Origin of the sequence: Corallococcus silvisoli (assembly GCF_009909145.1) — a bacterium.
Classification (GTDB): Bacteria; Myxococcota; Myxococcia; order Myxococcales; family Myxococcaceae; genus Corallococcus; species Corallococcus silvisoli.
The window spans coordinates 229094-344436 of record NZ_JAAAPJ010000008.1 but is presented as its reverse complement, the minus strand read 5'-3'; the positions used below and the strand labels follow the sequence as shown (position 1 = coordinate 344436).

At 70.4% G+C, this 115343-nt stretch carries 86 protein-coding genes, 1 tRNA gene and 1 pseudogene (1 of these 88 cut by a window edge); 55 read left to right on the top strand and 33 right to left on the bottom strand.

All coding sequences use genetic code 11. The annotated features are described in order from the left end of the window. The first annotated feature begins 426 nt into the window (after window positions 1–426). Together GTY96_RS17965 and GTY96_RS17960 are read left to right on the top strand one after the other, a co-directional pair. The gene (locus GTY96_RS17965; protein WP_161665344.1) at window positions 427–1647 is read left to right on the top strand and encodes a heparin lyase I family protein; all 1221 of its coding nucleotides are present in this window, start codon (window positions 427–429) and stop codon (window positions 1645–1647) included. Window positions 1648–1728: 81 nt separating this feature from the next. Then, window positions 1729–2283 (top strand): hypothetical protein, encoded by a 555-nt coding sequence (locus GTY96_RS17960; RefSeq protein WP_143901626.1) that lies wholly within the window; start codon window positions 1729–1731, stop codon window positions 2281–2283. 6 nt (window positions 2284–2289) lie between these two features. Here the strand turns inward: GTY96_RS17960 and tesB are convergent, their stop codons facing one another. Beyond that, entirely contained in the window at window positions 2290–3159 is an 870-nt protein-coding gene (gene tesB / locus GTY96_RS17955; RefSeq protein ID WP_143901628.1) for an acyl-CoA thioesterase II, read from the bottom strand. 101 nt (window positions 3160–3260) lie between these two features. On the opposite strand from tesB, the gene GTY96_RS17950 reads away from it, so the two are divergent. From GTY96_RS17950 to GTY96_RS17935, 4 genes are all read left to right on the top strand, one after another. After that, window positions 3261–4763, top strand: coding sequence for an ArnT family glycosyltransferase (locus GTY96_RS17950; RefSeq protein WP_328700925.1), 1503 nt, complete (start codon window positions 3261–3263; stop codon window positions 4761–4763). 222 nt (window positions 4764–4985) lie between these two features. Then, a complete protein-coding gene (locus tag GTY96_RS17945) occupies window positions 4986–8549 on the top strand; it encodes an endopeptidase (protein WP_161665343.1) in 3564 nt (1187 codons plus the stop codon). Window positions 8550–8844: 295 nt separating this feature from the next. Next, window positions 8845–9150: a hypothetical protein gene (locus GTY96_RS17940; protein ID WP_143901632.1), complete on the top strand. Its 306-nt coding sequence runs from the start codon at window positions 8845–8847 to the stop codon at window positions 9148–9150. 302 nt (window positions 9151–9452) lie between these two features. Beyond that, window positions 9453–11510: a M20/M25/M40 family metallo-hydrolase gene (locus tag GTY96_RS17935; protein WP_143901634.1), complete on the top strand. Its 2058-nt coding sequence runs from the start codon at window positions 9453–9455 to the stop codon at window positions 11508–11510. Between the two features lie 112 nt (window positions 11511–11622). On the opposite strand, the gene GTY96_RS17930 is transcribed toward GTY96_RS17935, so the two are convergent. Beyond that, window positions 11623–12768 (bottom strand): D-alanine--D-alanine ligase family protein, encoded by a 1146-nt coding sequence (locus tag GTY96_RS17930; protein ID WP_161665342.1) that lies wholly within the window; start codon window positions 12766–12768, stop codon window positions 11623–11625. 412 nt (window positions 12769–13180) lie between these two features. On the opposite strand from GTY96_RS17930, the gene GTY96_RS17925 reads away from it, so the two are divergent. The 5 genes from GTY96_RS17925 (at window position 13181) to GTY96_RS17905 (ending at window position 20049) form a co-directional block, all read left to right on the top strand. Then, complete coding sequence (locus GTY96_RS17925; RefSeq protein ID WP_328700923.1) at window positions 13181–15451, top strand: FUSC family protein; 2271 nt, start codon at window positions 13181–13183, stop codon at window positions 15449–15451. 170 nt (window positions 15452–15621) lie between these two features. Beyond that, the gene (locus GTY96_RS17920; protein WP_143901638.1) at window positions 15622–17004 is read left to right on the top strand and encodes an MATE family efflux transporter; all 1383 of its coding nucleotides are present in this window, start codon (window positions 15622–15624) and stop codon (window positions 17002–17004) included. 175 nt (window positions 17005–17179) lie between these two features. Then, a complete protein-coding gene (locus GTY96_RS17915; protein ID WP_161665341.1) occupies window positions 17180–18403 on the top strand; it encodes a glutathione-independent formaldehyde dehydrogenase in 1224 nt (407 codons plus the stop codon). Between the two features lie 151 nt (window positions 18404–18554). Next, window positions 18555–19580 carry a hypothetical protein gene (locus GTY96_RS17910; protein ID WP_161665340.1) on the top strand — a complete coding sequence of 342 codons (1026 nt, stop codon included), beginning with the start codon at window positions 18555–18557 and terminating at the stop codon, window positions 19578–19580. 76 nt (window positions 19581–19656) lie between these two features. Then, on the top strand, window positions 19657–20049 hold the full coding sequence (locus tag GTY96_RS17905) for a hypothetical protein (RefSeq protein WP_143901644.1): 393 nt from the start codon (window positions 19657–19659) through the stop codon (window positions 20047–20049). Here the strand turns inward: GTY96_RS17905 and GTY96_RS17900 are convergent. The 5 genes from GTY96_RS17900 to mprF form a co-directional block, all read right to left on the bottom strand. Next, complete coding sequence (locus GTY96_RS17900) at window positions 20046–20414, bottom strand: ArsR/SmtB family transcription factor (protein WP_143901646.1); 369 nt, start codon at window positions 20412–20414, stop codon at window positions 20046–20048. The genes GTY96_RS17905 and GTY96_RS17900 overlap by 4 nt on opposite strands. Window positions 20415–20422: 8 nt before the next feature. After that, window positions 20423–21082, bottom strand: a complete 660-nt coding sequence (locus GTY96_RS17895) for an SRPBCC family protein (protein ID WP_143901648.1) — start codon at window positions 21080–21082, stop codon at window positions 20423–20425. Window positions 21083–21273: 191 nt separating this feature from the next. After that, window positions 21274–22833: a carboxylesterase/lipase family protein gene (locus tag GTY96_RS17890; RefSeq protein WP_161665339.1), complete on the bottom strand. Its 1560-nt coding sequence runs from the start codon at window positions 22831–22833 to the stop codon at window positions 21274–21276. Window positions 22834–22968: 135 nt separating this feature from the next. Continuing rightward, window positions 22969–24522 carry a virulence factor family protein gene (locus GTY96_RS17885; RefSeq protein WP_201756157.1) on the bottom strand — a complete coding sequence of 518 codons (1554 nt, stop codon included), beginning with the start codon at window positions 24520–24522 and terminating at the stop codon, window positions 22969–22971. Beyond that, window positions 24519–27065, bottom strand: coding sequence for a bifunctional lysylphosphatidylglycerol flippase/synthetase MprF (gene mprF / locus GTY96_RS17880; protein ID WP_143901652.1), 2547 nt, complete (start codon window positions 27063–27065; stop codon window positions 24519–24521). Before mprF ends, GTY96_RS17885 begins: the two co-directional genes overlap by 4 nt. A 455-nt stretch (window positions 27066–27520) precedes the next feature. Here mprF and GTY96_RS17875 point away from each other — a divergent pair, with 455 nt between their 5' ends. From GTY96_RS17875 to GTY96_RS17855, 5 genes are all read left to right on the top strand, one after another. Further along, window positions 27521–29677: a methyl-accepting chemotaxis protein gene (locus GTY96_RS17875; RefSeq protein WP_161665338.1), complete on the top strand. Its 2157-nt coding sequence runs from the start codon at window positions 27521–27523 to the stop codon at window positions 29675–29677. Between the two features lie 173 nt (window positions 29678–29850). Further along, window positions 29851–30489, top strand: a complete 639-nt coding sequence (gene trhA / locus GTY96_RS17870) for a PAQR family membrane homeostasis protein TrhA (RefSeq protein WP_143901655.1) — start codon at window positions 29851–29853, stop codon at window positions 30487–30489. Window positions 30490–30640: 151 nt separating this feature from the next. Further along, window positions 30641–31882: an FAD-dependent oxidoreductase gene (locus GTY96_RS17865; protein WP_161665337.1), complete on the top strand. Its 1242-nt coding sequence runs from the start codon at window positions 30641–30643 to the stop codon at window positions 31880–31882. A gap of 61 nt (window positions 31883–31943) precedes the next feature. Next, window positions 31944–33122 (top strand): hypothetical protein, encoded by a 1179-nt coding sequence (locus tag GTY96_RS17860; protein WP_161665336.1) that lies wholly within the window; start codon window positions 31944–31946, stop codon window positions 33120–33122. A 29-nt stretch (window positions 33123–33151) separates the two neighbouring features. Beyond that, window positions 33152–34651 (top strand): hypothetical protein, encoded by a 1500-nt coding sequence (locus GTY96_RS17855; protein ID WP_161665335.1) that lies wholly within the window; start codon window positions 33152–33154, stop codon window positions 34649–34651. Between the two features lie 93 nt (window positions 34652–34744). On the opposite strand, the gene GTY96_RS17850 is transcribed toward GTY96_RS17855, so the two are convergent. Continuing rightward, window positions 34745–35068, bottom strand: coding sequence for a hypothetical protein (locus GTY96_RS17850; protein WP_161665334.1), 324 nt, complete (start codon window positions 35066–35068; stop codon window positions 34745–34747). Between the two features lie 170 nt (window positions 35069–35238). On the opposite strand from GTY96_RS17850, the gene GTY96_RS17845 reads away from it, so the two are divergent. From GTY96_RS17845 to GTY96_RS17815, 7 genes are all read left to right on the top strand, one after another. Beyond that, window positions 35239–35664 carry an OsmC family protein gene (locus tag GTY96_RS17845; protein WP_143901667.1) on the top strand — a complete coding sequence of 142 codons (426 nt, stop codon included), beginning with the start codon at window positions 35239–35241 and terminating at the stop codon, window positions 35662–35664. Window positions 35665–35769: 105 nt separating this feature from the next. Continuing rightward, on the top strand, window positions 35770–36390 hold the full coding sequence (locus GTY96_RS17840) for an RNA polymerase sigma factor (RefSeq protein WP_143901669.1): 621 nt from the start codon (window positions 35770–35772) through the stop codon (window positions 36388–36390). 3 nt (window positions 36391–36393) lie between these two features. Further along, window positions 36394–37185, top strand: a complete 792-nt coding sequence (locus tag GTY96_RS17835) for a hypothetical protein (protein WP_143901670.1) — start codon at window positions 36394–36396, stop codon at window positions 37183–37185. Further along, window positions 37182–38828, top strand: a complete 1647-nt coding sequence (locus GTY96_RS17830; RefSeq protein ID WP_161665333.1) for a caspase family protein — start codon at window positions 37182–37184, stop codon at window positions 38826–38828. Before GTY96_RS17835 ends, GTY96_RS17830 begins: the two co-directional genes overlap by 4 nt. After that, window positions 38828–39748 carry a peptidase associated/transthyretin-like domain-containing protein gene (locus tag GTY96_RS17825; RefSeq protein ID WP_143901674.1) on the top strand — a complete coding sequence of 307 codons (921 nt, stop codon included), beginning with the start codon at window positions 38828–38830 and terminating at the stop codon, window positions 39746–39748. Before GTY96_RS17830 ends, GTY96_RS17825 begins: the two co-directional genes overlap by 1 nt. 104 nt (window positions 39749–39852) lie before the next feature. Continuing rightward, window positions 39853–40362: a hypothetical protein gene (locus GTY96_RS17820; protein WP_143901676.1), complete on the top strand. Its 510-nt coding sequence runs from the start codon at window positions 39853–39855 to the stop codon at window positions 40360–40362. A gap of 116 nt (window positions 40363–40478) precedes the next feature. Continuing rightward, complete coding sequence (locus GTY96_RS17815; RefSeq protein ID WP_161665332.1) at window positions 40479–41411, top strand: DUF4382 domain-containing protein; 933 nt, start codon at window positions 40479–40481, stop codon at window positions 41409–41411. An 11-nt stretch (window positions 41412–41422) separates the two neighbouring features. Here the strand turns inward: GTY96_RS17815 and GTY96_RS17810 are convergent, their stop codons facing one another. After that, window positions 41423–41971, bottom strand: coding sequence for a YceI family protein (locus GTY96_RS17810; RefSeq protein ID WP_143901679.1), 549 nt, complete (start codon window positions 41969–41971; stop codon window positions 41423–41425). Window positions 41972–42133: 162 nt separating this feature from the next. Here GTY96_RS17810 and GTY96_RS17805 point away from each other — a divergent pair, with 162 nt between their 5' ends. Beyond that, window positions 42134–43039: a LysR family transcriptional regulator gene (locus GTY96_RS17805; protein WP_161665331.1), complete on the top strand. Its 906-nt coding sequence runs from the start codon at window positions 42134–42136 to the stop codon at window positions 43037–43039. Between the two features lie 107 nt (window positions 43040–43146). Next, entirely contained in the window at window positions 43147–43842 is a 696-nt protein-coding gene (locus GTY96_RS17800; protein WP_143901683.1) for a pirin family protein, read from the top strand. 76 nt (window positions 43843–43918) lie between these two features. Here the strand turns inward: GTY96_RS17800 and GTY96_RS17795 are convergent, their stop codons facing one another. Next, window positions 43919–44461: a DUF2378 family protein gene (locus GTY96_RS17795; RefSeq protein WP_143901685.1), complete on the bottom strand. Its 543-nt coding sequence runs from the start codon at window positions 44459–44461 to the stop codon at window positions 43919–43921. Between the two features lie 401 nt (window positions 44462–44862). Here GTY96_RS17795 and GTY96_RS17790 point away from each other — a divergent pair, with 401 nt between their 5' ends. Further along, on the top strand, window positions 44863–45225 hold the full coding sequence (locus GTY96_RS17790) for a cytochrome c oxidase assembly factor Coa1 family protein (protein WP_161665330.1): 363 nt from the start codon (window positions 44863–44865) through the stop codon (window positions 45223–45225). 75 nt (window positions 45226–45300) lie between these two features. Here the strand turns inward: GTY96_RS17790 and GTY96_RS38575 are convergent, their stop codons facing one another. Then, on the bottom strand, window positions 45301–46218 hold the full coding sequence (locus GTY96_RS38575; protein WP_328700922.1) for a PPC domain-containing protein: 918 nt from the start codon (window positions 46216–46218) through the stop codon (window positions 45301–45303). Between the two features lie 459 nt (window positions 46219–46677). On the opposite strand from GTY96_RS38575, the gene GTY96_RS17780 reads away from it, so the two are divergent. The 9 genes from GTY96_RS17780 (at window position 46678) to GTY96_RS17740 (ending at window position 68558) form a co-directional block, all read left to right on the top strand. Then, entirely contained in the window at window positions 46678–47091 is a 414-nt protein-coding gene (locus GTY96_RS17780) for a PaaI family thioesterase (RefSeq protein ID WP_143901691.1), read from the top strand. A 111-nt stretch (window positions 47092–47202) separates the two neighbouring features. Next, window positions 47203–50994, top strand: coding sequence for an AMP-binding protein (locus GTY96_RS17775; RefSeq protein WP_161665328.1), 3792 nt, complete (start codon window positions 47203–47205; stop codon window positions 50992–50994). 61 nt (window positions 50995–51055) lie between these two features. Further along, window positions 51056–51886, top strand: a complete 831-nt coding sequence (locus GTY96_RS17770; protein ID WP_161665327.1) for a fatty acid desaturase family protein — start codon at window positions 51056–51058, stop codon at window positions 51884–51886. A gap of 61 nt (window positions 51887–51947) precedes the next feature. Then, window positions 51948–52790: a hypothetical protein gene (locus tag GTY96_RS17765; RefSeq protein WP_143901697.1), complete on the top strand. Its 843-nt coding sequence runs from the start codon at window positions 51948–51950 to the stop codon at window positions 52788–52790. A gap of 74 nt (window positions 52791–52864) precedes the next feature. Then, the gene (locus GTY96_RS17760; protein ID WP_161665326.1) at window positions 52865–55705 is read left to right on the top strand and encodes a type I polyketide synthase; all 2841 of its coding nucleotides are present in this window, start codon (window positions 52865–52867) and stop codon (window positions 55703–55705) included. A gap of 33 nt (window positions 55706–55738) precedes the next feature. Then, window positions 55739–59023, top strand: coding sequence for an aminotransferase class III-fold pyridoxal phosphate-dependent enzyme (locus GTY96_RS17755; RefSeq protein WP_161665325.1), 3285 nt, complete (start codon window positions 55739–55741; stop codon window positions 59021–59023). Further along, window positions 59020–59436, top strand: coding sequence for an acyl carrier protein (locus tag GTY96_RS17750; RefSeq protein WP_161665324.1), 417 nt, complete (start codon window positions 59020–59022; stop codon window positions 59434–59436). Before GTY96_RS17755 ends, GTY96_RS17750 begins: the two co-directional genes overlap by 4 nt. Window positions 59437–59532: 96 nt before the next feature. After that, on the top strand, window positions 59533–61113 hold the full coding sequence (locus tag GTY96_RS17745) for a long-chain-fatty-acid--CoA ligase (protein WP_161665323.1): 1581 nt from the start codon (window positions 59533–59535) through the stop codon (window positions 61111–61113). Between the two features lie 35 nt (window positions 61114–61148). Continuing rightward, window positions 61149–68558, top strand: coding sequence for a type I polyketide synthase (locus GTY96_RS17740; protein ID WP_161665322.1), 7410 nt, complete (start codon window positions 61149–61151; stop codon window positions 68556–68558). Window positions 68559–68576: 18 nt separating this feature from the next. On the opposite strand, the pseudogene GTY96_RS17735 reads toward GTY96_RS17740, so the two are convergent. The 3 genes and pseudogenes from GTY96_RS17735 to GTY96_RS38780 all read right to left on the bottom strand — a co-directional run. Next, a pseudogene (locus tag GTY96_RS17735) lies at window positions 68577–68744 on the bottom strand (IS1182-like element ISStau7 family transposase); the annotation flags it as partial. Window positions 68745–69126: 382 nt separating this feature from the next. Continuing rightward, window positions 69127–71424: an FG-GAP-like repeat-containing protein gene (locus tag GTY96_RS17730; RefSeq protein ID WP_328700921.1), complete on the bottom strand. Its 2298-nt coding sequence runs from the start codon at window positions 71422–71424 to the stop codon at window positions 69127–69129. Window positions 71425–72264: 840 nt separating this feature from the next. Beyond that, complete coding sequence (locus tag GTY96_RS38780) at window positions 72265–72432, bottom strand: DUF7716 domain-containing protein (RefSeq protein ID WP_456318757.1); 168 nt, start codon at window positions 72430–72432, stop codon at window positions 72265–72267. Between the two features lie 24 nt (window positions 72433–72456). Here GTY96_RS38780 and GTY96_RS17725 point away from each other — a divergent pair, with 24 nt between their 5' ends. Both GTY96_RS17725 and GTY96_RS37220 read left to right on the top strand, forming a co-directional pair. Then, window positions 72457–73125, top strand: a complete 669-nt coding sequence (locus GTY96_RS17725; protein ID WP_201756155.1) for a tyrosine-type recombinase/integrase — start codon at window positions 72457–72459, stop codon at window positions 73123–73125. Next, the gene (locus tag GTY96_RS37220) at window positions 73122–73304 is read left to right on the top strand and encodes a hypothetical protein (protein ID WP_201756154.1); all 183 of its coding nucleotides are present in this window, start codon (window positions 73122–73124) and stop codon (window positions 73302–73304) included. Before GTY96_RS17725 ends, GTY96_RS37220 begins: the two co-directional genes overlap by 4 nt. 40 nt (window positions 73305–73344) lie before the next feature. On the opposite strand, the gene GTY96_RS17720 is transcribed toward GTY96_RS37220, so the two are convergent. The 6 genes from GTY96_RS17720 to GTY96_RS17695 form a co-directional block, all read right to left on the bottom strand. Further along, window positions 73345–73426: transfer RNA gene (locus GTY96_RS17720), tRNA-Leu, on the bottom strand. An 84-nt stretch (window positions 73427–73510) separates the two neighbouring features. Beyond that, a complete protein-coding gene (gene secG / locus GTY96_RS17715) occupies window positions 73511–73927 on the bottom strand; it encodes a preprotein translocase subunit SecG (RefSeq protein ID WP_161665320.1) in 417 nt (138 codons plus the stop codon). A gap of 87 nt (window positions 73928–74014) precedes the next feature. Further along, window positions 74015–74782 (bottom strand): triose-phosphate isomerase, encoded by a 768-nt coding sequence (tpiA, locus tag GTY96_RS17710; RefSeq protein ID WP_143901712.1) that lies wholly within the window; start codon window positions 74780–74782, stop codon window positions 74015–74017. A gap of 34 nt (window positions 74783–74816) precedes the next feature. After that, entirely contained in the window at window positions 74817–76007 is a 1191-nt protein-coding gene (locus GTY96_RS17705) for a phosphoglycerate kinase (RefSeq protein WP_143901714.1), read from the bottom strand. Window positions 76008–76068: 61 nt separating this feature from the next. Beyond that, the gene (gap, locus tag GTY96_RS17700) at window positions 76069–77079 is read right to left on the bottom strand and encodes a type I glyceraldehyde-3-phosphate dehydrogenase (RefSeq protein ID WP_143901716.1); all 1011 of its coding nucleotides are present in this window, start codon (window positions 77077–77079) and stop codon (window positions 76069–76071) included. 99 nt (window positions 77080–77178) lie between these two features. Continuing rightward, a complete protein-coding gene (locus GTY96_RS17695) occupies window positions 77179–80049 on the bottom strand; it encodes a golvesin C-terminal-like domain-containing protein (RefSeq protein WP_161665423.1) in 2871 nt (956 codons plus the stop codon). An 80-nt stretch (window positions 80050–80129) separates the two neighbouring features. On the opposite strand from GTY96_RS17695, the gene GTY96_RS17690 reads away from it, so the two are divergent. Both GTY96_RS17690 and GTY96_RS17685 read left to right on the top strand, forming a co-directional pair. Beyond that, window positions 80130–80774: a diacylglycerol kinase family protein gene (locus GTY96_RS17690; RefSeq protein WP_143901720.1), complete on the top strand. Its 645-nt coding sequence runs from the start codon at window positions 80130–80132 to the stop codon at window positions 80772–80774. 143 nt (window positions 80775–80917) lie between these two features. Beyond that, window positions 80918–82485 (top strand): transposase gene (locus GTY96_RS17685; RefSeq protein ID WP_161665422.1). Its coding sequence is split into 2 segments (ribosomal slippage): window positions 80918–81875 and window positions 81875–82485, totalling 1569 coding nucleotides; the frame shifts between segments, so codons are not numbered across the junction. Window positions 82486–82595: 110 nt separating this feature from the next. Here the strand turns inward: GTY96_RS17685 and GTY96_RS17680 are convergent. Next, window positions 82596–82805, bottom strand: a complete 210-nt coding sequence (locus tag GTY96_RS17680) for a hypothetical protein (protein ID WP_201756215.1) — start codon at window positions 82803–82805, stop codon at window positions 82596–82598. 333 nt (window positions 82806–83138) lie between these two features. Here GTY96_RS17680 and GTY96_RS17675 point away from each other — a divergent pair, with 333 nt between their 5' ends. The 5 genes from GTY96_RS17675 to GTY96_RS17655 all read left to right on the top strand — a co-directional run bounded on the left by GTY96_RS17675 (window position 83139) and on the right by GTY96_RS17655 (window position 89989). After that, window positions 83139–84734 (top strand): NAD(P)/FAD-dependent oxidoreductase, encoded by a 1596-nt coding sequence (locus GTY96_RS17675; protein ID WP_143901724.1) that lies wholly within the window; start codon window positions 83139–83141, stop codon window positions 84732–84734. A 47-nt stretch (window positions 84735–84781) separates the two neighbouring features. Next, the gene (locus GTY96_RS17670) at window positions 84782–85153 is read left to right on the top strand and encodes a hypothetical protein (protein ID WP_143901726.1); all 372 of its coding nucleotides are present in this window, start codon (window positions 84782–84784) and stop codon (window positions 85151–85153) included. 127 nt (window positions 85154–85280) lie between these two features. Further along, entirely contained in the window at window positions 85281–86420 is a 1140-nt protein-coding gene (locus GTY96_RS17665; protein WP_143902179.1) for a class I SAM-dependent rRNA methyltransferase, read from the top strand. Between the two features lie 63 nt (window positions 86421–86483). Continuing rightward, window positions 86484–88019, top strand: a complete 1536-nt coding sequence (locus GTY96_RS17660; RefSeq protein ID WP_186001895.1) for an HD domain-containing protein — start codon at window positions 86484–86486, stop codon at window positions 88017–88019. Window positions 88020–88024: 5 nt separating this feature from the next. After that, entirely contained in the window at window positions 88025–89989 is a 1965-nt protein-coding gene (locus GTY96_RS17655) for an HD domain-containing phosphohydrolase (protein ID WP_143901730.1), read from the top strand. On the opposite strand, the gene GTY96_RS17650 is transcribed toward GTY96_RS17655, so the two are convergent. The 3 genes from GTY96_RS17650 to metG form a co-directional block, all read right to left on the bottom strand. Further along, window positions 89976–90752 carry a TatD family hydrolase gene (locus tag GTY96_RS17650; protein ID WP_143901732.1) on the bottom strand — a complete coding sequence of 259 codons (777 nt, stop codon included), beginning with the start codon at window positions 90750–90752 and terminating at the stop codon, window positions 89976–89978. The two genes, GTY96_RS17655 and GTY96_RS17650, sit on opposite strands and share 14 nt — an antisense overlap. Continuing rightward, complete coding sequence (locus GTY96_RS17645) at window positions 90749–91723, bottom strand: HEAT repeat domain-containing protein (protein WP_143901734.1); 975 nt, start codon at window positions 91721–91723, stop codon at window positions 90749–90751. The genes GTY96_RS17650 and GTY96_RS17645 overlap by 4 nt, the downstream gene beginning before the upstream one ends. A gap of 262 nt (window positions 91724–91985) precedes the next feature. Next, on the bottom strand, window positions 91986–94112 hold the full coding sequence (metG, locus tag GTY96_RS17640; protein ID WP_161665318.1) for a methionine--tRNA ligase: 2127 nt from the start codon (window positions 94110–94112) through the stop codon (window positions 91986–91988). Window positions 94113–94221: 109 nt separating this feature from the next. Between metG and GTY96_RS17635 the strand changes: the two genes are divergently transcribed. Continuing rightward, window positions 94222–95016, top strand: coding sequence for an NRDE family protein (locus tag GTY96_RS17635; protein ID WP_161665317.1), 795 nt, complete (start codon window positions 94222–94224; stop codon window positions 95014–95016). A gap of 21 nt (window positions 95017–95037) precedes the next feature. Here the strand turns inward: GTY96_RS17635 and GTY96_RS17630 are convergent, their stop codons facing one another. From GTY96_RS17630 to holB, 5 genes are all read right to left on the bottom strand, one after another. Beyond that, a complete protein-coding gene (locus tag GTY96_RS17630; protein ID WP_161665316.1) occupies window positions 95038–95934 on the bottom strand; it encodes a patatin-like phospholipase family protein in 897 nt (298 codons plus the stop codon). Window positions 95935–96234: 300 nt separating this feature from the next. Further along, complete coding sequence (locus GTY96_RS17625) at window positions 96235–98130, bottom strand: M4 family metallopeptidase (RefSeq protein ID WP_161665315.1); 1896 nt, start codon at window positions 98128–98130, stop codon at window positions 96235–96237. 388 nt (window positions 98131–98518) lie between these two features. Next, the gene (locus tag GTY96_RS17620) at window positions 98519–98968 is read right to left on the bottom strand and encodes a hypothetical protein (RefSeq protein WP_143901744.1); all 450 of its coding nucleotides are present in this window, start codon (window positions 98966–98968) and stop codon (window positions 98519–98521) included. Window positions 98969–99036: 68 nt separating this feature from the next. Further along, complete coding sequence (gene holA, locus GTY96_RS17615; RefSeq protein ID WP_143902181.1) at window positions 99037–100341, bottom strand: DNA polymerase III subunit delta; 1305 nt, start codon at window positions 100339–100341, stop codon at window positions 99037–99039. An 8-nt stretch (window positions 100342–100349) separates the two neighbouring features. Then, window positions 100350–101384: a DNA polymerase III subunit delta' gene (holB, locus tag GTY96_RS17610; RefSeq protein ID WP_161665314.1), complete on the bottom strand. Its 1035-nt coding sequence runs from the start codon at window positions 101382–101384 to the stop codon at window positions 100350–100352. 82 nt (window positions 101385–101466) lie between these two features. Here holB and GTY96_RS17605 point away from each other — a divergent pair, with 82 nt between their 5' ends. The 8 genes from GTY96_RS17605 to nadE all read left to right on the top strand — a co-directional run bounded on the left by GTY96_RS17605 (window position 101467) and on the right by nadE (window position 110013). Beyond that, window positions 101467–102957: a mechanosensitive ion channel family protein gene (locus tag GTY96_RS17605; RefSeq protein ID WP_143901748.1), complete on the top strand. Its 1491-nt coding sequence runs from the start codon at window positions 101467–101469 to the stop codon at window positions 102955–102957. 194 nt (window positions 102958–103151) lie between these two features. Further along, entirely contained in the window at window positions 103152–103958 is an 807-nt protein-coding gene (locus GTY96_RS17600; RefSeq protein ID WP_235685679.1) for a hypothetical protein, read from the top strand. A 3-nt stretch (window positions 103959–103961) separates the two neighbouring features. Next, on the top strand, window positions 103962–104504 hold the full coding sequence (locus tag GTY96_RS17595) for an acyltransferase (RefSeq protein ID WP_143901751.1): 543 nt from the start codon (window positions 103962–103964) through the stop codon (window positions 104502–104504). Beyond that, window positions 104501–105097, top strand: coding sequence for an acyltransferase (locus GTY96_RS17590; protein WP_143901753.1), 597 nt, complete (start codon window positions 104501–104503; stop codon window positions 105095–105097). The genes GTY96_RS17595 and GTY96_RS17590 overlap by 4 nt, the downstream gene beginning before the upstream one ends. A gap of 96 nt (window positions 105098–105193) precedes the next feature. Then, window positions 105194–105442, top strand: coding sequence for an acyl carrier protein (locus GTY96_RS17585; protein WP_143901755.1), 249 nt, complete (start codon window positions 105194–105196; stop codon window positions 105440–105442). 7 nt (window positions 105443–105449) lie between these two features. After that, window positions 105450–107420, top strand: coding sequence for an asparagine synthase (glutamine-hydrolyzing) (gene asnB, locus GTY96_RS17580; RefSeq protein WP_161665312.1), 1971 nt, complete (start codon window positions 105450–105452; stop codon window positions 107418–107420). After that, the gene (locus GTY96_RS17575; protein ID WP_161665311.1) at window positions 107417–109015 is read left to right on the top strand and encodes a class I adenylate-forming enzyme family protein; all 1599 of its coding nucleotides are present in this window, start codon (window positions 107417–107419) and stop codon (window positions 109013–109015) included. The genes asnB and GTY96_RS17575 overlap by 4 nt, the downstream gene beginning before the upstream one ends. 2 nt (window positions 109016–109017) lie before the next feature. Further along, entirely contained in the window at window positions 109018–110013 is a 996-nt protein-coding gene (gene nadE / locus GTY96_RS17570) for an NAD(+) synthase (RefSeq protein ID WP_161665421.1), read from the top strand. A gap of 7 nt (window positions 110014–110020) precedes the next feature. Here nadE and GTY96_RS17565 read toward each other — a convergent pair whose 3' ends face one another. After that, window positions 110021–111070, bottom strand: a complete 1050-nt coding sequence (locus GTY96_RS17565; protein ID WP_143901760.1) for a lipase secretion chaperone — start codon at window positions 111068–111070, stop codon at window positions 110021–110023. A gap of 18 nt (window positions 111071–111088) precedes the next feature. Beyond that, window positions 111089–112018: a lipase family alpha/beta hydrolase gene (locus GTY96_RS17560; RefSeq protein WP_143901762.1), complete on the bottom strand. Its 930-nt coding sequence runs from the start codon at window positions 112016–112018 to the stop codon at window positions 111089–111091. 277 nt (window positions 112019–112295) lie between these two features. On the opposite strand from GTY96_RS17560, the gene GTY96_RS17555 reads away from it, so the two are divergent. Beyond that, window positions 112296–113153, top strand: a complete 858-nt coding sequence (locus tag GTY96_RS17555; protein WP_161665310.1) for a hypothetical protein — start codon at window positions 112296–112298, stop codon at window positions 113151–113153. Here GTY96_RS17555 and GTY96_RS17550 read toward each other — a convergent pair. Further along, window positions 113092–113862: a pyridoxal-phosphate dependent enzyme gene (locus tag GTY96_RS17550; RefSeq protein ID WP_143901766.1), complete on the bottom strand. Its 771-nt coding sequence runs from the start codon at window positions 113860–113862 to the stop codon at window positions 113092–113094. The genes GTY96_RS17555 and GTY96_RS17550 overlap by 62 nt on opposite strands. Before the next feature lie 161 nt (window positions 113863–114023). Between GTY96_RS17550 and GTY96_RS17545 the strand changes: the two genes are divergently transcribed. Next, window positions 114024–115052 (top strand): lipoate--protein ligase, encoded by a 1029-nt coding sequence (locus GTY96_RS17545; RefSeq protein ID WP_143901768.1) that lies wholly within the window; start codon window positions 114024–114026, stop codon window positions 115050–115052. A gap of 23 nt (window positions 115053–115075) precedes the next feature. Here GTY96_RS17545 and GTY96_RS38285 read toward each other — a convergent pair whose 3' ends face one another. Next, window positions 115076–115343, bottom strand: the 3' portion of a protein-coding gene (locus GTY96_RS38285; RefSeq protein WP_268903951.1) for a hypothetical protein. It continues 1091 nt past the right edge of the window; only the last 268 of its 1359 coding nucleotides appear in the window; its start codon lies beyond the right edge, outside the window — the gene reads right to left on this strand; its stop codon occupies window positions 115076–115078.

The following is a 115343-nucleotide window of genomic DNA, read 5'->3' as shown; positions in this document are numbered from 1 at the left end:
CCCACCACAACCCGGTGCGTCCAGGACCCTTGCTCCGCGGGTACGCCTCCCACGCGACGGGCCGTATCGGCCCTTTCGGACGGTTGAAGGATTCCACCCGGGCCGTCTGAAACAGATGTCTGTCTTTCAATTTCGGGCCTGCCCAGCATGCAGGCGTGTTCAGCGTCGCTTGTGTTCGAAATAGAACTTCGCTATTCCGGTTGCCACCTTGGAGCACGGCAGCCATTTCCCCCCGCTGCCGGATGGAGCACACCCACAAACGACATGCTGTCTTTCTCCTCCCGTCGACACGGCCCTGTCGATCAGGTCCGGGAGTACGAGAGGGGACTGCCCGCTGTAAAGCCAGACATCCCCCGGCCATGCCCCTGCCTCCTGTCATTGGAGCATGGCCTTTCACTGCCTGTCCTTTCCCCCTGGGGCAATCCCTTGAAGAAAACCCTCCTCCTGGTTGAAACGCTGTTCGTCCTTGGCGCCGCGGGCTGTGGCGCTCCGGACGGTACCCTTCCGGAAGATGAAACCCAGTCGTCGCTGCGGACGTCCGACGAGGGCCTCACCGCCAGTGGCTGCACGCAGCTGACCCCCAGCAGCGTGAAGGCCAGCGGCGATGACGGCACCGGCAGTGTCGCGGCCAACGCCCTGGACGACCAGCTCACCACGCGCTGGAGCAGCCTGGGCAAGGGCCAGTGGCTCGACTTCGACCTGGGCTCCACCAAGGGCGTGAGCGGGATGTCGGTGGCCTGGCACCAGGGCAACACGCGGGTCAATACCTTCACCATCTCCGTGTCGCCGGACGGCATCACCTACACGCCGGTGTACAGCGGCAAGAGCAAGGGCACGACGACCGCGGCGGAGACGTACACCTTCACCTCCGTGAACGCGCGCCGGGTGCGCGTCACCGTGCAGGGCAACACCGTCAACGACTGGGCCAGCATCGCGGAGGCGCGCCCGTGCTCCGGCGCGACGACGTCGCCCACGCCCAGCGGCATCGTGTGGAAGGGCGACTTCGAGTCCGGCGACCGCAGCCAGTGGGACGGCACGCAGATGGTGTCCGCGGACCGGCTGCAGGTGATTCCGTCGCCGGTGCGCGAAGGCGGCTACGCGCTCAAAGCCACCGTGCGCCAGGGCGATGATCCCATCAACGCCAGCGGCAACCGCAACGAGCTCTTCAAGCAGACGAAGGAGGCGACGGGCTCCGAGTACTGGTACCGCTGGAGCACGCGCTTCGCGGCGGACTTCCCCAGCGTGAAGACGTGGCAGCTCTTCACCCAGTGGCACCACGACGGCTGCTGCGGCTCCCCGCCGGTGGAGTTCTACGTCTACGGCGAGGAGATGCGGCTCAACATCGGCGGGTCCCCGGGCACCATCGTCTGGACGACGCCCCTGGTGCGCAACACGTGGCATGACTTCATCTTCCACGTGAAGTGGTCCCCCAACTCCAGAGTGGGCTTCGTGGAGCTGTACTACGACGGCAAGCTGGTGCTGCCCAAGCGCAACATCGCGACGCAGTACTCCGGGAGCCTCAACTACCTGAAGATCGGCCTGTACCGGAACGACACCATCGCGCCCGTGGGCGTCGTCTACCACGACGGCTGGGTGATGGGCCGGACCAAGGAAGACGTGCTGAACGCCAACTACCAGTTGAAGTGAGACGCCGGGCGGCGTGCCCCGGTAGGCACCGGGGCACGCCCCGGGATAGGCTTTGACGCCCATCCCGGAGGAGCCCACTCCATGCGCCTGTGCGCCGCGTTGACCGCCGTATCCCTGCTGGCGTCCTGCACCACGACCTACGCGATTCCCAAGCCGGAGCTCGCCCGGCTGGATGGCTTCAAGGACGACAACGCGGCGCTGTTGAAGGAGCTGGGCGACGTGATGCTCAACCGCCCCACGGACCGCCGCCGCGCGGTGCGGGACGTGGAGGGACGCACGCACCAGTTCACCGCGGACACCCCCCTGGCGCTGGCGCGGGTGGCCCCCCAGGAGGAGCTGGAGTTCCAGCGCTTCATCGAGGTGGGCGTGGACGCCGCGCGGTTCCGGGGGGTGCCGCTCCAGGGCGGAACCCCCACCCCGCTCGTCGTGCCGATGGAAGAGGTGGACCACGCCCGGCTGCGCGAGTTCAGCCTGGGCAAGACGTTGCTGCTCACGGGCGCCATCGGCGTCGCGGTGCTGGGCTCGCTGGTGGCGGTGAGCACGCTCTTCGAACCCACCACGGGTTCGGACGACGATCACCACCACGGCGGCGTCATCGACCTGGGACATGCGTCGGCACCACGCCTCCGGTTCTGAGGAACCCTAGCGCCCCTCCGTGCGCTGGCGCAGGAGCCCCTCCTGCGCCACGGAGGCGACGAGCCGCCCGTCTCGGGTGAAGACGTGCCCTCGCGCCAGGCCGCGCGCGTTGCCGGCCCAGGGGCTCTCCAGGCTGTAGAGCAGCCAGTCGTTCACCTTCAGGTCGCCGTGGAACCACAGCGCGTGGTCCAGGCTGGCCATCTGGAGGCCCGGGCGGAGGAACGTCACCGCGTGCGGCTGCAGCGCGGTGCCCAGCAGGTTGAAGTCGCTGGCGTACGCGAGCACGTAGCGGTGCACCTGGGGCTCGTCCGGCATGGCCCCATCAGCGCGGAACCAGACGTGCTTCACCGGCGCCTGGGCCTGGGGCTCGAAGGGGTCCACGTGCGTCACCGGGCGCATCTCGATGGGCTTGGCGGACAGGAACTTCTCCCGGAGGCGCTCCGACATCCGGTCCGCGTGGCGTCCCAGGAGCTCCAGGTCCGAGGGCAGTGACTCCGGGGGCGGCACGTCCGGCATGGGGGCCTGGTGCTCGAAGCCCGGCTCATCCGCCTGGAAGGAGGCCATCAGCGTGAAGATGGGCTGGCCCTTCTGGATGGCGACCACGCGGCGGGTGGTGAAGCTGCCGCCATCGCGCACCCGGTCCACGGTGTAGACGACGGGCAGCCCCGCGTCCCCAGGGCGCAGGAAGTAGCCGTGCAGCGAGTGCACCGTGCGGTGGGCGTCCACCGTCTGGCTGGCGGCGGACACGGACTGGCCCAGCACCTGCCCTCCGAAGAGCTGGCGGAAGCCCAGGTCCTGGCTCGCGCCACGGAACAGGTTCTCCTCGATGGGCTCCAGCTTGAGGAGCCCCAACAGCTCGTCCAGCACACGGCTCATGTCCTGCCTCCCGGTTTGACGCACCCCGTCTCTACCCCACCCCGCCGCCGGTGCGCTCGGGTCAATGTAGAGTGTGGCGCCTTTCCCTACCGGAGGAGCCCGTGGTCCCGCTTTCCCTGCGCGACGCCCTCAGGCGGCACCCGGTGGCCTGGAGCATGGCGGCCACCTTCACCGCCAGCCTGCTCCTGCGGGGGCTGTACCTGGCGGCCTCGCCGGACCGGGACTGGCCCTTCTCCGTCTTCTTCGCGGGCGACGCGCGCTTCTTCCACACCGCCGCGCTGGACTTCGCGAGGCGGCAGCCGACCCCTCCCGCCCTCCCCTACCACCCGCCCCTGTTCCCCGCGCTCCTGGGCCTGCTGTACCGCGCGCTGGGGGAGCCCCAGGGCAGCGCGCTGCCCTACAAGCTGGCGCTCGCGTGCCTGGGCGCGGCCACGGTGGCGCTGTGCCAGGGTTGGTGGCGGCGCCTGCTGGGCACCGCGTGGAGCCTCATCGCCGCGGGGCTGTACGCCGCGAGCTTCGGATGGCTGGTGTTGTCCACCTCCTACAGCAATGAAACGCTGTCCGCGCTGTGGCTGTGTTTCACCTGCGCGCTGGTGCTCCCAATGGCGTCTGTCATTCCGTCCTGGCCCACGGTGCTGGCATTGGGCGCGGTGATGGGATTGGGCACGCTCACCCGCGCCGAACATCTGGGGTTGTGGCCCTTCCTCCTGGTGTATGCGTGGACGGCGCGCGAACGGACCCGGGCGCTGAAGCCGTGGGCCCTTCGCTGGAGCGCCGCGGTGGCCGTGTCGCTGCTGGTGCTGGTGCCGGGCGCGCTGAAGAACCTGGACACGATGCGCGAGCTGAACGCCCGCGCGCCAACGCTGGAGCCGCTGCCCGAGTGGGTGCCCGTCACCGTGTACGGGCCGCTCAACTTCGCCATGGCGAACCACGCGGGCGCCACGGGCGGCTTCACCCCGGCGCTGATCAACCAGGGCGGCCACAACGGCCAGTTGGATGCCTCCCGCCCCGAACACCGGCGGCTGCTCCTGCACGGCTACGCGCAAGGGCTGCGGTGGATGGCGGACGCGCCCGGCGCCGCGGCCCGGCTCCTGGGGGCGAAGCTGGACCGGTGGCTGGACGGCCTGAGCCTGGGCGTGGGCGTGTCCGACGTGCCCGGGGGCCTCACCGGCGAGCGCGCCCCGGTGGACGTGTTCGTGCCCGACGCGGGGCTCCTCAAGTGGCCCCTGGCGGCGCTGCTGCTCGCCGGAATGCTGCTGTCCCTCCAGCGCCCGCACGCGCCCTTCCGGCTGCTGTCGCTGGTCGTGCTGCACCGGGTGCTCGTCACCCTCGCCTTCTTCGGCTACGCGCGCGGGCTGCTCGTCATCTTCCCCGCGCTGCTGCCCCTGCTGGTGCTGCCGCTGAAGGTGCTGTCGGAGCGCCACGCGGCGCTGGCCCGGGCCCTGCCCGCGCTCGCCGGGGCGCTGCTGCTCCTGCTCTGGGCCGAGGCCGCGGTCCTCGCCGCGCGCGGGGTGCCCCGCCGCCTCATGGCCAGCGGCACCACCGACGCCGTCAACGGCAAGCTCATCCAGGACGACCGCGTCCGGCTCTGGCTGCCCCCCTGATGGCAAGCCCGGACGGAATACTGTGAGCGGATGGAAATCCTCCGGGAGTGAATGATGGACCAGTGAACATTTCAACTTCTTGAAATAAATGGAAATTTCAAATTTACGACTTAGTCAGGAATAGCCGCAATTCACTTTAAAAATGCACATGCCCTAAAGCAGGGGGCGCTCCGGCCCGGAGCCCGCCGGACCCGTCCGGCGGAATCATCCGAGGAGACGTGCATGCGCCCCCTGCGGTCCGCAATCTGTTGTCTGGCTCTCTTGGTTTCGTCCACGACGTACGCGCTCCAACCTCCCCAGCCCGCGCAGCAGGGCGCGGTGGCGAAGAAGGCGTTCTTCAAGCCTGAGCTGTACCTGCCCATCCAGAACATGCCGCTGGAGAAGGCCCGCAGCCTGATGCCGCGCGTGGGCGCGGACAAGTGGGCGGGGTTCCTCGCCCGCAACGGCGGAAACGTGCAGGTGTACCTGGATCCGCTGTCTGGAACGGCCACGGGCATCCAGGGCAGCTTCCCGCTCATCCCCGGCGACGGCTTCCGCAACAACGTGAGCCTCAACGACGTGCGCCAGGGACTGGGCCGTTCGGTGGGCGGCGTCGACGAGTCGGTGGTGGGGGAGCTGGTCTTCAAGTTCATCGCGGACAACCAGGACGCGCTGGGCGTGGACCTGCTCCAGTTGGGCGCGCCGCGCGTGACGCAGGTGACGGACTCGCTGTGGCAGGTGCACATCCCGCAGGTGGTGCAGGGGGTGGCGGTGCGCCACGGCCGGCTGGCGGCGACCATCAGCCATGGCAACCTGGTGCTGCTGGGCACGGAGGCGTGGGCCAACGTGACCATCGGGGTGAAGCCCTCGTTCACGGCGGCGCAGGCGCTGTCCGCGGGCAGCGCGTTCCTGGGCCAGACGCTGTCGCCCACCAGCCTGTGGCAGCAGCCCACGCTGGAGGTGGCGCCCTTCGCGCGCACGGGCGCGGCCTTCGGCCAGGGCTATGGCCACGCGCTGGTGTGGAGCTACGGCTTCTCCAACGTGGGTGAGACCGAGCGCTGGAAGGTGACGGTGGACGCGAACTCCGGCGAGGTGCTCGCCGTGGAGGACGACAACCACTACTTCGACGCGCAGATCAAGGGCGGGGTGTACCCGTCCACCAACATCGGCACGTGCACGTCCAAGGAGACGTGCGGGACGATGCAGCCGAACACGCCCATGCCGTGGGCGAACACCGGCTTCGCCGCGCCCAACAACTTCACCGACGGCGCGGGCATCTACAACTACAGCACCGGCACCGTGAACACGACGCTGTCGGGCAAGTACGTGAAGATCGCCGACAGCTGCGGCACCATCAACGTCAGCTCCGCCACGGGCTCGCTGGACCTGGGCGGCGTGAACAACGACCACGACTGCACGGTGCCCGCGGGCACGTCCGCGGGCAACACCCCGGCGGCGCGCTCCAGCTTCTACGAGCTGAACAAGATCAAGGAAGTGGCGCGCGGCTGGCTGCCCACGAACACGTGGCTGCAGGGGCAGCTCACGTCCAACGTGAACCTGTCCAGCACGTGCAACGCGTTCTGGAACGGCAGCACCGTGAACTTCTACAAGTCCGGTGGCGGCTGCCGGAACACCGGTGAGATTGGCGCGGTGTTCGACCACGAGTGGGGCCACGGCATGGACAACTTCGATGCCAACGGCACCCTGTCCAACTCCAGCGAGGGCTACGCGGACATCGCGGGCATCCTGCGGCTGCAGACCTCCTGCGTGGGCTACGGCTTCTTCCAGACGACGAACACCGGCTGCGGCCTCACGCCGGACGGCACGGGCTACAACCAGCAGGAGTCGCAGGTCGCCGGACAGTCGTGGTGCAACCTGCGCTGCTCGGGCGTGCGTGACGCGGACTGGGCGGCGAGCGCGCCGAACATCCCGGCCACCCCGCAGAACTTCACCTGCCCGATGTGCTCGTCCGGCTCCGGCCCGTGCAGCAAGCAGGTGCACTGCGCCGCGTCCCCCGTGCGCCAGGCCGCCTGGGACCTGGTGACGCGCGACCTCACCGCCGCGCCCTTCAACTACAACTCCAACGACGCGTTCCTCCTGGGCAACAAGCTCTTCTACCAGGGCTCCGGCAACGTGGGCACGTGGCACGCGTGCAACTGCTCCGCCGGCACGTCCGACGGCTGCGGCGCGACGAACGGCTACATGCAGTGGCTGGCCGCGGACGACGACAACGGCAACCTGGCGGACGGCACGCCGCACATGACGGCCATCTACGCGGCGTACAACCGCCACAACATCGCCTGCTCCACGCCCGCGCCCACCAACGGCGGCTGCGCGACGGCCCCCACGGCGGCCCCCACCACCACGGCCACCCCGGGCGACAGCCAGGTGAGCCTGTCCTGGACGGCGTCCTCTGGCGCCAGCCAGTACTGGGTGATGAAGACGGAGGGCTTCGCGGGCTGTGACTTCGGCAAGGCGCGCGTCGCCACCGTCACGGGCACCAGCTACACGGACCCGGAGGTCGCCAACGGCCGCCAGTACTGCTACTCGGTCGTGCCCGCCAGCAGCAACGCGTGCTTCGGGCCGGCCTCCACCTGCACCTGCACCACGCCCACCTGCGCCGCGCCCGGCGCGCCCACGCTGACCACCCCCTCCTCCGGCGCCACCGGCGTGGAGCTGCTCGCGGTGCTGGACTGGGATGATGTGTCCGGCGTGTCCGGCTACGAGGTGCAGGTCGCGACGGACAGCGCGTTCACCAACGTGGTGCGCAGCGCCAACTCGCTCGTGGCCAGCACGTGGACGGTGTCCCCCGGCCTGTCGGCCACCACCGCCTACTACTGGCGCGTGCGCGCGCTCAACTCGTGCGGTGGCACCAGCTCCTGGAGCGCGGTGAACAGCTTCACCACGCGCGGCTGCGTCACCCTGGCGGCCCCCACCCTGTCGTCCCCTGCCTCCGGAGCCACGGGCGTCGCCCTGTCGCCCGCGCTGGACTGGTCCGACGTGGCGAGCGCCTCCGGCTACGACGTGCAGGTGGCGACGGACAGCGCCTTCACCAACGTGGTGCGCAGCGCGACGGGCCTGTCCACCAGCGCCTGGAACGTGACGCCCGCCCTGTCCAACCTCACGTCGTACTACTGGCGCGCGCGCGCCACGGACAGCTGCGGCGCGAGCCCGTACAGCACCGCGTTCAGCTTCACCACCACCAACGTCTGCACGCCCACCGTGGCCAGCTACAACACCACCGTGAAGGCCCCCGCCTGCGGCTCCGTGTGCGGCTGCGACACCGGCACCACGCTGGTCAACGGCCGCGGCACCGTGTCCGGCGGCGCGGAGCCCAACCAGCCCAACACGGTGGGCGCCACCTGCGCGGACGGCACCACCGGCACCTACCACGTGGATGAGAGCATCGACCGCATCGTGCTCAAGACGGTGGACCAGGGCCTCATCACCCCGGGCAAGCAGCTGACCGTGGACGTCACGGTGTGGTGCTACGGCACCACGGACCAGCTGGACCTGTACTACACGACGAACACCACCTCGCCCACGTGGACCGCCGTCACCACCGCCCAGGCCTGCACCGCGGTGGGGGTGAAGACGTTCTCCATCCCCGTCACCGTGGGCAGCACCACCGGCCAGCACGCCGTGCGCGCGCAGTTCCGCTTCGGCGGCACCGCCACCAGCGCGTGCGTGTCCGGTTCGTACAACGACCGCGATGACCTGGCCTTCAGCGTCGTGTCCTCGGTGGCCGCCAGCCCCGCCGCTCCGGCCGCGAAGCAGGTCCAGGGCCGCACCCTGACGGCCCGCTAGTCCCACCGCGCGGACGTCACGCCGTTCCCAGGGGCTCCCGGGTCATCCCGGGGGCCCCTTTTTCCTTCCCGCACCGCCCGGCACCGGACAGGCGCTGGAACCCGGGTGTCCACCACCGGGCGGCAGGGCGCCGCCGCAGAACAGCAATTCACGCTTGTCAAGACGGGGGCGCCCGGGAAGTCGCGAAAGCGGCAGCAAGCTGGCGAGAAAGCGCGAGCACCTGGCCGCGGGAGGACACAGCTTCATGAGATAGTCCGCGCCACTTCGTCGTTCTTGCCTTCAGGAGGGTGCCGCGATGTTCATCGAAATCATCGTCATGCCTCGCGAAGAAGTGAGCCCGAAGCGCCGCTCGCCCCGGACCCCGGAGCAGCGCGGCAGGGAAGCGCTCGCCCAGGCCTGGCGTGACGAAGGCAAGGCCTTCCACGGCGCCGTCCTGGAGTTCATCAAGGCACAGCACCTGCTGGGCGCGGTGAAGTGGATGAGCGAACCGGGGCTGCTGCCCCAGGTGACGCTCGTCGCTTCGGAGCGCGTGCTGGAGAAGCTCCAGGCGGAGCCCCGGTTCGCCGCGGGCCGCGCGCTGTCCATGAACCTGCAGACCTGATGTCCCGCGCCGTCCCGGCGCCCCTCCCTCCACACCCATGTCACCCCGTCACCGGTCCGTGATGGCCCCCCGCGTGAGCCCATCCGCGAGGCACCCACACGCGGCCCGTGTGCGTCATTTCCCTCCGGCTTAGCCTGTCTCATCCTGTTTCACGATGCTCTCAGTCTTGACTCGACCATCTTGAATTCCACAGGATGCGCCCCGCCCCACGGGTCTGGACGCCTCCGTCCGAACCGGGACGTGGGCGGATTTCCACCGTGCCTTCCGGCAGCGCGAGCCTTCGCCTGCAATCGGAGCGGAACATGCGTTTGAAGAGATTGGCCCCCGTCGTCCTGTCGCTGTGCTGCGCCACCGCCTCCGCCGAACAGCCGCGCGAGAAGGAGGTCTACATCACGGTGGGCTCGGAGACGCTGAGCACGCTGCGCACGTCGCTGCGCACGACGGGCGCCGCGCCCACGCTGGTGCGCGAGGCGAACGGCGTGAGCGTGCTCAAGCTGCGCGAGTCGCAGCTGGGGGACGTGTCGGCCATCATGCATGACCAGTATCACCGCTGCGCGGGCTTCCTCGCGCACGACACGCAGGAGGCGGCGCTCGCGGCGCTGGAGCCCGCGCCCGCCGCGCCGCAGTCGCTGGTGACGTACACGCTGGACAACGCGCCGGTGGTCAACGCGCTGTTCTCCGGCCTGCAGGAGGCCACGCTGCGCAGCACCATCACCCAGCTGTCCAGCTACACGAACCGCTACTACAACGGCTCCACCGGCGGGACGCAGTCGGCGGACTGGCTCAAGAGCACCTGGGAGTCGTACGCCAGCGGGCGCGGCGACGTGAGCGTGCAGCTGTACACGCACTCCGGCTGGAGCCAGCCCTCCGTCATCGCGACCATCACCGGCACCGTCTACCCGGACGAGGTGGTGGTGATTGGCGGCCACCTGGACTCCATCAACATCACCGTGCCCACCTCCAGCCGGCCCTCGGCGACCGCGCCGGGCGCGGATGACGACGCCTCCGGTATCGCCACCCTCTCCGAGGTCTTCCGCGTCGCGATGGCCAAGGGCTACAAGCCCGCGCGCACGGTGAAGTTCATGGCGTACGCGGCGGAGGAGGTGGGCCTCTATGGCTCGCAGGCCATCGCGCAGGCGCACAAGGCCGCGGCGGTCAACGTGGTGGGCGTGCTCCAGCTGGACATGACCAACTACCGCGGCTCCACGGTGGAGGTGACGCTCGTCACCGACAACACCAACGCGGCGCAGAACACGTTCCTGGGCAACCTCATCGACACGTACACGGGCTACACGCGCACCAACATCACGTGCGGCTACGGGTGCTCCGACCACGCGTCGTGGAACAGCCAGGGCTACCCGGCGTCCATCCCGTTCGAGGCGCTGATGAACCAGGACAACCCCTACATCCACACGGCCAACGACACGCTGGCCAACAGCACCGACGGCACCAGCGGCAACAACGCGAACAACGCGCTGAAGTTCGCGCGCATTGGCGCCGCGTACCTGGCGGAGCTGGGCAAGGGCACCATCCCCGGCCTGCCCACGGACACCACGCCCCCCACCGTGTCGCTCACCTCGCCCACCAACGGCGCGACGGTGACGGGCACCACGAACCTCACCGCGACGGCCAGCGACAACGTGGGCGTGAGCAAGGTGGAGTTCCTGGTGGACGGCGCGGTGAAGGCCACGGTCGTCTCCGCGCCCTACACCTTCGCGTGGGACAGCCGCACGGTGGCCAACGGCAGCCACACCGTGGCGGCCAAGGCACATGACGGCGCGGGCAACACCGCCACCACCTCCACCAACACGGTGACGGTGTCGAACGTGTCCACGTCCGGCACCTACGACGCCACGCTCAAGACGGTGCGCTGCAGCGCCGTGGCGGCCACCTGCGACAGCGGCACGCTCTTCAACGGCCGCGGCAACCTGTCCGGCGGCGCGGAGCCCAACCAGCCCAACACGCTGCGCGGCACCTGCGGCGACGGCAGCGAAGGCAGCTACCATGGCGACGAGTCCGTGGACGCCCTCAAGGTGTCCACCGTGGACGGCTCCAACTTCGCCGCGGGCAAGCAGGTGAAGGTGGAGGCCAAGGTGTGGGCCTACGCCAGCCCGTCCTCGGACCGCCTGGACCTGTACTACACGGCCAACGCCAACGCGACGACGCCCACCTGGACGCTCATCACCACCCTCACCCCGACGGTCGCCGGCTCCCAGACGCTGTCGGCCACGTACACCCTGCCCACGGGCACCGCGCAGGCCGTGCGCGCGCAGTTCCGCTACGGCACCGGCAGCCCCACCAGCGCGTGCGTCTCCAACAGCTACAACGACCGCGACGACCTGGTGTTCGCCGTCCAGTGAGCCCCTGTCCCTGACGTGAAGGGATGACGCGGAGGGGTCCAGGCACATCGCCTGGACCCCTTCGATGCTTTCACGGGCCGCCCGGGCACCGCGCGCGCCCCGCTTCCGCCCCCTACCGCCTCCGCCAGGCCTGCCGGGTCAGCTGGACGACCAGCTGCGTGAAGGACCAGCCGAAGGCCCGCGCGGAGAGGGCCACGAGGCTGTCCTCCCGCTCGCGGCCGGGGCGCCCCGGCCCGTTCATGTTCGGCTTCAGGTTGAGGTCGAAGAGCTGGAACGTCCCCAGCTCGTCGCTCCGGCAGTCGATGCGGATGGGCGCCGCCACGTCCAGCACCCGGGCCGCGCGCACGCACTCGGCCACCAGCGCCTGCACCCGGGGCTCCCTTCGCGCGGACGGCGACAGCGGCTCGCTGTTGTCCAGCACCGCCACCTCGCCGCAGTAGGGCGCCACGCCGTCCTGGTGGTGGAAGCGGCGCACGGGCGGCAGGCACCAGGGGGACAGCCCCCCATCCGGGACGCCCTCCCGCTCGAAGGCCCCGGGTGGCATCACCGTCACGGTGAGCTCCTCGCCGTCCAGGTACTGCTCCAGCAGGAGCGTGTCGCCGAAGCGCGGCCCCCCGTCCTCCCTGGCGGCCAGCAGCCGCCGCGCCACCTCCTGGAGCTCCGCGAGGCCCCTCACGCGCACCACGCCCTGGCTGCCCCGGCCCCGCAGCGGCTTGAGCATCAGCGGGAAGCGCAGGCCCCGCGCCTCCAGGTCCGCGGCGGCCAGCCGGTCCACGCCCAGGCGCCCCGGCGCGGCGCAGGCGCTCACGAGGACCGACGCGGCGACGGGGCACCCCGCGCGGCGCAGCGTCGCGTTGGTCACGCCCTTGTCGTCGAAGGTCTCCACCGTGCGGGGCTCCTGGCCCACCACCCACACGTCCTTCAGCACGGCCTCCAGGGGGTGGCCCGTGAACAACACGGTGTTCGCCCACAGCATGCGGGCCCCCGCCGCGCGCGCCGCCGCGATGCCGGCCGCGTCGTCGCCGAACACCCAGTCCTCCTGCACGCGCGGGTCGGGGTTCGCCACCGGCGTCACCACGGGGCACCCCGCCTCCCGCAGCGCGTACGCGATGTCCGCGCCGCTGTCCGCGTAGCCTCCGGGCTTGGTGGGCTTGCGCACGCCGTCGATGACCGGCGCCGGCAGCGCCTGGAAGAGCACCGCGACCGGCGCGGGCGCCTCGTCCGGGGGAATGCGTTCGCGGTGAGTCTCCGTCTCCATGTCCCAACCCTCCGAGCGCCCGGCCGGCCGACTGCTGGGGCCCGGCCGCCGGGCTGGCCACGCGCCCCACCTCGAAGGAGATGATGCCCACCCCGCGGCCGGCGTGAGGCCCCCGCCGGCCGCTCGGAGGGCGGGGGCCGGCCATGCTCCCCGCCGCGAGGCGTGCGTCCGGGCCCCACGGCCGCCTCCGGGTGGCACGCCTCCGGAAGCGCGCCCGCGAGCCGCTTCCCTGAGGGCGTGGGAGGCGACGTGGCGGGCCTCGGTGCGCCGTGCCACGCGTCCGACGAAGGAGGTCGTCCGTCCTCCGTGGTTATCCTCCCTGGCGGCTCAGGACCCGCGGTCCAGCAAGCCGCGCACGGCGGGGCGCACCTTCCGCGGAGTGACATCCGGCGGGCGCCGGCCCCGGATTCCGGTGGCCCCCCTGGAGGCGTTGCTCTATGGGGGATGGGTGATTCGCCGTCAGTTCCTGGAGCATGCCAAGGCCGTGGCCCGCTTCGCCCCGGTGCGGCCGTCGGCGAAGGCGGGCTTGCGGGCCGCGCTCGCGTTCTTCGTGCCCACCGTCGTGGGCAGCGCGCTGAATCTGCCTGGCGGCCTGTGGCTCGCGGTGGGCGGCTTCAACACGTCCTTCGTCGACAAGGGCGGCTCCTACCACGCCCGCTTCCGTGCCATGGGCGGCACGGCGGTGGCCGCGGCGGCGGCCGCGGTGCTGGGCAGCCTCGCGGGCATGCACCCCGCGCTGGCCATCCCCGCCGCCCTGCTGTGGGTGACGGCGTGGAGCTTCGCGGGCGTGTACGGCGCCGCGGCGAACCTCACCGGCAACATCGCCGCCACCACCTTCGTCATCGCCCTGGCGCTGCCCGCGGACAGCGCCCTGGGCGCGCTCGAGTCGGGCGCCGCGCTCCTGGGTGGAGCGGCGTGGGCCATGGTGCTGTCGCTGGTGCTCTGGCCCATCCGCCCCTACCGGCCCGCGCGAAAGGCGGTGGCGGCGTGCTTCGACGCGGTGGCGGACTACGCGGAAGCCATGTCGCGCGTGGCCCAGGCGGGACTCGAGGACACGTGGCAGGCGCTCATGCAGGAGCAGCACGGGCGCATCCGAGAGACGCTGGAGCTGGCGCGCACCACGCTCACCGCCACGCGCCAGGGCCGCGGCGAGCGGGGCCGCGGCGAACGGCTGCTGGTGCTGCTGGAGGGCGCGGACGCGATGTTCATGGGGCTCATCGCCCTGGGTGAGGACCTGGAGAGCCTGGGCCCCCCGGTGAGCGGCCCCGTCGCGGACCCGAGGGCCGCGGTGGCCGTGGCCCTGCTGGACTGCGCGAACACCGCGCGCGACCTGGTGCGGCTGGTGCAGGTGGAGGGCCACAGCCGCAGGCCGCGGCCGGAGTGGGACGGGCGCGCGGTGCGCGACGCGCTCACCGACCTGGACGCGCGGGGCCTCGTGACGCGGCTGGAGCGGGCCCGGCTGCTGGACGTCGCGCGGCTGCTCACGGAGATGCGCGAGCGCGCGGACGTGGCGCTGGACACCGCGTGCCGGCTGCCCGGCCCTCCCACGGCGGGAATGCCGCCGCCCGCGCGCGAGCTGGCCGAGGAGGCCTCCCCGTCCCTGCTGGAGCCCGTGCGCGCGCACCTCACGCTGGGCTCGGAGGTGCTGCGGCACGCCCTGCGCGTGGGCCTCACCACCACGGCGGCGGTGTGGATCGCCAGCGTCTTCCGGCCGAACCACGGCTACTGGGTCACCCTCACCGTCCTCACCGTCATGCAGCCGTACACCGGGCCCACCTTCCTCAAGGCCCTCCAGCGCGTGCTGGGGACGGTGGTGGGCGGGCTGCTCGCCATCGCCGTCGCGTCGTGGCTCCAGGACCCGCATGCGCTGATGGCGCTCCTGTTCTGCACCGCCGCCCTGTGCGTGAGCCTCATCCCGCTCAACTACGGGCTGTTCACCGTCTTCGCCACGCTCACCTTCGTGCTGCTCGCGGAGATGGGCAGCGGGGACTGGACGCTGGCGACGGTGCGAATCGTCAACACGCTCATCGGTGGAGCGCTGGCGCTCGCGGGCACCTTCTTCCTGTGGCAGCGCTCGGAGGAGGAGCGCTTCCCCACGCAGATGGCCGAGGCCCTGCGCGCGGACCGGGAGTTCTTCGCCGTGCTGAGCGCGGCCTGGCAGCGGGGCGAGCCCCCCGCCGGGGCAGCGCTCGCGGAGGTCCGCCGCAAGCTGGGGCTCGCGACCATCAACGCGGAGACGTCCTTCCAGCGCCTGCTCAACGAGCCGCGCTGGCGCACCGAGGCGCTGGAGCCCCTGATGACGCTGCTCGCCTTCACCCGGAGGTTCGCCGCCGTCTGCACCCTGCTCGCGTCGCGGCGCTCCGTGCCCACCACGCCCGCGGTGCGCGAGGCCCTGGAGCGCTACGCACGGGCCATGGACGGCGCGATGGAGGACCTGGCGGACGCGGTGCTCCACGGCCGCCGCCCCCGGCCCCTGCCCTCGCTGGACGCGCTCATCGGCTGGAACGTCCCCACCCCGGACGCCGCCGGCGCCGCGCTGGCCGCGGAAGCCCCCCTGCTCCAATCACAGCTCGAACGGCTCGGGCGCCAGCTCTCCGTGCTCCACGCCGCCGCGACCCGACGCCTGGAGGCCGCCCCGCTCTCCACGCCCGAGGTCCAGCCCTCCGCGCTCAACGGTCCCTGACGGAACGAGCGGAACAGACGGACAGACGCCGTGACACGTCCGACAAACTCGTAGGCCCGCGTCTCACTCTTTCAGCCCCAAGCAAGCACCGGACAAGCAACCGGCCCCCGCTTCGGGTTGAAAACGAAAAATCGCGCGCGCACAGTGGGACCACCTGACGCGGCGCATCCATGCACACTGAAGTCCAGACGCATCCTCCCCGGGAGCCGGGCCTGTTCCGGCTGACCTGGCCCATCTTCTTCGAAATCTTCCTCTTCATGCTGATGGGCACGGCGGACACGCTGATGCTCAGCGGTGTGTCGGACGCAGCCGTCTCCGCGGTGGGCGTCGTCAACCAGTACGTCTTCATCTGCATCCTCATCATGGAGGTGGTGAGCCACGGCGCCTCCATCGTCGTGTCCCAGTACCTGGGCGCGAAGCGGAGCGCGGAGGCCGCGCGCATCGCGGCGCAGGCCATCACGATGAACTTCCTCCTGGGGCTGGCGGTGAGCGGCGGGCTGCTCCTGTCCGCGGACGCCATCCTGGGGCGGATGAACCTGGAGCCCCAGACGCTGGCGTACGCGAGCACCTACTGGCACATCGCGGGCGGGTTCCTGTTCCTCCAGGCGCTCATCAACGTCTTCTCCAGCCTCATCCGCACGTATGGCTTCACGCGGCAGTCCATGTACGTGGCGCTGGGCATGAACGTGGTGCACGTGCTGGGCAACTGGGTGCTCATCTTCGGGCACTTCGGCGTGAGCGCGCACGGCGTGGCGGGCGCGGCGATGTCCACGGTCTTCAGCCGCGCGGCGGCGCTGGGCGTGTTCGGGTGGATGCTCTGGCGGGTGATGGACGTGCGCATGGCGCGCCGGGACTTCGTGGCGCTGACGCGGGAGTACGTCCGGAAGATCCTCCGCGTGGGCGTGCCGTCCGCGGTGGAGCAGATGACCTACCACGCGTGCCAGACGGTGTTCCTCTACTACGTGACGTACCTGGGCCCCACGGCGCTGGCGTCCCGCCAGTACGCCAACGCGATGTCCCAGTACGTCTTCCTGTGCAGCCTCGCCATTGGCATGGGCACGGCCATCATCGTCGGGCGGCTGGTGGGCGCGAGCCGCTCCCAGGACGCCTATGCGCGCGTGCTCAAGAGCCTCAAGTGGAGCATCGGCATCACCGTGGCGGTGGACCTGACGGCCATCGTCTTCCGCGAGCCGCTGATCCGCCTCTTCACCCACGACGGCGACATCCTGCGGATGACGTCGCAGGTGCTCGTCCTGAGCCTGCTGCTGGAGACGGGGCGCTCGTTCAACCTGGTGCTGGTGAACGCGCTGCGCGCCGCGGGGGACGCCACCTTCCCGGTGATGATGGCGATGCTGTCCATGGTCTGCATGAGCCTGCCCCTGGGCTACTTCCTGGTGTTCCACCTGAACCTGGGGCTCGCGGGCGTGTGGCTGGCGGTGGCCGCGGATGAATGGACGCGCGGGCTGGCCATGTGGCTGCGCTGGCGCAGCCGTGCATGGGAGCGCCAGTCGCTGGTGTCGCCCGCCGAGGCGCCCGCGGTGATGGCGCACTGAGGGCGACGCCCTGCCTTCCCCGGTCACCTCCCGGGGAAGCCGGGCTCCGCCGCGCGCCTGCCCTGCACTCTTGCACGGGGCGTCCGGCCAGGCCCGTGGCCCGGCCCCTTCTCCTGGAAGCGAGGCGACCCACTATTGGTGGGTCGCGCCACCGCCTTGAATCCGGGAGAAGCCCATGCTCGCCGTCGTCTACAAGCAGAACAGCCAGGTGAAGGTCGAAGAGGTCGAGGATCCAAAGGTGGAGGCCCCCACCGACGCCATCATCCGCGTCACCTCCGCGGGCATCTGCGGCAGCGACCTGCACATGTACGAGGGCCGCACCGCGTCCAAGGCCGGGCAGGTGTTCGGCCACGAGAACATGGGCGTCGTGGAGCAGGTGGGCCCTGGCGTGGTGGGCATCAAGAAGGGGGACCGCGTGGTGCTGCCCTTCAACATCGCCTGCGGCACCTGCTTCGACTGTGTGCGCGGCCGGACGGAGGCTTGCCTCGTCGCCAACCCCGACGCGCCCCACGCGGGCTACGGCTACGCGGGCATGGGCCCCTACCGCGGCGGACAGGCGGAGCTGCTGCGGGTGCCCTGGGCGGACTTCAACTGCTTGAAGCTGCCCGGCCAGCCGGGCGACGCCTTGGAAGATGACTTCCTCCTCCTGTCGGACGTGTTCCCGACCGCCTACCACGGCACCGAGCTCGCGAACGTGCGGCCGGGCAGCACGGTGGCGGTCTTCGGCGCCGGTCCGGTGGGCCTGCTCGCGGGCTACTGCGCGCTCCTGCGGGGCGCGTCGGAGGTCTACGTGGTGGACAGCGTCCCGGAGCGCCTGGCCAAGGTGAAGGAGATGGGCGCCATCCCCATCGACTTCACGAAGGGCGATCCGGTGAAGCAGATCATCGAGCTGCGCCGCAAGAACCCGCTCATCATGGGCGCGCTGCGGCCGGGTGAGGAGAAGGCCCTGGGCGTGATGTGCGGCATCGACGCCGTGGGCTACCAGTCGCGCGACAACAAGGGCGCGGACGCGCACGGCGGCAAGGAGAAGCCCACCCAGGTGCTGGAGCAGCTGGTGGAGCTGGTGAACCCCACGGGCTCCATTGGCGTCGTGGGCGTCTACATCGCCCCGGACCCAGGCGCCCCCGACGAGAACGCCAAGCAGGGCATCTACCCGCTGCCCTGGGCCAAGGTGTTCGACAAGGGCATCACCGTGGGCACCGGCCAGACGCCGGTGAAGCGCTACAACTACTTCCTGCGCGACCTCATCATCGCGGGCCGCGCGAAGCCCAGCATGATCGTCAGCCACCGCCTGCCGCTGAGCGACGCCCCGGACGCCTACCAGAAGTTCGACGCGCGCAAGGACGGCTACACCAAGGTCATCCTCAAGCCGCAGCAGCGCCCGAAGGCCCGCGCGTAGACACCGGCGCCGGGGCCCTGGGTGAAGCCGGGGCCCCGCGTCCCCCGGGGCGTCCAGGCCCCAGGCCGTGCAAAGGCCGCAACTCCTGGCGGGGCTGGCCGATAATTCCTCAACGTCCACCGTCTCGGTGGTTCGAGGGGGAAGACCCAGCATGTCCAGAATCGGCGAGTCCATTGGTGGCGCCATCGCGGCGCGCGTGAAGCAGGCCCTGACCCCGGAGGTCCGCCCGGCTCCGCCGCCCCCGTCCCCCGCCGCCGCCCAGCGCCCCTCCGACACCTTCGAGTCCGCGTCCGTGGTCCGGCGCGGCGGGCCCTCGCTGGGGACGCCGACGCCCGTGGCCACGCCCACCCAGGTGGGGACGGCCGGCACGCCGGTGGCGACGAACGGCGGCACGGTGGCGGACTACCAGGTGGGTCCTCCGCGGCGCCCCGACATCCACCACGACAACGGCTTCCTGCAGAACCCCAACGACCCCAACGACCCCAACCCCATCCCCACGGAGAGCCCGGGCCTGGGTGACTACGCGGCGCGGGCCGAGTGGGAAGTGAAGCTCAACGGCGCGCGCGCCCTCCAGGGCATCCCGGGGGTGCCGCACAACAACATCCCGGACGGGCTGGACACGTACGACCACTTCCTGCACGGCAACGGGGCGGACCGGCACTTCGACTACGAGCGCTTCGTCAGCACGGACCCCGCGGGCCAGGCGGTGCTCACCAACTCCACCCGCGACACGCAGCAGGCGGTGGAGGCGGCCTACAACCAGATGGTCGCGCAGGATCCCTCGCTCGCCGGCAAGCCGGTGACGTTCCAGGTGACGGGCTCGCAGATTGGCGTGGGCGGCAGCGAGCAGTTCCCGTACCCGGAGACGGAGAACTGGCAGAAGGCCATTGGCGGCCACTCCATCTGGAACAGCGCCACCGTCACCGTCTACCCGCCGGAGACGCCGGGCGGAAAGCCCCGCTTCGAGATGGACATGACGCTGCACGCGGAGGACCGCTACAACTTCAACCCGGGCCAGGCGGACATCAACACCGGCACGCCGGACGCGGCCAACGGCCGGCTCGAGCGCACCGGCCTGGGGCACCAGTACACCAACTACGGCACGCTCCAGCGCCACGTGACCTGGGAGCAGGGGAGCCCCGAGAATGCGGTGTCGCGTCCCATCGGAGGCCGTTAGGCGCGCGCTCGCTGGCACCCTGCTGTTGGGGTGTGTTTCGCTGGCCTGCGACAAGCCCACGGGCGGGAGTGCATCCATGACGACACAGACGGCCGCTCCGGCCGCGAAGACGGGAACGGACCTGGAGACGCTGGAGAAGACCGTGACGCTGCCGCGCCGCCCCCAGGCGGTGCGCTGGCGCCAGTCCGCGCGCGGCATCCCGGGCGGGCTGGGCCCCACGGACACGCAGTTCCTCGCGGAGCTGGAGTACGCGGCGGCGGACGTCCCCGCGCTCCAGGCCGCGCTGAAGCCCACGCGGCTGACGGTGAAGGTGGAGGACGGCGGGTGGCTGCCGGACGCCACCCGCGACGCCCTGAAGGGAGCCACCGCCTACGACGCGGCCCCCTTCTTCAAGGGCTCGCTGCGCCAGGGCACCGTGTTCCACCTTCCGGGCACGAACACCTTCGTGCTGGTGCTCTTCAGCAGCTAGTCCTGGGACTTCTTCCAGGGAGAGGGCCCGTCGCCAGCCTTGGCGCGGGCCTTCTTGCCGCGCGCCACCTCCGTGGCGAGCGCGTCCAGCCGGGGCGTCCAGAACACGCGGAACCGCTCCAGCCAGGCGTCGACCTCGCGCAGCGGTCCCGGGTCGACGTGATAGACGCGCCGGGTCCCTTCGGCGCGCACGCCCGCGAAGCCGCTGTCGCGCAGCACCTTCAGGTGCTGGCTGACCGCGGGCTGGCTGATGCCGAACTCGGCTTGGATCGCCTCGGTGACCTCGCCGGAGGCGCACTCGCCCTCGGCCAGGAGCTCCAGGATCCGCCGCCGTACCGGATCGCCCAGGACATCGAAGGCGTGCATCGAACCTCTCAGACCCCCGGATGCCTCACATCGGGAGGTGGCGCGCCAGTATAGAAGGCCGCCGTCCGCGCCGCGCGCGCCTTCGCCACCGCGCCCTCCTCTCCCGCCGCCGCCTCCGCCCGCGCCCAGCCGTTGCTGCTGGCCAGGATGAAGGCCTTGCCGTCATCCGACGCCGTCCAGGCCGCCGCCGCGGCCTTGTCCACGGTGTCCCCGCCGGACTCCAGGTGCAGGCCCAGGCCCACCAACCCCAGCTCCCAGCCGATCCCCACCGCGCCGGGGCCATAGTCGTCCCAGAAGGGGCTGACGTGGGCCATGTGCTCCAGCCGCAGCCGCGCCCCGCCACCCGGCGCCTCGGACAGGGTGACCTCCACCCAGCTCACGTCCCCCCGGGCCTCCCACGTCAGCCCCAGGCACCGCGGCGGCTCGCAGCGGGTAATGGTGCCGCCGGCGTTGCCCTGGAGCTGGTAGCGGCCGCCCAGCTTGAGGTCGCCCGACACCGGCAGGAACCAGCGGGGGATGCGCTCCGGCTGGGTCAGCGCGTCCCAGAGGTCCTCGACCGTCGTGTCGTAGTCCCGCATGGCGATGACGACCCGGGCGGGCTTGCCCTCGTGCTCGCGGCTCTCCACCTCTCGCACGACGGCCCCGATGTAGCGCTCCACGTTGATCATGGCGTCTCCAGACTAAGGTTTGACTTATATAAGACAAGCCTTATTCAATCTGTCAACGCCGACGCGTCGGTCCACGAGGCACGAAACGAACGAAGGGGCCCGCCCGCCACCGCGCGCGACCCCACCGAGGAGTCGCGCGCGTGGGTGGGTGGGCCCCTCCTTCTGCCGACGCGGCCTGCGTCCGTCGCCTGTTAGAGGGGCGTGCCCTCGGGACGCGTCTTGCGTGGCGCGGTGCCCTGCCGCGAGGGGGGCCGCGAGGAGGCCTTGCCTTCCGCGCCGCCGCCCACGCCGTTGATGATGGCGCTCACCAGCAGGAAGGCGTTGAGGCGCAGCTGCATGAAGTTCGTCTCCACCTTCGGCGGCTGCTGCATGCGCAGGGTGCGGTCGTCGCCCTGCTGGTGCCGAGGCCACTCCGTCGCGGGCGCGGGGGCTCCCGTGCGGGCGAACTGGAGCAGCCACTGGCTCACCTGGCGCGAGTACGCGCGGTCCTCGTCGGTGAGGACGTCCTCGGTGGGCGGGCAGCGGGCCACGGTGTCCAGGAAGTAGGGGATCTCCGCGCCGTGCGGGACGCCGTGGGTGAAGTCGGGGCGCAGCGCGGTGGCGGTGTATTCGAAGTAGAAGCGCCACGCGTCGGAGACCTTGTTGTGCAGGTCCGCGATCTGCCGGGGGATGAGCGTGAAGACGATGTCCCGGCACGCCTGCCGCGCCAGCTCCTCGTCGGGCGTCACGCCCGGGTAGAGCAGGCCAATGGGCACGTTCTGGGCGCGCAGGGCCCGGAGGACGTCCATGGGGTCCATGTTCATCGCCTCCATCACGCTCACGTCGTCGCTGGTGCTCCCCAGGATGAGGGGCACGCGCGACTGCTGCTGCGCCTTGAAGGTGGACAGGATGGACTGGGGCAGCACGGTGTCGCCCGTCACCGCCACGGGGGCCAGGGACGTGTCCGAGGGCTGCTGCCAGAAGTCCTCCGCGGGCAACAGGCGCAGGCGATCCGGCGTCGCCTCCGCGTCCGGCACGCCCAGGCCGCGAATCAGGGCCTCCCCCTTGAGCACCGCCTTCTCCAGGGGGATCTCATCCATGCCGTACACGCTCATCGCCACACCCCGGTGGAAGTACGGGCGCGCCGCCGCCATGCAGAAGAGCGACAGGACGCTCTTGGCGCCCGCGGACTGGCCGATGATCGTGACGTTGCCGGGGTCCCCTCCGAAGCGCGCGATGTTGCGGTGCACCCACTGGAGCGCGGCGACCTGATCCAACAGGCCGAAGTTGGCCGCGCCGCCGCCGGGCTCCTCCAGCAGCGCCGGATGGGCCAGGAAGCCCAGGTGGCCCAGGCGGTAGTTCAGCGTGACCACGACGGCATCCCGCGACGCCAGCGGCACGCCGCTGTACGGGGGCAGGCCGCTCGCGCCAATCACATACGCGCCGCCGTGGATCCACACGATGACCGGCAGCTTCGCCTGGGCCTCCACGCGGGGCGTCCAGACGTTGAGATAGAGACAGTCCTCGTCCATGGGATGCGGATCGCCGCCGTTCGCGATGCAGTCCTCCCGCGACTGAAGCGAGGAGTTGCCGAACGCCGCGGCCTGCCGGAGGTACTTCCAGGGGGCGAGCGGTGCGGGCGCGCGCCAGCGCAGCGCGCCCACCGGAGGCTGGGCGTAGGGGATGCCCTTGAAGGCATACACTCCTTCCTCGGCGACACCTTGAAGCTGCCCTTCGACGGTGCTGACGACCGGTGCGGACTGCTTGACCATGTGTGAACCCCCAGAGACCCGGCGCGCCAGAAGCCGGGCCGTGCGAAGTAGAGGTTCGACGGATGCAAGTCAATGCACCTCCCGACAAAGACAATCACGCGTCCGCCAACCGACGGACGGCGCGACCCGGGAGCATCAGGGTAAAGCCATACCGAGTTCCCGCATCACCAGACGCGCGATGGCGGCGTAGTCCCCGTCGAAGTGGTGTCCCCCCTTGAGCATGGTGGCCCGGGCGCCGGGCACGTCCGACAGCGCCGGGCAGAGGCTGTCCGCCAGCTCCTCGTCGCCGTAGAGGCAGAGCACCGGCGTGCCCTTCAGGGCCTTCACGTCCGGGAGCACCGCGTTCGTGGGGCGGCCCTTGCCTCCGAAGATATCGGTGACGTGCACCTCGAACTCCGCCTCCTTCCCGGGCGCGAGCAGGACGAGCAGCCGCACCCGGGCCCGCAGGTCCTCCGGCAGGCGCGCGGCGATGGCCGGCACCACGTCCGCGCCGCGCGAATAGCCCAACAGCATCACGCGCTGCTTGCCCCAGGAGGCCAGGAAGTGGCGCAGCGCGCGGGCCACGTCCGCGGACGTCTCCTCCGGGGTCCGGCGCTTCCAGAAGTAGCGCAGCGAGTTGAACCCCACGACGGGAATGCCCTGGCCCGCGAGCGACTCCGCCACGGACTGATCCAGGCTCGCCCAGCCGCCATCCCCGGTGACGATGAGCGCCAGCGTGTCGCTCTGGGGGGCGGACGTCGCGGGGACCTCCACGAGCGGCAGCCCCTCCACCGACGCGTCTCCGGCGAGCGTCCCCACGCCCGCATCCGGCACCGGGGCCCCGGACACCAGGGGCAGATGCTCCGCGGCGAGCGGCACCGCAGCGGCGTCGTAGGCGGCGAGGAGCGGCCCCTGCCACGAGGACACGGGCATGCGGGCCAGGCCCGGGCCGGGCACCGTCACCACGCGGCCCGTCCTCAGCGCGCGCGTGAAGTCATGCGCGGCCTTCACCCGGTGGGTCGCGTCGTGGTCCGCGACGAGCAGCACCCACGGCTCCGTCAGGACGCGCGCCGGTCCCAGCCGCTCCTGGGTGTCCTTGGCCGCGCGCGAGCGCACCAGGCCCGCGCCCGGACAGAAGACGGCGGACGTCGTCAGCTCCGGCGTGAAGTCCACGCTCACCGCGCCCCGGAACGTCCCCTCCGGAGCCTGGGCCAGCGCCGCGTAGGCCACGGCCGCGCCAATGCCCTCCCCCACGAGCACCGGGTGCAGGTATTCGGGCAGCTTCGCGTGCTGCTGGTAGCCCTGGCTCAGGACCTCCAGGTCGCCCGCCGGGTACGCGCACCGCTTGCCCTTCTCCAGCGCGCGCAGGTAGGCCCTGCCGTCCACCGCGAGCACCAGCGCGCCGTGCGAGGCCAGCACCAGGGCCAGCTCCCGGCCCCGGCCCTGATCCGCCGGGCCATCCGCCAGGAGCAGCGCCACCGTCGCTGGCGCCCCCGGGGGCGTCACCACCGTGACGTGCCCGAAGCGGCCACCGGGGTTCAGCGTCTCCACGCTCGGCGCCGCCGGCGCCGCGGGGACAGGCGCGGGCGCTGACGCGGACGCCGGAGCCTGGGGCGCGGGGGGCGCCGCGCAGGTGCGGGACGCGGGGAGGAGCGCCAGGGTCAGCGCCAGCACCGCCCCCACCAGGAACCAGCCCGCGCGCTTCTTCATCGCGCCACCACCCCTCCCAGCCCGCGCGACACCAGCGAGGCCACGCCCGTGAGAACCCCCGGCAGCGCGAGCCCCCCCGGCGACGCCAGGTAGCGCGGCGACCAGTCCGGACGGAACTTCTCCTTGTAGTGGCGCAGCCCCTGGAAGTTGTAGAAGTGCTCGCCGTGCCGGAACACGAGCGCGCCCAGCCGGTTCCACACCGGCGCGAGCGTGCGCTCCTCGAAGCCGCTGAAGGGCGCCATGCCCAGGTTGAAGCGGTGGAAGCCCTGCTGCCGGCCCCAGAGCATCAGCGACGTGAAGAGGTAGTCCATGGCGCCGTGCGGGCTGCCCGGCAGGTAGCGCATGAGGTCCACGCTCAGCTCCTCCTTCGTGTCCGGGGCCCACACGTTGGCGAAGCCCGTGAGGACGCCGTCCTTGCACACCAACGCCACGGGCCCCTGCTCCAGGTAGCGCGGGGAGAACCAGCCCAGGCTGAAGCCCTTCTCGCGCGTGTTCTTCTCCGCGAGCCACGCGTCGGAGATGGCCTGTAACCGAGGCATCAGCTCCGGCACGGCCTCACGCGGCCGTACCTCGAACGTCCAGCCCTCGCGCTCCATGCGGCGCACGCCGTGGCGCAGGCCGCGGCGCTCCGGCCCCTCCAGGCTGAAGTCCTCCAGCGGCACCGTGGCCTCCTCGCCCAGCTTGAGCAGCGTCAGGCCCAGGTCCAGGTAGCGCGGCAGCGCTCCCGGCCCCACCTGGTAGAAGCACGCCCAGCCATGGTGCCGATCCGCCAGCTCGCGGAAGCGCCACGCCAGCTCCGTCGCGGCTTCCGGAGGCCCCACCGGATCCCCCATGGACACCCACGCGCGGCCGGCCACGCCGTACATGAGGAAGGCGTCTCCCGCGTCGTTGAACAGCAGCGACTTGTCCCCCACCAGCGCCAGCGAGGCCATGGACTCCGTCGCGCTCGCCACCAGGGGCCGCACCTTCCGCAGCTCCTCCAACGTCGGGGGGTGCGTGCGCGCCCCGGCCGGGCGCAGGAGCGAGGCGATTCCCGCCACCACGGTCGCGCCCAGCACGCCCACGCTGGCGCGCAGGAAGCGCGGCGCGTCGCCTGAGAAGGTGAAGCGCCACCAGAGATCGTGGCTGTAATCCACGTGCCGGTACGAGAAGAACCCCAGCCACACCGACGCGCCCACCACCGCCACCGCGGCCAGCAGCCACCCAGGGCTGAAGGCCTCCGCGAAGAGCGACGCGTGCCGGTAGAACTGCTGATGGAAGGGCGCCAGCGCCACGGCGAGGACCAGCAGCAGCGTGGCCTCCTCGTAGTCCACGCCCTTCACCACGGAGAACACCGCGCCCGCCACCAGCAGCGCCTGCGTCAGCACGTAGGCCGCGTCCAGCCGCCGCTGGAGCCCGCGCGCGAGCAGCAGCAGCGCCAGGCCCACCAGGCTCCCCAACAGGTGCGACACCTCCAGCAGCGACAGCGGCACCAGGCGGCGCAGCACCGCCAATCGATCCCTCTCCGTCGGCGTCGCGCCAGAGAACAACAGCACCGTGCCCGCCACGAACGCCACCGCCGACGCGACCCAGGGCACCACCGGCGCGAACGAGCTGTGCATGACCTTCGCCAGCCGCGTCAGGTGGTGACGGCGCTGAAGCACCTCGTGCCCCGCGAGCAGGAGCGCCGCCACCGTGAAGGGCACCAGGTAGTAGACGAACCGGTAGATGAGCAGCATGCCCACCACCTGGGACGCGGGCACGTGCGGCGTGAGCGCGGACAACATCACCGTCTCGAAGACGCCCAGCCCCGCCGGCACCTGGCTGGCGATGCCGGCCAGCTGAGCCAGCGCGAACAGCGCGGTGAGCGACGGCAGCGACACGCCGCTGTCCGCCGGCAGCAGCACCCACAACACGAGCGCCGCCAGCACCCAGTCGGTGCACGACACCACCAGCTGCGCCAACGCCCGCGCGGGCGTCGGCAGCGTCCACTCCAGCCCGCGCACGCGCAGGGGCCGGCGCACCCGGGCGCAGGCCACGAAGTAGCCCACGAGCAGCAGCCACAGCACCGCGCCCAGCACGTGCGCCACGGGGGCGGACACCGACAGCACCCCGCCGCCCCCCTCCACCAGCAGCGACGTGCCGGTGACGGCGGCCAATCCCAGCCAGAACGTGAGCGCGTTGAACACGGAGACGCGCGCCACATCCAGCGCGGTGAGCCCCCAGGCGGAATACAGCCGGTAGCGAACCGACCCCCCGCTGAGGAATGACGCGCCCAGGTTGTGCCCGAAGGCGTAGCCCACGAAGGACGTGAACCCCACGCGCGGGTACGGGAGCCGGTGACCCGCGTGCCCCAGCGCCAGCACGTCGTACAGCGTGAGGGCCACGTAGTTCACGGCGGTGACCGCCAGGGCCAGGAGGATGCGGCCCGAGGACACCGCCGCCAGCCCCGCCGACACGTCATGACGGTGGACGTGCGACAGCTCCCGGTGCAGCACGTATGCAGCCACACCCAGCAGCGCCAGCGGCAGCGCGGTGCTGACGAGTCTTTGTACCTTCGACATTCCCGGTTCTCCCGACGGGTGCAACAGCACGCCGCGTGCCAGGGGCCGTGCAGGGGGACGCTGGGGTCGGGGCCTGCCCGGAATGCCCCAGGTGGGGCATTCCGCCCCATCCGCCCGGACAGCCCCGGTGCCCACCGGGGCATGGGGAGCGCGGTTCGCCAGCCAGCCTTGACGGGAGCGGGCCCCCTGACGCCCCCCCACGGCAAAGACTTGCATTGGACCTGGGGACGAGACGTCCGTCGGCCAGCCCCTCGGGGCGCCCCCTCTCCCGACGCACTCCCGCAGGCCCTTTGAGGACAGAGCGAGACGATGATTTCATGTTTTACGTTGTTACTCCGCCCCGCCCGTCCGAGCGCCTGCCAACACCGCGTGTGACACAGCGCTGGAGGCGCGACGGGGAGGCGCTGGGGACCCAATTTACAGAGGGCCCGCTGGCGCTGAATCATGTGTGACGAATGTTTCATCCCCCTGCCTTCGCTCTCGACCTCTTCCACGGGCTCGCTGCTGCTGGTCGTTCCCCGCGCCGTGCTTCGCGCCTCGTCGCGCTGGGCTCCGTGCTGCTGCTGTTCCTCGCGTTCGCGCCCGCGGCGCACGCGGCCGAGGCGGTGCATGCGCTCGACGGCTGGCGCTTCCGCTGGGGCGACTCGCCCATCGGGCCGGACGGCATTCCCACGTGGGCCACGGAGCCGGAGAGCGCGGCGGGCTGGGAGGCGATGACGGCGCTCCAGGAGCCTCCAGGGCGCGGCGCGAACACGCTGCTCTGGCTGAGCATCCCTGTCCCCGCGGGCGACTGGTTGGAGCCTGCGCTCCTGCTGGGCAACGTCGCCAACGCCTTCGAGGCCTACGCCGGCGGCCAGCGCATCCACGGGAGCGGGACCCTGACGCCCTCCGCCGAGGAGACGCTGGAGAACATGGCCTGGCACCTGGTGCCCCTGCCGCCCTCGGCGCTGGGGCATCGCGTGCTGCTGCGCATCCAGGGCACCGGGCCCACCATCGGTGTCAGCCGGGATGCCCGGGTGGGCGCCCGCCATGCGCTGCTCGCGGAGGTGACGCGCACGGGACTCGCGCCCTTCGTGCTGGGGACCCTGCTGCTGGCCATCGGCGTGGCGTCGCTGGGGGCCGTCATCCTTCGCCGCCAGACACGGCTGCTGGCGTCGCTGGCCGTCTTCGCCTCGGGCTCCGGGGCGCTGCTGCTGGGCTCCAGCGGACTGCTCGCGGCGCTCTGGGACAGCGCGGTCGCCGGGAGCGTCCTCACCCTGCTGGGCGCGTACGTGCTCGTGCCCGGGCTGGCGTGGTTCATCTCGGAGACCGTCGGCGCGGGGAAGCTGCGCGCGTTCCGCTGGGGCGCGGCGGCCATCTCCGTCCCGGCCGCGGTCCAGTCGGCGATCGTGCTCGTGGACCTGGGCACCGCGTGGCGGCTGCTGCCCTTCTTCGTCTTCTATTCGCTCCCCGCGCTGCTCGTCTGCGTGGGCGTGGTGGTGGTCCATGCATGGAGGGGCGACCGGGACGCGCGCATCTTCGTCGTCGGGCTGGGACTCCTCACCCTGGTGCTCCTGCTCAGCGTCCTGCCGCTGCTCGGGTGGATGGAGGCGACCGACACGGAGGTCCATTGGGGCTTCTTCGCGCTCACGCTGTCGCTCGTGGCCATCGTCGCCCGCCGCTCCGCGGAGGTGGTGCGCTCGCTGGCCGAGCACACGCAGCTGCTCGACGCGCGCCGGGGGGACGTGCGCGAGCTGGCGCGCGGCATGGGCCAGGGCGCGGACGAGCTCGCCGCCGTGGTGCAGCAGCTGCGCACCTCCAGCGAGGAACAGACCGCGGGCATCGCCCGCCAGGCGGCGGCGCTGCTCGAGCTGGAGCAGACCGTGGAGGAGATCCGCCAGGGCTCCCACCTGACCTCGGAGAAGACCCGCGTGCTCGCGGCCTCGGCGGAGAGCGCCGAGGGGGTCGGACGCGAGGGGGCAGCCGCCATGGAGCGCACGCTGACGGACCTGGCCGCCATCCGCACCGAGGTGTCCGAGATGGCCGCGCGCATCCTCGCGCTCGACGAGCGCACCCGCGAGGTGTCCGGCATCGTCGATGACGTGAAGACGCTGGCGGATCAATCCAACATGCTGGCCATCAACGCCGCCATCGAGGCGGTGCGCAACGGCGAGAGCGGCAAGGGCTTTGGCGTGGTGGCGCGGGAGATGCGGCGACTGGCGGACCAGTCCATCCGGGCCACCCAGCGCATCCGCGACGTGCTCGACGGCGTGAGCATGAGCATGCGTGACGCCGCGCGGATGAGCGAACAGGGGGATCAACGGGTCCAGGTCAGCCTGGACTCGGTGCGCACCTCGGGAGCCCAGCTCCAGCGGCTGGCGGCCATCATCGCCGACACCGGCGGCAGCGTCCGGCAGATCACCCAGGCCGTGGCCCAGCAGGACACGGGCACGCACCAGATCGCCCAGGCCATCCAGGAGCTGTCGCGCCAGATGCAGAACACGCTGAAGGTCGTCGAGGAGACGCGCACCGTCACCCACTCCGTGCAGACCCTGGCGGAGCGCATGTCCGGCGTCGCCAGCCAGGCGCTCCGCTCCGACGCGCTGGAGGAACGGAAGGCCGCGGGCGCGTGAGCGGGGCGCCTCTGGGGTGACGGGGGAGGTCGTCCTCGGACACGCCGCGCGAGGCCCCGCCCTGACCTCCCGACGACACTGGACCGGGGCGATGCGTGGAGAACGTGACGTCCGTCGCGGACGGGGACGCGGAAGCTGACGCGGCCATGACGTGGCGCGCGTACGAGCACCGCATGGATGAGCGTGTGAAACCCAGGTTGCGCGGCGTGTCGCACATGCTCGCGTTCGTGGCGGCGCTGGTGGGGTGCCTGCGGCTGGCGCGGGTCCCCGTGGAGGGCGCGCAGTCCGTGGCCAACCTGGTGTTCGGTGGCAGCCTGGTCCTGATGTTCGGGGTGAGCGGCAGCTACCACTGGCCCACCTGGAGCGCGGCGACGTACCGGCGGCTCCAGCGGCTCGACCACGCGTCCATCTACATCCTCATCGCGGGGAGCTTCACGCCCCTGGCGACGCTGGCGCCCATGGGGGGCTGGAGCCAGCGACTGCTCTGGGTGATGTGGGGCGCGGCGCTGACGGGCGCGGCGCTGACGCTCCTGGGCATCTCCGCGTCGCGGGGGCTCCGGTCCGCGCTCTACGTCGCGCTGGGCTGCGTGGCGGCCCCGGTGATGCTGAACCTGCCGGGCGTCATGGGCGCCAGCCGGGTGGGCTGGCTGTTCTTCGGGGCCGTGCTCTACGCGGTGGGCGCGGTGGTGTACGCGCGCCGCTGGCCGGATCCGGCCCCGGCCGTCTTCGGCTACCACGAGGTCTTCCACGCGATGGTCGTCGCCGCGGCCGCCACGCACTACGCGGTGCTGATGGACTTCGTGGGAGGTTAGGACCCGCGCGGCTCGCGGACGGCGTCCCGTGCGCCGCGTGACAACCGGCGGGATGTGGACTCAACACAAGCCCCCGGGGCACATGGGGGACGCCTGTCAGCGTGTTTAGGCTGCTCACGCCCGACGAACCGCGGGCAGGGGGGGCAGCACCATGGCCGACGAGACGCGCACCACGCAGTGCTGCATCGTGGGAGGAGGCCCGGCGGGAATGATGATGGGGCTGCTCCTCGCGCGGGCCGGCGTGGACGTGATGGTGTTGGAGAAGCACGCGGACTTCCTTCGCGACTTCCGGGGCGACACCATCCACCCCTCCACGCTGGAGCTGATGCACGAGCTGGGATGGATGGACGAGCTGCTCGCCCTGCCCCACACGAAGGTCCCGCTCTTGCGCTTTCAGAGCGGCGCGCACAGCGTCGCCGTGGGCGACTTCCGCCACCTGCCGACCCACGCGCGCTTCATCGCGATCATGCCGCAGTGGGACCTGCTCGACTTCCTCGCGCGCAAGGCCGCGGCCTACCCGGGCTTCCACCTGCTCCGCCGCACGGCGGTGACGGACGTGGTGCGTGAGCGGGGCCAGGTCGTCGGGGTCCGCGCCCTGACGCCGGAGGGCATCCTCCAGGTGCGCGCCTCCCTGGTGGTGGCGGCGGACGGTCGGACGTCCACGGTGCGACAGCAGTCGGGCCTGGAGGTGGAGAACCTGGGCGCCCCCATGGACGTGCTCTGGTTCCGGGTGACACGCAAGCCCGACGACCCCGTGGATCCCATGGGCCGCTTCGAGCGCGGACAGCTCTTCATCCTCATCAACCGGGGCGACCAATGGCAGTGCGGCCGGATCATCGCCAAGGGCGGCTTCGAGCACCTCCAGCGGCAGGGCCTGGAGTCCTTCCGGGACGACTTCGCGAAGCTGACGCCGTTCCTCGCGGACCGCCGCCAGGAGATCCGAAGCTGGGATGACGTGAAGCTGCTCACCGTCCGGGTGGATCGCCTGCGCACCTGGTATCAGCCTGGATTGCTGTGCATTGGAGACGCCGCGCACGCGATGTCTCCCGTGGGAGGCGTGGGCATCAACCTCGCGGTGCAGGACGCCGTGGCCGCCGCGAACCTGCTCGCGGGCCCCCTGCTCGCCCGGCACGTGACGCCCCAGGACCTCCACCGCGTCCAGCAGCGCCGCGAGTTCCCCACCCGGGTGACGCAGCGAGCGCAGGTGCTCATCCAGGACCGCGTGCTGGGCCCGGTGCTCCGAAACCCCTCCCCTCTCTCGCGACTGCCCCTGCCCCTGTGGCTGCTGGAGCACGTCCCCGCCCTGCGCCGCATCCCCGCGCGCCTCGTCGGAATGGGGGTCCGCCCCGAACACGTGCACACCCCGATGGCACCGGCGGCCCCCGCGCAATGACGCCACGCACTCACAGCAACAAAGTCTTCACAACCATGACGCTGGCGCTACGCTGGGCGCCATGTCTCAGACACGGATCTCCAGGCACATTGAGCTGCTCAACGAGGCGTTCGAGCAGCGAATCAACGCCAATGAGGAGGCGTTCACCAACGTCAGCTTCGCCTTCCAGGTCAAAGAGAAAAACCCCCACCAGCTGGTCTTCTCGCTGCGCTACAGCGAGGGCATGGGGAGCTCCACATCGGAGTCCTTCATTCCATTGAAGACCCTGGACATCGACGAGGAGCGCTTCAGGGCTTTTGTCTCCGGAACGGTGAGCGCCATCGCGGAGAACGCGCCCCGATTCAAGTCAGACCTGGGTCGGCTCGACTTCGAGTTGCTGGAGGACATGACGCTCGTCACCGCGGAGGACTTTCGCCAGAGAGTCGCGCGGCAGCAGCAGGAACAGGAGTTCGACTCGGCGGTGTGCCTGCTGGAGAACCTCGCTGAGAACCTGGGCCTGGACTTCCCCGAGGACCGCCCGCCCTACCTGAAGCGCCTCCGGGCGCTTCTCTTCTACGATTTCTACCACAAGGACTTCGAGGAGCTGCTCGACGGCCTGCTCGACCAGTGGCGGGCCCTCCCCGTGGAGGAACGGCAAGCCACGACGGAGTGGCTTATCCTCGCCTTCAGGTGGGGGGCCCATTGCTTCGGGGACGCCCTCTGGAGGGGCCAGAGGCGCGGTCAGGCGGACATCCTCACGAGCGAGCTGGAGACGCTTCACCTGGAGTGGCACGGCGTCCCCGTTCCGGCTCCGGTCAACGCGGAGGAAGAGGAGGCCGAGGCGCCCCCTTCCGTCGGCGAGGAGACCGCCGCCCCTCGGTTGGAGTGGAGCACGGCCGCGAACGCCGTGGTGCGGGTTCCCCTGTCTCAAGCGGCCACCTGGACCCGGCGCATCAAGAACATGGGGGGACCTGGAGCCGGGGTGATTGTCGCGCTGAACGGCGACGTTCTCGCGACGCGGCTGCTCGCGGTCCGCCTGACGCTGGATGGGACGGAGTATCCCATACACGTCGGCCCGCTCGCAGGAGGCCAGACCCAATGCATGCTGCCGTTGGAGCCTCAAGGTGAACACGAGCTTCAGCTCACCTTCCACGGACGAGGCGCTGGAGGCGGCTTCGTCAAGGCGGGAGTGATGGCCCTGGCCGTCGCGGGCGGCATCACCTCGAAGGAATGGGAGACCTTGCAGGTCTTCATCGGTTGAGGGCAGCACCGGGAAACGGAGAACACGTCATGACCACGAAACCGATGCTGCGCCTCTTCGCGACCCCCGAGGAACTCTGGGTCGCCTCCCTCACCCAGTTGGAAGTCTACAAAGGCTCTCAAGGCCTGCATCGCAGGGTCGAGGGAGACGTGGAGTTCAATCGACTGTCGAACTGCGTCCTGGCCGTCGCCCCGGAGGCCCAGCGGATCTGGATGGGCCGCGGAGCACAGCGGGAGGTGGAGACCTTTGGCCCGGAGCGTTCGCCCCCTCGAATCTTCACCCTGGCCGAGGGACCCGATACGCCCTGCAAGCCGTTGAACGTGGAGTTGGCGGACCTGGTCTGCGACGGAGCGCGGCTCATCGGCTGTCAGGTCGACGGACGCGCCAGCCTGAGCCGAATCCTCTGGAGTGACTTGTCAGGCGAGGACTGGCGGACGCTACCCTTGCCCGAGCCTGTCATCGCGGAGCCACATCAGTTGGCCGCGTCCGAGGAAGCCGAGCGAGGGGCACCTTCGGGCGTCCTGCTCTCCAGCCATCTGCATGGCGTGGTGGCGGTGGACCCGGGCGCGGGACGGATCGCGGTGATTCGCCCCGGCTCCCCCAAGGTGGACTTCGTGCTGCAGTGGGAGCCCTCGACCCGCGAGGAGCAATGGTTCGCGGTGCCCACCCAGCAGGGGGTGCTGGTCGCCATCACCCAGAGCGGCCACGCCTCCACCCTGGCCCACTACTCGGACAAAGGCGCCCTGTTGACGGAGTTCTACACCGAGGGCACGGGCGCCGTGTGTGGACTCGCGCTCGCGGACGCCGACTCGGCCCTGGTGATCATGAAGTGCGCGCTGGGCCGCCTCGAGCTCTCGGACGAATCCTCGTTCGCGGAGATCACTTCGGTCCCGCTGGAGGATGCGTTCCGTTTCGCCACCGCGACCGCCGCCCCCGGCCGGGTGTGGATCGCCCCCGACCATTTCGAGTACGGCAAGCTGGCGCAGGTGCGCTGCGAGGCCGGCAAGCCCCTGGAGCTGCTGCTCTTCGAAAAGCCCCAGAAGAAGGGGGCGCCGCTCTGGGATGAGGGGCGTACGCGCCCCCGCCTCGAATGGGCCGTGGCCAACCCCGAAGAGAAGCTCACGGGAAAAACCGAGCTGGGGATGGCCGTGTCCTCTTCGGTGACCTGGAAGCAGCGCTTCGAGAATGTCGGCGCCCTCGGGGCCGGCCTCTTGCTTTCAGTGGGAGGGCGGCCGATGGAGTCGGGGCTGGTGACCATCAGCGTGCGCCTGAATGGAGAAGCGATTCAGCTCACACCTGTCCCGGGGCTCGACTCCACGTTTGAACGACGCATGACGCTCGAGCCACGGACCTCGGGGGAGCTGGAGTTCACCTTCCACGGAGTGAACGAGGGCTCGGGCCTTGTAGGGGTGGAGCTGTCGCCCTGGACGCCGCCGCGCTACCTGCCGGACCCTCAGTCCTTTGGCGGGACTCACAGCTTCATCACCCACTTCTTCGAGCTGAGGGTGAATCCCGCGGAGACGCCGTAACTCCGTCCCGGTGACAAACCCGCGGTCGCCCACACGAGTCTCCGTGCGGGCGACGCGGGTCCGGTGGCGGTTGGAGAACTCCTGGAGGCCTCCCTAGCAGGTGGTGCAGACGGGGCGGATGAGCTTCCACGCCCCGCAGCCGCTGGCGCCGCAGCACGTCTGGTAGAGGCTGCCGCCCCGGCCATGGTCGCCGTTGTGCCAGCTGCCATCCCCGCCCACCTCGCTACAGGCGCCGCAGGTCGTCTTCCACTCCGTCTTCTCCGCCAGCGAGCTGCCAAGGCCACAGTTCGGCGTGGAGCCAATGCCTTGCTCCACCTGCGAGGACTCGGCCCCGTCCGGCTCCGCCGCCGGCCCACAGGCAGAGAGGACGCCCACGGAGAAGCCGGTCACGACCAACACACGGAGGATGTTTCGCATGCAGGGTGCTCCAGGTGACGGAGGCGGAGATGCCTCGCGGCGCCAAGTCAGACAGAGAACGGAACCCCAGGCAATGACTGTCATCTCCGTCAAACCCAATGGAATTTTCCATACAAGAGCCGCCACGGCGGCACGCCGTGTTCTGATTGAATTGAAAGGAGACGAACGCCATGGGAATCAGCAAGGGCGGTGCGCAGTGGACTGGGGGCCTGAAGGACGGCAAGGGGGTGATGAAGCCGGGCCACGCCGCGGAGGTCCCCTTCTCGCTCGGCACCCGCTTCGAGGGGCAGCCAGGGAGCAACCCGGAGGAGCTCATCGGCGCGGCGCTCTCGGGATGCTTCTCCATGGCTTTGTCTCTGGGGCTGGAGAAGGCGGGCCTCAAGCCCACGCGAATCCAGACCAACGCGGACGTGCAGTTGGACAAGCAGGGGGACGGCTTCGCCATCACCACCATCGCGCTGAGCACCGAGGCCACCGTCCCCGGCGCCCATGACGCCCAGTTCCAGAAGATCGCGGAGGAGACCCGGAAGGGGTGCCCGGTCTCCAAGGCGCTCGCTGGCGTGAACATCACGCTCAAGGCGAGGCTCGCGGGCTGAGCGCCGCGGCCCTTGGGGGCGAAGAAGCCCCTGGACCGCGGCGTCCGGGGGCTCCTTGCATCCGGCCGCGGACGGCTCGCGACAGCCCCCGGTGCCGCGAAAGAAATGATCCCCGTGGCCGCTTCACCCCATGGGAGGTCTTCTGCGCAGGTGGGTGAAACGGACGCGGTGGCGGACGTGGTTCTGCGTGCGACGCGAGGGGAGACGTCCGCCTTCAACGAGCTCTACCGGCGCACACGCCCCCTGGTGGCACGGCTGGTGGCGGGTTTCGGCACATTGGATGCCGATGAGGTCGAGGACGTCCTCCAGGAGTCGTACGTGCGGGCATTCCGGGGGCTGCCCCGGCTGAAGGAGGCTGGCGCCTTCACCCCGTGGCTGCTGACCATCGCACGCAACCGGGCGCGCACGCGGCTGGAGCGGCGCACCCTCCTGAGACGGTTGGAAGAGGACCTGCCGGACCCGGCTCCGGAAACGGTGCCGCCCATGCCGCCAGCACTCCAGGTGGAGCGGGACATCGCGGTGGTGCGACAGCTCATCGCGGAGCTGCCCGAGGGCGAGGAGAAGAAGACGGTGCAGCTCTTCTACATCGAGGGACAGCTCACGGCCCGGGAGATCGCCCACCAGCTCGGGGTGGGAAAGAGCACGGTCACCATGCGGCTGGAGCGGTTTCGAGGACGCATCAAGCGGGAGCTCCTCCAACGGGTGCTCGCCGGACGGTGGGAGTGAGCCATGGAACACCTGGATGCCTCCGCGATGCGAGACCTCGCGAATGACGAGCCCACGACCCGGACCTACTTCGCCCGGCACCTGGCCTCCCCCTGCGAGGTCTGCGAGGCCTTCCTCGCCACGCACGTGGACCCGCTCGATGGACACACGGATGCGCTGCTCCTGGGACTCGCGCCTCCGTCAGAGTCCACCGTGGGCGTCCCCCCCTGGGTGCCTCCGCTGGCGGCGCCCCGGACCCGGCGCTTCGCGGCGCCGCCCGCGCGCTACTGGGGGTGGATGGCCGGCGCGGTCGCGGCGTCGGTGTTGATGGTGGTGCTGAGTCCAGGCGAGCAGGCCCCCACGCCCGGCGTGCAAGGAATCGGTGAGAAGGGCACGGGCCGCATCTCCCTGGAGCTGGCCGTGGTCGCCAGGAGCCTGGACGGCGGCCTGCGCCGGCTGGACGCGGGAGCCGTCGTCGCGAGGGACGAGGTGCTGCTCCTGCGCTACCACGCCACCGAGTCCGGCACCGCGCTGCTCTACCAGCAGCGCGAGCACCAGCCCGCGGAGCTGCTGGGCCGCTTCCCCCTGGAGGCCGGAACGCACGACCTGGAAGGCCCCGAGGGGCTCACCGGCGTGAGCCTGGAGGCGGACGAGGGCCCGCTGTCGTTGATGCTGGTCGCCTTCGCTCCGGGAGAAGCCGCGTCGGAGGAGGACGCGCTCGCCGCCCTGGAGGCGGGCGTGGCCCCGGATGCGCGCCCGGGGACCGTGGCGCGGTTCGACGTGCGGGTCCAATCCGGCCAGACTCGGGCGCCGTGAGGCCCCTCCTCCCCCTCCTTCTCGCCTTGCTCTGCGCCTGCGCGGGCCCCTCCGCCGCGCCAGGGGGCAAGGGAGGGCTCGTCCCGCTGCGGCTCGACGCGGCGGACCTGTCGCGCGCCTACACGCCCCGGCGGCTCGCGCTGCTCGTGGGCATCTCCTCGTTCGAGGATCCCCAGTGGCGTGCCCTGCGCTTCTCCAGCAAGGACGCCACGGACCTGGCGGCGGCGCTGAAGGATCCCTCGCGCGGCCACTTCGATCAGGTGCGAGTCCTCACGCGCCCGGAGGAGACGACGAAGGAGGCCATTCTCGCGGCGCTGCGGCAGCTCAAGCGGGAGGCCACCCGGCCCGACGACGTGGTGATGGTGTACCTGTCCGCGCACGGCACGCTCGCGCGCGACGGCCGGGGCATGCTGACGCGCTACCTGGTCACCCACGACGCGGCCTACCGCGCCATTCCCCAGACGGCGCTCTCCATGGACGCGCTGAAGGCGGAGTTTGAACAGCTGCCCAGCCGGCGCCGGCTGCTGGTGCTCGCCACCTGCCACAGTGGCAGCGGCAAGTCCCTGCTCCCCCGCGAGGTGGAAGAGGACCTGGCGGGCATCAAGTCCGGCTTCTACGCGCGGCCCCTGGAGGAGTCGTCCCGGGCCTCCATGGTGTTCGCCGCCAGCGATTGGGGCGAGACGGCGCGAGAGGACGCCAGCCTGCGCAACGACATCTACACGTACTTCCTCATCGAGGGCCTGGGAGGCGCGGCCGACCGCAACGGCGACGGGGCCGTCACCGCCACGGAAGCCCACGACTATTCACGCCGCCGCACCTTCGCCTTCACGGAAGGCCGGCAGCGCCCGTCCGCGGAGATCGTCGAAGTGGGCGCGGATCCCGTCATCCTCGCCGGCCGCATCGACCGGACCGGCCAGCCGGAGCTCTTCTCCTACAGCCCCCGCCTGGACGGCTTCACGCTCAAGGTGGACGGGGAGCCGCGGCTCGAGCTGCCCGGTGGCGCCGCGGTGGGCCCGGGCCGGCGCACGGTGGAGCTCACCAAGGGGGATGCGGTCCTCGTGCGGCGCGAGGTCGACGTGGCCCGAGGCGAGCGTCTGCCCTTGGAGCGCCTGCTGTCGGACGCCATCCCCCGCCGCGCGCTGTCGCTCGTGGGAGGCATGATGTCCTTCGCGGACGGCAAGAGCCGGCGCGAGCTCCTGCCAGCGGCGCCCCAGGTGGGCGTCGTGCTGCGCCTGGAGGACCTGCCACTCCAGGACCTGGGCCTGCTGTTGGACGTGGGCTTGAGCCGGGGACGGCGCACGCTCCAGGTGGCGCCGGGCAGCGAGGTCCCCTTCGGCTACACGTCGCTCACGGTGGGCGCGGCGGTGCCCTACCTGTGGCGCTGGGAGCGTTTGACGCTCTTCGCGGGACCGCGTGTGGCCGCGTTGTATCTGGGCAGGTCCTTTGACGTGGAGGCCTTCTCCGGAGGCCAGCGCTACTTCACCGTCAGCCCCGGTGTGGTGGGCGGACTGGTCCTGCGCCTGGGCGAGCGGCTGGAGCTCACGGCCCAGGGGCACGGGATGCTGACGTACGTGGTGACGGACGGACAGGGACAGGCCGTGGGCTTCGTCGGCGGAAACGCCGGCGTGGGGTACCGCTTCTGATGCGCCACGAACGCCTGCTCCTGCTCCTGTCGTTGCTCGGCGCCAGCCTGTGCCTGGGCGCGTGCGGCAGCCTGGACAACGACCCCTTCCGCACGGGCACCGTGCACGGACAGCTCACGGAGTTCGACCCCGCCGTCGCGCTGGTGTCCGTGGTGGGAACCCCGGGCGTGCGCACCGGCGTGGACGCTGACGGACGCTTCACGCTGGAGGACGCGCCCGCGGGCCCGGCGGAGCTCTTCATCGTCGCCACCCACGACAAGGCCGCGCGCGTGCCCCTCACCGTGCAGGGGGGGCGGTCCGTGGAGGTCGCGGCGCTCACCCCCGCGCCCGCCGGCACCTTCTTCCTCAAGCTCCACGCGAGGGGCAGCCTCCAGATCCAGGGCGCCACCGCGTCGGTGGCGGGCACCCCCATCGGGGCATCGGGGCTCGATGACAAGGCCCCCCAGCGAATGGGGCCACTGCCGGAAGGTTGCTATGAGGTCAGCGTCTCCGCGCGCGGCTTCGCCACGGCATCCACGCAGGGCTGCGTGAGCCAGGGCAAGCAGACGGTGCTGCACGTGGAGCTGACACCACGGGAGGCCTATGCCCAGCAAGGCTGCGCGGTGACGGGCTGTGGCAATGGCAGCCATTGCGCGTCGGATGGCCGCTGCGTGGAATGTCTGGACGACACCGGGTGCGCGTCACCGCTCGTCTGCCGGGGCGCTCGCTGCGAGGGACCCGGCCCCCAGTGCGCGCCCTGCACCGGGAACTGGCAGTGCGGAGCGTCCCTGCACTGCGGGGACCTCCCAGGGGGCGGCACGGCCTGCGTGGCGACGTGTGGCACCGGCCTGCCTGATTGCGCGGAGGGCCTCACCTGCCAGGACGGACAGTGTCTGCCTGAGCCTGCGCGCTTCCCCACCTGTGAGGACTTCCGCCAGTAGTCCCCGGGTCCGCGTGGCCACCCCGGTTCGAGCGGGGTCTTCCTGCCGGCGAGACACTCCCCCTTCCCAGGAGGAGCCCCCCCTCGCCTCACAGGAGGATGTCCATGCGAAACGCGCCCACTTCCTTGTCCGTGGCGTGGAAGGTGCTGTGCACGGTGCTGATGCTCTCGGCCTGTGGCGGCCGGCCCGCCCCGACGGACGACCCCTCGCTCAGCGCGGGCGATGACAACCTGGGCAGCGCCGCCGGCGAGTCCTCCGCGACGGACGGAGGCACCGGCACCGGGGGCGTCGGACACGTCACCCTCTGCCACCGTCCCCCAGGCAACCCCTTCAATGCGCACTCGATCTCCGTGGGCATTCCGGCGATGGCCGCGCACCTCCGCCATGGCGACACGCTGGGCGCGTGTGACAGCGGCGGCGAGACGCCGTCGGATGGCGGCACCTGCGAGCCCGACGCTGGCTCCGGTGGCGGCACGGACGGTGGAACGCCGACGGACATCGACGCGGGCCCCCAGTGCATCCCCGAGGGCGGCGAGTGCCTCTCCGAGGGCACCGAGACCTGCTGCAACCGGCTGTCGTGCGTTGAAGGTCAGTGCTGGCCCATCATCGGCTGAGCCCGTGTCGCGGCGGGCAGGACGGCCCTCCCGGCCCGCCGTCGCCATGGATGTGGCCAGCGGGGGGCCGCACGGGTCTCCTGGGCGTTCTCCCCTTCCACCTCCGAGGCCCTCCCATGAGCACCGTGCGTCAGCTGACCTCCTCCCTGTTCCTGGTGACAGGACTCCTGTTCCTCGCGGCCTGCGGCGATGGCGGCAAGGCCCACGTCACGCTGAAGCTGACCGACGCCCCAGGGGACACGTTCGAGAAGGCGGTGGTCACCATCTCGAAGGTGTACCTGAAGGGCCACGTGGACGGGCAGGACGGCAAGGGAGACGTCGTGCTGCTGAGCGAGCCGGTCACCACCGACCTGCTCACCCTGGCCAACGACACCGCGGACCTGGTGAAGGACGCGGAGGTTCCCCCCGGCACGTACAAGGAGCTGCGCTTCGTCATCACTGGTGGCTACATCCAGGTGAAGCAGGACGGAACGAGCCGCATCTTCGCCACGTCCAGGGACTACGCGGGCCTGCCCGCGGGCGCGCAGGTGGATGGCGACCTGCAGATGCCCAGCGCCAGCAGCTCCGGCCTCAAGGTGAAGTTCGACAAGGACGCCGACGTCACCATCACCAGCGATGACAACCAGAAGGTCATCCTGGTGGACTTCGACGTGGCGCAGAGCTTCGGCAAGGAGGCAGGCGGCTCCGGCAAGTGGGTCATGCGCCCCGTCATCAAGGGCGCGGACCTCCAGTTCTCCGGCAACGTGGAGGTCAGCCTGGAGGCACGCGACGGGCTGTCGCTGCCCCTGGGCCTCCCGCAGCTGGGCACCTTCAAGGCGGTGCTCATCAACGCGGACGGCAGCCGCGAGTCCCTCGCCTTCACCGCCGCCTCCGGCACCCGCTACGTGGCGGACTTCAAGTACCTGCTGCCCGGCACCTACCAGGTGGACCTGGAGACCGTCGCGGGCGTGACCTTCAGCACGGACCTCGCGCGCCCGGCGACCACCCAGGTCAGCTCGGGCGCGGAGGCCGACGTGCACTTCGTCCTCACGTCCTACACCGTCGAATAGCGCCCAGGGGGTCAGGCCGCCTTCTCACCCGAGCGGTCCTTGGCGGCCTGCACCTCCAGCGTGATCTCGATCTTCTCCCCCACCAGCACGCCGCCCGCCTCCAGTGCCTGGTTCCACGTCAGGCCGAAGTCGCTGCGGTTGATGGTCGTCTTCCCCTCGAACGCGGCCTTGGTGTTGCCCCAGGGGTCCACGGCGATGCCCAGCTGCTCCGCGTCGAGGACCACCTCGCGGCTGATGCCCCGGATGGTCAGCTGCCCCGTCACCTTCAGGTGCTTGCCCACCGGCGCGACCTGGGTGCTCCGGAAGGTGATGGCCGGGAACTTCTCCACGTCGAAGAAGTCCGGCGAGCGCAGGTGGTTGTCGCGCTGCTCGACGCCCGTGGTGATGCTCGCCGCCTCGATGGAGACGGAGACCGAGGAGCCCGCGGGGTTCGCGTCGTCCAGCGTCAGCGTCCCGCCGAACTTCGTGAAGCTGCCGCGCACCTTCGCCACCACCATGTGGCGGACGCTGAAGTGGATGCCCGTGTGCGTCGTGTCGATGTTCCAGAGGGTCGAGGCCATGGTCGTCTTCCTTGTCGTGAATGGGCTTCGTGAGAGGGCTTTTGCTCCGACGAGACGCAAGGTAGCGGCCTTCCCGGTTCCGGATTAGACGGGACGAACAGGATGGACTGTTCCAGGGTTGGAACAGTCCCCCTCCCCTCTCCCGCACCAGGACGGCCGGCCATGGACCTCAACGAACTCCTCGTCTTCGCCCGGGTGGTGCAGGCGGGCAGCTTCACGGCGGCGGCGCGCACGCTGCGCATGCCCAAGTCCACCGTGAGCCGGAAGGTGTCCGAGCTGGAGGAGCGCGTGGGCGCGCAGCTGCTGCAGCGCACGACGCGCACGCTGCACCTCACGGAGGTGGGCCGGACGTACTACGCGCACTGCGAGCGCATCGTCGCGGAGGCGGAGGCCGCGGAGCTGGCGGTGACGCGCATGCAGGCGGGCCCCAGCGGCCTGCTGCGCGTGACGACGCCGCTGTCCGTCAACTTCCTCGCGCCGCTGGTGGCGCGGTTCCTGGAGCAGTACCCGGACGTCCAGTTGGAGCTGCTGTGCACGGACCGCGCGGTGGACCTGATGGAGGAGGGCTTCGACCTGGCCGTGCGGGCCGGACGGCTGCCGGACTCGTCGCTGATGGCGCGCAGGCTGGGGGACATCGAGCGCGTGGTCGTGGCCTCGCCGGAGTACCTGCGGGCGCGGGGCGCGCCGCGCACCCCGGCGGACCTGGGGAAGCACGACTGCCTCTTCTTCGGCACCGCGCTGGAGGGCAACGTCTGGACGCTGCACGCCGGCGGGCGGGCGGTCGAGGTCCAGGTCGTCGGGCGGCTGGCCGTCAACGAGCCGGACATGCTGCACGCGGTGACGCTCGCGGGCTCGGGCGTCGCGCTGCTGCCGGGCCTGCACTGCATGGAGGATCTGAAGACCGGGAAGCTCCAGCGCGTGCTGCCGGACTGGAGCTCCGCGGGGGCGCCTGTCCATGCCGTCTACCCGCCCACGCGCCACCACGTGCCCAAGGTGATGGCCTTCGTGGAGTTCCTGCGCGAGCACTGGCCCGCGCACCAGGGGGCGCTCAAGCGCGCGAAACGCTGAAGGCGCTCCGGCGTTTCGTCTCGTGGATGGAACGATGTGTCCCGAGGTTCGTGGCTGGCCAGGTGGGGTCCCGGAGCGCATGTTGTTGGCGAAAGGAAACACCCACCATGATGAACGTTCGACCTTCCGAAGCGCGCGGACATGCCAACCACGGCTGGCTGGATTCGCATCACACCTTCTCGTTCGCCAGCTACTTCGACCCCGACCACATGGGCTTCCGCGCCCTGCGCGTCATCAACGAGGACCGCGTCCAATCCGGCGAGGGCTTCGACACGCACCCGCACCGGGACATGGAGATCATCACCTACCCGCTGAGCGGCGCCATCGCGCACCGGGACAGCACGGGAGGACAGGGGCTGCTCCGCGCCGGTGAGGTGCAGCGCATGACGGCCGGCACGGGCGTGATGCACAGCGAGATGAACGGCTCCAGCGAGGACGTCCACTTCCTGCAGATCTGGATCATCCCCGACAAGAAGGGCCTGAAGCCTGAATATGAGCAGAAGCTCTTCCCGGAGAAGGACCGGCAGGGACGCTGGCGCGTCGTGGCCAGCCCCGACGCCCGCGACGGCAGCCTCACCGTGCACCAGGACGTGCTGCTGTCCAGCACGCTGCTGAGCCCGGGAGAGAAGGCGGAGTACACGCTGCCCAAGGGGCGGCACGCCTGGGTCCAGCTGGCGCGGGGCACGGGCACGCTCAACGGCGTGGCGCTCAAGGCCGGTGACGGTGTCGCCGTGTCCGACGAGTCGAGCCTCGTGCTCGCCGCCACCGAGCCGCTGGAGGCGCTGCTGTTCGACCTGGCCTGATGCGGCCGGGACGAAGAAGGCCCCCGGGTCCAACGACCCGGGGGCCTTGTCATTTCACGCAAAGACACGCCCGGCCTCAGTCGCCCCACCGGATGCGGTAGGAGCAGGCGTGGCCGTCGAAGTCGAAGGACTCGACGCGCAGGTTCCGAGCTCCGGCGCGGGTCAGCCCGGCTTCGATGATGCCGCGCAGGTAGCCGGGGTTCCCGTTGCACTCGTTCACCCGGATGATGTGGTGCGCGGGGCCCTGGGTCAGCAGCTGGGACTTCATGTAGTTGTTCACCGTCTCGAAGCTCTCCTGGATGCGGACGACGACGCGCTCGGGGCCGAAGATGGGCCACATCGAGACCAGCGCCTTGCCCAGCACCGTCTGCTCCACGCCGTGGATGATGCCGACGCCCAGCCTCCGGTAGCCCTCGTCGCTCTCGACATTGGGATACAGGTGTTCCACGGTGACGCGCAGGGCATCCGCGAAGACCTGCCGGGACGTGTTGCGCGGGGACTGGGCATCGAGATCCAGGCCCACCGCGTTCAGCTTCGTCCTCAGGTCCGGCGTGAGGCTGCTACCAATGGAGCGGAAGAGTCCTTCAACCGTGTGGCGATAAACGATTTCTTCATCCACTGGAATACCTGTCCCCGTCGCGGCGGTCCCATTCCGCCGTGCGCCCGGAATGGTAACCCATTCTCCCCGTGAACTCGAAGCCCCACCCGCCCCGATCTGGTTTCACGCACTCATCAATTGATTCAAGAATGATAGCTATGGCTCATAAATCACGTATTGCCAGCTAACCAACCACCCGGGGACGGGCTGGAGCGGGCCTCCCGAACAGTCGCGGAGTCTCCGTCCGTGCCGCCAATGGCAGACATCCACCGCGAAGGGCACCACTTGCGTCTGAAGTGAGGGCGGAAAGGCTCTCGACCTTTTTCCTTGGCGGGCACTCCCGCGATAGGGTGAGCCGCGGACTTTCACCCAGGGGACTCCAGATGGCCCGGCGAGACCAGGCGCAGGGGATGTCATCGACAATGAAGTGGGTGCTCGCGGCGGTGCTGGGGCTGCCGTTGCTGTGCTGCGGGGGCGGCGGCCTGATGCTCTTGCATGCGTGGAGTCAGCTCCCCTACTCCGAGGCCATGGAGCGGGTGGAGAACCACCAGGGCGTCACCCAGCTCCTGGGCGCGCCCGTCAGTGGCAGCCGGTTCTTCTCCGCCACCTTCAACCTCCAGAACCAGGACGGCATCGCGGAGATGAAGATTGACCTCTCCGGCAGCAAGCAGGACGGCGTGCTGCACGTGAAGGCAGTCCGCACGTCCGACCTCTGGGGCTTCAGCCGACTGCGCGTGGTGGCGAAGGACGGCCGGGTCGTCAACGTCGTTGGGGAACGCCTGTGATGCGCGTCCGCGAAGCAAGGCAGTTGTCGCGTGAGAAGGTTCAGCCGATGTGATCCATCGGCCAGCGTCATGGGCCTACGGCCCGGCCGTGTACGTCGTCGTCAATGTGACGCCCGAATACGCTGAGTACGCGCGGAGGCCGACGTAGTACTTGCCCGCTGACGGCGCCGTCAACGTACAGGTCTCGGTGTTGCCTCTGAGATTCGGACGACACTGATAGGTCGTCGTCGTGGGGGCCGCGCCGAAGTCGACGTAGAGGTCCGCGTCACCCGTGCCGCCGCTGAGCGTGAACGTCACCACGGATTGGGCCGAGGGTACGTCGAGCGTCCAGTAATTGAAGTGGCCGGCGAGGCTGTCCGCGATATCGATGATCGGTGTCCAGGGGGGAGGCGGCGGAGGCGGAGGGTTCACGGGAATGGGCCAGCGCCAGGGCCAGGGCCAGGGCGGGCAAAGGGGCGGATCATCGTACGTTCCGGTCAGGTTGACGCCCGAGTACACCGAATACCCGTGGAGACCGACATGGTACGTGCCTTCCCGCGGCTGCGTGAACGTACAGGTCTCGGTGTTGCCGCTGAGGCCCGGACGACAATCGTAGACCGACGTCGTCGGCGGCGCGCCGAATCTGGCGTAGAGGTCCACGTCACCCGTGCCGCCGCTGATCTTGAACGTCACCTTCGCCTTGCCCGCGGGGACATAGAGGCTCCAGCGCTGGAAGGAGCCTGCTGCACCCGAAATCCCGGTCATCGACAGCCAGGGATCAGGCAGCGGCCCCAAGGCCGGTCCCTGAGCAAGGAAGCCTCCAGGTCCCAGCTCGTCCACTTCGAGCCTCATTCGAGACGCGTCCCGAGTCACCTCCAGGTCGTACCCGACGCCGTCGGTAGCGCCCCTGGCCTGAAGCGGGTCCTTCATGGGCTCCTGGGTCTCGGGGGGTCGGTCAATGCACCCCGACACCAACACCCCACCCACCGCGAGAACAAACACTCTCTCGAACATGGCTCCCCTCCGGTCTTGATCCTGCCCCTGATGCCGCACTCTGCTCGACCCTCTCCATCCATGGGGAGCGCTGCATTCATCAACGTGCAGTGGCGGACGAAGAACGGCCATCCGGGGGACTCGGGAGGTGGTCATTGCTGACGTCTGGGACATCACGTGCCGGGCCCTGGTACGGCGCCGACCGCGGCGGTACCACTACGCCCCTCGAAAGGCAGCATCTGGGGGCTGATCCATTGTGGGTGTGATTTTTTGGTAATGCCTATCACCCTGCATCATTTCCCAGGATGGGCTCCCAGGTCCGCGGAACATGTCAGACCCCGCAGATAGAACGATGACTTCCTGATGCACCGCCACCCTCGCCATGCGGGACAGGGTGTCCGGACTCCTCATGCTTTCCAGGGACGCGACTGGCCGAGCCTGTGGTAGGGGGATCCGGTCTCACCTCATAGGAGCTCACGCATGTCGAACCCGCTTCACGCATTCTTGATTGAACAGTTCAATGAAGCCCCCCTCAACAAGACGTTGGGTGTCACGCTCGAATACAACGCCCAGGGCGAGGCGGTCTGCCGCTGGAAGCGCAAGGCGGAGTTCGACCACGGCGGCCAGGACACGCACGGCGGGATCCTCATGACCCTGCTGGACATGGCGGGGTGGTTCACGGCGGCGGCGCAGAGCGGCGCCATCGTCGTCACGTCGGACCTCAACGTGCGCCTCCTGTCTCCCGCGAAGCAGCAGGACCTGGTGGCGACCGCCCGGGTGATCCGCGATGGCTCGAAGGCCGTCATCGCGGAGATGACGGTCTCCTCCCCGAAGGGGCTGGTCGCCACGGCCAATGCCTCCTTCGCGAAGATCGGCGAGTTCCCCAAGGGCTGATCCCCGGACGGGGCCCGGCCCCTTGAAACCCTTTCACCCACACCGCGGCCCCGCCGCCGCGCCCTCTTGGGGTGCGGCGGCAACACCGCCCCACATGGAGTCATGACGCACGTGCAGCCAGAACAGCGGGTCATCGAGAATCCAACCGGGGCAGGCCGCGAGCTGGTCATGACCGACCGCGCCGACGCGCTCCACCTCTCCCCCACCCTCGTCCATACACTGCGGCACTGGGCGCAGGTGCAACCGGGGAAGAACGCATACACGTTCCTGAGCGGTCGCGAGTCGCCCGAGCAGCTCATCTCCTATCATGAGCTGGCGCGGACCGTGTTCGGCCTCGCGGCGCACTTCCGCCGCGAGGGGCTCCGCGGTGAGCGGGTCCTCCTGGTGATGAGGTCGGGGCTCGAATACATCGTGGGCTTCCTGGCGTGCACCGCCGCCGGGGCCATCGCCGTGCCGCTCTATCCCCCGGCGAGCGACAAGGACGGCGTGAAGCTCCGCGCCGTGGTCCGAGACTGCCAGCCCAAGGCGATGCTCGTGCAGCGCGCCATTGAAGCCAGCCATGGCGCGCAGCTCGCCGGGTTCCCAGGCTGCCGCTCGCTGGTGATGGAGGAGCTGATCGCCGCGCACGGCGACGCGGACCCCATGCCCCTTGAGCTCACCCCGCCCCTCCCTGACGACCTGGCGTTCCTCCAGTACACGTCGGGGTCCACGGGCGATCCCAAGGGCGTGATGGTCACCCACCGGAGCATCGTCCACAACAACCGCATGGTCGCCGCGGCGATGGGGAACACCCGCGACAGCGTCATCGTCACGTGGCTGCCGCTGTTCCACGACATGGGGTTGATCGGGATGATCCTCCAGTCGCTCTCGCTGGGGGCGCGCGCGGTGCTGATGGCGCCGAAGTCGTTCGTGCGCGACCCGGCCCTGTGGCTGCAGGCCGTGTCCAAGTACCGGGGCACCTGCGCCGGGGGCCCGAACTTCGCGTACGACCTCTGCATCGAGAAGGTGGACGACGCGGTCATCGACACGCTGGACCTGTCGTCGTGGCGGTCCGCGTTCAACGGCGCGGAGCCCATCAAGGCGAACACGCTGGAGCGCTTCCACCGCCGGTTCGAGCGCGCCGGCTTCCGCCGCGAGATGTTCTTCCCATGCTACGGCCTCGCGGAGGCCACGCTGTTCGTCGCGGGCGGTCCCCGCGGCGAGCCGCCGACGACGTTCGACGTCCAGCGCGACGCGGTCCACCGGGGCACCGTGGTGCCAGCCGGCGAGGACGCCGGGGATGCGGCGCGCATCCACACGCTCGTCGGCATGGCCATCGACGGGCGCGAGCAGGTGGTGAAGATCGTCGACCCGGGCAGCTGGACGGTGCAGCCCGACCTGCGCGTGGGCGAGGTCTGGCTCCAGAGCGACAGCGTGACGCGCGGCTACTGGAACCGGGCCAAGGCGACCGCGGACGCCTTCCACGCCTACACCACCGACACGGGCGAGGGGCCGTTCCTGCGGACCGGCGACCTGGGCTTCGTCCGCGACGGCCGCCTGTTCATCACCGGCCGCATCAAGGAGCTCATCATCGTCAACGGCTTCAACCACTATCCCCAGGACATCGAGGAGACGGTGCAGGCGCTGTCGGACGACTTCCGGGTCCACTGCGGCGCCGCGTTCAGCTTCGACGACGAGCGGCTCGGCATCGTCCAGGGCGTGGCCCGCGGCAAGGACGTGACGGCGCGCTTCGACGAGCTCATCGCGAGGATCCGCCGTGAGGTCCTGAAGGTGCATGGCGTGGCGCCGGCGTACATCGCGCTGGTCAACCCGGGCAATGTCCCCAAGACGAGCAGCGGGAAGATCCAGCGTGGCGAGGTGCGGCGGTCATTCCTCGACAAGCAGCTGGAGGTCCTTCACGCCTGGGAGGCCGAGCACCCTCGCGAGACACCGGCACCGGCCCCCGTCCGCCCGGTCCCCGCCCCCACGAGCGCCCCCCGGGCGGTCTTCGAGCAGAAGCTCGCGTGGATCCGCGAGTACTGCGCGACGCGGCTCAACTCGTACCTCATCGACGAGCGGCGCACGCTGCCGCCGTACGTCATCCTCGACTTCGGCAACCAGGGGCTCTTCGGGATGCTGGTGCCCGAGTCCTACGGGGGCCTCGGGTTCTCCACCCGCGAGTTCCTGAAGGTCATGGAGCTGCTTGGCAGCAAGGATATGACCCTGGCGCTGTTCGTGGGCCTCAACAACGTGCTGGGTGTCCGGCCGGTCCTGCGCTTTGGCAGCGAACGGCTCAAGGAGCAGTTCCTGCCGTCGCTGGCGCGTGGCCGGGAGCTGGCAGCGTTCGCCCTGACGGAGCTGGGCGCCGGTTCGAATCCCCAGGCCATCGAAGCGACCGCGCACGCGACGGGTGCCGGGTACCGGGTGAGCGGCACGAAGATCTGGAGCGGCTCCGCGGCGTGGTCCGGGCTGATGAACGTGTTCGCGAAGAACGTCGACGCGAACGGACACCCGGCGGGCATCACCGCGTTCGCGATCCCCCAGACGAGCCCTGGCGTGCGACAGGGCCCCGAGGCGCTCACCATGGGCCTGCGGGGGATGATCCAGAACACGGTCTTCTTCGAGGACGTCGCGGTCGAACCCTGGCAGGTCCTGGGAGAGCTGGGACAAGGCATGAGCGTGGCGCAGGACACCCTGTGCTACGGGCGGCTGGCGATCGCGTCCCTGTGTCTGGGCGCCACCCGGCTCTGTGTCCAGCTGATGCTCCAGTACGCCGGCGGCCGGCGCGTCTCGACCGGCAACCTCCTGCACAACCCCTACACCCGGTCGGTGCTGAGCGAGGCGATGCATCAGATCGCCGGCATCGAGGCGTTGATCGACGGGGCCGCGGCGCGCATCGACGCCGGACAGGCGGTGGCTCCGGAAGTCCTCGCGGTGTGCAAGTCGGTGTCCACCGAGATGCTGTGGACCACCGTCGACCGCACGATGCAGCTCGCGGGGGGACGGGGCTACATCGAGTCCAACTTCATCCCGCAGCTGTTCCGGGACGCGCGCATCTTCCGCATCTTCGAGGGCCCGACGGAGACGCTCAACCACTTCGTCGGCACGTCGGTGCTGCGAGGCCGGCCGGTCCTGCGCGCCTACCTGCGCGAGTGGCTGGACGAGGACACGGTCAGGACCCACTACGACGCGGTCCTCCACCCGCTCCTGGCGGCGCTGCCGGGCGAGCGCGACGCGTCCCAGGAGGACTGGCTGGGGCAGCTCATGGGTGAATACGTCAATCACCTGGTGCTGTACGCCGCGGCGGCCGGACGGGGCACTGACGCGGCGACGCAGCGCTGGCTGCTCGAACGGCTCCAGGCGGCCCACGTCCGGCTCGACAGCGCGGCGCGCGCCTTCCCCGCGCTCGCCAGCGTCGACGCGCTCCGGGCCCTCGGGGACGCGGTGGACCGTGAGTTCGGACGCCGCGAGAACCTCACGGCGATGCCAAACACGTCGCTCGATGCGCTCTTCACGGCGCTCCCGGGTGACACGCGGAAGCCGGCTCCCGCGGAACCCGCGCGGCGCGCCTTCACGCCGCCGCCGGATGCCCCAGCGACGCCGCTCATCGAGACTCCGCGCCCGCCCACGATGGACGTGGTGGCCCGGCCGGGCCCGGTGAGCCGGCCCGAGGTCGAAGCGTTCATCCGCCAGTGGATCTCCGGCCGGTGCTCGCAGCCGGTCGCGTCCCTCGGCGCCGACGTCGAGTTCGCCATGCTCGGCTTGGGCTCGGTGGACTCCATCGACCTGGGCGCCGCGTTGTCCGAGGAATACGCGCTGACGGTCGATCCTTCCGTGCTCTTCAGTTACCCGAACATCCGGGAGCTCGCCGGCTTCCTCCTGGGCAAGCTGAACAAGAGAACCGGCTCGCCGGTGGCCGAGTAGTCCAGCCGCAACTCCACGCGGCGGGGCTCCGCCGTCTGTGATTCATCTCACGAGGCATGCCATGCGGAAGAAGCTGATCCCCTACCCGGCCGACGCCTGGGCGGTCCTCCTCATCGTCGCGACCTTCGCCGGCCAGCTGGCCCTGTATCTTTTTGTCAATGATGTCAGGTGGTTGGCGGCTGGCGCGTTCGCGTTGGTGCCGTTCTGCCTTTCGGTCGTCGCCTACAATCACAATCACATGCATGTGCGGACGTTCGCGAACCAGCCGCTCAACCGGCTCCTCGAACTGCTCATCTTCCTGGAGACCGGGTCGTCACCCTTCAGCGGGACGCTCAACCACATCGTGGGCCACCATGCCAGCTACGACCAGCCGGAACTGGACACGCTCAACTGGCGGCGGCGAGACGGGTCGACGATGGGGCGCCACGAGTTCGCGATCCGGTGTCTGCTCTGGCATTACCCCTCGTGCTTCGTGCTGGGCCGGAAGAACCCCCGCCTCATGACGGAGTTCCTGGTCTACCTGGCGCTCGGAGGGGCCTGCCTCGCCGCGCTGCTGGTCTACCGCCCTGTTCCGGCGCTCATCGTGTTCGTGGCCCCCATGGTGTTGATGCTCTACGCGCTGAAGTGGTCCGCGTATGCCCATCACAGCGACCTGCCGTATGGCGATGACTACACGGCGTCACGGACGCACACCGGCCAGTTCTACAACTGGTTCACCTGGAACGCGGGCTACCACGCCGCGCACCACTTCAAGCAGGCGCTGCACTGGACGCTGCTGCCCGAGTACCACCAGGGGACCCTGGCCTCGAAGATCCCCGCCGAGTTGCAAGGGCCGGGCTGGGGCGAAGACCTGAAGCGGCGAAAGCTGGCACCCGCGGCCCAGCGTGGCTGACGCGGCGTCCGGCGCTCGAAACCCGAAACGAAGACAGACCTTCCAGTACCCGGAGACCGACATGAGCTTTCCCATCGAGAACCCCAGGGATGTTTCCCGTCGCATCGTGCGTGAGTCCGTCGACGCGGAGCTCTGGAGCAAGAACGAAGCCTTCACGCAGCAGCTCGACCGCACCATCAAGGCGTCGCGCCTGTTCAACCATCCGGTCATCGCATCGTTCGCCCAGAAGGAGTTCACGCTCAAGTCGATGGGCATCGTGCACTCGGAGGTGCGGTACGCCTTCGCGGAGCACTTTGGTGACGCGCTCATCCGCCTGATGGAGACCACCAGCTCGCTCGAGCGCAGGCTCGGGGCCAAGCCCAAGATGGCGGCGCGCTTCCTCATCATGCTCAACGTCCTGGAGGAGGTCGGTTACAAGCCGACGCCGCGTGGCAAGAGCGGCTTCTGCGGGCACCCGGGCTTCTCTCACTACTGGCAGCTCGTCGACACCCTGACGGCGGTGGGGCATCCGGAGGAGACCTGGGCCGCGTACACGCCGTCACCCGAAGCGGTGGCGGTGCGCAAGTCGCTCCTGGACAGCTTCGGCGATCATCTCCGCCTCGCGGTGGTGCTCGCCGGCATCGAGACCGCGTTCATCCCCTATTACGGCCCGTGGGCGGACAACACCCTCGCCGTCTGCCCGACGGACATCTCGGATGGCTACCACAGCATCCACGTCGAGGCGGATGACGGGACCGTCGTCGACCACGACCACTCCGAGGACAGCTGGTTCATCGTCCGCCAGGCCCTGACCCCGGACCGCTACGCGGAGATCGAGGCCTTCCTCAACGACGTGGTGGAGGAGTGGGCGCGCTTCGTCGACATGCTGGCGGCGAAGGACCGCGACGTGAAGCGCGCGGCCTGACGCGCGGGTGGGCCCACGCCGGACTCCGGCGAGGGCCCGCACCTGGGACCTGGGGGCGGCACATGGGGCAGCGCATGGAATCAGCCGAACAGAGCAAGGTCGCCGTCGTCGGGGCCGCGGGGCGGTTCCCTGGCGCCGCGAGCCTGGAGGACTACTGGCGGCTCCTCGTGGACGGGCGCGTGGCCGCGGCGGAGCCGGACGCCTCGCGAGGCGACCTGTGGAAGGCGGCGCATGACCCGGTCCTGGGCCGGAAGATCACGACCCTCCGCGCGGGCTATCTCGCGGACGTCGCGGGCTTCGACGCCGAGTACTTCAGCGTGTCGCCCCGCGAGGCCAGCAAGCTCGACCCCCAGCAGCGCCTGCTGCTGGAGGTGACGCACGACGCGCTGGAGGACGGAGGCATCACCCGCGCGGAGCTGCGGCGCTCGAACGTCGGCGTGTTCATCGGGGTGGGCAGCTCCGACTACATGAGCCTCGACTCCGGCCAGAAGCAGCACGTGGACGGGTACTTCGGCATCGGCAACTCGCACAACCTCCTGGCCGGGCGCATCTCCTACTTCCTCAACCTCAAGGGCCCCAGCCTGGCCATCGACACGGCGTGCTCATCGTCGCTCACCGCGCTTCACTTCGCGATGCAGTCGCTGCGCGGAGGGGAGATCGACATGGCGATCGTCGGCGGGGTCAACGTCATCCTCTCGCCCGACCTGCCGCTGGCGTTCTCGCAGGCGAAGATGCTCTCCCCCAGCGGGCGCTGCAAGACGTTCAGCGCCGATGCCGACGGCTACGGGCGCGCCGAAGGCGTCGCGGTCGTCATCCTGCGCCGGGTGGACGGCGATGCGCCGGCGCGGCCCCCCGTGCGGTGCTTCATCGCATCGACGGCGATCAACCAGGACGGCCGCAGCAACGGGATCGCCGCCCCCAACGGCGCCAGCCAGATCCGGGTGATCCGCGCCGCCCTGGAGCGCGCGCGCCTGTCGCCGGCGGACATCGCCTACGTGGAGGCCCACGGGACCGGGACGCCGCTGGGCGACGCCATCGAGCTCAACGCACTCCAGGAGGTCTTCGGCGGGACACCCGGGGCGCCGTGCTTCGTTGGCTCGGCGAAGGCGAGCATCGGCCACGCCGAGGCGGCCGCGGGCCTCTGTGGGCTGCTGAAGGGGATGCTGATCTTGGAGCACGGGGTGATCCCGCCGCACCCGGTCCAGCGCCCCCATGCGCCCTTCTTCCTGGCGGAGGACTGCGCGCTGCGGATCGCCGAGCAAGCCCAGCCGGTGCCGGGACACCTGCGCCACGTCGGCATCAGCTCGTTCGGCTTCGGGGGCTCCAACGCCCACGTGGTGCTGGAGCGCCACCTGTCCCCGGGGCGCGTGGCCGGGGAGACCGGGCGCCCGGTGTTGTTCCCGCTGTCGAGTCACTTCGCCGCCGGTCTGGCCGAGGACGCGGACGCGCTCGCGGCCCACCTGGGCACGTCGGAGGGCGCGCTGGAACCGATCGCGGACACACTGATGTTCGCGCGGGAGCATCTGACGCATCGCCGGGTCTGCGTCGCGCGGACGCGCGCCGAGGCGATCAAGGCCCTTCGCGAGGAGCGCGCCAGCACCACGCCGCTCCTGGTCGCCCCGGGTGAAAAGCCCAAGGTGGCCTTCATGTTCACCGGCCAGGGCTGTCAGTTCTTCGGCATGGGCCGTGAGCTCTATGAAGCCTCTGGGCCGTTCCGGGCCGCGTTCGACCGCTGCGACGCGCTGATCCTCCAGCACGCGGGGCTATCGGTGGCGCGGCTCGTGTACGGGCCTGCCGAAGGCGGTGACGAGCGTCTGACCGGCGATACGCACGCCGCGCAGCTGTCGCTCTTCGCCTTCGAGTACGCACTCGCGAGCCTGTGGACCGCGCTGGGAGTCACCCCGGCGTTCGCCATCGGGCACAGCGTCGGCGAGCTCGTGGCGCACACCGTCTCAGGGTCCTTGACCCTCGGCGATGGCGTGGCGCTGGTCCACGAACGCGGGCGACTGATGCAGTCGGTTTCGCACGACGGAGCGATGGTCGCGGTGTCCATGGACCTGGCGGCGCTGACAGCGCTTCTCCACGAACAGGGGGATCCGCTCCACGTGGCCGCCGTCAACGGCAGGCAGCGCGTCGTTCTCAGCGGTGAGCGCCGGGCGGTCGAACGCCTCTGCCAGCGACTGGAACGGGAGCAGGTTCGCTACCGCATGCTGAGGACGCGGCACGCCTTCCATTCCCCCACCTTCGACGACGCCGCGGCCCGGCTCACGGAACACTCCCGGAGCTTCGCCATCAGCGCCGGAGCATTCCCGGTGGTCGGCAACGTCGACGGTGCGGTGGTGCCATCGAGCGCACTCGGCGGGGAGTACTGGGGACGGCACATCGCCCTGCCCGTGCAGTTCTCCAAGGGCATCGAGACGCTGACCGGGCTGGGCGCGCAGGTGTTCCTCGAGCTCGGTCCCGACCGGGTGCTGTCGCAGCTCGTCGCCGCGGACCACGGTGCGCGAGTGCGCGCAATGAGCAGCGCCGTGCGTGACCGGGATGGCCAGGAGTCACTGCTCCGCGCGGTCGGGGCGATGTATGAGCTGGGGTTCGACCTGGACTTCGCGCCCTTGGGCCACGCCGCGCCTCCCGGCAGGGTTTCGCTCCCAGCTCGCCGCCTCGCGCGCAAGCGGTACTGGACCGCGAGCAGCACCGAGGCCGACGCGCCGGTGCCGGGCACGGAAGGCACGCCGGAGATACGTGTCCCGCGTGGCCCCCCCACGAGCGTGGCCCTCGCCGAGCGCCCTCCGCGCGAGCGGACCGTGATTCCCGACGCGGTGGAGCACGAGGAGCCCGGTGCCGCCGTGCACGCCCTCATCGAACGACAGATCCACGTCATGCGTCAGCAGCTCGCGCTGCTGGACGACCAATAGCCCTCCCTTCGTGGAGCCCAGGTGGGAACTGACATGAGCATCGAGACGTCAAGCAACGACGCGGTGTCCCGGATCACGGATTCGGTCCTCCGTGAGGTCGCGTACTGCCTCAAGCAGGCGCCAGGGAACATCGACCCCCATCTGCCATTCGCCGACATGGGGGCCGACTCGCTGATCCTCCTGGAGGTACTCCAGGAGATCAACGCGCGCTTCCACGTGTCTCTCACCGTCCTGGAGATCTACGAACGGGTCAACACGATCGCCAAGGTCGCGCGCCACATCCACGAGCAAGGCGCATCCGTGGAGCCCCAGGTCGCCACGGAGCCAGAGGTGGCGGCCCTCCCCGAGCTCAGCGTGGCGAACCTGACGCCGCGAGGTGACGGCGGCCGCCAGGGCCTCGAGGACATCGTCAGGCAGCAGCTGGACCTGATGGCGCGGCAGCTGAGCCTGTTCGGCAAGCGTCCGGCAGGCACGGCGGCGAACGAGCGCACGCCGGAGCGGAGCGCGCCCGCGACGCTCCAGCGCGCAAACCCGGCGGAGTCCGCCGCTCCAGCCCCTGTGCGCGCCGCGCCCGCGGCCAGCCCGGGCAAGCCCGAAGCGGATCGCTTCAGCGCGTTCTCGGTGAAGTTGGGCAAGGACGAGCGTGAGGACGACGCGGAGAAGGTCGCGCACATCCAGCAGCTGACGGCGAGCGTGACGACCAAGGCACCGGAGTCGAAGCGGCTCGCCCAGCGCTACCGCCAGGTCCTCGCCGACAACCGCGTCTCCGCTGGCTTTCGTCCCCTCCTGAAGGAGATGGTCTTTCCGATCTCCGCGGAGAAGGCGCAGGGCGCGCACGTCACCGACGTGGATGGCAATTCGTACCTCGACTTCACGATGGGCTTCGGAGCGCACTTCTTCGGCCACTCGCCCGACTTCGTGACGAACGCGGTCAAGGCGCAGCTCGAACGCGGCATGCCCATCGGGCCGCAGTCGCCGCTGGCCGGCCGGGTCGCCGAGCTGATCTGCGAGCTGACGGGCCACGCCCGCGTGACGTTCTGCAACACCGGCACGGAAGCGACGATGACCGCGGTCCGGCTCGCCCGGGCGAAGACCGGACGGGACAAGGTGGTCATCTTCCGGAACTCCTACCACGGCACCTTCGACGCGTTCCTCGCGCGAGGCAGCGCGTCCAGCGACGAGAGCCGGCCGGCCAGCCTGGGGACGCCGGGCTCGCTGGTCAAGGACACCGTGGTGCTCGACTACTGCGAGCAGAGCGCGCTCGACTACATCGAACGCCACGCGAAGGAGATCGCCGCGGTGCTGGCGGAGCCGGTGCAGAGCCGCGCGCCCAGCATGCAGCCCGCGGCGTTCCTGCGGCAGCTGCGGCGGCTGACCCAGGAGCGCGACATCGCGCTCATCTTCGACGAGGTGATCGCCGGCTTCCGCTGTGCCCGGGGCGGCGCGCAGCAGCTGTTCGGCGTCCGCGCGGACATGTGCACCTACGGCAAGGTCCTGGGTGGAGGAATGCCCATTGGAGTCGTCGCGGGCAGCGCCGCGTACATGGACGTGCTGGACGGCGGATTCTGGCAGTACGGCGACGCGAGCTTCCCCGGCACGCCCACCATCTTCTTCGCCGGGACGTTCACCAAGCACCCGCTGGCCATGGCGGCCTCGCTCGCGGTGCTCGAACACATCCAGGGACTGGACGACCAGCTCTACCGTTCGATGAACGAGCGAACGGAGCGGCTCAGTGCCCAGCTCAACGCCGCGTTCGAGGAGGAGGGAGCGGACGTCACGGTCGAGCACTTCTCGTCGCTCTTCCGCTTCTCCACCAAGGGGAACCTCGACGTCTTCTATTACCGCCTCCTGGAAGCGGGCTATTTCATCTGGGAAGGCCGCAACTGCTTCCTGTCGACCGCGCACACCGACGCGGAGCTGAGCCGCTTCGTCCAGTCCGTGCGGAAGATCGCCCGCGAGCTCGTCGCGCACCGCCTCCTCCCGCTGCGTGACGCGAGCAAGGCCGAGCGGCCCCTCGCCGACGCACAACGGCGCTTCCATGAGCTTGTGCGAAGCGGGCCCGACGGGTCGGTGGCCTGCAACCTCTGCTACGGCCTGCGCTTCGATGAGGCGGTGGACATCGACCGGCTGTCGGCGGCGATTGTCTCGGTCCTGAGCGGGCAAGAGGCGCTGTGGTCCCGCTTCGACCTCGAACGGAAGACGCAGAAGCTGCTCCCCACTTCGGAGCGGCGGGTCCACATCGAGCGCGCTGAACTGGCTGAGCGCTCGAGCGACCCCGGACTCATCGATCGTCTGATGGCGGACCAGCAGAAGGCACCGCTCGCGCCCGACGCGGGGGCGAACGTTCGCGTCAACATCACCCGGTTCGCGGATGGCGCCACGCTCGTCGGACTCTGCGTGCACCACCTGGTGTGCGACGGCTGGGCGCTGGTCTCGGTGTTCGAGCGAATCGCGGCGCTCTACAGCGAGAGCCCAGGCACGAGCACGGCCCACGTGCCCTACACGCGGTGGAGCGAACACGAAGCGAACTATCGCCAGGGCGAACAGTACGCGAGCGACAAGCGCTACTGGCAGGGCGCCCTCGACGCCATCGCGGGCTACCAGCGCGGCCATGCCTTTGGTGCGCTCCGGCACCGCGGCGCCGTCGGTGGCCGGCCGGGGGGGCGTGCGCGCTTGAGCATCGGGGAGGAGGTCACCGCCCTGTTCAAGGAGCAGGCCCGGGCGGACGGCGTGACGCCGTTCACCGCGCTGCTGGCGGGCTTCCAGGTGTTCCTCAACCGGGCCTACCGGACCCGCCTGCCCATCCTCGGGATTCCCTTCGCCAACCGCACGACGCGAGACCTCAAGCAGGTGGTCGGGACCTGCGTCAACCTGTTGCCGCTGCTCCCGGTCCATGGCCAGGACGCGACGTTCGACACCATCCTGGCGCGCGCACGCCACGACATGGCGGAGCTGTTCAAGCACGCGATGTTCCCCTACCAGGAGATGTGCGAGCAGTACCGCGCGGTGACCTCGGAGGCCCAAGGGGCGCCAGTCGAGGTGACGTTCAACGTGGAGCCGGTCAGCCAACTGCCACGCTTTGGCAGCCATCAACCCGCGCTGGTGGCGGCGGTGAATGACCGGATCGAGTTCGACCTCTGCTGCAACGTCTTCGTGCTGCCGACGGACATCACGATCGAGCTCGACTACGACACCGGCCTGTTCGCCGAGGATGCCGTGTACGGCCTGCTCAACCTGTACTCGAAGATCGTGGAGAACTACGCGAAGCGCGCCGACGCGGCGCGCAGGTCGAACATGCCCGCCCGGGGGGCCGCATGAACTCGCTCCTGGGACTGCGCGACCGTCTCACCGCCGCGCCCCCGTCCGCGCGAGCGACCCTGCTCGTGGAGTCCATCCTGCGGACCCTCGGCGACGAGCTGGGCGTCGACGAGCGTGAGCTCCATCCACGGTCGCGCTTCGAGAACCTGGGCGTCGACTCGAAGCGGGCGCTGGAGTTCAAGGAGCTGCTCGAAGAGGAGCTGGGCTGTGCGCTCCGCACGACGCTCCTGTTCGACTACCCCAGCCCGGAGAGCCTGGCCGCGTACGTCGTGAGCGTCGCGTTCGGGGAGGCAGCGAGGTCCCCCTCCGGCGGCGAGGAAGATTCCGGAGCGAGCCAGGACGCAGCAGCGTCCGAGCAGCAGGAGTCCATCGAGGAGCAGCTTCGAAAGAAGTTGGAGAAGTACGAGGTCTGAGTCGCCCGGCCCCCCGCGGCGCACGCTGACGTGACAGGTCCCAGTCAGGCCTGTCGCGTCAGCGGAGCGCCCACGTCCCCAAGAGAGCGAGCCATCATGCTGGAGCATTACGACGCCGTCGCGACGCTGGCCGACATCCCGGGCCTCCATGCGCGTGCGATCCCTGAACACACCGCGCTCATCGCGGAGGGGCGCCGCGTCTCCTACGCCGCCCTGGAGGAGCGCAGCAACCGCGTCGCGAACGCGCTCATCGCGGAGGGGCTCCCGCGTCAGGCGCGCGTCGCGGTGCTGGGGACGGACAGCGAGAGCGCATACGAACTGCTCTTCGGCTGCGCGAAGGCCGGGATGGTGATGCTCAGCATCAACTGGCGGCTGGAGGCGAGCGAGCTCGCCTACATCGTCCAGGACTCCGAGTCGGAGCTGTTGTTCATCACGCCGGAGCTGACGGCGATGGTCGAGGCCTTCCTGCCATCCTGCCCCCGGCTGAGGCGCGTCATCGTGCTCGATGACGCCTCCGAGCGTTACCCGGTGTACCCGGCGTGGCGCGATGCGCGACCAGGACGGCACGAGGCGATCCCCGTCGACAAGGACCAGGCGGTCGTGCAGGTCTACACCAGCGGCACCAGTGGAAGACCCAAGGGCGTGGTGCTGTCCCATGGCTGCTTCCTCGATGTCATCCGCGAGGTCGTGCGCTCGGGTGACGAGCTGATCCACTGGAAGGACGGCGACATCACCCTGCTCGCGCTGCCCACGTTCCATGTCGGGGGGCTGTGGTTCGGGGTCCATGGGCTGGTCAACGGCGCGACGAACGTGATCATGAAGGTGTTCACGGGCGCCTCCGCGCTCGAGCTCATCGAGAAGCACGCCATCACCAAGGTCGCCTTCGTCCCGGCGATGATCCGCTTCATGCTGTCGGAGCCCGGCAGCCGGACCGCGAACCTGTCATCGGTCGACCAGCTCGTCTATGGCGGCTCGCCCATGCCCAGGCCGCTCCTGGAGCGAGCACAGGGGCTCTTCAAGTGCCGCTTCACGCAGAACTACGGCCTGTCCGAGACCACCAACATGGCGGTGTTCCTGCCCTCGGCGGAGCACCTGGATCCGACCAACCCGCGGCTCAAGTCGGCGGGCAGGCCGCTGCGGGGCGTGTCGGTGAAGATCCTCGGGCCGGACGGCGGCGCCCTCCCGCCCGGACAGGTCGGGGAGATCGCGTTCAAGACCGCGGGACACATGCTGGAGTACTGGAAGCTCCCCGAGGAGACCCGCAGGACGCTCGTGGACGGATGGCTTCACACCGGCGACGCCGGGTACGTGGACGAGGATGGCTTCGTCTACGTCACCGACCGGATCAAGGACCTGATCATCTCCGCGGGAGAGAACATCTATCCGGCGGAGCTCGAGCGCGTCCTCGTCCAGCACGAGGAGCTCGCGGACGTGGCGGTGATTGGAATCCCCGACGAACGCTGGGGTGAGCTGCCCATCGCGATCGTGGTGCGTCGCCCCGGATCGACGGTGAGCAAGGCCGACATCATGGCGTTCGCGCGCAAGCACCTCGCGAGCTTCAAGATGCTGCGGACGGTGGAGTTCGTCGACGCACTGCCGAGGAACCCGAGCGGCAAGGTGTTGAAGCGCGTCCTGCGCGAGCCGTACTGGGCAGGCCGAGAGAAGCGCGTCAACTGACCCACCCCTCCCAGACACGCAGGAGTCATCACGTCATGTCGCAGACCGTCCGGGATTCAGAGAAGGTCCTCCGCATCATCGAGCGGTTGGAGAACGAGGTCGCGGTCCTGCGCAAGACCCAGGACGAGCCGATCGCCATCGTGGGGATGAGCTGCCGGTTTCCAGGCGCGGAGGGCCCGGATGCCTACTGGACCCTGCTCCACCGTGGCGAGCCGAGCATCACGGAGGTGCCTCGGGAGCGTTGGAACATCGACGCGCTGTACGACCCGGACCCGGATGCGCCGGGAAAGATGTCGACGCGCTACGGCGGCTTCCTGGAGCACATCGACCGGTTCGATGCCCCGTTCTTCGGCATCTCACCGCGCGAAGCGGCGCTGATGGACCCGCAGCAGCGCCTGCTGCTGGAGCTGTCCTGGGAGGCGCTCGAGAACGCAGGGCTGTCGCCGGATGCGCTGTACGGCACGCCGGGCGGCGTGTTCGTCGGCGTGTGCACGTCGGACTACTGCCGGATGGCGCTCCAGCGCGTCGAGAACGTGACGGCCTACCTGGGGACGGGCAATGCCACGAGCGTCGCCGCAGGGAGGCTCGCGTACACCTTCGGCTTCAACGGGCCGTGCGTGTCCTTCGAAACGGCGTGCTCGTCCGCGCTGGTCGCGGTGCACTACGCGGCCGAGAGCCTGCGCAAGGGGGAGTGCCAGGTCGCGCTCGCGGCCAGCGTGAACGTCATCCTCGCGCCGGAGATCACCGCGGCCTTCTCCAAGGCGCGGATGATGGCGCCTGACGGCCGCTGCAAGACCTTCGACGAGCTGGCCAACGGCTATGTGCGCTCCGAGGGAGTCGCGGCCCTCGTGCTCAAGACGTTGTCGGCTGCCCGGGCGGATGGGGACCGCGTCCTCGCGGTGATCCGCGGCTCCGCCCTCAACCAGGATGGCGCGAGCTCTGGGCTCACGGTCCCCAACGGCCCGATGCAGGAGGCGCTTGTACGCCGAGCGCTCGCGCGGGCCGGCGTGAAGCCGGGGGACGTCGACTACGTCGAGACCCATGGGACCGGCACCGCGCTGGGAGACCCCATCGAAGTGGGCGCGCTGGCACAGGTCTTCGGTCCGGACAGGCCCCAGGACCGGCCGCTCCTCCTGGGTTCGGCGAAGACCCTCGTCGGGCACCTGGAGATCGCCGCCGGGATGGCGGGGCTCTTCAAGGTGATCCTCTCGCTCCAGCAGGAGACCCTCCCCGGCTACCCGACGTTGGGGGAGCTGAGCAGCCGCATTCCGTGGAAGGACCTCCCGCTGTCCGTCCCGCGCCAGCCGCTCCCATGGCCCCGAGGCAAGCGACCGCGCATCGCCGGGGTCAGCGCCTTCGGCTTCAGTGGCACCAACGCGCACGTCGTCCTCGAAGAACCGCCGCCCCCCGCCCCCGTCGCGGTGGAGACACCACCGGCGCACCTGCTGTGCCTGTCAGCGCGGACGCCAGACGCACTCGCCGAGATGGCCGGGCGCCATGCGCATTGGTTGGAGCAGCACCCCGAGGCATCTCTCGACGCGGTGACGTGGACGGCGAACACGGGTCGTGCACGGTTCTCGCACCGCCTCGCGGTGGTGGCGGACGCGCCGTCAGCGCTGCGCGACAAGCTCGCGGCGTTCGCGCGGACGCGGAAGGTGTCAGGGAAGGACGTGCAGCAGGGCGTGGCCACGGCGATGGAGGGACGGCTTGCGTTCCTCTTCACCGGTCAGGGCTCGCAGTTCGCGGGCATGGGCAAGGAGCTGTACGACCTGCACCCGGCCTTTCGCGAAACCCTCATGCGTTGTGAGGAAGTCCTCGCGGCGCACCTCGACCTTCCGCTCCGCGAGGTCCTGTGGGGCGAGCACACGGGGTTGCTGAACCAGACGAAGTACACGCAGCCGGCGCTGTTCGCGCTCGAAGTGGCGCTCGCGCGCCTCTGGCAGTCGTGGGGCGTGCGTCCGTCGTTCGTCATGGGCCATAGCGTGGGTGAGCTCGCCGCGGCGTGCGTGGCGGACCTGTTCGACCTGGAGGACGGCCTGAAGCTCATCGCCGCGCGGGGCCGGCTGATGCAGGCGCTGCCCGAGGGCGGGGCGATGGCGGTCATCCTCGCCGGGCGGGACACGGTGGCGCCGGTCGTCGCGGCCCGGAGCGAACAGCTCTCCATCGCGGCCCTCAACGCGCCGGACCAGACGGTGATCTCCGGAGCGAGGGACGCGGTCCTCGCGGCATGCGAGCAACTGGGACACCAGGGCATCCGCAACCGTGGGCTGCTCGATGTCTCGCATGCCTTCCACTCGGCGCTGATGCGGCCGATGCTCGAGGAGCTGCGCGCGGTCGCGGAGACGGTGACGTTCCGTCGCCCGACGCTCGACATCATCTCGAACGTGACGGGCACGGTCGCGGGCGCGGAGCTGGGCACCCCGGGGTACTGGGTGGAGCACGTGCTCGCGCCCGTCGACTTCATGGCCGGGGTGCGGGCCCTGGAGGCGAACCGGGTGGCCGCGCTGCTCGAGGTGGGACCGAGCGCGACGCTGGTAGGACTGGCGACCGCCTGTGTCGAACCGGGCCGCTTCGTCACGGCAGCGAGCCTGAGGGCGAAGACGGCAGCGTGGCAGCAGATGCTGGAGGCCGCCGCGAAGCTGTTCTCGCACGGACTGCCCGTGGACCTCCGCAAGGCAGGGCGGTGCGCTCGAACGCCGCCCCCCAGGCTGGCACTGCCGACCTACCCGTTCCAGCGTCAGCGCTACTGGATCCACCGCGCCGACGGCACGGCGGCGGTGGCCCGGTCCGGCGAGAGTCACCCACTCTTGGGGCGGAAGCTGCGGAGCGCCGCGCTGCCTTCTGGGGATCTCCTGTTCGAGAGCGCGCTGTCCGCGAGCAGCCCCGCGTACCTCCGGCATCACCGCGTCTACGAGAAGGTCGTCGTCCCGGCCGCAGGCTACGTGGAGATGGCCCTGGCTGGCCTCTGGAAGGAGGATTCGCGGGCGGGCCTCTCCCTGCGCAACGTGGCGGTGCAGACGGCCCTGGTGCTCCCACCCGATGCCGAGACCGTGGTGCAGACGCACCTGGCTGACATGGGAGAACACCGGTATCGCTTCAAGATCCTGAGCGCCGCTTCCGAGGACGCGGCAACGTGGCGAACCCACGTGACCGGTGAAGTCGAGGTGGCACCGGCTCGCGGACCGGCACCTGCCACGGTCGATGCGGCCGGGGTGCATCAGCGGTTCGATGGCGCGGGCGAGCGGCTCGACACAGAGGCGTTCTACGCGCGCTACGCCGCGCTCGGCTTGGGCTACAGCGGTGAGTTCCGAGCGGTCGTGGACCTCCGTCGACTCGCGGGAGACGGCACGCAGCCGCCAGAAGTCCTCGCGAGGATCCAGCCTCCGGGTGTGTCCCGCGACGATGCGGCGGCCCATGCGCTCCACCCCGCGGTCCTGGACGGCTGTTTCCAGGCAGTCGGTGCGATGGTCGCGGAGCCGGCCGACGTGGTCTGCCTCCCCGTCGGTATCGACGCGCTGCACCTCTTGCGCGCGGTGCCCGAGACCGTGTGGGCCCATGCCATCCTCCGGCGCGCGCCCTCGCCGGGGGATCCACGCGTCATCGCCGACATCCACCTGCTGGATGACGCGGGGAACGCGGTGTGCGCGGTGGAAGGGTTGCAGGCGATGCGGGTCGACCGTCGCGCACTCACGTACGCGACGGCCACGTGGAAGGAAAAGCTCTATTCGCTGACGTGGGCGCATCAGGGCCTTCCGGAGTCCGAGCCCTCGGACCGTACGGCCGCGCCCCGGAGGCGCTGGCTTCTCCTCGGGGACCGAGGCGGGGCCGGAGCCCGGTTGCGGGCACGGCTCGAAGCGAGTGGCGAACCCTGCACGCTGGTGAGCGAAGGCGATATTGCTCCGCTCGACAAGGCAGCCTGGTCGCGAGTGCTGGCGGACCATGCCGCGGCGAGCCCCCTGCCCCTCGCGGGCATCGTGCATCTCTGGGCGCTGGACGACGCCCTGGAAGGCACGCCCAGCGAGGTGGCGGAGGGAAGCGGGTCCGAGCACGAACGGGCGCTCGCGCGCTCATGCGGGAGCGTGCTGGCGCTCGTCCAGGCGTTGATGGACGTTCCAGGCCAGCGCCTCCCTCGCCTGTATCTCGTCACGCGTGGCGCGCAGCCTGTCACCGAGGGCGAGCGGGTGAGCGCGACGCAAGCGGCGCTGTGGGGACTCGGGCGCACGATCTCGCTGGAGCATCCGTCGCTCGGTTGCACCTGCGTGGATGTCGACGGCGGCGATCTGGCTCCCGTGGCAGCTGAACTCCTCCAGTCGGACGCCGAACACCAGATCGCGGTCCGCGCCGGCAAGCGACATGTGGCGCGATGGACGCATGCCGCTGCGCAGGCCCGAGGGCAGCTCGCGATCCCGGGTGAGAGCTACCGGTTGCGCGCCTCTGCCTATGGCGCGCTGGACCGGTTGACGCTGGTCGCGACGGAGCGCCGAGAGCCAGCGGCCGGCGAGCTCGAACTCGAGGTGTGTGCTTCGGCGATCAATTTCAAGGACGTGCTGTACTGCCTGGGGATGCTCGAGGACTTCAGCCGCAAGGCTGGCATCCTGAGAGCCGTTGATCAGCCGCTCGGGTTCGAGTGCGCGGGCCGCGTCGTGCGCGTGGGCGCTGGCGTCACGGGGTTCTCCGTCGGAGACCGTGTCTTCACGATGGCGCCGTCGGCCCTCGCGAGCCACGTCACGATTGACCGCCGGCTCGTGCACCGGATGCCGGGAAACCTGTCGTTCGCGCAGGCAGCCTCGATTCCCGCCGCGTTCATGACCGCCATCTACAGCCTGGAGAAGCTCGCTCGGCTGCGTCCTGGCGAGAGCGTGCTGATCCACGCCTGCGCGGGGGGAGTCGGGCAGGCGGCGGTCCAGATCGCGCGGGCGCGCGGCGCGACGGTGTTCGGGACCGCGAGTCCGTCGAAGTGGGAGCACGTCAAGAAGCACGGCGTCACCCACGTGATGAACTCGCGAACCCTGGACTTCGCGGAGGAGGTCCTTCGGCTCACCGGGGGACGCGGGGTGGACGTCGTCCTGAACAGCCTGACCGGTGAGTACATCTCCCGGAGCGCCGATGTGCTGGCCCAGGGTGGCCGGTTCATCGAGATCGGCAAGATTGGCATCTGGAGCGCGGCCGAGATGGCGGCGCACCGGCCCGACGTGGAGTACTTCTCCTTCGACCTGGGAGAGGTCGACGGCAACGCCGAGCTCCAGGTGGACCTGCTCGCCGACGCGGTCCGGGGACTCGAGGATGGCCGCCTCGCGCCACTCCCCGTCAAGACGTTCCCCCTCCGTCAGGCCGAAGCGGGATTCCGTCACCTCGCGCAGGCCAAGAACATCGGCAAGGTGGTGCTGACGCTGCCCGCGGGTGAACAGACGACGGGCCCGGTGCGTGCCGACAGGACCTATTGGATCACGGGAGGACTCGGGGCGCTCGGGCTGCACATCGCGCGGAGTCTGGTCGCGAGCGGCGCACGGCAGCTGGTGCTCTCGGGTCGTTCCGAGCCTGGCGACGGAGCGCGAGAGGCCGTCGAGTCGCTGCGCGCGGCGGGGGCGGAGGTCCTCATTGAGCGTGTGGACGTCGCCGACGCCGGACAGGTTGAAGCGGTCGTGCAGCGCATCGCACGGGAACTCCGGCCGCTCGGAGGCATCGTGCACGCGGCGGGCGTGCTCGATGACGGGGTGCTCGTCAAACAGACCTGGCAGCGCTTCGCGCGAGTGCTGGCGCCCAAGGTCGACGGTGCGTGGAACCTGCACAGGGCGACCCGCTCGTTGGAGCTGGACTTCTTCGTCCTCTTCTCGTCGATCGCGGCGGTGATGGGCGCCCCGGGCCAGGGAAACTACGCCACGGCCAACGCGTTCATGGACGGGCTCGCCGCGTCGCGCAGGAGTCAGGGCCTTCCGGCGACGAGCATCCAGTGGGGGCCCTGGGCGGCGGGAGGCATGGCGGAGACGGCGCGAGCCGCCAACCGTGCGCGCTTTGAATCCCTGGGCCTGGGGCGCATGTCGGCCAGCGACAACGTGGAGGTGTTCGAGCACCTGTTGCACGGCGCACCCGCGACGGTGGCGGTGGCCGACATGGATTGGACGAAGTTCCTGAAGACGGTCTCGAGTCCAGGGCACAGCCGGCTCTACTCCGTGCTGGGTCAGGGGGCGGCGAGGTCTGAACCGCCGCAAGCCGGTGCGCTGCTTGCACGGTTGACGGGACAGCCAGAGGACCAGCGTGAGACCACCCTCATCGAGTTCCTGCGTCGACAGGTGGCGAGCGTCGTGGGGCTCGCGGCATCGGATGCGGTCGAGGTCACACAGCCGCTGCTGGAGTTGGGCTTCGATTCGCTGATGGCGGTCGAGCTGAAGAACCGCGTTGAATCGAGTCTCGGCTGCACGCTCAGCCCGGCGCTGCTGTTCGATCACCCGACGCTGATGCAACTGGGGCACCATCTGCTGGTGGACGTCCTGAAGCTGGGGGCGGGAGCCAATCCCCCGACTTTCACGAGCGCGCCTGTCGAGGAAGAAGCACAGGACGCGGCGGTCCCGCTCGCGACGCTCCGCGAGTCGTTCATCGCGTCGAGCGACCACGCGAGGCTGAGTGTCTGCGAATGGGGGCCCGCGGACGCTCCGCTCGTGCTCTGCGTGCACGGCATCCTCGATCAGGCCGCGAGCTGGGATGAGCTGGCGGTCGGGTTGGCCAAGCGCGGCTACCGCGTGGTGGCGTTGGACCTCCGCGGTCACGGTCGGTCCGGGCATGCTCCCGCGAACATCGCGCTGACCGTCGTGGACTTCCTGCTGGACCTCACCCGGGTCGCGGGCCACGTGGCGGGAGCAGCGAAGCGCCCATTCAGCCTCGTCGGGCATTCGATGGGTGGGGCCGTGGCCACGCTGTTCGCGTCGGCGTATCCCGAGCAGGTGGAGCGGCTGATCCTGGTGGAGCCCGTCATCCCGCACCTGCGGGAGCAGCAAGGCGCGCTTGAGCTGCTGAAGAACGACCTGCGCTACCTGACGGAGCCCCCAGCGCATGCGCCCTACCCCGACCTGACGACCGCGGCGAGGATGCTCACCCTGAGCCACGGAGGCCTGAGCACGAACCGGTCGCTCAAGCTCGCGCAGCGGCTCACCGAGCCATGCGAGGGCGGCCTGCGCTGGTCGTGGGATGCCCGGCTGCGAAACCCACTGGGCGTCGACCTCGGCTTCTCACGCGAGCACTACCTCACGCTGCTCGGAGCCCTCTCCGTGCCGTCGACGCGGATCTACGGGACGACCAGCCAGTTCGCCGGGACACCGGTACTCATCGCCCCTGACCTCCACGCGCCACGTTCGCACAGCGTCAGCATCCCCGGAGGGCACAACCTGCACACCGACAACGCGGCAGGGTTGCTGGATGCGGTGCTGGCCCGACTCGCAGCGGAGTCCTAGAGAACCGAACAGGTCAGGTCACGCCGCGAGCTGATAGCGCGCGGCGACCTCGAGGTTTTGGACGACCGCGAGTCGCCTGAGGTCAAAGAGGTTGCGGCGCGTGCCTCGGTAACGGGCCTTCGGGCCCTGGCGGGTGGCGAGAGGTGCCAGGCGATGCTCGACGCCGACGCGTTCGCGGAGCTGTGCGGCAAGGGCGCATCGGCCTGCTGACACACCTCCTCGACGTCGGTGCCGAGCGCGAGCCATGCCCCCGGCCACCTTGCGGCCTGCGTGGCCGAGAAGGTTGAGGATGTCCTCACCCCCGCGCCCAACCTCGCTCCTGCGCTGCTGGAAGCTCGGCACGCCGGCTGAAGCCTCTCACGCGACAGCTACCTTGACGCTCACCGCACGTTGAGCCAGGCACGCCGCGTGGTCCCGCACCCGTGTGGAATAGGGCCTCCGTGGAGGTGAGGGCGGGTCAGGCGCCTGCGCGTCTTTCGGTGCGCCGCGCGAGAGACACGCGGCGCACCGATTCTCCTACCGAGACCGCGCTGAAATCAGGGCACACCGCCCCATCGCGAACAGCGACCTAGAGTCCGTTGGGGACCACGGTCACGGTGCCGGAGCCCCTGTTGGTCAGGATGAGGTCGGCGTACCCATCCGCGTCCATGTCCGCGGTGGCAATGGCGTTGAGGCCAGGCGAGGCGCCGGTCTCGACGACAGTGCCCGAGGTGAAGCCTCCGTTTCCGTTGCCGGTCATCGGGCGGACGCCGCCCGAGGCCGCTGTAACGAGGATGTAGGCGTCGAGCTTGCCATCGCCGTTGAAGTCATCGGCCACGACGCCCAGCGCCGAGTTGGTGGCCGTACTGGCCGCGGCGGTGGACTGAACGCCGCTCGCGAAGGTGCCGTTGCCGTTCCCCTTGAAGAAGAAGAGATACCGGCCGGCCGCGCCGTTCGAGAGGATGTCGAGCATGCCGTCGCCGTTGGCGTCGCCGAAGGCGATGCCCGCCGTCTGGCCGTTGACGGCGTTGCTGTAGGAGACGGGGGCGGCGAACGAGCCATCGCCCTGGTTGATGAGGACCGACAGGCGTGCGCTGGCGGGGCTCGTCACCACGATATCGGAGAAGCCATCGCTGTTCAGGTCACGGCAGGCGATGGTCGACTGCGCGCCGCCGGTGTTCGGGATGCCGATGAACGTCGGCGCGCCGAAGCTGCCCGCGCCGCTGCCGAACAGCACGCTCACCTGGTTCTGGGTCACGCTCGTCGTGGCGATGTCAGCCACCCCGTCGTGATTGAAGTCCCCGGTGCAGAGGTGGACGGAGCCCGGGGTGCCAGTGGTGAAGCTCGTCGGCGCACCGAAGGTCCCCGGCGCGCTCGGGCCCAGGTTCTTGTAGACGCTGATGCTTCCGTTGATGAGGGGCAGGTTGGTCTGGCCGTTGACGGTGACGGCGTCGAGCCACCCGTCGCCGTCCACGTCCACGGCCACGACCGCGTTGCTGGAGAGCGAGGCGCTCCCGTAGTTGACCTCCGACTGGACGCTGGCGTCGCCATTCCCCAGGAAAACGGAGAGCGAGCCAGAGGGAGTCTCGGTCGACGCGGATTCGGCGTTGGCCACCAGGATGTCGAGCTTGCCGTCGCCATTCACATCGGCGACCGCCGGGGCCAGCGGACCGTGGTTCGCGGGGGAGCTGACCGGCGTGCCGGGGACCTGGCCGGGAGGGGGAGCCTGGCAGGTGGCGTTCGAGCAGATCTGGCCCGTCGAGCACACGATGCCGCAGGCGCCGCAACTCTCGGCGTCGCTCTGGAGGTTCACCTCGCAGCCGTCGGACGAGTTCCCGTTGCAGTCCGCGAGGGTGCCGGAGCAGGACTGGCAATTGGTCCCCTCGTAGGTGGGCGCGCACTTGCAGGTGTAGCTCCCCACGCCGTCGATGCAGGTGCCACCGTTCAGGCAGGGGTTTGCGGCACAATCGTCGATGTTGGTGCAGGTCACGCCGTCGCCCTCGTACCCCGCATTGCAGGCGCAGGTGAAGGAGCCCCCGATGTTGGTGCAGGTGGCGTTTTCGTCGCAGTTGTCGGTACCGGCGGCGCACTCGTCGATGTCTGTACAGGTCACGCCGTCGCCCGCGTACCCCGCCTTGCAAGCGCAGGTGAAGGAGCCCCCGATGTTGGTGCAGGTGGCGTTTTCGTCGCAGTTGTCGGTACCGGCGGCGCACTCGTCGATGTCCGTACAGGTCACGCCGTCGCCCGCGTACCCCGCCTTGCAAGCGCAGGTGAAGGAGCCTCCGATGTTGGTGCAGGTGGCGTTTTCGTCGCAGTTGTCGGTACCGGCGGCGCACTCGTCGATGTCTGTACACACTGTCGGCTGTCCCGTGCAGGTGTAGCCCGGCTCCACCTGGCAGACACTGTTACAGCCGTCTCCCGAGAGTTGATTGCCGTCGTCACAGGTTTCGGCTCCACCAATCACCCCGTCACCACAGAAGGGCCGGATGGACGTCTCCACCGCGTCCACCTGATAGACCCCGAGCAACGCGCCCCGCAGGCGCACGTAGCGATAGGGGTAATTCCCGAGGTACCTCGCCACCGCGACATGGGCCCCCAGGCCCATGTGCAGCAGGCCGGAGCCGACGTGGGTCCCATCCGCTTTCAGGAAGTCCACCTGGGCCACCAGGACCACCGACAGGCCATGGTAATAGACGCGCAGGTCGCCGGTGCCCTCCTCGCCCTGCCCCAGGTCCAGCACCAGCGCCGAGGTGAGCAGGCCCGGTATTGTCGCACTCTGCCCGTCCGGTGCGCCCAGCGCCCTTTCCGGGTGGAGCACCGTCGGCGTGGTGCCCGGCGCCACCGCGTCCGCATACAAGTCCCACGGCGGCGCGAGTTCCTGGCTCACCTGCGTCAACGCCTCATCGCTTCCAGGCTCTGCCCCTTCGTCGAGGGGCTCCACACTGCAAGCGCCCAATGACAAGGCCAGTGTCACGCCCAGCCCCCACGACCACATCACACCTTGACGGCTTCGCATCGAGTGTCTCCCCCCAAGAGCAGGATGGAACCCGGAATGGACCATCTCCCCCATGGAATGAAAGACGCTATTTCTTCCTCGCTCCCGTGCGGCCAGCAACATGCGAATGACCAGCGTCCTCTGGCGACCAGCCAGAAAGCACTTGGGGACCATAGACACAGAGTCAATGACTGAAGTCGCCCCGGTTCCGCAGAGCGTTCTGCGCTTTCGCCCTCAAGCGGCAGCGCGGTGCTTCTTCTCGTAACCAGCTCACGCCGTCCCACCAGGTTCTCGCGAACTCACGCCGGAGTTCTTTCCCGAGAGGAGAGCCGCTCCCAGCGTGTCTCTGTATACGAAGCTGTCCGGTGCCAATACCTGGCGGGGAACGCCCTACTGCGAATCATTCGCACGCTGGGACTGGCGCGAGGAACGGTGCGCAAATAAGCCGCCGCCGAAGCCTTCCCTGAGCGCGCGGCGGGAGCGCCCGGACCGAGCATCCTCGCCCCGTATCTGAAGGACTTGTCGCAGCGACAAGCTGCGGGGTGTGAGAACGCCTGTGAGCGCTGGCGGGAGATGCGCCTTCGACCTGCTGCGTCGTCGAGTGCTGCTCACCGTCTGAACCCTGGATCCACACGAAGTGCGGGAGCGCCACGAAACCGGGGCAGCTTCACTTCGCGCCAATCACTCGCCACGCACACGGCGCTCGAAGTCGATAAATGCATCATGTTTCAACTAGAAGTTGACCGCTTCCACGAGTTCAGTCGCCGAGACGTCAGCCCGCTGTCGCCTCGCATTCGAGACGATTCCCAGCACGTCGGCGACGGAGAGCACATGCCGCAGTCCATGTTTGCGAGCCAAGTCGGGTAGTTCGTCAGAACATACGTCCCGCTCAAGGACCATTGTGGGAGTCCGAACTTCCAACGGATGCGCTCCCTTATTGAGCTGCCGCGCGTCTACGCCGCCGCGCACCAGAAGGGCGATCAGAACGACCTCCTCCAGATTGCCGGCGTCGTCGGCACGCTGGGCGGAGCCCTGGCGCCCGTAGCGGGCCGCCGCAGGGTCTACCCGCGCGGCTGGAAGGACACCCTCGGCGCGGACCGCTTCACCGTCCTGGCCCATAGCCCGGACGTGAAGCACTTCAAGGTGAAGAAGCCCGACTACGACTTCCTCGCCTTCGAAGAGGTGGATCGGCTCCTCGCCGCCGCCTCGCCCGAGAACGTGGCCCTACTGACGACAGCGCCCAAGCCGGGCCTGCGGCAGGAGGAACGCATCGGGCTCCGGTGGCAGGACGTCGACCTCACCCGCGCCAGGCTCCACGTCAAACGGCCCCCCGTGGCGCGGCGTCGAAGGCACTCCCAAGGGCCGCAGCACCCGGGCGGTGGACCTTCCACAATCCGTCGTGGACACGCCCTCAAGGGCCACCGACACCTCCGCGGCCCCTTCGTCTTCTGCCAGGAGAACGGAGTGCACCCCACTCCGGGGATGATGGATCACCTGATCATCACCACGTTGAAGCGGGCGGGCATCACACGCGGACAGGGAACCATCGGGTGGCACGACCTACGCCGCACCTACGGGAGCACCTTGTCATGAGGGGCGTGCCGCTGAAGGTCATCCAGGAGCTGCTGGGCCGCGCCACCATCGAGCTGACCATGCGGTACGCGCATCTCCGCCCCGAGGTGAAGCAGGACGCGGTGAAGCTCCTGGACGGCCCCGTGAAGCGGCATGCGACATACGCGCAACGTGACCAGGAGGCCGCAGCCCAGAAATAAAAAAGCCCCCAAGTCCGAAGACTTGGAGGCTCAGTTGGAGTGCCCAGGGCGGGATTCGAACCCGCACACCTTTCGGCGCCACCCCCTCAAGATGGTGTGTCTACCAGTTCCACCACCTGGGCATTTCGCGGGGTCCATCTACCGGACCCCGTGGATTCACGCAACAACCAATTCAACACACGCGTGAAGTCGGTACAGCCTGACGGCTACTGCGCGGGCGCAGGAGCAGGCGTCGTCGGCGCGGGAGCCTGCTGGCCCTCCGCCGGCGGCGTCGCGGAACGCTCCTGCTCCACGCTCCCCGGTGCCGCGGGAGCAGGCGTCGTCGCCCCCGGGGTCGCCGGAGCCGAGGCCGCCTTGGAAGGAGTGGCGACGGAACCGCCCGCCGCCACGGAACCGCGCAGGCCCACGAACGACAGGCCCAGCGAGGTCAGGAAGAACAAGCCGGCGCAGATGCCCGTCAGCTTGCTCAGGAAGGTCACCGCGCCGCGCCCACCGAAGGCGCTCGTCGCGGCGCCGCCACCCAGGGCGGAACCCATGCCGGCGTCCTTCCCCGGCTGCAGCAAGATGACGAAGATCATGAACACGCAGAGCAGGACGTGCACGATCGTGAAGAAGGTCAGCATGGCGCTTCCAGACGCTCCGTGGAAAGAGGGCGCACCCTACACAAAGAAGTCAACGGGTGACAACTTCTAACGGGGATTCTTCTTCTGTTAGCCGGCCGCCTTCACGATGGCCACGAAGTCCGCCGCCTTGAGGCTCGCTCCCCCCACGAGCGCCCCGTCCACGTCCGGCTGACCCAGCAGCTCCGCCGCGTTGTCCGGCTTCACGCTGCCGCCGTACTGGATCCGCACCCGCTGTGCCGTCCCCTCGTCATACAGGCGGCCCAGCAAGCTCCGGATGGCCGCGTGGACCTCCTGCGCCTGCGCCGTCGTCGCCGTCCGGCCCGTCCCAATGGCCCAGACCGGCTCGTACGCCAGCACGAACGTCGCCACGTCCGCCCCGGAGAAGCCCTCCAGCGCGCCCCGCACCTGGCGCTCCACCACCGCGAGCGTCTGGTTCGCCTCGCGCTCGGCCAGCGTCTCTCCCACGCAGACGATGGGCGTCATGCCCGTGGCCTTCACGGCCTTCGCCCGCTTGTTCACCGTGGCGTCCGTCTCCCCGAAGAACTGCCGGCGCTCCGAGTGCCCCACGATGACGTAGGCACACCCCAGCTCCACCAGCATCGGCGCGCTGATCTCCCCGGTGAAGGCCCCCGAGGACTCCCAGTGACAGTTCTGCGCCGCCAGCTGGATGGGCGCACCCTCCAGCGCGACGTGCAGCGGCTGCAGCGCCACGAAGGGAGGCGCGATGACGACCTCCACCTTGTCGCCCAACCCCGCCACCGCGCCGCGAAGCTCCCGCACCAGCGCGAGCGCTTCGGGCACCGTCTTGTTCATCTTCCAGTTGCCAGCGACGATCTTCCGACGAGCGTGGGCCATCGTGGTGTCTCCGCGGTGGGTACTGCGTGGGGGTCTACTTCGTCTCCAACGCCTTGATGCCCGGCAGCTCCCGTCCCTCCAGGAACTCCAGCGACGCGCCGCCGCCCGTGGACACGTGGCTCAGCTTGGACGCGTAGCCCATCTGCTCCACCGCCGCCGCGCTGTCGCCGCCGCCAATCACCGTCGTGGCCTGCGTGTTGATGGCCATCGCCGCGGCCACCGAGCGCGTGCCCTCCGCGAACTTGGAGACCTCGAAGAGGCCCATGGGCCCGTTCCACACCACCGTCTTCGCGTCGCGGATGCGCTGCGTGAACATCGCGCGCGTCTTGGGCCCGATGTCCAGGCCCATCATGTCCGGCGGCACGTCCTGGTCCGGCGTCTCCTTCGCCACGCTCTTCTCCGTGGGCTCCGTGCCCACGATGTGGTCGATGGGCAGCACCAGCGGCGTCTTCAGGCGCTTCGCCGTGTCCAGCAGCTTCGCCGCCAGCGCCAGCTTGTCGCCCTCCTCCACCCGGCTCTTGCCCACTTCGATGCCCTGCGCCTTCAGGAAGGTGTACGCCATCGCGCCGCCCACGAGCAGCGCGTCCACCTTGGGCAGCAGGTTCTCGATGACCTTGATCTTGTCGCTCACCTTGGAGCCGCCCAGGATGGCCACGAAGGGCTTCTCCGGCGTCTTGAGCACCTTGCCCAGGTACTCGATCTCCTTGCGCATCAGGAAGCCGGCGGCCTTCTCCTTCACGAAGGGCACCATGCCGGCCGTGGACGCGTGCGCGCGGTGCGCCGTGCCGAACGCGTCGTTGACGTAGACGTCCGCCAGCGCCGCCAGCTCGCGCGAGAAGGCCTCGTCGTTCGCCTCCTCCTCCTTGTGGAAGCGCAGGTTCTCCAGCAGGACGACCTGCCCCTCCTTCAGCTCCTTCACCTGCTTCTTCACGCCGTCGCCCACGCAGTCATCCGTGAGGATGACCTCGTGCTTGCCGCCCAGCAGCTCCACGAGCTTCGCGGCCACGGGCTCCAGCGACAGCTTGGGGTCCGGCCCCTTGGGCCGACCGAGGTGGGACGCCAGGATGACCTTGCCCCCCATCTCCAGCGCGCGCCGGATGGTGGGCAGCGCCTCGCGGATGCGGGTGTCGTCGGTGATGCGGCGGCCCTCCAGCGGGACGTTGAAGTCCACGCGGATGAAGACGCGCTTGCCGGTCAACTGCAGGTCATCGATGTAGCGGATCATCTTTGGTGTCCCTTGTGCCTGTCTCGGTCAGCCCAACGTGCCGGTGTGCGGAGCCTTGGGACTACAGGCCCTTGGACACGAGGAACTTCGCCGTGTCGACCATGCGGTTGGAGAAGCCCCACTCGTTGTCGTACCAGGCCATGACCTTGAGCAGGTTGTCGCCCATCACGTAGCAGTTGGTGGCGTCGAAGATGGCCGAGTGCGGGTTGCCGTTGTAGTCCACCGACACCGTCTGCGCGTCGCTGAACTCCAGCACGCCCTTGAGCTGCGTGGCGGCGGCGTTCTTGAACGCGGCGATGACCTCCTCCGCCGTGACCTTCTTGGTGGTGTTCACCGTCAGGTCCACCAGCGACACGTTCGGGGTGGGGACGCGCACCGACAGGCCGTGCATCTTGCCCTTGAGGGAAGGCAGCACCTCGCCAATGGCCTTCGCGGCGCCCGTGCTGGTGGGGATCATGGAGAGCGCGGCGGCGCGGGCGCGGCGCATGTCCTCGTGGGTGAGGTCCAGGATGCGCTGATCGTTGGTGTAGCTGTGGATCGTCGTCATCAGGCCCTTCTCGACGCCGAAGTTGTCCACCAGCACCTTGGCGATGGGCGCCAGGCAGTTCGTGGTGCACGAGGCGTTGGACACGATGTGGTGCTTGGACGCGTCGTACTCGGCGTGGTTGATGCCGTACGCGATGGTGATGTCCGGGCCCTTGGCCGGGGCGGAGATGAGGACCTTCTTCGCGCCCGCCTTGAGGTGCTTCTCCGCGCCCTCGCGAGAGGTGAAGCGGCCGGTGCACTCCAGCACCACGTCCACGTTCATGCTCTTCCACGGCAGCGCCGTGGGGTCCTTCTCCGCGGTGACGGCGATCTCCCTGCCGTCCACCACGATGCCCTTGTCCGTGGCCTTCACCTCGCCCGGCCACGTGCGGTGCACGGAGTCGTACTTGAACAGGTGGGCCAGCGCCGACGGCTTGTCGAGGTCGTTGATGGCGACGATCTCAAGGTCTTCCTTGCGGCTGAGCGCGGCGCGCAGGACGCAGCGACCGATACGACCGAAGCCGTTGATGGCGAGCTTGATGGCCATGATGTTCTCCGTCTCCCTTGCAGGAGTGGGCCCTTGCGGCCCACCCGTCATGAGTCTCGTAAAGAAGGCGGCCGACCGTAGGCAGGCGCCCCCGCCGAGTCAACGCCTCGCGTGGCCCGGTTTCGAGCGCGCGCGCCGGAGCTGAACAATCACCCCGAGCAACACCCAGAGCCCGGAAGCCGTTCCCGCCGCCCCCGCCCCGCACCCGCAGCCCTTATCCCCCAGGCCGGCGTAGACGTCCGGAAGGACCGGAACGACCGTCGGCTCCGGCGGCGGGTCCACCGGCGGCGGCTTCGACGGCGGATGCGGATCCACCGCCCGCACCGCCACGCAGGACGACAGCGGCCGGGGGCTGACCGCCGGCGCCGCGACCAGGGGAGGCAGCGCCGGCGCCTGGGCAAGAAGCCCCGTGCGCACCAGGAACGCGCCCACCAGCCGCGACCGCTCCTGGTTGGATGAAAGGCCCTCAAACGGAAAACCCAGCACCAGCACCTGTCCCGCCGGCGCGGTGCCCGACAGGACGCCCGCCCTCGCGCTGGTGGAGCCGTAGCTCAGCACCGCCTCGCCGCCGCCCGTTGGCGCCAGCACATCCGTCAGCCCCACGGGGTACGCCTCGCGGGTCCCATCCGCCAGCGGCGTGACCGCCAGGCCCGAGAGGAAGCCGCCCTGCGAGCCCCCCACGCTGGCCACCGTGGAGGTGGAGGCGGGGGCTACCCGCAGGATGTCCGAGAGGAACAGCTTGTCGTCGGCGCTGCCCTCCGCGAGCGCGGAGACCGTCCGGCTCCCCGACAGCAGCAGGTGCCCGCCGCCGGTGACGAACGCGCGCAGGGCATCCTGTTCGGCCCGGCTCGGGCCCGCGCCGCTCACGCCCCCGCGCCCGGCGGACCAGTCCACCAGCCGGTACCCCGCGGGCGACACCAGCCCCGCGGCGAGCGCGTTGCCCGCAGCGCTGTCGAACGCCACCGCGGACTGCGCGAAGGCCGCGCCGTGCTGGCGCAGGTAGCTGCCGTCGTTCGTCGCCTCCAGGTAGACGCGCAGCGGGGCCTCCAGGTCGTACGGCGTCTTCAGCTCCTCGCCACACGCCACCGTCGCGTCCAGCCGCTCGTACGCGTTGATGAGCAGCACCGGCGACACGTCCCCCACGCGCACGCCCACCGTGGCGGACGGGAAGGACTCGCCGCCCGCGTTCACCGCGGCGACGCGGAAGTAGCGCAGCGTGCCGGCCGTCAGCGTGACGGTGGCCGAGGTCCCCTGCACCGGCATGCCGTCGTCCCAGCCGAAGCCATCCACGCTCTGGTAGAGGCGATAGCCCGTGGGCGCGTCACGGCCCTCCTCGGAGGCGACCTGCGGCGGGGCGGTCCACTTCACCTCCACCGCGCCCGGCGCCGCGTTGCGCGCCGCCACCGCGCCGGGGGCCTCCGGCGGCAGGTGCACGGCCGCGCCGTCGCGGGCCGCGAAGTACTTGATCAACCCCTGCACGATGGCGCGCGCGGCGACGTGGCGCATGCGGGCTTCCTTGAGCTTCGCCGCGTCCGACGCGTTGTCGTGGTAGGCCATCTCCAGCAGCACGCTGGGCATCTCCGGGTTGTGCGTGGGGTTCACCTCGCCCAGGTTCGCCGAGCGCAGGCTGCGCACGCGCCAGCTCGGATCCACCTCGCGCTTCAGGTCCGTCTCAATCTGCGCGAGCAGCGCCCGGGCCATCACGTCGCTGCCCGCCACGCCGGTGAAGTTGAGCGTGCCGTCCACCGGGTTCGGCCCATAGACGTACCCCTCCGTCCCCATCACCGTGCCGGACGTGCCCGCGTTGGTGTGCCAGCCGACGTAGACCGCGTCCTCGCCCTCCTCGTGCAGCCACGCGGCGAAGCGCGGCCGGGCGTTCACGTCCGCGTTGCGCTCGTTGGACAGCGCGTTGGCCCCCGTCGGCGCGTACACGCTGAAGGGCGCCCCGCTGTACTGCACGTGGTAGCGCGCGCTCTCCTCGAAGCGGGGGCGCAGCAGCGGCCCCTGCGCCGCGTCACCCAGCAGCCCCCTGCCGCCGCCCAGCCGCACCGCGTCCACCGACAGCGTCGCGCCCGCGCCCGCCGCCGAGTCGTTCTCCAACACCACCGCGCCCGACTCCGGGTGCTGCCCCGCCTTGAAATAGAAGCGCCCCAGCAGCACCCACGTCCCGCCGTGGCGGCGCTGGTTCACGCGGAAGTGGCTCTCCCCGCCCGAGTGCTTCACCACGTAGTGCGCGTCCGACGCGCGCGAGGGGTCGGAGCCGTAGGAGACGTAGACGTTGTAGGCCGCGTCCGCCGGCACGTCCGGGGTCCACGTCGCGCGCGCGGTGGCGGTCGCCGCGGTGTCCAGCAGGCGCGTGGTGCCCAGCGTGAACGGCTCCACGTTGTTGCCCATGGGGATGGGCGGTTGAGCCCAGCCCTTCTGTTCAGAGGCGTGGAAGCGCGCCGCGTCCCCGCTCTCCACGTAGCCCGTGCCCCCGTTGTCCACGGTCGCGAGCAGCGGGTTCAGGTCCGTCTCGCGCACCGGAACCACCGTCGCGCCGGCCGCCATGAGCATGGGCAGGAGCTCCTGGGACATCACCTCCACGGAGATGAAGTCCTCCACCACGCCCCAGCTGTTGGGCCGCTGCGTCGCCCAGCGCTTGAGCCCGGCGTCGCGGTAGAAGCCGTGGCCGGGGCTCAGGTAGATGACCTTGCCGGACAGCGCGCCCTCCCCCAGCCGCGACTGCGGCACGCCGGCCGCCTTCGCGCCGCGGGATTCGCGCCGCACCACGGGGGGCTCGCTGGAGGACAGCCGGCGCTGCTCGTGGGCCCTGGGCCCCGGGGCTGGCAGGTATTGAACACCCGGCGGCTCCAGGCCCAGGTCGTCTCCCTCGAACCTTTCCGGGACGTCCTGCCCCTGAGCGAGGACGGAGGTGCACAGCAGGGTCAGCGCCAGCACGCGCGACCAGGACGACAGGGATGTTCGCATCACGCGGCCGACCTTACCCGTTCACTCGGCAGCAGCAATCGCACCCGTGGGTGCTAGCCTGCCCACCCCTTCACCTTCCGATGACCGTTCCTGCACCCTCCCGCCCCCAGTTTCCCTCCCGCCGCAGCAACGGGCTGTTCGCCTCGTTCGGACATGCGTGGGCGGGCCTCATCCACACCGTGGCCTGGCAGCGCAACATGCGCATCCACCTCATCTCCGGCGTCCTCGTGGGGCTGGTGGGCAGCGGCATCCCGCTGGGGCTCGCGGAGAAGGTGACGCTCATCTTCTGCGTGCTGCTCATCTTCTTCGCGGAGATTCTCAACAGCGCGCTGGAGCAGCTGGTGGACCTGGCCGTGCAACAGTTCGACGAGAAGGCCCGGCTCACCAAGGACGCCGCGGCCGCGGGCGTGCTCGTGCTCGCCGGAGGCACGGTGGTCATCTTCGCCGCCATCCTCATCAACTACTGGGAGACGGTGCGCACCAGCACCGATGCCATCTTCCGGCAGGTCGCGCTGGGGCTGCCCCTGGCCGGGTGCGCCACGGTGCTCGTGCTCCCACAACCCCGGCCCGCCGCCGTCGACGTGCTCGCGTTCCTCGCGGGACTGGGCCTGCTCGCGCTGACGGCCCCCACCTCCGCGAGCCTCGTCTTCACCGCGCTCACCGCCGCGCTGCTCGTCATCGCCGCCGCCGCGGCCCGCGAGCGCCGGCGCCAACCACAGCCCTGACGACACAGTGCGTCGAAGCCCTGGGGGCGAGCAGGGAACAAAAAAACTACGCCGGCAAATACGGCCTGAGCCCCAGGTGTTGACCCTCTGAGAGGAGGAGCACCATGGCTCGGACGACGGCTCGCCCGGTGGCCACCCGTGAGGTGAAGGTCGACAGCGAGCGGCGGCGCTGTGAGGCGTGCGGCGCAAGAACGCGAGCGGATTGGCGCTCGCGTCGCTGTGTGACGACGCTGGCGGGTTGCGTGGGGCTCTCGGTGCAGGTGCGGGTATGCCACCGGGAGGAGTGTCTGCTGAAGGGCGTTCCACTCAGGGCAGAGGGCGAGGGCCGCTGGGTGCTGCCGGAGCACGAGTTCGGCTTGGACGTGCTGGCCTTCATCGGAGCCCAGCGCTACCGGGAGCACCGCAGCGTGCCGGAGATTCACGCACTGCTGCGTCAGAAGGGCGTCGCCGTCTCCGAGCGCACCTGCACCAACCTGCTCGACCGGTACGATGAACTCGTCAGCCTCCAGTTGCTGGATGCGGGGCGACTGCATGCGACGCTCAAATGCCAGGGCCGGGCGGTGCTCGCCATCGACGGCCTCGCTCCGGACGTAGGGCATGAGGTGCTTTGGGTCGTGCGCGAATGCCTCTCGGGGCAGGTGCTGCTGGCGCGTCCCCTGCTGGCTGGCGGCGAGCAGGAGCTCGTGCCGCTGCTGGAGGAAGTGAAGCGTGCGCTGGGCCGGGTGCCCATCGTCGGTGTGGTGTCGGATGGGCAGCGAAGTATTCGCAATGCCGTGGCGCATGCATTGCCTGGGGTGCCGCACCAGCTATGCCATTTCCATTACCTGAGGGAGGCGGCCCGGCCGCTCTACGAGGTGGACCGGCATGCGAAGAAGGAGCTGAAGAAGCGCGTGCGAGAGGTGCGCAAGGTCGAACGGGCCGTGGAAGGCCGTGACGACGCGAGCGCCCGCGCCACGCGCGCCTACGCGGCAGCCGTCAGGAGCGCTCTCACCGACGACCACCGCCCACCCCTCAACCCCTCCGGACTGCTGCTGCGCCGACGCCTGGGCGCCATCGAGAAGAGCCTGGAGCGGGTGGAAAAAGGGGGGCCTGCGTCCCGCAGTTGAGCCGCCTGCGGGCGGTGCTGCGCAAAGCACGCAGCGCCACCGCTTCCATGTGGCCCGCCCTCGCACGCGCCTACCGCTGGGTCGAGCGCACCGCGGCCATCCTCCAGAATGAGCCCGGATTGGATGCCGCGGGCGTGCGCCGCCGTCTGTCGGCCCTGCTGGCCGCCCTGGTGCGATGGACGCGTCGACGCCACCGGGGTGTCCTGCGCCAGGCCCTGGCTCATTTCCTCCTGGAAACGCGCCGCTACTGGAAGGGCCTCTTCCATTGCTACGACGTGCCGGAGTTACCCCGCACCGATAATGTCTTGGAGCACCTCTTCGGCACCTGCCGCTACCATGAGCGGCGGGCCTCGGGCCGGGTCCGAGGCAGCGCGGGCCTCGTCGTGCGCGGCGCAGTCCGGCTGCCAGCTATCGCCGCCGCCCACCTGCTGCCTGAACTCGACGCAACCCTCCTGGCACCTGGGGACCTCGACGACTGGCGGCAATTACGCGCTCAGCTCGAAGCCCGGCGCGTCCCCCGCATCATGGGCCGACGCTTTCGCGCCGATCCGGACGGCTACCTCCGAGGCATCGAAGAGGAGCTCAGGCCATATTTGCCGGCGTAGAAAAAAACCGGCGGCCGCCGGTTCGCTCCCGTCGCCTCGCGGGCGGGGACCCCGGAACCGGTCCGGAGCCCGCTCACCCGCGGAGGGTCTGTGCAGGGGATTCTAACGGGCTAGACGCGCGGCTGCCAACCCGGGCTCGCTTCCGCGGCCGGCGCCGGCTGGGGCGCGACTTCCTTGTCGCCTTCCTTCAGGTCGGTGGTGACAAGCTCCAGCAGCTCCGTCGCGATGCCAATGACCTGGTGCGGCGTGTAACCGCTTGCGCGCAGCTGGTTGAAGAACGTGCGCGCGAGGATGCGGGTGCCCTTCTGGTCGGTGCTCACGGGATTTGCCTCCGGAATCGGCGCCACGTGTCCAGGCGCCGCGTCATCTTCGGCTCCGGTGTTCAACCTCCGTGCCAGTCGTTCTCTTCCAAACGGATTCTCCAGCAGTCCTCGGGGGTTGAAGGGCCGGCGTGGACGGCACGGAACGTGGAAGGTGCGAAGGGGGTTACGCACCTGGGCGTTCCGCCGGCCTGGAATCGGGGGCCGGGTGCATCCGCGGGTACGCACCTACCCCGCGCCCCCCTCCCTTGAGGGCAGCTCGTCTTTTCAAGTGCTTGCATTCCCTCCGGGGGGTGGAGCACATACGCCCCCCCACCGAGGAGCAAGACCAAGATGGCGTACCGGGTGAACAACATCGGGCTGTGGTTGGACGAGCCGGAGGAGCTGCTCGGCCAGCGCGCCGCGGAGAAGCTGGGAGTCACCCGGGGGGACCTCTCCTCCGTGCGCGTGGTGCGCTCGGTGCTGGACGCGCGCAAGAAGGGCAGCCCCCGTTACATCTACACGTTGGAGGTGGAGCTGGCCCCGGGCCGCAAGGCGCCCCGCCTGCCCCCGGACGTGAGCGAGGCCCCGCCCCCGCCGGAAGCGCCGCCGCGCGTGAAGGAGCCGGAGAAGCTGCCGCTGATCATCGGCACCGGACCCGCGGGGTTGTTCTGCGCGCTGGGCCTGCTGGAGCGCGGCGTGCGCAGCATCCTGCTGGAGCGCGGCAAGGAGGTGGTGACGCGCCGCAAGGACGTGGCGAAGCTCATGCGCGACGGGACGCTCGACCGCGAGAGCAACATGAACTTCGGCGAGGGCGGCGCGGGCGCGTACACGGACGGCAAGCTGTCCACGCGCATCAACCACCCCATGGTGCGCAAGGTGATTGAAGCCTTCGCCCGCTACGGCGCGCCGGACCACATCCTGATTGAGGGCAAGCCGCACATCGGCTCGGACCTGCTGCCCGGCGCGGTGGCGAAGCTGCGCGAGGAGCTGATCGCCGGCGGCTGCCAGGTGCACTTCGAGCAGCGCGTGGACGACCTGCTCTACCGCGATGGCCACATCGCGGGCGTGAAGATGGCGGACGGGCGCACGCTGGAGAGCGACCGCGTCATCCTGGCGCCGGGCAACTCCGCGCGCGAGCTGTACGAGCGCTTCGCCGCCGACGGCCGCGTGAGCGTGGAGGCCAAGCCCTTCGCGCTGGGCTTCCGCGCGGAGCACCCGCAGTCGCTCATCAACGGCATCCAGTACGGCGCCGCCGCGAAGCACTCGAAGCTGCCGCCCGCGGACTACAAGCTGGCGGAGAACCTGGACGTGGACGGCGAGGTGCGCGGCGTCTATTCGTTCTGCATGTGCCCCGGCGGCATCGTGGTGCCCACGCCCACCGAAGAGGGGCTGCAGTGCACCAACGGCATGAGCAACTCGCGGCGCAACGCGAAGTTCGCCAACGCGGGCATCGTCGTGTCGGTGTCCGTCGAGGACTTCGCGCGCGAGGGCTTCCACGGGCCGCTCGCGGGCCTGGAGTTCCAGCGGCACTGGGAGGGCGAGGCCTACAAGCTGGGCGGAGGCCGCTTCTTCGCGCCCGCGCAGACCATCCCCGACTACCTGGCCGGCCGCGTGAAGAAGGACCCCGGGGACACCAGCTACCGCCCGGGCCTGGCGCACACGGATTTGAACCAGCTCTTCCCGGAGCGGCTGACGCAGTCGCTCAAGGCGGCGCTGCGCACGTTCGACCGGAAGATGCGCGGCTTCATCAGCGACGAGGGAAAGCTCATCGGCATCGAGAGCCGGACCAGCTCCCCGGTGCGCGTCACCCGGGGCGACGACCTGCAGTCGGTGTCCATGCGCGGCCTGTACCCGGCCGGCGAGGGCTGCGGCTACGCGGGCGGCATCGTGTCGTCCGCCATTGATGGACTGCGCATCGCTGAGCAGATTGCCACCGAGCTGGCTTGAGCTCCCCGCCCCTTCCGGGCGAGGGTGGCCCGAGGAGGGACGGCCCCATGGCGTACCGCGTGCGCACCCCTGACGGAGAGCTGATGTTCCCCTCGCTGGGCGACATCGAGCGCGCCTACGTGCAGGGGCTCGTGGATCCCAACGACGAGGTGCGCGAGGACGGCGCGGAGAAGTGGCGCAAGGCGTCGTCCCTGCCGGCGCTCGCGCGGGCGAAGAAACCCCAGAGCGGCAAGGCCGCCCGCGCGCAGACCTTCACCGTCCTGGGAGCGGTGGCGCTGGGCGTGGGTGCCCTCCTGGTGATGGTCCTGGGGCGGACCCCCGCGGTGCGCATGCTGGGCATCGCGCTGGCCCTGGTGGTCAGCGGCATCCTCATGCGGGTCACGTTCAAGGCATACAAGCGGCCTCCGTCCGTCCTCTAGCGCCGCTCCCTCCCCTGCCCTCCAGGGCGGCGGCACGGCCCTCGCCGCCAGCAGGCCCGACACGGCCCATGTTTGATGGAAGGCATCCCCGGGGGTGCCCGCCATCGCGCTGGAGGAGGACCGCACCTTGCTCAGCACCTACCTGTCCCGAGAAGCCGCCCGCAAGCTTCGCCATGGCGCCCCCTGGCTGCGCCGCGAGGACATCGTCTCCGTCGAAGGCGAGCCCCAGCCCGGAACGCCCATGCAGCTCAAGGACGAGGATGGAGAGGTCCTGGGCCTGGGCGACGTGGATCTCCAGGCGTCCCTGGCCGTGCGCCGGCTGGGCCTGGCGGACGAGTCCGTGGAGGGGCTCCTCCCCCGCCACGTGCGCCACGCCTTCGAGCGCCGCGCGCGGCTGGTGGACGACCCGCGCTTCTGCCGCATCGTCAACGACGACGGGGACGGGCTGCCGGGGCTCATCGTGGACCGGTATGATCAGCACTTCGTCGTTCAGACGCTGACCCGCGCCATGGACGCCCGCCACGAGGAGATCACCCGCACGCTGGGCGAGGTGACGGGGGCCTCTTCCGTGCTGCTGCGCAATGACACCCACCGGCGCCAGGCGCTGGGCCTGCCCGCGCAGCGGCCACACGTGATGTATGGGACGCCGCCACGCTGGTGCCGCCTGCTGGAGCTGGAGGCGCGCTTCACGGTGGACCTCACCTACGGCCGGGGCACGGGCTACGGGTATGACCACCGCGAGCTGCGCCGCTTCCTGAACCGGACGGGCAACGGGGATCGGGTGCTGGACGTCGCCTGCAACGTGGGCGGCCTCTTCGTCCACGCGGGGCGCCACGGGGCGAAGCAGATCCTCGCCTTCGACGGCAACGCGGACGCGGCGGACCTGGCGCGCGAGAACGCGGAGGCCAACGGACTGCTCGGCCGGGTGACGGTGGAACAGGGAGAGCCCCTGGCGGTGCTGCGCGCCATCGACGACACCTTCGATTTGGTGCTGCTGGACACCCTGGGCGCGACGTCCGAGGACGACTTCATCGAACAGGCGCGGCTGGCGCTCCGGCGCGTCCGGCACGGAGGACGCTTGCTCGTGGTCGGTTATCACCCACCGGTGGGCCTGGGCTCATTCACGGAGTGCGTGGCCACGGCCTGCGAGCAGGAGGCGCGCATCGCGTTCCGCCTGGTGCGGATGGGCCTGCCGCCAGACCACCCGGCGCCGGTCGGCTCCCCAGGGGCCGAGTACCTGGAAGCCGTGGCGCTCGAGGTGAACTGAACGAGGGACCGTGACTTGTTTCGCCCTCGCCGGGCCTCCTCGGTGTTAGTGTCCGCGCCCGCGATGACAACCGAAAACGAAACCCAGGCCGCGACTTCCACCCCGGAGGCTTCCGTCGAGACCGTCCGCAAGGTGTACGCGGTCGACCTGCGCGAGAAGGACCGCGTCAACACCGTCTTCCGCGTCACCAAGAAGGAGAAGGTGAACGCTCGCAGCGGCAAGGTGTTCCTGTCGCTGTCCCTCGCCGACAAGAGCGGCACCGTGGACGCGCGCGTCTTCGACAAGGTGGACGTGCTCGAACCCGCGTTCCAGAGCGGCGACTACGTCCTCGTGCAGGGCAGCGTCATCGTCTTCCACGGGCGCACCCAGGTCGTCGTGGAGGCCATGGAGCGGTTGGATCCGGAGCCGCTCGACCCCCAGGAGTTCGAGCCGCCCCCGGCCCCGCCCGCGGAGGCCAAGGCCGAGTCCAAGGGCAGCGAAGCCAAGTCCGGCGAAGCCAAGTCCGGCGAAGCGAAGTCTGGCGACGCCAGGTCTGGCGACGCGAAGGCTTCCGAAGGCAAGGAGCCCCGCGCGGAGCCCAAGGCCGAGCGCCATGAGGGCGGCGCCGGTGGCCCGCGCGCGGTGGGGCAGATCCGCGAGCTCGTCACCGAGCGCGTCAACGACCCGTACGTGAAGCAGCTCCTGCTGGCGTTCCTGGACGACGCGCACGTGTCCGCGGCGCTGCCGGTGGCCCCCGCGGCCAAGGGCGTGCACCACGCGTGGCGCGGCGGCCTGGCCGAGCACGTCCTGTCGGTGATGCGCCTGACGCTGCGCGTGTCGGACCACTACCCCATGGCGGACCGCGACCTGCTGCTCGCGGGCGCGTTCCTGCACGACGTGATGAAGGGCGGCGACGGGGCCTCCGACAAGGGCTTCGACACCTCCGACGAGGGCCGCCTGGTGGGCCACGCGGTGCTGGCCGCGCAGAAGATCCGCGAGAAGACGCTGGGCATCCCCGGCTTCCCGCCGCTGCTGGAGCAGCACCTGACGCACCTGGCGATCTCCCAGCAGGGCCCGTCCGGCGCCCCCGGCGTGAAGGTGCCGGTGACGCTGGAGGCGCAGATCGTGGACACGCTCAGCTCGCTCGACGCGCGCATCGCGTCGTGGGTGGAGGCCATGCAGCGCGATCCGAACGAGCGCTGGACGGAGCACCTGCGCGCCTACGACCGTCCGCTCTGGAAGGGCTTCGCGCCCACCGGCCGCGGCCGGGCCCCGGTGGAGGCGGGCGGCCGCCGCAAGCACCGCGAGGAGAAGCGCAAGGCGCGTGGCGACAAGGGCCCGCCCTCGCAGGCCAGCGCCGAGGCCGGCGCGACGCCCGCCGCGCAGGAGGCCCGTCCGGAGCGTCCGCCGCGGCCTCCCCGCGAGCCCCGCGCCGAGCGCCCCCCGCGCGAGGAGCGTGGCCCCCGTGAGGAGCGCCCCGCCCGTCCGCCGCGTGAGGACCGTCCGCCGCGCGACCCCAAGAGCCTGCCCGGCGAGCTGACCTTCAAGCCGTTCAGCGCGCTGGCGCCGAGCGCGCCCGTGAAGTCCGGTGGTGAGGGCGGTGGCTCCTCGGAGGGCTGAAGTCCATGGCGAAGCGGCTGGGAGAGCGGTTGATTGAGGCCGGCCTCGTGACGCCAGGGGCCGTGGAGCAAGGTCTGGAGCACCAGAAGATCACCGGCCACAAGCTGGGGGACTGTCTGGTGGAGCTGGGCCTGCTCCAGGAGGCCGCGCTGCTGCGGCTCCTGGCCAACGAGTTCCAGACCCGCTTCGTCACCGCGGACAAGCTGGCCAAGGTCCGCATCGACACGAAGGTGCTCGACAAGCTGCCGGTCCGGCTGGCGGAAGCGCAGAACGTGCTCCCGCTGGCCGTGGATCCGGAGCGCAAGCTGTTGTCGGTGGTGGCCGCCGAGCCACAGAACAAGTCGCTGCTGGATGAGATCGCCCTCGTCACGGGCATGTCGGAGGTCTACGCGTACATCGGCCTGCGCAGCGCCATCTCCGCCGCGATCCGCAAGCACTACTACGGCGACCCCACCGCGTTCACCACGCTCCTGGAGGGCCCCTCCACGGGTGGGCCCCGCCGTCCGGACACGCCGTCCAACACCCACGTGGGCACGGAGCCCGGCCGGAGTGGCACCTCCGCGGGACGCAGCGCCACCAGCATCCAGATGCGCCTGGAGACGGACGCGCGGATGCGGCTGCAGCGCTCCGGCAGCGGCACGAACGTGGCGCGCGTCTCCACGCAGCGGCGCGAGCCGGGCGGCCCGCGCGGGCTCATCAGCGACACGGACTACGTGGAGACGCTGAGCCTGATGGTGGGCCTGCTGGAGCAGGACCGGCCCCGGCACCGGGGCCACTCGGCGCAGCTGGCGCGACAGGCGGGCATCGTCGGTCAGCGCATGGGCATGCCGCACAAGGAGCTGGCCGCGCTGTCCATCGCCGCGTACCTGCACGACCTGGGCAAGCCCCCGGAGCGCCACTTCTCGCTCGCGAGCAACGCGGCCAACGCGGAGTGGAAGGCCCAGGCGAAGGCGTGCTGCCGCGCGCCGACGAAGCTCTTCGAGACGGTGCACCTGCCCGCGCAGGTGAACACCATCCTCGCGCAGCTGTACGAGGCCTGGGACGGCTCCGGCACCCCCCAGGGCGCCAAGGGCGAGGACATCACCCTGGGCGCGCGCATCCTGGCCGCGGTGGACAGCTTCCTGGAGCTGACCAAGAATCCGGGCAACGCGCACGGCCGCGTCTTCACCAAGCCGCAGGCGCTGGAGCACCTGCGCAAGAACGCGGGCGTGCTCTACGACCCGGTGGTGGCGGACATCGTCGGCCAGCTCCAGAGCGGCTCGCTGCTGGTGCACCGGCTGGCCAGCGAGGGTCGGCAGGTGCTCATCGCCGAACCGGACGAAGCCACGCGCGGGGAGCTGCTGGAGGCGGTGCTCAAGCAGGAGCTGGTGGCGCACGCGCTGTCCACGCTGGACGGAGCCCTGGACGGCCTGGCGCGGCAGGACTGCGACGTGCTGGTGGTGAGCCTGCGGCTGGGACAGCAGGAAGTGATGGACCTGCTGGAGGCCGTCCGCTCCATGCCGGAGAGCGCGGGCCTGCCCATCGCCGTGGTGGGCGAGCCGGATGCCCAGGCGCGCGAGCGGCTGCTGATGGCGGGCGCGACGGCGGTGCTGTCCGCGTCCGACAAGCCGGAGGTCGCGCGCACCGTCCACGCGCTCTTCCAGGACCGGGTGCAGCACAACGGCCCGGGCCGGGTGGTGCGGGGCAGCTTCGACGAGCTTCCCCCGCGCGAGCTGCTGCGCACGCTGGGCGGCGGCAAGAAGAGCGGGAAGCTCCAGCTGCGGCACCACACGCTGGAGGGCTCGCTGCACCTGGAGCGGGGCCGCGTGGTGCACGCCGCGTTCGGTGGACACGCGGGCGAGCCCGCGCTGCAGGCCCTGCTGAAGCTGAAGCAGGCGGACTTCGTCTACGACCCGGACGCCCTGCTCCTGGACATGCCGCAGTTGGACCAGGACCTGGAGGCCCTGGCCAACGCGCTCAGTCCAGCGTGAGGTTGAAGAGGCGGGCCGCGTTCGCCGTGGTGACGCGGGCCACCTCTTCCAGCGAGACGCCCTTCAGCTCCGCCACCTTCTTCGCCGTCTCCAGCACGTGCGCGGGCTCGTTCTTGCGGCCGCGGTGGGGCACCGGCGCGAGGAAGGGGCTGTCCGTCTCCACCATCAGGCGCTCCAGCGGCGCGAAGCGCACCGCGTCCTGGAGGGCTTCGGTCTTCTTGTAGGTGATGACGCCGGAGAGCGACAGGAAGAAGCCCCGGTCCAGGTACTTGCGCGCCGCGGCCGTGTCCCCGGTGAAGCAGTGGATGACGCCGTTCGTGACGTCCTCCGCCGCCAGCGCCGCGTCGCAGTCGTCATGCGCGTCGCGCACGTGCACCACCAGCGGCTTGCCCAGGCGCTTCGCGAGCGCGCACTGGCGCCGGAAGACGGTGGCCTGCACCTCGCGCGGCGAGCGGTCGTAGTAGTAGTCCAGCCCGGCCTCGCCCACCGCGCGCAGCTCCGGACGGGCGCAGGTGCGCTCCAGCATCTCGAAGTCCGCTTCGGTGGCGCGGGCGGCCTCGTGCGGGTGGATGCCCAGCGTGGGCGACAGGAACTCCGGGTGCCGCGCGGCCACCTCCAGCGCGTGGCCCCAGTCCCCGGGGCCGTGGAACTGCCCCACCAGCACCGCGTGCACCAGCCCCGCGGCCCGCGCGCGCTCCAGCACCGGCGCCACGTCCGCGTAGTCCTTCGGCTCCAGGTGGCAGTGCGCATCAACCAGTCTCATGGGCCCTCCCGAAACAGCTCTTCCAGTTCGCTGCGCGCGTCCTCCGAGGCGAAGGTGGGCACGGCGGCGCGCACGCGCTCCAGCCCCTCCGCCACGCCCAGGCGCCACACGCCATCCGCCGCGTCCAGCCGGTCGTCCTCGGGGGCGCTCCGGTCCTCCAGCACGGCGAGCAGCCAGGGCAGCGCCCGGGCATCTCCCAGCCGGCCCAGCCCGCGCGCGGCGGCGCCCCGGCATGCGTCCTTCGCGTCGCCGAGGATGTCCTTCAGCCGCTCCAGCGCGCCCGGCACCTTCAGCTCGCCGCACAGCTCCACCGCGAGCGCCCGGTCCGCGCTCCACTTCTTGCGCGTGCGCTGCATCAGCCAGTCCGCGCCCTCGGGGTCGCCCAGCTTCATCAGCACGCCGGCCGCCTGCGTCTTGTCGAAGGCGGGCAGCAGCCACTTGCCGAAGAGGCGCTTCACCGCGGGAAGCGCCCGCGCGTCCTCCAGCTCCGCGAGCGCCCCCAGCGCCCGGAAGCGCAGCGTGTCCACGTCCAGCGCGGCCACGAGGACCTCCAGGCCCGCGGGGTGCTTGAGGGCGGCGATGCCTCGCGCGGCCTCGAAGCGCACCTCCGGCGTGGGGTCCTCCAACATGCCCGCGAGCGCCCCGCGCGCATGGGGCAGCGCCAGGTCCGCGAGCCGGCCGGTGGCCTCCAACCGCACCCGGGTGTCGTCGTCGCGCAAGCGGGGCAGCAGCATGTCCGGGAGCTGCTCCGGCGGCAGCACCACCGAGGCCAGACTCACCCCCGAGCGGCGCACCTCCGGCTGGGCATCCCCGAGCAGTCGCGCGAGCACGTCCAGGAACTCCGCGGCGTGCGCGGGCTCCTCGGAGGCCAGTTGGAACAGCAGGTCCGCCGCCTCGGCCCGGCTCGCCGGACGCTTCTCCCGCTCCAGGGTCAACAGAGCGCGATCCCGCTCGGCACGCCAATCCGCCACGTCGTGTCACCTCGTTCGCCGGGGAGCGAAAGAGCCCCCCGGAACGTCCTTGAAGCCACCTCGAAACCACTTCCGCGCCCTGGCGCGAGCGGGGGGAACTCCCTGCACGGCCCGGGGGCATCGCGCTCATCCGGTGGCCGCTGGATGCCACGGGCGGTCCGGCGCCGCGCCGCCTCACGGCATCCCCGCGGAGCCCGGATGCGTGCTCCGAGGATGAACCGGGGGAGGCCCCCCGGCCCGTCCTCGAGCCCGCGACCGCGCGCTACTTCACGTCGCTGCCGGGCGCCACGTCGCCCGGATCCAACAGGGACAGGTCCTTGCCGCCCGAGCCGGCCGTCAGCAGCATGCCGCGCGACTCGATGCCCTTGAGCTTGCGCGGCTTGAGGTTCGCCACCACCACCACGCGACGGCCCGCCACGGCCTCCGGCGCGTACGCCTCCGCGATGCCGGAGACGATGGTGCGCGGCGCGCCCTCGCCCAGGTCCACGTCCAGCTTGAGCAGCTTGTCCGCGCCCTTCACCTTCTCCGCGGCCACGATGCGCCCCGCCTTCAGCACCACCTTGGCGAAGTCCGCGTACTCGATGTCGGCGGCGGGCGCGGCCTCGCCGGCGGGGGACGCCGGTGGGGTGGGCACCGCGGGCTGCGCCTCCGGGCTCTTCGCTTCCATGGACTTCTTCTCCGTCTTCGTGTCCTTGCCGCCAGCCTTCGCGGGCTGGGCGACAGGCGCGCCCTCGGGCGCCTTGATGATGGCGTTGACGCGGTCCTCTTCCAGCCGGGGCAACAGCGGCTCCGGCGTGCCCAGCGGATGGGCGCGGTCGAGCAACGGGTACTTCGCGGTGGCCAGCGCCTGGAACGTCAGGGGCGGCGCGTTGAGCTGGGCGAACAGCTTCTCCGACAGCCGAGGCGTCACTGGCGCGAGCAGCGCGCCCAGCAGGTACGCCACGTCCGCCGCGTCCGACAGGTCCGCCCGCGCCGCCTCCACGTCCTTCTTCACCTGCGCCCACGGCGCCTGCGTCTGCAGGAACGCGTTCGCCGTGGAGGCGATCTCCGTGATGACCTTGATGGCGGCGCGGTACTCCAGCTTCTCGAACGCGTCGCGCACCTCCGGCACCCGGGCCAGGGCGTCCTCCACCAGCTTGCGCCCCGCCCCGTCCGCGCGGCCCGGCGCGAGCTTCTTCTCCAGCGGTCCGGCCAGCAGCGACAGCGCGCGGTTGGCCAGGTTGCCCACGTTGTTGACGAGCTCGCCGTTCACCCGGAGGCGGAAGTCCTTGAGGTTGAGGTCCAGGTCCTCCACGCCCGCGCCCAGGTTGGCCGCGTAGAAGTAGCGCAGGTAGGTCGGGTCCAGCAGGTCCAGATAGTCGCGGGCGGCCACCATGGTGCCGCGGCTCTTGGACATCTTCTCCCCGTTCACCGTCAGGTGCCCGTGCACCTTGATCTCATTGGGGATGTGGAGCCCCGCGACCTTCAGCACCGCGGGCCAGAACAGCGCGTGGAAGTAGACGATGTCCTTGCCGATGAAGTGGACGATGCGCGTGGGGGCGTCCTTGCCCCAGTACTCCAGCGCGTCCTTCGCGCGGCCGGACTCCTTCGCCCACTTCTCCGTGGTCGCGATGTACCCGATGGGCGCATCCAGCCAGACGTAGAAGAACTTGTCCGTCTCCCCGGGGATCGCGAAGCCGAAGTACGGCCCGTCGCGGCTGATGTCCCAGTCCGACAGGCCCTTCTCGAAGAAGCCCTGGAGCTGGGCGGCGAGGCCCGGGTGGATGAAGCCGGGGCGCTTCAGGACCTCCTGGAGGAAGTCCGCGTGGCGCGACAGCTTGAAGAACAGGTGCACGGAGTTGCGGCGCACCGGCGGCGTGCCGCACAGCGCGCAGCGCGGGTCGATGAGGTCCGTGGGGTTGTAGGTCTTGCCGCACTTCTCGCACGCGTCGCCGTATTGATCCGGCGACTTGCAGTTGGGACAGGTGCCCCGGATGAAGCGGTCCGGAAGGAAGCGCTTGTCCTTCTCGCAGTAGGTCTGCTCGATGTCGCGGCGGTCGATGTCGCCCGCGTCCTTGAGCCGCCCGTAGATGAGCTCCGCGTAGTGGCGGTTCTCCGGCGAGTTGGTGGAGTGGAAGTAGTCGAAGCGGATGTCGAAGTCGCGGAAGTCGCGCTGGTGCTCGTCGTGAAAGCGCGCGACGAACTGCTCCGGCGGGATGCCCTGCTTCGCGGCGTTGATCTCAATCGGCGTGCCGTGCGTGTCGTCCGCGCAGAAATAGACGACGTCCTGCCCGCATGAGCGCAGGAACCGCACGTAGATGTCCGTCTGGATGTACTCGACGGCGTGACCGAGGTGGATGGCGCCGTTCGCGTACGGAAGGGCGCTGGTAACGAGGGTTCTCTCCGCCATGGACTCTCCTGAGGGCGGCGGACCATAGCCGCTCGGGGAAACGAGGTCATCGGCAACATGCACGCCGGGAGGTGCATGGCACGGGAGTGGATGTTATCGACCGGAGGCCATGTGCACCGTGCTCATCCTCCGTAACGTCCATCCCGAGTGGCCGCTGGTCGTCGCCGCCAACCGGGATGAGTTCTACGCGCGCCCGGCCCACGGGCCGCGGATCCTCTCCGAAGCCCCGCGCACCGTAGGCGGCCAGGACGTGGAGCGAGGCGGGACGTGGATGGGCGTCACCCACGAGGGAACCGTGGTCGCCCTGACGAACCAGCGGGGCGCGCGCGGCCTGGGCACGGCCCCCCGCTCCCGGGGCGAGGTGGTGCTGAGAGCCCTCCAGGCCGGCTCGGTGGAGGCCATCGAGCGCTACCTCGGCACCCTGCCCGCCCCGGAGTTCCTCCCCTTCAACCTGCTCTACGGGGACGCACGCACGCTGCGCGTGGCCTACGCGCGGCCGGGCCACGCCCACCTGCTGCACGAGGACGTGCCCCCTGGCGTGCACGTGCTGCCCAACGACAGCCTGGACAACCTGGCGCTGCCCAAGGTCCAGCGGGCCCATGCCCTCGCGGAGGCCGTGGCGAAGCGTCCGTGGCCGCAGCTGGTGACCGGGCTCCAGGCGGCCCTGGCCGACCACGCCCTGCCGCCCCGGGACGCCACGACGGGGCCGCTGGCGGAGAGCGACCTGCCCGCGGACTTCCTCCAACAGCTCCAGGCGCTGTGCATCCACACGGCGGCGTACGGCACCCGCTCGTCCGCCATCGTCGCGCTGGCGCCCGGCCGCGTGGGGCACTACCTGGCCACCGACACCGCGCCCTGTCAGGGCGGCTGGCGCGACGTGACGGGCCTGCTCACGGCGCCGTGAGCCCCCTGGACGGTCCCTGGCTCAGTCCAGCCGCGCCCGCATCACCGCGTCCCGGCCCGCGTCGTACAGGGCCTCGAAGGCGGCCCCCCGGCCGGTGAAGGCCTCCACCGGCGGCGACGGGACCTCCACGCGGACCTCCCGGACGTCACAGTCCAGGTCGGAGCGGTAGAAGGCCGGCTCACCCGTGACGTTGATGGCGATGAGCCGCGCCCCCGGGAACAGCTGGCAGGCGTCGTGGACGGGCGTCGCGGACACCCGGTCCGCGCCTGGATCAATGCGCGCCAGCGTCGCGTCCTCGAACAGGAGCGGATTGGCGGCGCTCGCGGCCACGGCCGACGACAGCAGTCCGTGCGTCACCGTCACGCGTTGGAGGCCCTGCTCCGAGGGCACCTGATGGAAGGTGGCGAACGGCACGGGGAGGTCCTCCACCCGCGCTCCCGCGTAGAAGCGCTCCAGCACATGGGTGAAGCGCTCGTGGCTCAACCGGGGCACCGTGGCAGCGCCGCCCGCCGCGCCCAAGGCTCCCGCCGCCACGGCGGGCCCCAGCGCGCCGCCCGACACCAGCACCGCCAACAGGCCGACGGCGGCCCCCAGCGCACCGCGCGCGGCGGTCGTCCGGCGCGTCTCTTCTTCATAAGCCGTGAAGAAGGCCCGGTAGCGCTGGCGCAGGTCGCCCCCGGGCGCGGAGGCGTAGAGGCCGCCCACCACCGCGCCCATGCTGTTGCCCACCACACAGTCGATGCGGATTCCCCGGGCCGCGAGCGCATCCAGCGCGCCCACGTGCGCGAGCCCCTTGGTTCCGCCCACCGACAGCACCACGCAGGTCCGCGAAGCGGTCGCGCGCGCGCCGCGGTGGCACGACGCGGCCCCCATGGCCACCACCAGCGCCAGCAACACCTTGCCCAGCCGCCGCCCCATGCATCCTCCTGCCGTGCGGGAAGCGAAGGCACCCTACCCCGTTCCCGCACGGACGGCGCCCCAGGGCCTGCCTCCTCGCCCGCCCGGCCCTCCACGCGGCCTTGATTGGCGGGGGGCCTTCGGACAGGAGGCCCGTCGTCCCCGCCATGCTCGGCGCCCTACCAGCCGCTGGCGCCCGGCGACGCGGTCGCCTTCGGGGCCCCGCAAGCACAAACCGCCCCCGGAACGCAGGGTTCCGGAGGCGGTCGGTGAGGCCATCACGAGGCCCGGCGTGGACTCACGCCGGACCCGCGCGAGGGACTAGTACGTGGCCTTGAGGGACACGCCGCTGTACGCCGAGTAGCCGCGCAGCATGATGTACATCTTGCCCGCCGAGGCCTTCGCCGCCGCGCTGCACGACTCGTTGTTGCCGGACAGGTACGGACGGCAGTCATACGAGGTCGTCGTCGGGGCGGAGCCGAACTTGATGTACATGTCCGCGTCGCCCGTGCCGCCGCTCATCGCGTAGGTGGACGCCTTGGAGGCCGGCAGGTCGATGCAGTAGTACGCCGACGCACCGGACGCGCCGGACAGGCCCGTCTTCGCGACGCCGTTGGTCAGCGCGGTGCAGGTCGGGGGCGGCACCGTCACGCCCACGCCCACCGCTTCCCACGCCGCCTTCACCGCGTCCTGCGTGGCCTGGTCGTAGCCCAGCGCCGAGGCCGCCTGGATGGTCCAGGTCTTCGCCTGATCGAACGTGGTGCTCGCCGTGTAGATGTCGGTGTTGGCCTTGTACCAGATGCGGCCGGCCTTCTCGACGCCGATGCCCGGGACCACGATGGAGCTGCGGCCGCGCGGGTGCGTGCCACCCTTGGCGAGCAGCGCGAACGCCAGGTTCGGGATGCCGGAGCTGTAGTGCACGTCCTGGTTGGAGTAGTTCGGCGCCCAGTCCAGCGACACGCCGTCCTTCGCCGGGTCGTCCATGTAGCGCAGGGCGTCGTTCGGGATGTTCGGCGTCCAGACGTCCTCGCCCACCATCCAGATGTCCGCGGCGGTGCTCCACGCCTTGGACTGGCTCTCGCAGATGGCGCCGAACGTGTCGGACATCGCCTCGTTGAGGCCGCCGGACTGGCCGGAGTACGTCAGGTTGGACTCGTTCTCCGTCACCGCGTGGGTCAGCTCGTGGACGGTGACGTCCGCGTCCTTGCCCAGCTCGATGGAGTTCACGCCGTCGCCGTCGCCGTACACCATCTGGGTGCCGTCCCAGTAGGCGTTCACGTAGTTCTTGCTGTAGTGAACCGTGCTGATGAGCGTCTGGCCCGCGTTGTTGAGCGAGTCGCGGTTGAAGAGCGTCTTGTAGCAGTTGTAGGTGTAGCCCAGCATGTCGTAGTTCATGTCGACGTGCGAGTCACCGATGGCCGCCTGGCCCTCGCTGCGCTTGAGCGTGCCCGGCGTGGTGGTGCCGTTGTTCGCGCTGTAGACCTTGCGGCTGAGCGCGGTGTGGATCTCCGGCACGCGCAGCAGCGTGGCGCCGTTGATCGCGTCCACATAGACGCGGTCGCGCAGCGGCATCAGCGCGTTCTCGCCCGTCACCATGACCTCATGGGCCAGGCGCAGCTTGCCGTCCTGCTCGCCCTTCACGTACACGAGCCGCGAGCCCGTGACGGCCAGGCCCGTGCCCTGCGTGTCGCGCAGCGCCGCCGTGCGGGCGGCCTCCGCGGCGACCAGCGGACGCGCGGACAGCGTGCCGCCGGAGCGCGCGGAACCGTTCGCCCCGAAGATGGAGCCCGAGCGGTCCACGTGCACCACCAGCTCCTCGCCCACCACCGGCAGACCGTTCAGCGTCTGCGCGTAGCGGATGTGCGAAACGCCCTGGTCGTCCACGGACACCTTGCGGACCTGCAGGTCGGAGGCGCTCAGGCGGAAGATGGAGGCGATGGACGGCAGCGACCCGGCGATGGACGTGTGCACGTCCGCGACCGCGAAGCCCGTCAGCGCACGGTCCGCCTGGCCCAGGCGGCCCTGGATGGTGTGCGGCGTCCCATCCGCGTTCATGCCGACAATCTGGGCGCCGGGGATGACGCTCAGCGCGCTCTGCACATCCGCGATCTCATCCGGCTTCTGCTGATCGTTCGAAGAGTTGGAGTCCATGCCCTCGACGCCGCAGGCGGCGAGGGGAAGGGTGGCCAGCAGGGCAACGAAACGGGTGCGAACCAAGGTGGTTCCTCCTGCCCGGCGTAGGGGGTCTCGCCGTGGCAGCCCTCCTTTGAGCATTTGTCAGGCCAACTCATTAAGTGCCCGGAATACCTCGCAGTAAGAGAAGAACTTGAAACGTGGCTGGCACATGAATGCCCAGGAAATCTTCTGAAATGTGCAAGTTCCCGTTACGTATTCAGGCCCAAGCGCCCGTTCTTCCTCGGGATTCCGGAAGAGCCGGGGGCCTGTCCTGAACAATGACAGTGCACACCGGGTGTGTCCTCTATTCGAGCAATCCAAGGTTGACGGCTTTTTCTTGGTGCGCAAAGGATGACCGGGATTTCGCGCGCCGTGCGTCAAAGCCATACACGGGCAGCGTGCCGCGCACCGCCGGGAGGTTGCGTCAACCTCAACGCGGAAGGCCAAGCAGCACGCGCGCGCGTCCCTCCATGGGCAGCGCGGCTTCTTCCACCGTGGTGATGCCCGCCTCGCGGGCCACGTCAGCCAGGTGGCGCATCCACGGCTTGTAGGGCATGCCGTTGTCGGAGCAGCACGGGACGACGGCGAAGCCCAAGCCGTGGCGCGCGGCGTACTCGATGATGATCCGCGTGGCGCCGTCCGGGTGCATGCCCACGACGAGCTCCGCCTCGCAGGGCTCTTCCAGGGTGAAGGGCCGCTGCGCGTACCGCACCGGCAGGTGCTTGTGGCGCAGGTCGAAGGTGGTGACGGTGCGCCCGCGCTGGGTGAGCGCCTCGTTGAGGCGCCCCTGCCCGCCGGCCACGTCGTAGACGCGGAGGGCCTGGGGGAAGCGCGTGACGAGCAGGTCCGCGAAGAGGTCGAAGCGTCGCTTGTCCGCCATGAAGCTCCTCTATCCCAGGCCGGGCCCGGTGCGCACGCCTGGTGCGCGCAGGCCCGCTGGAACGGGGCTCAGGCGCGGGTGCACACGGTCCACAACAGCCGTTCGATGACCAGCTTCCCGCTGGCGGACGACTTCAGCGCCAGGTCCGCGTCCGCGCAGGCCACCAGGGCGTTGAGCAGCTCGCGGCGCTCGTACCGGGCGGCCGCCTGCATGCCGAACGCGAGCGCCCAGGCGTTGGGAGTCTTGCGCTTGGTGGCCTTCAGCTCCGCCTCCAGCTTCGGGAGGATGCGCGCCTCCACGTCCCGGCCGGTGCGCGGCGGCTGCCCGCCCGCGTACTTCTCCAGCCAGGCGTGGTTCTCCAGCAAGGAGCGGACGATGGACGCCACGGCCCCCAGCAGCTGGAGGGCGTGCGTCCCCTGCCCCATCGCGTCCTCGGCGTAGGAGAGCGCGTCGCGCAGCTCGCGCTTCTGGAGGGCCTCCGTCAATTCGAAGAACTCCTCCTCGCGCGCGTGGTGCACCAGCAGCGTCACGTGCGCCGCCTCGATGGTGGGCCCATCCGCGTAGACGGCCAGCTTCTCCAGCTCCGACTGGAGCAGCCGGATGTTGCCGCCGATGCGCTCCTTGAGGCCCTCCAGCGCGCCCGGGCCCAGCTTCTTCTTCAGGGGCGCGAGGAAGTCCCTGGCGATCTCACTGAGGTCCAGGTCCTTGTGGCGCGCGGCCACCTTGCGCTCGAAGAGCCGGCCCTTGTCCTGCGCGAACTTGAGCAGCGGGCTGCGCGAGTCCACGTCCGTCGCCGCCAGCACCAGCGCGTGTCCGGGCGGCACGCCCTTCTGGAGCAGCTCCAGCAGCGCGGAGGCGTCCCCCTCCGGGGCGCTGATGCGCTCGTCGCGGCAGAAGGCCGCCGCTTCCTGGAGGAAGGCGAGGTCCGCCTCCGCCAGCTCCACGTTCAGCTCGTCCTTCCACTGCTCCACGGACGGCGCGCCGGGCACGCGGGGGTCCAGCTGATCCACGCCCCAGCCCGCCCGGCCCGCGAGCGCCAGCAGCCGCCGGGCCCCCTCCTTGCGCTTGCCCGCCTTCCACGCGTCGCGCGCCTTGGCCAGCGCGTCGCCCTTGCCCTTCTTGGGCGCGAGGAACTCCGGGTCGCGCACCAGCACCACCTTGCGCCCGGGGAACAGCGGCAGCGTGGCCAGCTCCTGCGCCACCTCGCGCGGAGAGGCCGCGTCCAGCACCGCGAGGTTCAGCCCCATGGCGGCGTCCGGCACCAGGGTCTTCACCAGCTCGTCGGCGCCCTTGCGGACCAGGAACTCCTCGCCCCACAGGAGGTACAGCGGCCACACCTTGCCGCCCTTCACCTCCGCCAGCACCTCGTCCATGTCCGCGCTCACCGGCCCTCCACGCACAGCTCGATGAGCAGCCGCTCCAGCTGCAGCCGGGGCGCGCCGTTGCGAGTGCCAATGGCCGTGCGCGCGGACTCCAGCAGCGCGTGGCGCCGGTGCAGCGCGGCCTCGGACATGCGCCCCGCCGCTTCCTCGGCCAGCCCCTTCAGGTCCCGGTTCGCCATCGCGCCCTCCGCTCCCGCCTTCACGAGCGACACGTCCCGCGTCCACAACAGGAGCAGCTCCAGCGCCGCGTCCGCGTCCTCGCGCGAACCGCCATGGGCCTCCGCGAACCTCAGCAGGGCCGGGAGGTCCTGGCCGCTCAGGGACTCGAAGGCGGTGAGGACGTCCTTGCGCTCCTTCAGCGCGTCCACGTCCAGCGCGAGCGCCCGGCCCAGGCTCCCCCCGGACATCACCGCGGCCAGGGCGGCGGTGTCCGCGTCCAGCTTGCGCTCCTGCCGCACGTGCAGGGCGACCAGCTCCACCGGCAGCGGGCCGAAGTACACCTTGCTGCACCGGCTGCGGATGGTGGGCAGGAGCCGGTCCATGGCGCTGGCCACCAGGATGAGCGTGGTCTCCGCGGGGGGCTCCTCCAGCGTCTTGAGGAAGGCGTTCTGGGCCTGGACGTTCATCTGCTCCGCGCTGACCAGGATGGCGACCTTGCGCTTGGACTCCAGGCCGCGCAGCGCCAGGCGCTCCTGGAGCTGGCGGATCTGCTCCACGCGCAGCTCCCGGCTGGGCGTGCCGGTGAAGTCCGAGCGGCCGGCGAGCCCCCGCGACACGCGCTCGTCATCCGGCATCACCCAGGTGACGTCCGGGTGCAGCCCCTTGGCGATGCGCACGCAGCTGGCGCACTTCCCGCAGCCCACGTCCGGGGCCTCCGGGCACGTGAGGGCCTGGGCCAGCCCCACCGCGGCCAGCTCCTTGCCGACGCCCTCTGGACCGGCGAACAGATAGGCATGGTGCACCGAGCCGGAGCGCAGGGCGGAGTGGAGCGCGTCCATCGCGCGGGGCTGTCCCTGCACCGAGGCAAGCGTCATGGGGGCGTGTATCTCCGCTCGGAGGGCACCCGTCAACCGCCACCTTGACCCCCGCGCGCGCGCCCGGTCTGATTCCCCGGGCGTGCTGACTTTCCTCCAAGGCCACCTCCCCCTGCTGGCGGGCTCCATCCTGACGGTCCTGCTGCTGGGCATCCAGCGCACCACCCGGGATCCCGACCTGCGCGACGACCTCCGGGGCGCGGTGCGGATGCTCGTCGCCTTCCTGGTGCTCCGGCTGACGTCGCGCCTGCTGCCGGAGGCCACGACGCCCGAGGCCCTGCGCAAGGCCGTGGGCGTGGGCTGGATGCTCACGTTCGCCTATGGCGTCATCCGCGCCGGGGTGGCGTTCGCGCTGAAGCTGGTGCGGATGCGCTCGCCGGTGACGACGCCGAAGATCCTGCGCGACGTCATTGACTTCACGCTGTACGCGCTCGCCACCGTGCCCATCCTCCAGAGCCAGCTCGACCTGGACCTGGCGGGCCTGCTGGCGACCTCCGCGGTGCTGACGGTGGTCATCGGCCTCGCGCTCCAGGAGACGCTGGGCAACCTCTTCGCGGGCCTGTCCTTGCAGTTGGACCGGCCCTTCGAGGTGGGCGACTTCATCCGCATTGGCGAGCACACCGGACGGGTGGTGCACATCGGCTGGCGCTCCATCCGCATCGCCAACTTCCGGCGAGAGGTCATCACCCTGCCCAACGGGATGGTGGGCAAGGAGCACGTGAAGAACTTCACCCAGCACCGCGAGCCCGTGGGCATCGAGGTGCAGCTGGGCGTGTCGCTGGACGCGCCGCCCAACCAGGTGAAGCAGGCCCTGCTGGAAGTGGCGCGGGAGATTCCCCAGGTGCTGGTGGAGCCGCCGCCCATCGCGCGCACGCTGGCCTTCACGGACTCCAACGTGCAGTACATGGTTCGCGTCTTCCTCAATGACTTCGCGCTGTCGGACAGCGTGAAGGAGGAGCTGCACACCCGGCTGTGGTACCGGCTGCGCCGCGAGGGCCTGGAGCTGCCTCACGCCCAGCGCACGGTGCACGTGCGCCGCGACACGCCCGCGAAGCGCCGGGAGCTGGCCGAGGACACGGTGCGGGATCTGTTGCGCCAGGTGGACCTCTTCTCCCCGCTGGGCCCGGAGGAGCTGGAGCGGCTGCACCGCGAGGTCGTCGTGCGCCGCTTCGGGCGCAACGAGCGCATCATCCAGGAGGGCGAGGAGGGCGGCACCTTCTACGTCGTGGCCTCCGGCGAGGTCAGCGTGCGCGCCGGAACGCTCCAGTCGGAGATCACGCGGCTGGGGCCGGGCCACTATATCGGAGAGATGTCCCTGCTCACCGGCGAGCGGCGCGCGGCCACCGTGGTGGCGATCCAGGACTCCGTCCTGTTGGAGCTGGACCGGCCCACCTTCGCGCGGCTGTTCTCCGACTACCCGGGCCTCGCGCGACAGCTGTCCGCGCTCCTCGCCCAGCGCCGCACCCAGCTGCGCGCCGTGACGCAGGTCTCCGGCGGTGGACCGGATCACTCGCCCGAAGCGGGCCGCATCCTCGGGCGGCTGCGTCAGCTCTTCGGCCTCGCGCACGAGTAAGGGCTTCCCGCCGCGAGCGCCGGGGCAATCGCGACCCGCTCTTGCATGATGCGATGGCCTGGAAGGCATGCATCCGGCCACGACGCGGGGGCCTTTGACGCTTGGCGCTGGAAAGGTCTAAAGCACCACACATGCGATCCGCTCGTGGCTTTCCCGCGCGAATAGGTGCCCTGCTCCTCCCTGGCGCGCTGCTCATGGTCCTGCCGCGGAGCGCGGTGGCCACGGCGGAGGAGAAGCCAGACGCGACGCGCGCGGGCCTGGAGCGGCTGTCGCAACGCCGCGTGTTCTTTGGCCACCAGTCGGTGGGCGGCAACATCCTGGAAGGCGTCCACGCCCTGCTGCCCGCGCCGGACGCGCTCTCCGTGGTGGAGGTGAAGGACCCGGCCGCGACGATCCCCGCCGGCACGCTGGCGCACGCGTTCGTGGGACAGAACGAGCAGCCGGAGACGAAGCTCGCGCACTTCGAGCGGCTGCTGGATGGAGGGCTGGCGAAGCAGTTGGACGTGGCGCTGGTGAAGTTCTGCTACATCGACTTCACCTCCAGCACCGACGCGAAGGCCCTGTTCGAGAAGTACCGCGCCACGCTCGCGGGCCTGAAGTCGCGCCACCCGGGGGTCACCTTCGTGCACGTCACCGCGCCGCTGACGACGGTGCAGCGCGGGGCGAAGGCGTGGTTCAACGAGCTGCGCGGCCGTCCCGTCTTCGGCGTGGGGGAGAACGTGTCGCGCGAGGCGTTCAACGCGCTGATGCGGCGGACGTATGACGGCAAGGAGCCGCTGTTCGACCTGGCGGCGCTGGAGTCGTCACAGGCGGATGGCTCCCGTGAGACGTACGAGGTGAACGGCCGGGCCTATCCAGCGATGGTGCCCGCGTACTCGGACGACGGCGGTCATCTCAACGCCCAGGGGCGGACGCGCGTGGCGTCCGCGCTCGTCACCTTCCTGGCGTCCCTGCCTGAACCCCAGCGCGAGGCGCCCGCCTCCGCGAAGGCCCAGCCCTGACCTATGCGCATTCCGTTGATGATGCTGCTCGGCCTGGGGCCGACCGTCGCGCGTCTGAAGTTGCGTCGCTGTGAGTCCGTGGGCGCCCTCCCGACCGTCTGGGGGCGCGTCTGGATTCACGGCGAGGGGGAAGTCCTGGTGGGCGACCGCGTGGTGTTCGACGCGCGCATGGCGCCCATCGAGCTGCACGCCCAGCGGGGGGGACGGATCGTGATCGAGGACGACGTGACCATCGAGGGCGGCAGCTCCATTGAAGCGCAGTCGTATGTGACGCTGGGTTCACGCAGCCGGCTGGGCATGTGGTGCAAGCTGATGGACAACATGTACCACCCGCTCCGGGGCAACCGGCACGAACGCCCCCAGTCGGTGCCGCTGGTGGTGGAGGAAGGCGTCACGGTGGGCAGCCGCTCCATCCTGCTGCCGGGCGCGCACCTGCAGAAGGGCGCGAGCGTGGCGTCCGGCACGGTCATCTCGCGCCGCATCCCGGCGGGCGTGACGGTGGGCGGCTCGCCGGCCCGGGTGCTGCGGCGCGAGGTGGCGCGATGAAGCCCGCCATCCCTTCGCCGGCGGAGGCCGCCCGGCTGGCGCGCGCGGGCATGCGGATGGTGCGCACGGAGCTGTTTCCCCGCGCTCAACGCGTGGTGGCGGTCGCGCGAGCGCAGTGGCTCTTCCGCTCCTTCCGCCTGGGCCAGGGCGTGGCGGCGTACGGCCCGGTGGCTGCGCGCAACGACGGCCACGCGGAGCTGGGCGACAAGCTGACGTTCCTGGGCGGCATGCTGCCCACGTCGGTGGTCTGCTACGAGCACGCGCGGCTGCTGGTGGGTTCGGAGACCCAGTTCAACTACGGCGTGTCGCTGGAGGCGTGGGAGTCCGTGCAGATTGGCGCGCGGTGCATGTTCGCGTCGTTCGTGCGCGTGAGCGACCGGGATGGCCAGCGCATCGCGCCCATCATCATCGAAGACGACGTCTGGGTGGCCCACGGCGCCATCCTGCTGCCGGGCGTGCGCATTGGCGCGCGGTCGGTGGTGTCCGCCGGAAGCATCGTCTCCCAGGACGTGCCCCCGGATTCGCTCGCCATGGGCAACCCGGCGCGCAGCATGAGCCTGGACCTGGTGGCCCGCGACGCCACGGGCTCCTGACGGGCCCCTCCTTCGCCCGGTGCTCGTTCAAGCGCGCCGGGTGCGTTGTTTCCGTATCGCCTCCCCACACCCCAGCTTCAGGACAGGACACACCCCATGAGCACCCGTGACACGCTGCGCACCTTCATCGTCGACACGTTCTTCGTGGACGACTTCGGGGACGACGACTCGTTCCTGCGCAAGGGCCTCATCGACTCCACCGGCATGATGGAGCTGGTGGCCTTCATCGAGACGGAGTTCCACATCAAGCTCGACGACAAGGAGCTGGTGCCGGAGAACCTGGACTCGCTGGCGCGCGTGGTGGCCTTCGTGGACCGCAAGCAAGCGCTGTCGAAGGCGAGCTGAGACGCCCATGTGCGGCATCGCGGGGTTCACCTTCCCGGCGGGCGAGGACGCGGGCCCGGCGCTCCACGCCGACCGGCTGCGCCGCATGACCGCCAGCATCAAGCACCGGGGGCCGGACGCGCAGCGCGCCCTGCTCCTGGACGGCGCCGCGCTGGGGCACGCGCGGCTGTCCATCGTCGACCTGGCGTCTGGCCACCAGCCGATGCGCGACGAGGCCACCGGCCTCACCGTCGTCTTCAACGGGGAGATCTTCAACCACGTGGAGCTGCGCGAGCAGCTGTCGGGGGTGTATGCCTTCCGCACGCGCTCCGACACGGAGGTCATCCTCGCGGCCTTCCTCACGTGGGGCATCGACTGCGTGCGCCGCTTCGAGGGGCAGTGGGCCTTCGCGCTGTGGGATCCGCGCGACCGCACGCTCTGGATGTCGCGCGACCGCGTGGGCATCTGCCCGCTGTTCTTCGCGAGCCTGCCGGGCGGCCAGCTGGCGTTCGCGTCGGAGGCGAAGGCGCTCTTCGCGAGCGGGCTCGTGACGCCCGCGCTGGACGCGGCGGGGCTCAAGCAGACCTTCCAGCTGTGGGCCCCGGTGGCGCCGCGCACCTCCTTCGAGGGCGTGTCGCTCCTGCCGCCCGCGCACACGGCGAGGTGGCGCGATGGGACGCTGACGCTCCAGCGCTACTGGGACCTGGACTTCGGCGTGACGCCGGACCCGGCGGACGCGCCCCGGCTGCTGGAGGAGCTGGGCGCGGTCCTGGAGCGCGCGGTGCGGCTGCGGCTGCGCGCGGACGTGCCGGTGGCGGCGTACCTGTCGGGCGGACTGGACTCCAGCCTCCTGTGCGCGCTGGCGCAGGAGCAGCTGGGCGGCACGCTGCGCACCTTCTCCGTGGGCTTCGCGCACGCCCGGTTCGACGAGCGCGCGCACCAGGCGACCGTGGCGGAGCAGCTGCGCACCGAGCACCGCGTCGTGGAGATGCGAGACGGGGACATTGGCGCGCTGGTGCCGGGCGTCATCTTCCACGCCGAGCAGGCGATGATGCGCTCCGCGCCCGCGCCCTTCCTGCGGCTCTCCGGCTGGGTGCGCGACCAGGGCATCAAGGTCGTGCTGACAGGGGAAGGGTCGGACGAGATGTTCCTCGGCTACGACCTCTTCAAGGAGACGCAGGTGCGCCAGTTCTGGGCGCGTCAGCCGGCGTCGAAGTACCGGCCGCTGCTGCTGCGCAGGCTGTATCCCACGCTGTCGGTGAGCCAGCAGAGCGTGGAGCTGCTGCGCGAGTTCTTCGGAACGGGGCTGGAGACGCCGGACGCCCTGGGCTTCTCGCATCTGGTGCGCTGGGGAAACAGCGGACGCATCCTGCGCTTCCTCGCGCCGGAGTTCGCCGCGAAGGTGGCCCATGAGGACCCGGTGGCGTCGGTGCTGGCCACGGTGCCGGAGGCGGTGGCCCGGTGGCGCCCCCTGGCGAGGGCCCAGTACCTGGAGGCGCGCACGCTCCTGTCGGGGTACCTGCTGTCCGCGCAGGGCGACCGCATGCTGCTGGGCAACGCGGTGGAGGGCCGCTTCCCGTTCCTGGACACCGGCGTGATGGAGTTCGCCGCGCGCGTGCCGGAGCGGCTGCGCCTCAGGGGCCTGGACGAGAAGCACCTGCTCAAGCGCTTCTCGCGAGGCCGGGTGCCCGCCTCCATCCTGGAGCGCAGCAAGTTCCCCTACCGCGCCCCCATCGCGGGCGCGCTGGTGGGGCCGGAGGCGCCCGCGTGGGCCCGCGAGCTGCTCGCGCCAGACGCGGTGGCCGCGACGGGCGTCTTCGACGCGCGCAAGGTGGAGCGGCTGGTGGCGAAGCTGCGCGCGCCGAACTCCGCGGAGAGCGAGGCGGACACCATGGCGCTGTTCGCGGTGGCCTCCACGCAGCTGCTCGCGCATCACTTCCTCCGCCCGAGCCCCGTGCCACGGGCGGATGTGGACGCGGTCCAGTTGGAGGCGGCGTGAGCGCCCTCGCGGACACCGCGCCCGACTGGGTTCGCGCCCACGCGCGAGCGACCCCCGAGGCCCCGGCGGTGGACTCACCGTGGGGCCGGCTCACCTATGCGCGGCTCGAAGCGAGGATGCTGGCGCTCGCGGGGCAGCTGCGGGCGTCGGGGGTGGGGCCGGGGACGCGCGTGCTCATCGCCCTGCCCCTGGGCTGCGCGGCCACGGTGGCGGGGCTCGCGGTGCAGGCGCTGGGCGCTTGCGCGGTGGAGCTGGACCGCGAGACAGGCGCGGATTCGCTGGCCGGCATCCTCGCGCAGACGGGGGCTCGCCACGCCGTCATCTTCGGCCAGGACGCGCGCCGCTGGACGGGCCGCGCCCAGCTCACCCGCTTCTTCGTGGTGCACGCCGCCCGCCCTCCAGAGCGGATGCGCGCCCTGCTGACGCCCGCCGCGTGCACGTGGGTGCAGGAGGACGGCGCGGTGGATCCAGACGCCGCCGTGGAGCCGCTGGCGGCCCTGCCCTCCCTGGCACCGGACGCCCCCGCGTCCATCGTCTACACCTCCGGGAGCACCGGCACGCCCCGGGGCGTCGTCCAGACGTTCGCCAACATCGCGGCGAACACGCGCTCCATCGTGGAGTACCTGGGCCTCACGCCGCGCGACCGCGCCATGCTCATCCTTCCCCTGCACTACTGCTACGGGAAGAGCGTGCTGCAAACGCACCTGCTCGCGGGCGGCTCCGTGTTCCTGGATCCGCGCTTCATGTACCCGCGGGTCGTGCTGGAGGCCATGGCCTCCGAGTCCTGCACCGGGTTCGCGGGCGTGCCCCTCACCTTCGAGCTGCTGCGCCGTCAGGCGTCCCCGGACGCCTTCGCGAAGCTCACGCTGCGCTACCTCACCCAGGCCGGCGGCGGCATGTCCCCGGACACGGTGCGCTGGACGCGTGAGACCTTCCACCCCGCGGAGCTGTTCGTCATGTACGGCCAGACGGAGGCCACCGCGCGGCTGTCCTATCTGCCGCCCGCTCGCGCCGCCGACAAGGCGGGCTCCATCGGCCAGGGCATCCCCGGCGTGACGCTGGCCGTGGTCGCGGAGGATGGAGCGCCGCTGCCAGACGGCGAGGTGGGCCAGCTCGTGGCGAAGGGCGCCAACGTCACGCCCGGCTACCTCGACGCGCCCGAGGACACCGCCGCCATCCTCCACGACGGTTGGCTGTGGACCGGCGACCTCGCGTGGCGCGACGCGGACGGCTTCTTCTTCCTGGTGGGCCGCGCGAAGGAGATCCTCAAGGTGGGCGGCCACCGGGTGAGCCCCGCGGAGCTGGAGCACGTGCTCGCGCGCCACCCGGCGGTGCTGGAGGTGGCGGTGGTGGGCGTGCCGGACGAGCTGGGCGGAGAGGCCGCGTGCGCGGCGGTCGTGCTCCAGCCGGGCGCCACGCCGAAAGAGGACGACCTGCGCCGCTTCTGCCGCGAAGCGCTCCCGGTCCACAAGGTGCCACGCCACGTGCTGTTCACCGAAGCGCTCCCGCGCGGGCCCACCGGCAAGGTGCTCAAGGCCGACCTGCGCGCGCGCGTGCTGTCTTCACTCTCTTCCCCCGAATCGAGGTCGTCGTGACGATGAAGTTCTCCAAGCAGGTGCTGGAACTGGACTGGGAAGCCAAGGCCGCGTCGCTGTCGAGCGGGCTCAAGGAGGCCGTCCTCAAGAAGCTGCGCAAGCGCGGGCTGGTGGTCGCGGTCTCCGGCGGAATCGACTCCGCGTGCGTGGCCGCGCTGGCGGTGCGGGCGCTGGGACCGGACCGCGTCTTCGGCCTGCTGCTGCCAGAGCGCGACTCCAGCGGGCTGTCCTCCAAGCTGGGCCGCGAGCTCTGCGAGAAGCTGGGCATCCAGTACACGCTGCACGACATCGCGCCCGTGCTGGAGGCCGCCGGGTGCTATTCGCAGCGCGACGCGGCGGTGCGCTCCGTGTTCCCCGCCTTCCAGCCGGACATGAAGTGGAAGATCGTCATGCACGGCGACCGGCTCAACACGGACGCCCTCAACGTCTTCTACGTGGTGGTGCAGGTGGACGGGCAGGAGCAGCGCTTCCGCCTCACGCCCCAGGCCTACGTGCAGATTGTCGCGGCCACCAACTTCAAGCAGCGCGTGCGCAAGATGATGGAGTACTTCCACGCGGACCGGCTGAACTTCGCCGCGTCCGGCACGCCCAACCGCCTGGAGTATGACCAGGGCTTCTTCGTGAAGCTGGGCGACGGCTCCGCGGACGTGAAGCCCATCGCCAGCCTCTACAAGACGCAGACGTACAAGCTCGCGCGGCACCTGGGCGTCATCGAGGGCATCCTCGACCGCGAGCCCACCACGGACACCTTCAGCCTGGAGCAGTCGCAGGAGGACTTCTACTTCTCCGTGCACTACTCACAGCTGGACCTCATCCTCTGGGCGAAGAACCACGGCATCCCGCCCGAGGAGGTCTCCGGCGACATGGGCCTCACACCCCAGCAGATCCAGCGCGTCTACGACGACATCGACCAGAAGCGCCGCACCACCGCGTACCTCCACGCGCAGCCCCTGCTGCTCGAGGAGGTCTCCGAGCTGAAGCCCTTCAAGATCTCCTGAGGCGGCCTCACCCGCCCCCGGAACCGGAGGCCGCGTCGATGGCGTCCGCGGCCTCCACCCGGAGGCGCTCCTCCGGGGTGAACGCGTCGAAGAGCAGCCGCTGCACCGCGGCCTGACGCCGGGCCGGGTCCGGCTCGCCGCGGGTCAGCGCCTCGCGCTTCGCACGGAAGTCCGCCAGCCGCTGCTTCCACTGCGCGCGCTCCGCATCCAGCGCCTCCAGCCGTCCGGTGGCCTCCGGCCCCACGGTGGACAGCCGGTGTTGGTGAAGGTCCTCCGCCGTCGCGCCCGCCGCCAGCAGCTCCTGCTCCACGGCCTGCTGTCGCAAGGGGCGCACGGACTCCTCGCGGCTGGCGCGCACGTCCGGAGGAAGCCGCTCCTCCAGGGCCGCGATGCGCTGCTCCCGCTCCTCGGGCGTCAGCGACGCGTCCTTCTGGAGCTTCAGCCGCTCCACGGCCACCGCGTCCACCGCCTCCTCCTGCCCGAAGAGGCCGTCCGCGCTGCCGCCCAGGTGCTCGCGGCGCAGCTTGCGCAGCGTCTCCAGGCGCTCGGCGGTGTCCATCGTCGCGGCGGACCGGTTCGACGCCAGGCCTCGGGCCGCTTCGAGATAGGAGAGGTAGTCGTCCAGCACCTGCACGGCCTCGTCCATGGCGGCGGGGGGCAGGTGCTTCGCCCGCAGCGCCGCGAGGATGCGCTCGCGGATGAGCGAGGGGGACTCCTCGCCCGTCGCGGACAGGTAGTAGTTGAAGAACCGGCGCAGGTCCGGATTCGTCACCAGGTGACCGGACGCGTCCACCAGGACGGCGCCGTCCTCCTCCGTGTCCTGGAGCGACGTGGGCAACGGCGGCAGCGGCGAACCCGGCGACGGCGATGCGTTGCCCGTCACCCCGGGAACCGCCGCGGCCCCCTTGCCCGCGCGCGGAGCCTGGGCGACAGGCTCCGCGGACTTCGGCACTTCAGGCCCGGGCGCGCCCTGCGCCTGGCCCCTCCACCACGAGAAGACGCCGGCACCCAGGAGGGCGCACAGCGCGACCACGAGAATGACGGCGCGGCTCTTCATGGCGGAGGGCTCCACGGACTACAGGCCGGCGCCCTTCAGGCGGTTCGCCTGGCTGCGGAACACCGACTTCGGGTCGGTGAAGAAGGCGGTGAGGCCCAGCACCTGGTTCACCTCGTCCAGGTGGTTCATGTCGTAGTTGTCACGCAGCACCGTGCCGAAGTGCGAGCTGCAGCGGCCCACGAGGCCGTCGTTGGACTCGCTGTAGAAGAAGGACGACAGCTTCAGCGCGTAGTCCGACGCATCGAACAGGTTGGTGAAGGGGTCGGTGCCGGACCAGGAGTAGTAGCGCTGCCCCTGCGCGCCCGTCGCCGCGCCGCTGCCGCAGGACGAGGTGGGGATGCCCGCGGGGAACTTGGTGGTGAACTGCGACGTGCCCGTCTTGCTCAGCGCCCCCAGCGCGGCGATGGCGTCCTGGGGCTGCGTGTGGCCGGACAGCAGGCCCAGCACGGTGCCCAGGCTGTTCGCGAAGTACGCCAGCACGCTCTCCGTGAACGAGCCGCCCTTCAGGTTGGAGCGCAGGTAGTCCGCCAGGTCCGCGCCCTTGTGCGGCGTGCCCACCGTCGTCACCGAGGCGATGAGATCCGGCCGCACCGCCGCCACGTAGCGCACGTCCAGGCCGCCGTGGCTGTGGCCAATGAGGTTCACCTTCTTCGCGCCAGAGCGCGCGAGCACGTCCTGCACCTGCGCCAGCAGCGCCTCGCCGCGCGCCTCGCTCGTGTTGAACTGCGGAACGTGCGTGATGTAGACCTTCGCGCCGCCCGACTTCAGCTCGGACTCGATGCCGTAGAAGTAGTCCAGCACTCCGAACAGCGAATCAAAACCCGCCATGCCGTGCGCCAGCACGATGGGGTACTTCGTCTGCGTGTACGTATCCGCGGCACGGGCAGGCCGCGCCCAAACAGCAAGAACCGCGACAGTCAGAACGAGGGTCCGGACGGCGTTTCGCATACAGGCTCCTGGGGGAGGGCGGATCATCGAAAACGTTGACCCGCGAATCAGCCCATAAGGCGAGACACTGATAAAAATCAAGCCAACCTCGGATTTAACCGCAATGCATGTCAGGTCCGGATCATGCAAGCCGCGCGTGTCTAGCCTCTCTTCCCTCTGCGACTCTTTGCGTCATGAATCGAGACGCAATGCGCAATCACTTCTCAACGCGTCGCGCCACACCCAACGCTTCGCGTCGCGAGGGCAGGATGCGGGGTCAGCCCAGAGGAGAGTGCCCTTGGACGCGGACGCCTATCAGGCCTTCACCACGGAGTTGACGCGCAGGGCTGACGCGGACGGCCGTTTCCGGGGGCTCGTGGCGCTGGGTTCAATGGCGGCGCGGGACTACCTGCCGGACGCCTTCAGCGACCACGACTTCTTCGCCATCGCGTGGCCGGGACACGCTGAAACATTGCGACAGGAGCGCGCGTGGTTGCCGCGCGCGGAAGACATCGCGCTGGCGTTCCGTGAGACGGCCCACGGCCTCAAGGTCGTGTACCGGGATGGGCACCTGCTGGAGTTCGCGGTGTTCGATTTGGAGGAGCTGGCGTACGCGCGAGTCAATCGCTACCGCGTGCTCCTGGACCGGGGCGGCGTGGCGGACCGGATGGACGAGCGCGCGCGAGACACCGCGGCGGAGCTCCAGCGCACGGCGCCGGACGACGCCTCTCTGTTCGGCCAATGGCTCACGCAGGTGCTGGTGGGCCTGGGGCGCCACACCCGCGGCGAGGTGCTCAGCGGACGCGCTCGGCTGGAGGAGGCGGTGCGTCTGTTCCGCGTGCTGCTGGCCCGCCACGTCCCCGCCGCGGAGGCGTCCCTGCTGGATGGGTTGGATGCCCCGCGCCGCGTGGAGCGGGTGTATCCGGGCACCGGAGGCGAGCTGGCCCGGGCGCTGGAGGGCGACTCACCGGGACTGGCGCGGACGCTCCTGCGGCTGGCCGAGCGCGAGCTGTCCCACGTGGCCGCGTTCCCACGCGACGGAGTGGCCGCGGTGAGCGCGCGGCTTGCGCCCCCGCGCCGCCAACCGCCTCCCGTCAGGCCCGCGCGGCGGCGTGCTCCGCGACGGCGGCCTGCTCGCGCGCGTTGTGCGCGATGACGAGCACCTGATCCGGATGGGGCCGGGCCCGGGCCCAGCCCAGGAGCGCGTTGAACGGGTCGGACGCGGGCGCCGCCGTGGCGAGGGGGATGCGCGCGTGGTGCGCGAAGAACAGGTCCTCCTGCCCCAGGTTCTGGCCCGCCCACGTGCGCCAGCCGGGCAGCGGCCTGCCGGGCGCCGGCTGCAGACCGGTGACGGTGAAGCCTCCGGCCGTGAACACGCGCGTCAGGCCCACCAGCGTCGCGCCCGTGCCAAAGCCACACACCACGTGCCGCACCGTCGGGAAGCGCTCGCACACCAGCGCGCGGAGGCTCGCCGCCCAGGACTCCACGCACGCCACCAGCGCGCCGTTGGTGTGCTGCCGGGGCCAACACCAGCCCTCTCGCTCGAAGTCCTGAGCCTGCTTCCACATGCTCGCGTGCGAGTCCGCGTGGCGCACCTTCCCCCCGAAGCCGTGGTCCCGGAGGTACGCCTCCCCCACGACGTCCGTCAGCGCCACCGTGGGCAGGCCTCGCTCGCGGCCCAGGAGGTCCAAGGCCAGGGCGCTGGACGCACCGGACACCTCCACCAGCCCACGAGCCCCCGGCGGCATCGCGGCCAGGTAGCGCGCGAAGGTGAGATACTTGAGGCTTCCGGACGGCAACGCCCCACCCCACAACACCACCGGCCCACCCACGTGCGGCCGTGACAGGGAAAACACTCCACGCATGGTCGTCCCCCCGGCGCGACAAGCCCCGCGCGCCCCCGACGGACAGCGAGTCTCCCGACCCACGCGCCGCGAGGCCATCACCCTGAGGCCCTGGGGGATGTCCCCCGGCGGACGGCGCGGAGGTGCCTTGGGAGCGAGGCCAGCGGCTATGCTCCGCGCCCATGTCTCAAGCACCGCGAGTCCGCATCCTCCTGTCGGAGACGTACAACCCCTGGTTCAACCTCGCGACGGAGGATTGGATCTTCCGCGAGCTGGACCCTCGCACCCAGACGCTCTTCCTCTGGCGCAACGACAACACCGTCGTCATCGGCCGCAACCAGAACCCCTGGTCCGAGTGCAACCTCAAGCGGATGGAGGAGGACCAGGTCTTCCTCGCGCGGCGCACGAGCGGCGGAGGCGCGGTGTTCCATGACCTGGGCAACACCTGCTTCACGTTCCTGTCCGCGAAGGAGGGCTACAACAAGTCCGCGAACATCACCATCCTGTTGGACGCGCTGTCGCGGATGGGCGTGACGGCGCAGGCGTCCGGGCGCAACGACCTGGTGATTCCGCTGGAGGACGGGCCCCGGAAGATCAGCGGCAGCGCGTACCGCGAGACGAAGGACCGCGCCTTCCACCACGGCACGTTCCTCATCAACGCCAACCTGTCGCGGCTGGCCAACTACCTCACGCCGCACCCCAAGAAGCTGGAGTCCAAGGGCAGCGCGTCGGTGCGCTCGCGGGTGATGAACATCCGCGACCTCCAGCCGGACGCGTCACACGAAGCCCTGGTGAAGGCGATGATGGGCGCCTTCTGCGACTTCCACGGGGGCACCGCGGAGCCGGAGTTGCTGGAGCCGTCGTTCCTCGAAAGCCAGCCGTCGCTCAAGCGCACCTTCGAACACTATGCGTCGTGGGACTGGCGCTTCGGCAACGCGCCCCGCTTCAGCCACCAGATGGTGGAGTACCTGTCGTGGGGCTTCTTCGAGGTCCACGTCGACACGGAGAACAGCCACATCACGCGCGCGCAGGTCTTCTCGGATGCGCTCTACCCGGACCTCGTGCAGGACCTGCAGGCGGCGCTCGTCAACAAGCCGCACAGCCGCGACGGGATGCGGCAGGCCGTCGCGGAGGTCCGCGCCCGCCACCCCAGCCAGGAGCGCGAGCTGGGGGAGCTGGAGGCGTGGCTGATGGGCCAGGTCGAGGTCTGACCCGGCCCATCGGTCTTCACCCTTCAGCGGTGGCCACCACCGTGGCTACCCCCACCGCCGTGGCCGCCACCGCCACGGCCCGAGCCGTGGGAGCCGCCGCCCCAACCGCCACCCGAGCCGCCGCCCGACGAATGGACGCCGCCGGAACCGCCGCCGTTCCAACCGCCACTGGAGCCACCGCTCGACGAGCGGACGCCGCCGGAACCGCCGCCGCCCCAATCGCCACCGGAGCCACCGCTCGACGAGCGGACGCCGCCGGAACCGCCACCCCAGCCGCCTCCGGACGAACGA

Coding starts and splice junctions, on each gene's coding strand:
- GTY96_RS17800 (WP_143901683.1), top strand. CDS start 43,147: ATGATGAACGTTCGACCTTCCGAAGCGCGCGGACATGCCAACCACGGC.
- trhA (WP_143901655.1), top strand. CDS start 29,851: ATGGATGAGCGTGTGAAACCCAGGTTGCGCGGCGTGTCGCACATGCTC.
- GTY96_RS17895 (WP_143901648.1), bottom strand. CDS start 21,082: ATGATCAACGTGGAGCGCTACATCGGGGCCGTCGTGCGAGAGGTGGAG.
- GTY96_RS17820 (WP_143901676.1), top strand. CDS start 39,853: ATGCGAAACGCGCCCACTTCCTTGTCCGTGGCGTGGAAGGTGCTGTGC.
- GTY96_RS17890 (WP_161665339.1), bottom strand. CDS start 22,833: ATGGTCAAGCAGTCCGCACCGGTCGTCAGCACCGTCGAAGGGCAGCTT.
- GTY96_RS17595 (WP_143901751.1), top strand. CDS start 103,962: ATGCGCATTCCGTTGATGATGCTGCTCGGCCTGGGGCCGACCGTCGCG.
- holA (WP_143902181.1), bottom strand. CDS start 100,341: ATGGACGAGGTGCTGGCGGAGGTGAAGGGCGGCAAGGTGTGGCCGCTG.
- GTY96_RS17755 (WP_161665325.1), top strand. CDS start 55,739: ATGAGCATCGAGACGTCAAGCAACGACGCGGTGTCCCGGATCACGGAT.
- tpiA (WP_143901712.1), bottom strand. CDS start 74,782: ATGGCCCACGCTCGTCGGAAGATCGTCGCTGGCAACTGGAAGATGAAC.
- GTY96_RS17705 (WP_143901714.1), bottom strand. CDS start 76,007: ATGATCCGCTACATCGATGACCTGCAGTTGACCGGCAAGCGCGTCTTC.
- gap (WP_143901716.1), bottom strand. CDS start 77,079: ATGGCCATCAAGCTCGCCATCAACGGCTTCGGTCGTATCGGTCGCTGC.
- GTY96_RS17600 (WP_235685679.1), top strand. CDS start 103,152: ATGGTCCTGCCGCGGAGCGCGGTGGCCACGGCGGAGGAGAAGCCAGAC.
- GTY96_RS17670 (WP_143901726.1), top strand. CDS start 84,782: ATGGCGTACCGCGTGCGCACCCCTGACGGAGAGCTGATGTTCCCCTCG.
- GTY96_RS17910 (WP_161665340.1), top strand. CDS start 18,555: ATGTCCAGAATCGGCGAGTCCATTGGTGGCGCCATCGCGGCGCGCGTG.
- GTY96_RS17960 (WP_143901626.1), top strand. CDS start 1,729: ATGCGCCTGTGCGCCGCGTTGACCGCCGTATCCCTGCTGGCGTCCTGC.
- GTY96_RS17655 (WP_143901730.1), top strand. CDS start 88,025: ATGGCGAAGCGGCTGGGAGAGCGGTTGATTGAGGCCGGCCTCGTGACG.
- GTY96_RS38780 (WP_456318757.1), bottom strand. CDS start 72,432: ATGGTCCTTGAGCGGGACGTATGTTCTGACGAACTACCCGACTTGGCT.
- GTY96_RS17840 (WP_143901669.1), top strand. CDS start 35,770: ATGATCCCCGTGGCCGCTTCACCCCATGGGAGGTCTTCTGCGCAGGTG.
- GTY96_RS17620 (WP_143901744.1), bottom strand. CDS start 98,968: ATGGCGGACAAGCGACGCTTCGACCTCTTCGCGGACCTGCTCGTCACG.
- GTY96_RS17855 (WP_161665335.1), top strand. CDS start 33,152: ATGACCACGAAACCGATGCTGCGCCTCTTCGCGACCCCCGAGGAACTC.
- GTY96_RS17915 (WP_161665341.1), top strand. CDS start 17,180: ATGCTCGCCGTCGTCTACAAGCAGAACAGCCAGGTGAAGGTCGAAGAG.
- GTY96_RS17650 (WP_143901732.1), bottom strand. CDS start 90,752: ATGAGACTGGTTGATGCGCACTGCCACCTGGAGCCGAAGGACTACGCG.
- GTY96_RS17940 (WP_143901632.1), top strand. CDS start 8,845: ATGTTCATCGAAATCATCGTCATGCCTCGCGAAGAAGTGAGCCCGAAG.
- GTY96_RS17885 (WP_201756157.1), bottom strand. CDS start 24,522: ATGAAGAAGCGCGCGGGCTGGTTCCTGGTGGGGGCGGTGCTGGCGCTG.
- GTY96_RS17770 (WP_161665327.1), top strand. CDS start 51,056: ATGCGGAAGAAGCTGATCCCCTACCCGGCCGACGCCTGGGCGGTCCTC.
- GTY96_RS17565 (WP_143901760.1), bottom strand. CDS start 111,070: ATGAAGAGCCGCGCCGTCATTCTCGTGGTCGCGCTGTGCGCCCTCCTG.
- GTY96_RS17725 (WP_201756155.1), top strand. CDS start 72,457: ATGCGCTCCCTTATTGAGCTGCCGCGCGTCTACGCCGCCGCGCACCAG.
- GTY96_RS17850 (WP_161665334.1), bottom strand. CDS start 35,068: ATGCGAAACATCCTCCGTGTGTTGGTCGTGACCGGCTTCTCCGTGGGC.
- nadE (WP_161665421.1), top strand. CDS start 109,018: ATGAAGTTCTCCAAGCAGGTGCTGGAACTGGACTGGGAAGCCAAGGCC.
- GTY96_RS17815 (WP_161665332.1), top strand. CDS start 40,479: ATGAGCACCGTGCGTCAGCTGACCTCCTCCCTGTTCCTGGTGACAGGA.
- asnB (WP_161665312.1), top strand. CDS start 105,450: ATGTGCGGCATCGCGGGGTTCACCTTCCCGGCGGGCGAGGACGCGGGC.
- mprF (WP_143901652.1), bottom strand. CDS start 27,065: ATGTCGAAGGTACAAAGACTCGTCAGCACCGCGCTGCCGCTGGCGCTG.
- GTY96_RS37220 (WP_201756154.1), top strand. CDS start 73,122: ATGAGGGGCGTGCCGCTGAAGGTCATCCAGGAGCTGCTGGGCCGCGCC.
- GTY96_RS17835 (WP_143901670.1), top strand. CDS start 36,394: ATGGAACACCTGGATGCCTCCGCGATGCGAGACCTCGCGAATGACGAG.
- GTY96_RS17585 (WP_143901755.1), top strand. CDS start 105,194: ATGAGCACCCGTGACACGCTGCGCACCTTCATCGTCGACACGTTCTTC.
- GTY96_RS17935 (WP_143901634.1), top strand. CDS start 9,453: ATGCGTTTGAAGAGATTGGCCCCCGTCGTCCTGTCGCTGTGCTGCGCC.
- GTY96_RS17865 (WP_161665337.1), top strand. CDS start 30,641: ATGGCCGACGAGACGCGCACCACGCAGTGCTGCATCGTGGGAGGAGGC.
- GTY96_RS17545 (WP_143901768.1), top strand. CDS start 114,024: ATGTCTCAAGCACCGCGAGTCCGCATCCTCCTGTCGGAGACGTACAAC.
- GTY96_RS17760 (WP_161665326.1), top strand. CDS start 52,865: ATGGAATCAGCCGAACAGAGCAAGGTCGCCGTCGTCGGGGCCGCGGGG.
- GTY96_RS17825 (WP_143901674.1), top strand. CDS start 38,828: ATGCGCCACGAACGCCTGCTCCTGCTCCTGTCGTTGCTCGGCGCCAGC.
- GTY96_RS17660 (WP_186001895.1), top strand. CDS start 86,484: ATGACAACCGAAAACGAAACCCAGGCCGCGACTTCCACCCCGGAGGCT.
- GTY96_RS17590 (WP_143901753.1), top strand. CDS start 104,501: ATGAAGCCCGCCATCCCTTCGCCGGCGGAGGCCGCCCGGCTGGCGCGC.
- GTY96_RS17860 (WP_161665336.1), top strand. CDS start 31,944: ATGTCTCAGACACGGATCTCCAGGCACATTGAGCTGCTCAACGAGGCG.
- GTY96_RS17765 (WP_143901697.1), top strand. CDS start 51,948: ATGAGCTTTCCCATCGAGAACCCCAGGGATGTTTCCCGTCGCATCGTG.
- GTY96_RS17745 (WP_161665323.1), top strand. CDS start 59,533: ATGCTGGAGCATTACGACGCCGTCGCGACGCTGGCCGACATCCCGGGC.
- tesB (WP_143901628.1), bottom strand. CDS start 3,159: ATGAGCCGTGTGCTGGACGAGCTGTTGGGGCTCCTCAAGCTGGAGCCC.
- GTY96_RS17690 (WP_143901720.1), top strand. CDS start 80,130: ATGACCGTTCCTGCACCCTCCCGCCCCCAGTTTCCCTCCCGCCGCAGC.
- GTY96_RS38575 (WP_328700922.1), bottom strand. CDS start 46,218: ATGTTCGAGAGAGTGTTTGTTCTCGCGGTGGGTGGGGTGTTGGTGTCG.
- GTY96_RS17810 (WP_143901679.1), bottom strand. CDS start 41,971: ATGGCCTCGACCCTCTGGAACATCGACACGACGCACACGGGCATCCAC.
- GTY96_RS17780 (WP_143901691.1), top strand. CDS start 46,678: ATGTCGAACCCGCTTCACGCATTCTTGATTGAACAGTTCAATGAAGCC.
- GTY96_RS17740 (WP_161665322.1), top strand. CDS start 61,149: ATGTCGCAGACCGTCCGGGATTCAGAGAAGGTCCTCCGCATCATCGAG.
- holB (WP_161665314.1), bottom strand. CDS start 101,384: ATGACGCTTGCCTCGGTGCAGGGACAGCCCCGCGCGATGGACGCGCTC.
- secG (WP_161665320.1), bottom strand. CDS start 73,927: ATGCTGACCTTCTTCACGATCGTGCACGTCCTGCTCTGCGTGTTCATG.
- GTY96_RS17550 (WP_143901766.1), bottom strand. CDS start 113,862: ATGCGTGGAGTGTTTTCCCTGTCACGGCCGCACGTGGGTGGGCCGGTG.
- GTY96_RS17905 (WP_143901644.1), top strand. CDS start 19,657: ATGACGACACAGACGGCCGCTCCGGCCGCGAAGACGGGAACGGACCTG.
- GTY96_RS17945 (WP_161665343.1), top strand. CDS start 4,986: ATGCGCCCCCTGCGGTCCGCAATCTGTTGTCTGGCTCTCTTGGTTTCG.
- GTY96_RS17695 (WP_161665423.1), bottom strand. CDS start 80,049: ATGCGAACATCCCTGTCGTCCTGGTCGCGCGTGCTGGCGCTGACCCTG.
- GTY96_RS17930 (WP_161665342.1), bottom strand. CDS start 12,768: ATGGAGACGGAGACTCACCGCGAACGCATTCCCCCGGACGAGGCGCCC.
- GTY96_RS17805 (WP_161665331.1), top strand. CDS start 42,134: ATGGACCTCAACGAACTCCTCGTCTTCGCCCGGGTGGTGCAGGCGGGC.
- GTY96_RS17635 (WP_161665317.1), top strand. CDS start 94,222: ATGTGCACCGTGCTCATCCTCCGTAACGTCCATCCCGAGTGGCCGCTG.
- GTY96_RS17920 (WP_143901638.1), top strand. CDS start 15,622: ATGCACACTGAAGTCCAGACGCATCCTCCCCGGGAGCCGGGCCTGTTC.
- GTY96_RS17560 (WP_143901762.1), bottom strand. CDS start 112,018: ATGCGAAACGCCGTCCGGACCCTCGTTCTGACTGTCGCGGTTCTTGCT.
- GTY96_RS17845 (WP_143901667.1), top strand. CDS start 35,239: ATGGGAATCAGCAAGGGCGGTGCGCAGTGGACTGGGGGCCTGAAGGAC.
- GTY96_RS17630 (WP_161665316.1), bottom strand. CDS start 95,934: ATGGGGCGGCGGCTGGGCAAGGTGTTGCTGGCGCTGGTGGTGGCCATG.
- GTY96_RS17875 (WP_161665338.1), top strand. CDS start 27,521: ATGTTTCATCCCCCTGCCTTCGCTCTCGACCTCTTCCACGGGCTCGCT.
- GTY96_RS17900 (WP_143901646.1), bottom strand. CDS start 20,414: ATGCACGCCTTCGATGTCCTGGGCGATCCGGTACGGCGGCGGATCCTG.
- metG (WP_161665318.1), bottom strand. CDS start 94,112: ATGGCGGAGAGAACCCTCGTTACCAGCGCCCTTCCGTACGCGAACGGC.
- GTY96_RS17750 (WP_161665324.1), top strand. CDS start 59,020: ATGAACTCGCTCCTGGGACTGCGCGACCGTCTCACCGCCGCGCCCCCG.
- GTY96_RS17790 (WP_161665330.1), top strand. CDS start 44,863: ATGAAGTGGGTGCTCGCGGCGGTGCTGGGGCTGCCGTTGCTGTGCTGC.
- GTY96_RS17675 (WP_143901724.1), top strand. CDS start 83,139: ATGGCGTACCGGGTGAACAACATCGGGCTGTGGTTGGACGAGCCGGAG.